A 113057-nucleotide genomic window follows, 5' to 3' on the forward strand; every position below is an offset into this window, starting at 1 on the left:
GACAAAGGTGCAAGGTGCTAACGCTGCGTGAAGCCATCGGCCAAGGTAACTCGACCATTTCATCACGGATCATCAAGGCGAGAGTGGCGACTAAGACGCCTTTACTCGGACTGTGCAGGCGATGGCAGGAAAGTCGAAATCAGCTCCGGAAACATCGTCTTCGGACGATTGGGACGATTGAAGCGGAACTCGAACTTTTTGGCATAGGAGCCGAGGTATCTCGGGCTAACGCTGACGTGCGCTCCGGAGATTGCGCATTTTAGATGCCGCCAGAAGTTGTCGTTGCCATTGACGGTTGCACCATTTGCCAAGACATATTTGTTAATCGAGTGATCAATCTGCTTCTGCCAATAGCCATTCAACGTCGACAAGCCGCCGTAAACAACGTACGAATCAGTGTGGATTTGGCTGTAGGGGCGCACGTTCTTGACGATATGGTGTGGCAATGTGCCGCTTTTACGGCTTGGAACCATTTCGGTGACAACATCGCCGCTCTCATTGAGCATCCCGAAGACGACTGTTCTGCCTTTGCCGCCCATACCGTTGCGGCGATATCCGCCAACCAACGTTTCATCGATCTCAACCGTCTTAAAGGGACCGCCAATGGGCTTGTCGCCGTCAACGTCCGCCATGTACTCGCGGATCAGCTTCGCCATGGGCCAAGCCGTCTTGTAGGTGACGCCTAGCTGACGCCGCTATTCCTCGTTCGATACGTCGTGGCGCAACGTGGTGAACAGTTGGATGGCATAAAACCAAAGCTGTAACCGTGTGCGCGTCTTTGCAAACGGGGTGCTCACGGTTGGGTGCGATGGTGGCCGCACCGCTGACCACGAATAAGCGCGCTCTGCCTTGATGCGAAGCCCCTTAGACGCGCGCTCACACTTGGCACTCGAAGCCTTCGCCAAAGCGAACATCAATGAGGTCCTGGAGACAAGTCTCGTCGTCAGGAAACTGGCGGAAGAATTGGGCGGTAGTGAGGGGTTTTGTTGTAGTGCCCATTATACAGCCACAAACCGTTTCGTATGGTAAGGGGATACACCCAATTGGGGGCTGTTCGTGGCTTATTCGTTCATTATTCCGCAGATTCTGGTCGCGTAAACGTCTGTTTTCTGCGATTTTCGGCACTAGGCGTTGTCTTCCGAAGGTAGAGGTCACAGGTGTGAATCCTGTCGGTTGCGCCAGCTTTTCTGTACTTTTCGGCGGCCTCCTTCACCCGCGCGCCGTGCGAGCTTGCCCGTTCGTGGTGCCGGCTCTATCCGGGAGGGATGGGAGCGGAGGTCAAGAAGGCGCGGCGGGTCACCTCGATCGATGTCGCCGAGGCTGCTGGCGTGAGCCAGTCGACCGTCAGCCGTGCGCTGTCCGGATGCGACAGCATTACGGAAGCGACGCGCAGCCGCGTGATAGAGGCCGCGCGCAAGCTCCAGTACCGCGTCAACGAACATGCAGCGCGCCTGCGCCGGGGCAGCACGGGCACGCTGGCCGTAATCGTGATCGGCCGGGCGGGCGCTGCGCCGGGCGCGATCAATCCCTTCCATTACAAACTGCTGGGCGCGGTCTGCGCAGAAGCTTCGGCACGCGGGCTCGATGCGCTCGTCTCGTTCCAGTGCGACCCCGCGCAGTTCTACCACGACTATATCGAGAGCGGGCAGGCCGACGGCATCATCCTGATCGGGACGACGGTGAACACGCCTGCCTGGGATTTCCATGCCCCGCTGCTGGAACGGGCAAACGTGTCGAGCTGGGCTTCGCCGTTCGACAAGGAAGTGGAAATCCGGTCCGACAATGCAAGCGCTGCCCGCATCGCGGTGGAGCGGCTGGCACGCGCGGGGCACCGTGCCGTAACCTTCGTCGGCCAGCCGACGGGCGACCAGCCCCAGTTCGGCGAACGGTATCGCGGCATGGTCGCGGCGGCGGAAGATGCGGGGCTTGCCCATGACTGTATCGTGCCGCCCAGCAATGCCACGCGGGCCGAGGAAGGGCGCGCCGCGATCCAGGCCATGATGGCCTCCGGCAAGCCGATGGATGCCCTGTTCTTCGCCTGCGATGCGCAGGCGCTGGGCGGTCTCGGCGCGCTGGCAGAGGCCGGGTGCGACGTGCCCGGCGCTGTCGGCGTCATCGGTTTCGACGGAGTGGAGGGCGGGGCGCACAGCAACCCGCCGCTCACCACGATAGAACCGGATTTCGCGCAGGCCGCCCGCCTGCTGGTCGAACGCAGCCTGTCCGGCGAGGAGCCTGAAGAGGGCGAGGGCGGGACGGCCCGCGCACCGGTCCGCCTGGTGGAACGGGCCAGTGTTTCGAGCTGAGGGGCGCGGGTTTTCGCCGCCTGCCCGTGCCTAGCTGACCTGTCTTTCCTGCCCTTCCCAATAGGGCGCGCGCAGTTCCCGGCGCAGGATCTTGCCCGACGGATTGCGCGGCAGGGCCTCGATGAAATCGACCGATTTGGGGCATTTGAAGCCCGCGATGCGCTCTTTGGCGTAGGCAATCACGCCGTCCTGCTCGAGCGAGCATCCCGGTTTTGCGACCACCACGGCCTTCACAGCCTCGCCCCATTTTTCGTCCGGCACGCCGATCACGGCGACATCGGCGATATCGTCATGCCCGTAGAGCGCGCTTTCGACCTCGGCCGGATAGACGTTCTCCCCGCCGGTGATGATCATGTCCTTGATCCGGTCCTGGATGAAGAGATAGCCTTCCTCGTCCAGTATGCCGGCATCGCCCGTCAGCAGCCATCCGTCCTCGGTCAGCGTCTTCGCGGTCTCTTCCGGCCGGTTCCAGTATTCGATCATGACGCAGTCGCTGCGGATTGCGACCTCGCCGATTTCGCCGGCGGGCAGGCGCCTACGGTCTTCGTCGAAAATGGCGATTTCGACGCCCGGCAGCGGCTTGCCTGCGCTGCGCATCTTGTCTTCGCGCCCCGGCCGGTGGTCTTCCGGGGCCAGGCTGACGACCGTCCCCCAGGTTTCGGTCATGCCGTAGAGCTGGGCGAATTCGCAGCCCAGCCGATCGACCCCTTCCTTCAGCAGGTCGAGCGGGATGGGGGACGCGCCGTATGTCAGCCCCTTCACGCTGGAGAAGTCGGCATTTTCCGCATCGGGATGGGCCAGCATGATCCGCAGTGCCGCCGGGACCAGGAATATCCATTTCACCTTGTGCCTGCGAATATCGGCGATGGTCAGCGCCGGGTCGAATTCGGCATGCAGGATCAGCTCTGTCCCCGCCTGCGCGGCGTTCATTGCCGATCCCAGCCCGGCGATATGGCCATAGGGCATGGCGAGGATCATCGTGTCGCCGGGTTCCGCGCAGTACCAGTAGATACCTTCGCGCTGCAGCACGGGCCTGAGATTGGTGCCGTTCCAGTGGCTGAGGACGACGCCCTTGGGCCGCCCCGTCGTGCCCGAAGTGTAGAGCTGCACCACCGGATCGTCGCGGGTGACCTCTGCCGTGACGGGGGCATCGGACTGGCTGTCCCGCCACTGCGCGAATTCCTCGCCCATCGCGATCTTGCGGCCCGCGAAGGACACGCCGGAAAATTCGTCTTCCACGAACAGGACGGGGGCGGTGCTGTCTTCCAGGATCCAGGCGACCTCTGCCGGGGCGAGGCGCCAGATGACCGGCACGATGACGAAACCGCCCCGGGCCGCCCCCAGAGTCAGTTCCACCGCCTGGTCCGAATTCTTGCCCAGATACGCGACCCGGTCGCCCTTCCGCAGGCCCAGCGCGGCAAGGCCGTTCGCGATCTGCGTCGCCCGCCGGTCATACTCGGCGAAGGTGGTCACCCGCTCGCCGAACCGCAGGGCCGGGGCATCGGGCTGCGCCTGCGCGTGATGGGCCAGTGCGTCTCCGAACGTGTCGTGGTTGATTGCCTCGGTCATCGGTCTCTCTCCAGCGGTCCGGTGCGAATCGCCCGGATCTCGTCTTGCGTACGAGAGTGTCTGCCTTCGCCGCCTGCGTAAAGCGTTGCTGCAAATCGACGTCCAAGGGCTGCCAGCGGACGGTCATCGGTGACATCGGCCATGCAAAGGCTGGCATGGACGCGCCGAATGCGCTTATGCGGGCAGCAACCATGGCCGACCCAGCGCGACCCGATACGAACAAGAGGCTCAGTGCAGAGCCCGGACTGCCCGTGACCGGCGTGCTGTATAATCCGCGCAGCCACCGCAATCGCGGGAACGAGCCGCGCGAACTCGATTACCCGGTCATCCGTGTGGAGCAGCCGCAGCGCCGCCGCGATCTGAAGGCTGCGATGCAGCGCTTCGTCGACAGCGGGGTGGAACTGCTGGTCATCAATGGCGGCGACGGGACGGTGCGCGACGCGCTGACCGGCGGAAACATGGTGTTCGGCGACGACTGGCCCGCCCTTGCCGTCCTTCCCCGGGGCAAGACCAATGCGCTGACCATCGATCTCGACATGCCGCGCAGCTGGTCGCTGGAAGAAGCGATCCTGGCCCACCGCGACGGGCGCAAGCTGAAACGCCGGCCCCTGGTGCTGGAGCCGATGGGCGAGACGGACGATCCGCTTGTTCGCCTCGGCTTCATTCTCGGCGCAGGCGCATTCGTCGCGGCGATCGACAGCGGGCAGGGCGCACACCGGCTGGGCGCATTCGAAGGGCTGGCCGTGGGCGCGACTGCGACCTGGGGTTTTCTTCAGATGCTGTTCGGGTCGGACCGCAATCCGTGGAAACGGGGCGCGCCGATGGATGTGAAGCTGGGGCCGGACCTCGAACCGCTGCCGCACAGCCGCCATGGCGAGCCATCGCGCCGCAGCGCGCTTTTCGCCTCTACCCTGCAGCGTTTCCCCGCCGGGCTGGACCCGTTCAGCGAACTGCCCGGCCCGATCCGCGTCTTCGCCGTCGACCGGTTCCTGCGCCGCTTCGCATTCCAGCTGCCCCCGATCCTGAAGGGCTGGCGGCCGGACTGGATGGCGGAAGCGGGGCTGCACCGGGCCAGCACCGACCGCATCGACCTCGACCTTGGCGACGGCTTCATCCTTGACGGGGAGCGTTTCGATCCCGGGCGCTATTGCGTGACCCCGGGTCCGGAACTGACCTTCGTGGTTCCGTGACGGCTGCCGGGCGATGACGGGCAGCCTTAAAGAACGCGTCGCCGGGGCAGTGGCGCGGGATGTCCGGCCCGAAGTGGCGGCGTTCGCAAAGGCCCTGGCGCAGGAGACGGGCGCGGTCGCCGCGCTGTTCTACGGCTCCAACCTCAGGACGGAATCGCTCGACGGGGTGCTCGATTTCTACCTGCTTCACGAAGGGCCCCAGCGCGAACGCATCTGGCCGCGCGTCAGCTATCACGAACGCCCCGCGGGCGAGGAAATGCTGCGCGCCAAGGCGGCGACGATGAGCATGGGGCAATTCGCGAAGGCTGCCCGCGGGGACAGCCGCGACACCACCATATGGGCGCGCTTCGTCCAGCCCAGCGCGCTGGTCTGGGCCCGCGACGACGCCGCGCGCGACGCGGTGCTCCTGGCGCTGGCCGATGCCGCCCGCACTGCGGCGCGGCTGGCGGCGGCGCTGGGGCCGCGCAGCGGACAGGCCGCCGATTTCTGGCGCGCGCTGTTCAAGGCGACCTATACGGCGGAATTCCGGGTCGAGAAAGCGGGGCGGGAGGATTCCATCCTCTCGGTTAACGCAGCCCATTTCGACGGCCTGCTGCCGGCGGCATGGATTGCGGACGGCCTCGCCTTCGAGCAGGTCGGCGGCACGCTCGCCCCTCGGTTCGCGGCGGGCGAGCGCCAGCGTATCCTGCGCTCGTGGGCAAAGCGGCAACGGCTCGGCAAGGCGCTCAACATCGTCCGGCTCGGGAAAGCGACGACGACCTTCGAAGGGGCCGCGAAATACGGTGCATGGAAGGTCGAGCGGCACACCGGCGTGGCGCTGGAAGTGACGCCCTTTGCCGAAAAACACCCGCTACTGGCCGCGCCCGGCGCGCTCATCCGCGTGCTGCGGGCAAAGCGCGCCGCCAATCGCGACCTTTGAAGTCCGGGTGTGCGTTCGGATGACCGTCAGAAATACCGCATCTGGATAGTGATGCTCTCGACCCCGTTACCGACATCGAACCGGGTCTTCTTATAGCTCGGCTTGCCGAGGTTGAAGATATTGATCGACGGGTTGTTCGACATCGCACCGCCGTCGGCGCGGATATCGGTCTTGCCGTTGCCGTTGACGTCGTGGCGCACGGCAACCCCGTAGGTGCCGGCCGAGGGCACGGGCATGCAGAAGGTCATCGTGCCGGCTTTCGCAGGCGCTTCCATCCGGTAGATCCAGCGGCCCGATTCCAGCCAGTCGGCTTCCGTCCCGCGATAGGATTGCACCCGCACGCGGCCCGACGAAGACTTGATCCCCTGCACCGTCACCCGCACGGCAGGACCGGCGCCGGCGGCGCACTTGCCCATGTCGTTTGAGATTTTCTGCCGGTACTGTGCCGAAGCCGGCGCGGAGATGCCGCCTGCGACGAGGCCGACGCCCATCACGGCGGCAAGCGCGTATTTCGAAGCTGTCTTCATAAAATCAGTTCCCTTTCGGGCGCCTTTTTCAAGCAGGCCTGCCCGTATCCTTGCGCTGCTATTTAGCCGGTTGGCTGTGAATTCAGCGTGAATTGGCGCGATCCGTGCGCCTTTTGCGGTGTATCGATGTGGATAAGGAAAGACGCGTCGTTGATGCATGATTCGCGCCTCAGCTAGGAGTACCCATCGCAGCAGAGCCCGAACATACCATGCCGCCAAAACAGCCGCTGATTTCCCCTAGCATCCTGTCCGCCGATTTCGCGCGCCTGGGCGAAGAAGTGCGCGCCGTCGACGAGGCGGGTGCGGACTGGATCCATGTCGACGTGATGGACGGACATTACGTCCCGAACATCACGATCGGCCCGATGGTGGTGAAGGCCCTTCGCCCGCATTCGAAGAAGGTGTTCGACGTCCACCTGATGATCTCGCCGGTCGATCCCTACCTGCAGGAATTCGCCGATGCGGGCGCGGACATCATCACCGTCCATCCCGAGGCGGGGGCCCATGTCCACCGCACCGTGCAGGCGATCAAGGGCATGGGCAAGAAGGCGGGCGTGTCCCTCAATCCTGGCACGCCGGTGGAGGTGCTGGACAATCTGATGGACATGATCGACCTCGTCCTGGTGATGAGCGTCAATCCCGGCTTCGGCGGGCAGAGCTTCATCGACAGCCAGCTGGCAAAGATTTCCGCCATCCGGGAAAAGATCGATGCCAGCGGCCGCGACATCCACCTGGAAGTGGATGGCGGGGTCAATCCCGAAACCGCGAGGCAATGCGTCGCGGCGGGGGCCGATGTCCTCGTTGCGGGTTCCGCCACGTTCAAGGGCGGGCCCGATTGCTACGCGGCCAATATCGCCGCGCTGAAAGGCGAGGGCTGATGACCGACCGGCTGGACTCCCTGCATGCGGGTGAGGCCCGCGCGGAGACGGACTTGAACGCCGAAAACGGTGCGGTCGAAACCGGGGCGTCCGAAGCCGGGGCAGACAGCCAGCTGGCCATCCCGCTGAGCGGCGGTTCGGCCAGATCGGGCGACCGCACGGACGATCTCGTGGTCGATGCACAGGGGTCCACGGTCGAGCGGGAAGTGAATGCCCGCATCCTCGAGCCTTCGCGCGCCCTGGTGCCGAGCGATCTTGCCGCGCCAACGCTGGGGGCGGCCGACCGCTTCCTGCGCTTCGCCTATCGCATGGGCATTCCGGGCCATACGCTGACGTCCCCGCTCAAACGCCCGGCGCGTCCGCGCGTCGCGGCGATCGTCGACGGCCCCCTGAGCGGCGACCGGGCCAGCGGCGTTGCCCTGCGGGCGGGCCATTTCCTCGTGCACGGCGTCAAGGCGCCGATCGCGCAGATGGACTTTGCCTCGTCCTCCGTCCGGCTGACGCCGCCGTTCCAGCGTGTCGTCCACGGCTTTGCATGGATGCGCGACCTTGCCGGCGCCTGTCCGCGGCAGCAGGCAGCCCCGGTCGCCTCGCGCATCACCGCACGCTGGCTCGATGCCAATCCGCGCCCCGGCAAGGGCGCGGCCTGGGATGTCGAGCAGGTCGGCAATCGCCTGCTGGCATGGCTCGTCCATGCCCCGCTGGTCCTCGACGACGTCAAGCTGCGCGACCGTCTGCTGGATTCGATGGCCGAAACCGCGCGCTGGCTCGATCGCAATGTCGGCAAGGCGCAGGACGGCATCGGCCTTATCACCGGCTGGACCGCCATCGTCGCTGCAGGGCTGCTGCTGTCCGATGGCCGCGCCCGTCGCCTGTTCGGCGAAGCGGGTCTGGCCCGGGCGCTGGGCGACTGCATTGCAGAGGATGGCGGCGTCCTGTCCCGCAGCCCGCTGGCGCAGATGGATGCTCTGGCCCTGCTGGTGGAGCTGACCGCCTGTTACGAGGCGACGGACCGCGACCCGCCCGAAGCCATCGCGACGATGATGGAACTGCTCGTCCCGCCGCTTCTGGGCCTGCTCCACGGCGAAGCGGGTCTGGGCAACTGGCAGGGATCGGGCGCCACCCCGACGGAGAAAGTCGCGGCGCTGGTGCGCGCCAGCGGCGTGCGGACCCGCCCGCTGAAGGACGTGCGCCAGTGGGGATACCAGCGCGCGACCGGTGCGAAGACGGTGCTGCAATTCGATGCCGCGCCTCCGCCTCTGCCGCGTCATGCCCGCACGGGCTGCGCCAGCACGCTCGCTTTCGAGATGTCGGACAATGGCCAGCGCCTGATCGTCAATTGCGGCGGCGCTGCGCTGGCCGGCGGTATGGTCCCGCACCGGATCGAACAGGGCCTGCGCGCCACCGCCGCGCATTCGACGCTGGTGCTGGACGACGTCAATTCGACGGCTGTGCATATAAAGGGGCAGCTGGGTAGCGGCGTGAACGAGGTCGAGGTCGACCGGCGGCAGCTGAAGACCAACCAGGGCGCAGCCACCCGTATCGAGGCCACGCATGACGGCTATGCCGCGCGTTACGGATTGCACCACCGCCGCATCCTCGTCCTGCGGGACGATGGCAGCGAGCTGCGCGGGGAAGACGTGCTGGTTCCGGTGGGCAAGAAGGGCAAGCGCGGCAAGATCGGCTTCGCCATTCGGTTCCATATCGGCCAGGGCATCGACCTGCGGCTGAGCGACGACCGGCGCGGTGCCAGTCTCGGCCTGCCCGACGGGCGGCTGTGGCAATTTCGCGTGGCAGGCGATGCCGCCGGTGAACTGGGTATCGAGGAAAGCATGTGGGTTGACGGGCAGGGGCGTCCCCAGCCTATCGAGCAGCTGACATTGCAAGGACTGACATCGCGCAGCGGCGGGAGCTTCTCCTGGTTGTTCAAGCGGATGAGCTGACCAAAGACGGGAAAGACGAATACATGGGTGATGTAACGATCCGCCGGGCCCTCCTTTCGGTGTCCGACAAAACCGGTCTTGCCGATCTGGCAGGCAAGCTGGCGAAGGCCGGGGTTGAGCTCATTTCCACCGGCGGGACCGCACGGATGCTGCGCGAGGCCGGGATGGATGTGCGCGACATCTCGGACATCACCGAGTTTCCGGAGATGATGGATGGCCGCGTCAAGACGCTCCATCCAAAAGTGCATGGCGGATTGCTGGCCGTGCGCGACGATGCGGACCACGCCGCCGCGATGGAAACCCACGGAATCGGCGCCATCGACCTCGTGATCGTCAATCTCTATCCCTTCGAAGCCACCGTGGCGAAGGGCGCGGAGCGGGACGAGATCATCGAGAACATCGATATCGGCGGACCCAGCATGGTTCGTTCGGCTGCAAAGAATCACCGCTATGTCACGATCGTGACCGACCCGGCGGATTACGATACGCTCGCCAGCGAACTGGCGGACGGCAATGGCGCGACCTCGCTCGACTTCCGCAAGCGAATGGCGGCCAAGGCCTTTGCCGCCACCGCTGCCTATGATTCCATGATCAGCCAGTGGTTCGCCTTTTCCGACCAGGGCCAAACCTTCCCGTCGATGCTGGCGGTGAATGGCCGCGACCCGGTGGAGCTGCGCTATGGCGAGAACCCGCACCAGAAAGCGGCGCTCTACACCCCGGTCGGCCCACATGCGAAGGGGATCGCGCAGGCCAGCCAGGTGCAGGGCAAGGAGCTGAGCTACAACAATTACAACGACGCCGACGCCGCGCTGGAACTGGTCAGCGAATTTTCCGGTGAAGAGCCTGCGGTCGTCATCGTGAAGCACGCCAATCCGTGCGGCGTCGCGCAGGCCCCGACCCTGCTGGAAGCGTGGGAAGCGGCGCTCGCCTGCGACAGCGTGTCCGCCTTTGGCGGCATCGTGGCGGTCAACCGGCCGCTCGACGGGCCGACCGCGGAAGCCATCTCGAAGATCTTTACCGAAGTCGTCGTCGCCCCATCGGCTGACGATGCCGCGCGGGAAGCCTTTGCGAAGAAGAAGAACCTGCGCCTGCTGCTGACCGGCGATATGCCCGCACCGCGCCGCGGCGGCTTGCTGGTCAAGCCGATTACCGGCGGCCTGCTGGTCCAGACGCGCGACAACGGCGCGATCACGCAGGACGAACTGAAGGTCGTGACCAGGCGCGAACCGACGGCACAGGAACTCAAGGATTGCCTGTTCGCCTGGACCGTAGCGCGGCACGTGAAATCGAACGCCATCGTCTATGCGAAGGACGGGGCGACGGCGGGCATCGGCGCAGGCCAGATGAACCGCCGCGATTCCAGCCGGATCGCCGCGATGAAGGCGGCGGAAGCGGCGGAGAAATACGACTGGCCGGAACCGCGCACCGTGGGCAGCGCTGTGGCGTCCGATGCCTTCTTCCCCTTCGCCGACGGCCTGCTGGCCGCAGCCGAAGCCGGGGCGACCGCCATCATCCAGCCGGGCGGCTCGATCCGCGACGACGAGGTGATTGCCGCCGCCGACGAGCGCGGCCTTGCGATGGTCTTCACCGGGATGCGCCATTTCCGGCACTGATCGGCAGGGATCAGCCGGGCATTCGCTCCAGTTCGATCGGCTGCCATCCCGTCAGGGTTAGCCGGTCGCCGCGGACTTCGTATCCCGTGACCGTGCGAAGGGCACCAAACAGCCGGGCATCGGCCTGCATCAGCGCGTCCTCGCATCGCCTCAGCGTGGTTGGCATCGAATCGAGCACGAGGCTACCGGGCCGGGGCGAGCGATAGGACGAGCCCCCGCTGTTGCAGCCCGTCCCGCCACCGATATAGTCGTGCGAAATCGTGACGCGGGCGTCTCGCGCGCCGTCCCACGCCTCCCCGCCAATCGACAGGACACGCCATTCGCCCTGTAATTCGGGCCGCGGCCCCTGTGGCCGGCCGAGCACGGCGCGGGTCCCGTCGGCAGAGGTCAGCACCAGCGAACCGTCCTCTTCCAGCGACCATCCGCTTGCCCGGTCGATGAATTCTGCCAGCAGCCTTTCCAGCGAGGCGGCCTGTGGACCGGAGCACTTGCCGATGATGACCGCCTCCCTCCGCGACGTTCTGAGATCGCCGCCGGGCGTTGCCTCGTAGAAGGCCGGATGTCCGCCCCCGCAGCCCGCCTCGTGGCTGAAGAAGGTTTCGCTCTGGAAATTGACGATGCCCTGATTGCCCGAAAACGGGGTATTGCCCACACTGCGTACTGCCCACTGCCCCTCGATAGCTGCGAAGGCCGATCCCGGACCCGTCACCGTTTCTTCGCTCGCAACGGCGGGAATGTCCGCGTTTTCTCCGGAGGGAGCGGGCGCCGGCCGGTCGGAACCGGGTTCGGCAGTACAAGCGGCCAGCAGGAGGGCAGAGACCGACGCTGCGATCAACCGGCTGCTACCTGTAATTTTCGGCAGGGTGAAAATCATGCGCAGCGCGCTCCCGATATGGCGGGCGGATGTTTGCGCGCCCGTGCCTGAACGGCGCGCAACCGGGCGGTTCAGCGGCTTGTAAACGGTCATGGTGTAACCACATGTCTGAAAACATCGAAAGCACCCCCATGTTCAAGTTCAAACGCGACCTTTACGCCAGTTTCGGCATCGGATTCCTCATCGGCCTCGGCATTGTCGGCGCGGCCTTCGCGCCGGGCGACCTGTCTGCCATTCCGCAGGCCGTTGCAGCGACGGTCGGCTGACGGTTCCTCGCCCGTGAAACGAACTCTCCTCCCCCTTCTGGCCGCAGCAGGTCTGGTCATGTCCGGTTGCCAGGGACCGGCCCTGGCGGCGGAAAACCACCTGAAGGCACCCGCGGCGGACCGCGCGGCGAAGGAAGCGCCCGGCCTGAAGACCGCGGTTTTCGCCGGTGGCTGCTTCTGGGGCGTGGAGGCCGTGTTCAGCCATGTCAAAGGCGTGACCAGCGCGGTATCGGGCTATCACGGCGGCACGAAACGCTCGGCCAGCTACAAGCTCGTCTCCAGCGGGATTACCGACCACGTTGAGGCGGTGAAGGTTACCTATGACCCCAGCGTGGTGCGCTACGACGAATTGCTGCGCATCTTCTTCTCGGTCGTGGCCGATCCGACGCTGAAGGACCGGCAGGGCCCGGACCGCGGGCCGCATTACAATGCCGAGATCGTTCCGCTGAGCAGCGAGCAGCGCACGGTCGCGCTGACCTATCTTTCGCAGATCAAGCGATCGGGGAAATGGTCCAGGCCCATCGTCACCCCGATCCGGCCTGCAAAAACCTTCTACCCGGCGGAAACCTATCATCAGGACTTCGCCGCGAAAAATCCGAACCACGGATACATCTTGCGCTGGGACAAGCCGAAGGTCCGCGCGCTGGCGCAGTTCTTCCCCGAACATTACCGCGCCAGCTTCCGCCGCAATTGACCCTGCCCCCCTTCCGGCGCGTTCGGCAGGCGGGTCTGGCGAAGCGGCTTTGCCGTCGCTACATTGCCGGACATGAGTGAAACACACGCACCGGGCCACCGCGAACTGGCGGGCGAAGCCTTGTCGGATGCGGCGAAGGCGTCGCTCGAATCGAGCGGCGAGCGCTGGACCGGCATGCGCGCCGAAGTGTTCGAGGAACTGGCCAGCCACGACCGGCCCGTTTCCGCCTACGACATCGCCGACAACCTCTCGCGCAAGCGGGGAAGCCGCGTCGCGCCCAACAGCGTTTACCGCATCCTCGACATCTTCGTGAACGGCAACCTCGCCAACCGGATCGAGAGCGCGAATGCCTTCCTCGTCAATACGCATCCCGGTTGCCGCCACGACTGCGTGTTCCTGATCTGCGACGATTGCGGCACGGCCAGCCATTTCGACAATGACGAATTGACCGGTGCGCTGCGCCGGGCCGGGCAGGCCAAGGGGTTCTCCGATGTCCGCCCGGTGGTCGAACTGCGCGGCCTGTGCAGCGACTGCGCCTGAAGCCCTGATCTGCATACGGGGGCGAGGGTTGCTCTCGTTCATCGACAGGTCCCATTTCCGCGTGTAAGCGATTGGGCCATGACGACCCGCCCCGATACGCCGCTGCTCGACACCGTCGACACGCCCGAAGACCTTCGCAAGCTGAAGCCGGAACAGCTTCGGCAATTGTCCGATGAATTGCGGGCCGAGATGATCGATGCCGTCGGCAGCACCGGCGGCCATCTGGGCAGCGGGCTGGGCGTGGTGGAGCTGACCACGGCGATCCATTATGTTTTCAACACGCCCGACGACAAGCTGATCTTCGATGTCGGCCATCAGGCCTATCCGCACAAGATCCTGACCGGGCGGCGCGACCGCATCCGCACCCTGCGGCAGGGCGGCGGACTTTCCGGCTTCACCAAGCGGAGCGAGAGCGAATACGATCCCTTCGGCGCGGCGCATTCCAGCACATCGATTTCCGCCGGGCTCGGCTTTGCCGTGGCGAACAAGCTGAACGGCGCGCCGGGCAAGGCGATCGCGGTGATCGGCGACGGCGCGATGAGCGCCGGGATGGCCTACGAAGCGATGAACAATGCCGAACAGGCGGGCAATCGCTTGGTCGTGATCCTGAACGACAATGACATGAGCATCGCGCCGCCGGTGGGCGGCCTGTCGGCCTATCTCGCGCGAATGGTATCCTCCAGCGAGTATCTCGGCCTGCGCAGCCTCGCCTCGCGCATCACGCGCAAGCTGTCGCGCCGGGTGCACAAGGCGGTCGACAAGGCGGAGGAATACGCTCGCGGCATGGTCACCGGCGGCACCATGTTCGAGGAACTGGGCTTTTACTATGTCGGCCCGATCGACGGGCACAATCTCGATCACCTCGTGCCCGTGCTGGAAAATGTGCGCGACAGCGAACAGGGCCCGGTCCTGATCCATGTCGTAACGACCAAGGGCAAGGGCTACCAGCCCGCCGAAGACAGCGCCGACAAGTATCACGGCGTGCCGAAATTCGACGTCGTCACCGGCGAGAAGGCGAAGTCCAAGGCCGGGCCGCCCGCCTACCAGAACGTGTTCGGCGAAACGCTGGCGAAGCTGGCCGAAACGGACAGCCGCATCTGCGCCATCACCGCCGCCATGCCGAGCGGTACAGGCGTCGACAAGTTCGCCAAGGCGCATCCCGATCGCAGTTTCGATGTGGGCATCGCCGAACAGCACGGCGTGACTTTCGCCGCGGGGCTGGCGGCACAGGGCATGCGCCCGTTCGCCGCGATCTACTCGACCTTCCTGCAGCGCGCCTACGACCAGGTGGTGCATGACGTGGCGATCCAGAACCTGCCCGTGCGCTTCGCCATCGACCGCGCCGGGCTGGTGGGGGCCGACGGCGCGACCCATGCGGGCAGCTTCGACATTACCTATCTGGCGACCCTGCCGAATTTCGTGGTCATGGCCGCCGCGGACGAGGCGGAACTGGTCCACATGACCTATACCTCCGCCGAATATGACGACGGGCCCATCGCCTTCCGCTATCCGCGCGGCAATGGGGTGGGCGTGGACCTGCCCGAAACGCCGCAGAAGCTGGAAATCGGCAAGGGCCGCGTAGTGCGCGAAGGGACCAAGGTCGCCCTGCTGTCGCTCGGCACGCGACTGGCAGAGGCGGAAAAGGCGGCCGACCAGCTCGAGGCCAAGGGCCTGAGCACGACCGTGGCCGACATGCGCTTCGCCAAACCGCTCGATACGGCATTGATCGAGCGTCTGATGAAGAGCCACGAAGTGGTCGTGACGATCGAGGAAGGCGCCATCGGCGGCCTCGGCGCGCACGTACTGACCCATGCCTCTGACGAGGGCCTGACCGATGCGGGGCTGAAAGTGCGCACGCTGCGCCTGCCCGACATGTTCATCGACCACGACGACCCGGTAAAGCAGTATGACGAGGCCGGCCTCAACGCGCCCCACATCGTCGACACAGTGCTGAAGGCGCTGCGGCATAATTCGGCAGGTGTCGAAGAGGCGCGGGCCTGATTCCGGATCGGACTGAGGCATGGTGAACATCAGGAGAGCCCTTGCCTGGACCGTCGCCACTGGCGGGGCGCTTTGTCTGGCCTTTGGTGGAGCGCAGGCCCAGCATCCCTTGGTGAAGCAGCGTTTGCAGGCTTGGGACAACGCTGCGCCTACCCCATCGGCGGCGGAGATCGAGCCTGTGGTTCGGCAACTTCTGGAGGAACTTTATCCCCTGTCCCCAGCCTGTGCCGATGGGGAAATTGTCATTGAAAACGTGAGACCGGCGACGGCGGACCGATTCATTTTCCGCTCTGTCGCTATGCGGCAACTTAAAAACGGGTGGTTCGTGGAAACACGCTTGCCATCATGCGATTCCGAGCCTGTTCGTTTTCAGATCATGCAGACGGGCGATGGCAGCATGCGCGCTATCCGGGTAAATCGGGGTAATTCGATTGCGTGGGATTCCCTCTTCGTCGACACCCTCCCCCTGGCGAAGCTTGCAGCCATATCCGCTTTGAAGCGCATGGGCGTGGATTGTTCCGAAGATACGCAATTCACTCTTGGTGCGACACGCGTTGAGGCGCGAGGCGAAGATCTAGCCGAAGACAGCTTTGGAATACGCTATTCGGGAAGCTGGGCGGAAGTCTGGCCCCTGGTCGGCTGCGATCACCGCGTTGACATCCTGATCGAATTCACTGCCGACGGCGACGGCGGCGCCTACACGAATATTCCTGGCGATAGGGTGGCGGTCGCGGTCCGTTAATGGTTCTGGCTGGGCCTGGATCGCGCCCTACGTCAGCCATCGCCAGAGACCCGCCGCCATCCCTCCCGTCGGGATATGGGCGTAGGTGAGCGCCAGCCATAGCAGCGCGCCGCCGATCCACGGGACCGCCCCGATAGCGCCGACATGCGACAGGCGGGGCATGTAGGTGGTCTGTGCTTCCCAGTGCTCCCACGCCTCGCCCATTTGTCCGCGCTTCTTCCCGTCCTGCAGCTTCGCTCCGACCAGCGCGAGGAACAGCATCGCGCCCATGGTAATCAGCGTGCGCGGTGTGGGGGCCGCGATCAGGTGAGCGAGCGCGATCAACGCGAAGCCCCACATCATAGGGTGGCGTGTAACGCGCAGCGCGCCCTGCGGTGTGCCTTTTGCCTGCTTCGCTGCCATCGGCGTCGGCAAGGCCGGGTTCGGCCGGACGATCGAGCCGGTGAACAGGACCGACCCGGCAAGGCTCAACACGCTGGCGACAATCCAGACGCCGTCACCGAAACCGCCCCACAAGGGCGCGCCGCCGCCAACTGCGACGAAGGCGAAATAGATCCATGCCAGCGTCGCCGCGGCGACGAGGTTGTAGACCATCTGGAAGCCACCGGCGCCCAGCGCGCGAACCAGCGGCGCGCGCAAGGGGTGCGACAGTGCGAAATGGGTGCCGACAAAAGCGGTGTTGGCGGCGGCCAGCGAGAGGAGCGCCGGGTCCACCTGGCCCTTACTCCTGACCCTCGATGCCCAGCAGCTGGACCTTGAACAGCAAGGTCGCGCCGCCCGGGATCGGCCCCTTGCCCACCGGTCCGTAGGCCAGCGTGGCGGGGGCGGCGAGTTCGATCGTATCGCCCACGCCCATTTGCGGAATTGCCATCTGCCAGGCCGGGATCAGGCGGCCGAGCGGGAAGGTCGCAGGTTCGCCCCGATCGAACGAGCTGTCGAAGGTTTCCCCGTGGATGAAGGTCCCGGCATAATGCACGGTCACGGTGTCGGAGACGGAGGGCTTCGCGCCCGTGCCGTCCCCTTCGACCCTGCGCCACAGCAATCCGCCGTCGAGCGCACGCCAGTCGCCCGAGGCGGCCCGTTCGGCCAGGGCAAGCTGTTGCGCGCTGTGCCAGGCCATGTCCATCTGCGGACGCTCGGGCTCCTGCGCGAAAGTCACCGCGCCTACGGCAAGCGCCGCAGCACCAAGGGCATAGAATGTCGACTTCATCGCCGGTTCCTTCGTCGTCTTACCAGTCATAGGCCTTGGGCAGGTCGCTTTCGTCAAGGTCGCGGTAGCGTTCGCGAAGGCGTGACTGGTGGTTGGCAAGGGGCTGTTCCACCCCGTCGATGAACACGCGCTGCGGAGACGAGCCGACTTCCAGCGGATCGCCATCCCACATTACCACGTCGCCGGCTGCCCCCGGTGCGAGGACGCCGTAACGCCCGCCGAAGCCGGAGATTTCGGCCGGGATCGACGTGATGGATGCCAGCGCCTCCCCCCAGGTCAGGCCGGTGGCGCCCGGCACACGCGACAGGGCCACCAGGTTGCCCGCGAATTGCGGGGCGGTGCGCGGACCCGTGATGCCGCCCGACAGGCCGCCGATGGCGACCTTCACCCCGGCATCCACCATCCGTCCGATATTGCTCTGCGTAGCGGCCAGCTGCTCGAAACTGGCGGGCAGGTTGTCGAGCGGGTCGGCCACGACCGGAATGCCCGATGCCGCGATTTCGCGTGCGACCATCCAGCCCTCGCTCGCGCCGACCAGTACGAGGTCGAGCGCGGGAAATTCGTCGGTCAGGGCGATAGCCCGGCGGATGTCCGACGCGCGTTCGACCACGACGTAGAGCGGCTGTTCCCCGCGCACCACGGGCACGAGGGCGGCGGCATCGAAACGGGTAAGCAAGGTATCGTCGCCGCGCTGGGTCCGGTTGTCGACCAGCCTGGGATCGAGCGGGATGTCGTCGCCGGAAGATTGCTCTGCCGGGCGCGAAGGACTGCCCGGGATGCGGGCATCGGTGCCGTATTGCCGCGCCTCGCGCAGGGCGTTGCGGAGCAGGGCGTGCGAACCGGTGCGGCTGCCACCGCCCAGCCGGGCGCCGTATTCGCCCAGCGCCACGATCTGGAAGGCCCGCGCGCGGCGGAGCATGTCCGGATCCGCGCCGAGGTCGACGACCGCGCCCTGTCCGCCGAAGATGGAGGAAGAGGGGCGCGGCGAAACGCTGGCCCGGGTCACGCCGCCTGCGCGGCTGACTGCCACGTGCTGCGATGCCGGGTTGAGCGCGGTGGCCACGTCCAGCGCGGCGGAGAAGGGCGAATTGCTCGCCGCGATGTCGTTGCTCTCGCTGACGCCGTCGACGTCGTAGAGCCCGAGATCGGTCAGCGGTACGAAGAAGCCGGGCGTTATCCAGCTTCCCGTCCCGTCTACCGCCTGCATGCCCGCGGGCACTGCCGCGCCAGCACCGGCGGCGACGACGCGGCCTGCGCGAACGACGACCGTGGCGTTTTCCATCGGCTCGCTGCCGTCGCCGGTCGCGACAGTGGCATTGGTGATGGCGAAATCCTGCGCTGCGAGCGGCCCTGTAAGGGCGGCGGACACGGCGAGCGCGGCGGCGGTTTTCAGGAGGCGCTTCATTTCACATCTCCTTCGCCCGGCTGGCCGAGTTCGAAATCGCTCACCGGTTTGCGCTTGGGATCGGCGGCATCGTACATCAACGCGCCATCGACCCAGACCTTGTCCGGGCGGGAGTAGACGCTCAGCGGATCGCCGTTCCACAGCACGACGTCGGCCATCTTGCCTGTTTCCAGGCTGCCGGTCATGCCGTCGATGCCCATCGCCTTCGCCGCGTTCAGCGTGATCCAGGAAATGACCTCGGCATCGGGAATGGCGATACCCATGCGCGCACCGGCGGCCTGCGCCTTCGCTGCTTCCTGATTGAGGCGCTGGATGCCGTTTTCGTCGTCGGAATGGATGACGACGCAGGCGCCTGCGTTCTGCAGCAGCGCGCCGTTTTCGGGAATGCCGTCATAGCTTTCCATCTTGAAGCCGTACCAGTCGGCCCAGATGGCGGAGCATACCTCGTTCTCGCGCAGGAGGTCGCCGATCTTGTAGGCCTCCACCGCGTGGTGGAAGGCGGAGACGCGGTATCCCATCTCCTTCGCCATATCCATGACGATGGCCATTTCGTCGGCGCGGTAGCAATGGTTGTGAACCAGGATGTCGCCGTCCAGCACGCCGGCCAGCGTCTCGTTTTCCAGATTGCGTTTCTTGCGGTCGCCATCGGCCCATTCCTTGGCATCGAGCCAGGTCTGGCGGGCGACGGCGATATTGCCCATGCGGGTGGAAGGCTTGCGCCCGCGATTGCCGTAGACCCGCTTCGGATTCTCGCCGCAGGCCATTTTCATGCCGTAAGGCGCGCCGGGGAATTTCATGCCCTGCACCGTGCGGCTGTAGACGTTTTTCAGCGTGACGGAGCGGCCGCCGATCAGGTTCGCGCTGCCGGGCAGGATCTGCAGCGAGGTAATCCCGCCATTGGCCAGCGCGCGGGAGAAACCCGGGTCCTGTGGCCAGACGGAATGTTCGGCCCAGACGTCGGGGGTGGTCGGGTTGGTCGCCTCGTTCCCGTCGCTATGCGCATCGACGCTGGGTGTTGGATAGTCGCCGAGATGGGAATGGATGTCGATGATGCCCGGCGTCACGTATTTTCCGGTGCCGTCGACTACGGTGTAGCCTTCGGTCGAGAGCTCTTGCGCCACGGCCACGACCTTGCCGTCGCGGAACAGCACCACGCCGCCTTCGATCACCCCGCCTGCGCCGTCATAGACGGTCGCACCCACCAGCGCGGTGGGCGTGCCGGGATAGGGCTCGTAGGTCGAGGGGAAGGGGTTCTCAGCCGCCGGGTTCGCCGTACCCGTGCTGGCCGTGTCCGATCCCCCTGCCGTCGACGCGCAGGCGGAGAGTGCCAACGCACTCCCCAGTGTCAGAAGTGCATTGGCTCTCATCGTCATTCCCATTTTCGCGCTCAGTTGCCGGGACGGGTGGAGGGGTGGACGCCTGCGCCCATCGGTTCGCCCGGACCCTCTGCCTGGCCTTCCAGATCGTCACCCACATCGTCGTCGGCCAGCGTTTCGAGGTGCATCAGCTTCTTGATCAGCGGGCTCACGACCATCACCGCGACGCCCACGCCGACGGCATACCAGCCGACGGTGGAATAGACGTCCAGCACGACCTGCTTGCCGGCTGCTTCGCCGACGCCTTCACCGCCGGTCGCGGCAGCGATCTGGCCGGCCACGAAGTTGCCGGTGGCCGATGCGAAGAACCACGTGCCCATGATCAGCGACGCGATCTGTGCCGGGGCCAGGCGGTTCATCGCCGACAGGCCCACCGGCGACAGGCACAGCTCGCCGGTCGTGTGCAGCAGGTAGATGAGGAAGATGAAGATCACCGGCGTGGGCACATCCACGCCCACCGACTGCGCGCCCCAGACGAGGACGAGGAAGCCGAGGCCGACCTGGATCACGCCGAGGCCGAACTTCATCGGGGTGGAGGGTTCCAGCCCCTTGCGCCCCAGCACGGTCCACGTGGTCGCGAAGACCGGGGCCAGCAGGATGATGTAGATCGCGTTTATCGACTGGAATGTGGAGGCGGGAACGCCGCCGCGATCGACATGGCGATCGGTGAACAGGTTGAGCGAGGAGCCCGCCTGTTCGAACAGCGCCCAGAAGATGACCGAGACGATGATCAGGAACATCGCGGCCATGATCCGGTCGCGGTCATGGTCGGTCTTGGCGATCATCTGCAGGATCATGATGGTCAGCACGCCGCCGAAGCCGATCGAGGCGGGCCACTGCCATGCCTCGTTGCCGGACGACACGAAGAACATCGACACCACCAGCAGCAGGCTGCTGCCGACATAGGAATAGAACGCCGGCGTCGGCGCGTTGGAATAGCTGCCATAGGGCAGCTGGAAGGTGGCGATGGCCAGCACGTAGCAGACCAGCGCCGCGCCGAAGGTGCCGAGGAACACACCGACCGCGTCCTGGTACTGGATGGCGACCCAGCACAGGGCGACGAAGGCGATGCCGATGGCATAGACCGAGAACTCGCGGCCCTTCGCAAGCGCCTTGGGCGGTTCGCCCCGGCCCAGCAGCAGCGGCTTGCCCCAGATGAACACCACGAGGCCCAGCAGCATGCCGATGCCGGCAAGGCCGAAGCCGTAGGCCCAGCCATAGGTTTCGCCGATGTAGCCGCACAGCAGCGAACCGATGGCCGCGCCGAGGTTAATGCCCATGTAGAAGATGGTGTAGGCCCCGTCGCGGCGCACGTCGGTGCGCGGGTAGAGCTGGCCGACCATCACGGAGATGTTCGCCTTCAGGAAGCCCGAACCCACGATGATGAGCGCCAATGCCAGCCAGAAGACGTAGATGATGGGGTTGTCCGTATTGCCGGCGGCAGGGGCCCCTTCGAACGCCATGAAGAAATGGCCCAGCGTCAGCAGGACGGCCCCGAACAGCACCGCCTTGCGCTGGCCCAGCGCCTTGTCCGCGAGATACCCGCCGACCACCGGCGCGATATACACCAGTGCGGTATAGGCGCCGTAGATGATGCCCGCTTCCCCGTCGGAAAACAGCCAGTGCTTCGTCAGGTAGAAAATCAGCAGCGCCCGCATGCCGTAATAGGAAAAACGCTCCCACATCTCGGCGAAGAACAGGACGAACAGGCCTTTCGGATGGCCCAGGATGGTGCCGGCGGAATCGCCGTGCACTGGCGCTTGAGATGCCATGATGGTGCGGGTCCCTCTCTTATAGATCCCTGTGTGCGCCCGTCCCCATCGGGGCGCAGGTATAAAGCGCTGCACCCTAGCGGCGATTCCGCGATGCTCAAGAAAACATTGCAATTGAAACCGCATTCGACCGCTGCGGCCCAAGGGCGCATGGCGGGGTTTTCCTTGACGTGACACGGTGTATTATGGCAGCGATGCACCTATGAGCACATCGTCCCGGCCCGTCTACCTGAAACTGCGCGACATGATCGCCGCCTCCATCATCGAGGGGCGCTACCGGGAAGGGGAGATGTTGCCCTCCGTCCGCTCCTTCGCGGCGGAGCAGGGGGCGAACCCGCTGACCGTGGCAAAGGCGTACCAGCAGTTCCAGACCGACGGCCTGGTCGCGGTGCAGCGCGGTGTCGGCATGTATGTCGTGCGCGGCGCTGCGGAAAAGCTGAAAGACGCAGAGCGAAAGCGGTTCCTGGCCGAGGAATGGCCGCCTTTCCGCGCGCAGATGGAACGGCTGGGCATCGATCCGGCCGCCTTGCTGGACCTGGACGAAGAAGCGATCGCCTGAACCGGCGGCTTCCGTCCGGGCGGGGATGACCCGCATTCGACATCGACCTGATTCCAAGGCGTTGCGCGCCGGACCGGCTTCTGCCATATATCAAATGATTGGTCGCGCTTTCATCGCTCGCAAGGGCGTATCGGGGGCAGGGGAGATGTGGGGTCTTTCCTGTTCAACCCACGTCCCGAGGTGCTGGAGACAGTCATGATCCGATCCGAGCTTTTGCAGGCACTGGCAAAAGACAACCCCGACCTGCGCGCCGAAGAAGTCGAACAGGTGGTCGACATCTTCTTCGACGAAATTACCGAGCGTCTGGTCGAAGGTGGCCGCGTGGAACTGCGCGGCTTCGGGGCATTCTCCACCCGCGAGCGCGAGGCCCGTGTCGGCCGCAATCCGCGGACCGGGGAATCGGTCGATGTCCCGGCCAAGCGCGTGCCCTATTTCAAGCCGGGCAAGGAAATGCGCGAAGGCCTGAACGAAGGCAATTGAGCACGCGGCAGGCGGGCCGGATGTCGGCTCGGCCTGCTTCCATATTCGCGAGATACGACGCTAGGCCACTTCGCGCGCGTCTGCCGTGCCTTCCTTCCGGACCGGTTCCAGGCCAAGTTCACGCAGCACGCGGTGGATCACGTCGTCGTGCCCGCCTGGCGTATTCGTCGAGAGCGCAACCGCGCCCGTGCCCTCTATCTCTGCATGACGGTCCCGCGTCTCGGTCGCGGCAATGCGCGTAACGCCGGGCAGGCGGTCATCGACCAGCGGCCCGAGTTCGCGCATCGTGTCGGGATCGACTTCCGTGATTACCAGCACCTGCCGCTTCGCCATCGACACCGCATCCCAGCTGCGCGGATCGGCCAGCATGGCGTGATGCACCGGATAGCCGTCGGCCAGCGCCTTCTCGAAGCGTTCCATGTTCCCGTCGATGGCGAGATAGTCCACGTCCTCTTCCGCCAGCCGGTCGGCAATGGTGCGCCCCGTCTCGCCCAGGTTCAGCAGGACCACCGGTGCATCGTCGCCCGCCAGCTTCTGGTCCGGCGGACCCTGCCGCAGCTTGCCCGCCAGTACGCGCCCCGCCTGCGACACCATCGGGGTCAGCGCCAGGCTGATGGCGATGGCGGTGATCAGGACCGCGCTGACCTGCGCGCCCAGAAGGCCCGCCAGGCCCGGCATCGCCAGCAGTAACAGGGCGAACTCGCTTCCCTGTCCCAGCAGGAAAGCAAGCTGGATGGAGCCCGGCACCGACCAGCGATTGGCGAGACCGGCAATGACGTTGAACACGCATTTGGTGACGATCAGTCCCAGTGCCACGCCCATGATCAGCAGCCAGTTGTCCGCCAGCACCTGCGGATCGATGCCGAGGCCGACGGAAATAAAGAAGAACCCCAGGAACAGGCCGCGAAACGCCTCGATTTCGGTCTGCACCAGGATGCGATACCGCGAATCGGCCACGGCCACGCCGCCCAGGAAAGCGCCCAGCGTCAGCGACAGGCCTGCAATGCCTGCCGCCCATCCTGCGGCCAGTGCGATGAACAGCGCCATCGCGGTATAGACTTCCGAACTGCGGACGCGCGCGGCGGTGCGGAACAGGGGCTCCGTCAGGAACCGCGCGAACAGCACGGCGAGGACGAAGGCGGCAATCGCCTTCAGACCGGCAAGGCCAAGGGCCGGGCCCAGCGCCCCGCCCGCGCCCAAGGCGCCCACGGCCACCAGCAGCATGATCGCAGCAATGTCCTGGAATATCAGGATCGACTGGGCAGCGCGGCCGACCGGGCAGTCCTCCTGGTCGCGCTGCCGGACAAGCCCGATGACCACGGCGGTAGAGGATAGGCCAAGGGCGAAGCCGCCGATCACCGCGCCCGCCGTCGGCAGGCCGAGCAGCAGCAGGATCGCGGTATAGCCCCCGCCTGCGACCAGCATCTGCAGAGAACCGAAACCGAAGATGTTCGCCGCTTCCTCGCGGATGCGACTGACCGAGAAATGGAGGCCGAGATTGAACAGGAGGAACATCACGCCGACTTCGGCCAGCGTGGCCACCACCGGGCCTTCGAACCGGTCGGCATAACCGAGCGCGGCCAGTCCGGCACCAAGGACGAGATAGCCGACAATCGGGTTCAGTCGCAGCGCATTCGCGGCAACGGCCGCACCTAATCCCATGCCGAGCAGCGCGATGGCCGGCTCGATCGTCTCGACGATTTCCCCCGCCATCAGTTGATGGCCCCGGGACGATAGGAAGGAAAGCGACAGACAGGCATCGCGCCAAGATAGGCCGCGCGGCGCGCCTGTCTAGCGATGGTGTCTGGCAGGGGCATCCAGCGAAGGCAGGATTGCGGGAGGGGGGCCTTTCGCGCTAACCGGCGGGCCAGCCAGCGCGGCCCATGCCGCGATACCGGGCGGGTGTGGCGGAATGGTAGACGCCGGGGACTTAAAATCCCCTGTCCTTTGGACGTGCGGGTTCGAGTCCCGCCACCCGTACCACCCTCCGCACAAACCCCTATGCCTTCGATAGGCCGCAGGCAGGGCGCACGCCCTTAGGAGTCTGTCCTGCAATGACAGGATCAGGGGATAGTATGCACGCTCTCACCGGGCAGGAGACCGCGCCGGGACCGGTATCGACCGTGGAACAACGCGAAGCGCCGCGGGTGGCGCTGATGCTGCGCAATGCGAAGCTGTCGATCGACGGGAAGGAATTGCTGTGCATCGTGCGCGATGTCAGTGCGACCGGCGTCAGCATCCGCGCCTTCCACGCCATACCGCGCGGGAAAGCGTGTTCGATCGAATTGTGGGAGGGGCAGCGCTTCCCGATCGAGGAGGCTTGGAACACGGGCAGCGAGGCCGGCTATTCCTTCAGCGAGGCGAAGGATCTTGATGCCCTGGTCCATGAACATGGCCCCTTTCCCCGGCGCCCCATCCGCATCGCGCTGGAAATGCCCGGCGTGGTCCTGTGCGGCGATAGCGGGACGCAGGTCACGATCCGCAACATCTCGCAGCAGGGGGCCTGCGTCGAAAGCGACGCGCTATGGTCCTGTTCGCAGCTCGTGCGCTTGCAGGGCAAGGGCCTGCCAGACCCGCTCCACGCCAAGATCCGCTGGCAATCGGAACGGCTGCACGGCCTCGTCTTCGAGTGAACATTTGCGCTGGCCGATTTTGCCCGGCTGGCGGCGCGGTTGCAGAGGATGCCGCTGACCTGACGGCTCTTCCGCGAATGGAATGGCGACCCGATCAGGCGGGAATGAAGTCCATCGCGATACCGTTGATGCAGTGCCTCTTGCCCGTGGGGCGCGGTCCGTCGTTGAAGATATGGCCGAGGTGTCCGCCGCAATCGGCGCAGTGCACTTCGGTGCGGGGATAGCCCAACTTGAAGTCGCGGCTGGTTCCGACCGCGCCGGAATCGATCGGCGCGTAGAAGCTGGGCCAGCCGGTTCCGCTGTCGAACTTCGTCTTCGACGAATAGAGACGGTTGCCGCAGCCCGCGCACACGAAGGTACCGCGCCGGCCCTCCTTGTCGAGCGGGGAGGTATAGGCTCGCTCGGTCCCCTCCTGCCGCAGGACGTAGAATTCCGCCTTGGTCAGTTTCTTGCGCCACTGCGCTTCCGACAGGCTGACGGGAAACGACTTCGCCTCGGCCTTGCTGGACCCACAGGAGGGCAGCACGGCGAGGGAGACCCCCGCCGACATCCATCCCAGAATGGAACGGCGGCTGGCGGGGCGTGATGGCAAGTTATCGGTTTTCATGCGGCTATCCATGGCAGGTCCTGCCTGAATATACGCTTGAAGATGCGGGAAGTTACAGGCGCACGGCCTGCGCCCGCACCGGTCAGAACTCGGAGAGTTCGACCTCCAGCACCCGGAACCCTTCCACGAAATTGGCCCGCACGCGCTCGACATCGCCCGCGACATGGACGCGCATCCGGCGGGCGTGCATCTCTTCCATCAGGATACGCAGCTGCAATTCGGCCAGCCTCGCGCCGACACAGCGGTGGATGCCGTAACCGAAGGCGAGGTGGCGGCGTGCATTCTCGCGGTCCAGCTGCAGCTTTTCCGCATTGTCGCCGAAGACTTCCTCGTCCCGATTGGCCGAATTGTACCACAGGACGACCTTGTCGCCCTTTTTGATCTGGTGGCCGAACAGCTCGGTATCCTCGCTGGCCGTGCGGCGCATGTGCTTCAGCGGCGTCTGGTAGCGGATGCATTCTTGCACCGCATTGGGAATGACGTCCGGGTTCTCCTCGAACAGCTTGCGCTGGTCCGGAAACTTGTCGAGCGCGTGGACAATACCGCTCATCGTATTGCGCGTGGTGTCATTCCCGCCAACGATCAGCAGGACCAGATTACCCATGAATTCCTGCGGGCTCATCTGGTTCATGGCCGGCGAGTGGATCATCATGGAGATGAGGTCGGCACTCGGCTCCTCCTGCGATTTCTTCGCCCAGAGCTGCTGGAAGTAGGTCGCCATCTCTGTCTGGATACTGCGCCGCGTTTCTTCCAGTTCCTGCCCCGCCAGGATCAGTTCGGTATCGCCGGACCAGTCGGACCAGAAGGTCAGCAGGTCGCGGTCTTCCCACGGGAAATCGAACAGGATCGCGAGCATTCCGGTGGTCAGAGGGATGGAGACCTCGTCGACCCAGTTGAAAACCTTGCCGCGGGGCAGCGAATCGAGCGTTTCGCCGGTGCGCTGGCGGATCTCGTCTTCCATCCGCTTCATTTCCTTCGGCGTGAAGGCGGGGGCGACGGTGCGGCGCTGTCCGGTATGCTTGGGCCGGTCCATAGCGATGAACATCGGCAGTTCGAATCGCTCCTGCCCCTCTTCCAACTCGTCGTCGTCGAGCCGGTTCAGGATGGTGATGCCGCCATGTTCCCAGCTGGAGGAGAACAGCTCGGGCAGTGCCTCGACATGCTGGATCGCCTTGTGTCCGACGATGCTCCAATAGGGGCCGAAGGGGCTTTCCTTGATGTAATGCACGGGACCCTCGGCCCGCATCTCCTTGAAAATCGGCTCCCACCGGTTCTCGACATAGATGTCGCTGCGGCTGGTGTCGTATTTTTCCGGGTGGCTGGGTTTCGCCTCGGGATGCTCGTCGAAATGCCGCTTCAGCGCCTCGTGCGCCTTGGGGCTACGGGTCCATTGCGTGCGTTCGGGTGCCGCGGTTGCCATCATCTCTCTCCACTCCGGGCCGCTTGTGCGGCCTCCATGGATTGCATCCTGCGCCTACTGACACGCGAGTCAATAGTGCGTTGCAAAACGCGACTGAAATTGCAGACAGTTCATCACCGCGTGATGACGTTACGGCAAGCGCGGGGAGCGTCAGGAGAGGCGGCGGCGCAGCCAGCCCTTGCTACCGCGCGCGGGGCCGCTCTGCATGACCTTCCGGCGGAACAGGGTCGATCCGGCCCGCACGAAAATGCCGACCCAGACAAGCTGCCAGGCAATGCCCAGCGCGTGCCACCATAGCGTGTCGAACTGCGCCGCGCGCGACAGCATCGCGTAAGGCGAACTGAGCGGGAAGATCAGCGCAATGGTCTCTACCGCCCCGCCGACATCGGACACTGCGAAGCTGGCGATGAAGAAGACCAGCAATTGCAGGATGGTGGCCGGCATGGACAATGTCTGCACGTCGCGCACGGTCGGCGCCATCGCGCCCACTGTCAGGAACACGCTGCCCACCAGCAGGTAGGCGAGGGCGAAATAGACGAGGAACAGCAGGACGAAGGCAGGCCAGCCGATCGCGGGCGAGGATACGAAGGGCATTTCCCCTGCGCCCGCACCTACGAAGACCAGCGCCAGCGCGCCCCACACCGATATCCCGACGAAGCTGACGGCCAGCATGGCAAACAGCTTGCCCAGAAAGACCGCATCCATCGGGATGGAGGCTGCAAGGATCTCGATGATCTTGTTGCCCTTCTCCTCGACCAGGTTGGACAGGACCATCCCGGCGAGCAGCATCGACAGCAGGAACAGCAGCGTGATGCCGGCGGTCGCCGTCGCCTTGTTGCCCCGGCGCTCTGCCGCGACGCTGCTTTCGCGCGGGGCCAGCAGGACTTCGGGAACCGCGCCGTTTGTCGCAGATGCGGACAGGCCGTCCGCGCCGACAGCTTCTGCGGCGAGCAGGGCGACCTCGCCCTTCCAGGCCTCGATATTCGCCTCCGTTCCCGTCAGGCGCGGGCGCGCCAGCGTCCCGGTCAGCACTCCTGCGTAATTGGCGGAACGGTCGGCCAGCAATGCATCCGGTGTGCGCCCGTCCTCGATGGTGGCGACGGGGGGCAGGGAAACGAGCGGGTCGAGCCGCTTGTGAGCGCGGGCAAGGGCCATGCGCTCTACAGGACTGTCCAGCGCCACAGCGAGGCCGGGCGGCGTCACGCTTTCGGCAGCGCGCGACCCTAGTGCGCCTGCCGCCATGCTGATGCCGACGAAGAAAAGCGGACCGATGAGGAAGAAGACGAAGGCCTTGCTCAGCAGGATGGCAAGGAAATCGCGCCGTGCCACGACGAAGGCGGCCTGCCACAGCGACAGGCGTCTGGCGGTTGCAGGTGTGGCTCCTTGCTGCGTCATGATACGGCTCCTGCCGATTTATCCTCGGCAGTATCGGCTTCCATCGCGCGTGCCGCTGCCTCGCCCGCGATTTCGACGAAGGCATCGTGCAGTCCTGCGCGTTCTATGCTGAGCGAAAGAATGCCCGCCTCGCCTTCGATCAGGGCGCGCAGCAAGGTTTCGACCCCGGTTTCGGGGAGGGGGAAATACCAGAAATGGCTGTTTTCGCCGGTCGTCCCATGCTTGTGCTCGTGCCGCGCATCCATTGGCAGGGCTTGCCGCCACGCCCCGTCGCCGGCGCGCGTTTCCAGTTTCACCTGTGCCGGGATCCGGTCGCGCGCCTCGTCGACACTGCCGGCATAGGGCACCTGTCCGCCCGCGATGATGGCAACGCCTTCGCACAGGCGCTCCGCATGGTGGATGACATGGGTGGAGAAAATGACCGTCACGCCGTCATCGGCCAGGGCGCGGATCATGCGCTCCAGCTTGCCCTGGTTGATCGCGTCGAGCCCGGAAAACGGTTCGTCCAGCACGACGAGGCGCGGGCGGTGGACCAGCGTGCCGAGAAGCTGGACGGTCTGCGCCATCCCCTTGGACAGCTGGCGGATCTGCTTGTCCACCGCATGGCCGAGGCTGTGCGCTTCCATCAGTTCGCGCCCCCTCCGGCGGCCCTCCGCCTGCGGAACGCCGCGCAGCGCGCCCATGAAGGCGATCGCGTCCACCGTCTTCATCGACGGATACAGCCCGCGCTCTTCGGGCAGATAGCCGATCATGCGCCCGATATCGTGCGGGCGTTCATGGCCGAAGATACGGCGCACGCCCTCGTCGGGGTCGATAATGCCCAGCAGCATGCGCAGCGTGGTCGTCTTGCCCGCGCCATTGGGGCCGAGAATGCCGTAGATCGCGCCTTCCGGAACAGCGATATCGACTCCGTTGACGGCCGCCACGCCGTCGAAGCGTTTTACCAGTCCCCTTGCCTCGATGGCGAGGGGGCCTGCGACGGGACCGGTTACCACGGATTGATCCGTGACAGGGTCATTGCTCCGGGAAGGGGCTTGGCTTAGCGCTGCATCCATGAGCGTGCGAGTACCCCCAAGGCGTGAACGGGAACAACCCCGCCTATGGTAAAGGGTGCGTTTACCCATGAGAGCCTGCAGGATCTGCGGACCGCGCTGGAGCGAAAGGCGCGCGAACTAGGCTTCGTCGCTGTCGGCTTTACCAGCGCGGCGGATGATCCGGTGCGGGCGCGGCGGCTGCACGACTGGATCGAGGCGGGCCATCACGGCGACATGGGCTGGATGGAAGACCGCGCCGATGTCCGTCAAGGTCCGCAATCGCTATGGCCGGAGGCGCAGAGTGTTATCGCGCTGGGCATGGCCTACACGCCGGGCCACGACCCGATGGCGCTGGAGGACGCGCCCGATCACGCGCGCATTTCGGTCTATGCGCAGGGCCGCGATTATCACGATACGGTGAAGAAGGCGCTGAAGGCTCTGGCTCGGTGGCTGGTCGAACAGGCGCCGGCAAGCGAGCTGAAGGTCTTCGTGGACACGGCGCCGGTGATGGAGAAACCGCTGGGCGAGGCGGCGGGGATCGGCTGGCAGGGGAAGCATACCAATCTCGTCAGCCGCGAGCATGGCAGCTGGCTGTTCCTCGGCGCCATCTATTCGACCCTGCCCTTCGCCCCGAACGCGGCGCATGACGACCGCTGCGGGTCGTGCAATGCCTGCCAGGTCGCCTGCCCCACCGATGCCTTTCCGAAAGCTTACAGGCTCGATGCGCGGCGGTGTATTTCCTATCTCACGATCGAGCATGCAGGACCGATCCCGCACGAATTCCGCGAGGCGATCGGCAACCGCATATATGGCTGCGACGATTGCCTAGCAGTATGCCCGTGGAACAAGTTCGCCGATGCCGCTGCGCGCCACGCCGCCTTTCTGCCACGCGGGGAACTGGTCGCGCCGCGGCTCGCGGACCTGCTGCAACTGGACGATGCGGGGTTTCGGCAGCTTTTCAGCGGTTCGCCGATCAAGCGGATCGGGCGCAGCCGCTTCGTGCGAAATTGCCTGATCGCGGCGGGAAACAGCGGCGATGCGGGCCTGCGCGAACAGGTCGGCGCATTGACCGGCGACGACGATCCGGTCGTGGCGGAAGCGGCGCGCTGGGCGCTGGACCGCCTCTGACCGCGCGCGTCAGAGCAGGTCTTTCAGCGGACGCTCGATATCGGCGAGATCGTCCGCGCTCGCTTCCAGCCGCGCCTCGACCAGCTTGCGCCCCTGCGCGTAATCCTTCGTCCGGTTCACGCAATCGAGCGCGATGACCCGCCCTTCGCGCAAGTAAACCACGCTGAAGCTGGCCTCAGCCGGATCGCCGCGTATGACGCAGGCATCGTAATCGATCGACAGACCCACCGTCTGCAGGCGCAGGTCATACTGGTTCGACCAGAACCACGGCACGGCATGATAGGGCCTCGGATCGCCGCAGATCGTGGCTGCGGCGACATTGGCCATGTCGTTCGCGTTCTGGACCGATTCCAGCCGGATGACCGCCCCTGCGGCGAAATCGTTGGCATGGGCCGCGCAGTCGCCGATGGCGAAGATATCGTCGAGGCTGGTGCGGCAGAACTCGTCCACATCGATCCCGTTGGAGCCGGCGGCACCGGCAGCGATCAGCGGACCGATGGAGGGCACGATGCCCACACCGAAAACGACGAGATCGGCCGCGATTTCCTCGCCCCCCGGCAGGCGGACGGCATGGGCCCGCTCCCCTTCGCCCAGAATGCTTTCAAGCTGCGTATCGAGCCGCAGGTCGACACCGCGGGCCCGGTGCTGCGCGGCGTAGAAATCCGACAGTTCGGGCCCCGCGACCCGGGCCAGCACCCGGTCCTGCGCTTCCAGCACGGTCACATCCAGACAGCGCTGCCGCATGACGGCCGCCGCTTCCAGGCCGATATAGCCCGCCCCGACGATGACGGCGCGTTTCGCCCCGGCATCGATATCGGCGCGCAGCCGGTCGGTGTCGGCGCGGTTCCTGATCGTGTGCACATTGCGATAATCCGCACCGGAGCAGGACAGCCGCCGCGCATTGCCCCCGGCAGCCCAGATCAGCTGTCCGTAGCCTATGGAACGGTCTTCACCGCATTCGATGGTCTTGGCCGCCGGGTCGATCGCGGTGACGCCCAGGCCGGTGAGCAGGTCGATCTGCTTGTCGGCCCAGAATTTTTCCGGCCGCAGCAGCAGCTTCTCGAACGGCTTGTCCCCGGCGAGGTAATCCTTCGACAGGGGCGGGCGTTCATACGGAGGCTCCCGGTCCCGGGTGACGATGGCGATGCTGCCTTCGAAACCCTTCTGCCGCAGGGCGATGGCAGCCTGCGCGCCGCCATGCCCCGAACCCACGATGATGACTTCTGCCCGTTCCATGGCAGGGGGAATGTCGCCCATGGCCGCGCCCGTCAAGCTATCAGCGGGCCAGCAGGTTGCGCGCCTGGCTGGCAATCTGCGCCAGCATGGCGGGAGCGACCGGCGTATGTGCCTGCGCGCGGCCGATCATGCTGCCGAACTGGCGGATGGCGGCGGCGTTGTCCTCTGCCCAGTCGGCGACGGCGCCGGCGGGATCGTTCTTCGCCCCCTTGCGCCGCGACAGCCGCTTCAGGAAATCGAAGCGCATCTGCTGGAAGTCCCGGGCAAGGCCGGAGACGAGCAGGCGTTCCCACACGTCCGACGGATTCATGAGCGCGGCCACGCCCTGCGCCCAGTCGAGACCGAGACGGGCGCCCAGATCGGTGAAGGCAGAGGTCAGCGCGCGCGGATCGATGGCAAGGTCTTCCGACAGCTTGGCTAGGCCGATGGCGCCGTCGAGGTCGAACAGGTGGGCGGCGGCATGGGCCGACACCTCAGGCGCACCGGCCTGCGCGAATTCGGCCCGCATCCGGGCGGAACGCTGGCGGTTTTCCGCGCCCAGCAGGTTGGCGGTCGCGCGGGTAAGTTCCGCGACCTCGTCCTGCAGAGTGTCGATGATCGCGGACGGGCTGCGCGTGCCGGGGCAGGCGCGCAGCAGGTCGGCCATGTGGATGCGCATGGCGGTGGCGACCCGGTCGAACAGCTGGAGCCGGATGGATTCGGGCATGTCGCCCGTGTCCAGCGCATCCCAGATCTCGTCCATGCCCAACAGCCGCTCCACCGCGACGAAGGCGATGGCCACTTCGGCGAGCCCCACGCCTTCTTCCTCCGCCAGTTCGAAGGGGTGGATGATGCCCATGCGGTTGACGATGCGGTTGGCAAGGCCGGTGGCCGCGATTTCGCGCCGCAGGCGGTGATCCTCGATCTGGGCGGAGAACTTGCGCCGCATCGCTTCCGGGAAATAGTCCAGCAACGGTTTTTCCATTGCGGGATCGTCGGGCAGGCCGCTTTCCTCGATGGCATCCTGCAGCACCAGTTTCGTGCTCGACAGCAGGACGGCCAGTTCCGGGCGGGTAAGGCCTGCGCCGTCGCCCGAACGGCGAACGAGGCTCTCCGTATCGGCCAGCCCTTCCGTCTGGCGGTCGAGCGCGCCGCGTTCCTCCAGCGTTTCCATCAGGCGGACCAGCGAACCGGTGGATTCGGCCCCGCCATGCGAGGCGATCGATAGGGCGAGCGCCTGGAGCCTGTTATCCTCCAGCACGATATCCGCGACATCGTCGGTCATGGATTCCAGGAGCTCGATGCGCCGCTTCTCGGACAGCTTGCCCGAACGCCGGGCCGCTTCCAGCGCGATCTTGATGTTCACCTCGTTGTCGGAGCAATCGACGCCGGCCGAATTGTCGATGAAGTCGGTATTGATCCGGCCCCCGGCACCGCCTGCGCCTTCAAGCGCGAATTCGATGCGTCCGGCCTGGGTGATGCCCAGATTGGCCCCTTCGCCGATGACGCGGGCACGCACATCCTCGCCATTGACGCGCAAGGCATCGTTGGCGGGATCGCCGACCTGGATGTTGTTCTCGCCCGATCCCTTCACATAGGTCCCGATACCGCCGAACCACAGCAGGTCGGCCGGCGCTTTGAGAATGGCCGAAATCAGGGCCTCGGGCTCCATCTCGCCCGCTTCGACGCCCAGCGCCCGGCGCGCGGCCGCGGACAGCTTGATCGTCTTGGCCGTGCGCGGATAGACGCCGCCGCCCTTGGAAATCAGGTCGCGGTCGTAATCGTCCCAGCTGGACCGTGGCAGGTCGAACAACCGCTTGCGTTCTTTCCAGCTTTTCGCCGCATCGGGTTCGGGATCGATGAAGATGTGCCGGTGGTCGAAAGCGGCGATCAGGCGGATGGATTTCGACAGCAGCATCCCGTTGCCGAAGACATCGCCCGACATGTCGCCGCAGCCCACCACGCTGACCGGGTCGGACTGCACGTCCACGCCCATTTCGCGGAAATGGCGCTGGACCGAAACCCATGCGCCGCGCGCGGTGATGCCCATCGCCTTGTGATCGTATCCGTTGGAGCCGCCGCTGGCGAAGGCATCGCCCAGCCAGAAGCCGCGTTCGATGGCGATCGCATTGGCGACGTCGGAGAACCGCGCCGTGCCCTTGTCGGCGGCAACCACGAAATAGGGGTCCGCCCCGTCGCGGATATGCACGCCCTCTGGATGCACGACCTTGTCGCCTTCCAGATTGTCGGTGATCGACAGCAGCGTGCGGATGAACACCTCGTAGCTTGCCTGCCCTTCTGCGGCCCAGCCTTCGCGGTCGGTTGCGGGATCGGGCAGTTGCTTGGGATAGAACCCGCCTTTCGCGCCGCTGGGCACGATGACCGCGTTCTTGACCCGCTGCGCCTTCATCAGGCCCAGGATCTCGGTCCGGAAATCGTCGCGCCGGTCGGACCAGCGCAGGCCGCCGCGGGCGACCGGTCCGGCCCGCAGGTGGATGCCTTCGACCCGGCGGGAATAGACGAAGATCTCCCGCCAGGGCAGCGGCAGGGGCAGGCCGGGGACCTTGGCCGAATCCATCTTGAAGGCCAGCGCCTCGGTATCGGGGGCGAAGGCATTGGTCCGCAGCATGGCCTCGATCACGCCGTGATAGAGCCGCAGCAGGCGGTCGTCATTGATTGCCGCAACCCTGGCGAGGCCGGACTTGATGGCGCTGCGTGCCTCCTTGATCGCCTTGTCGCGGTCGCCTTCGAAAGCGGGATCGTGCTTCGCCCGGAACAGCGCGATCAGCGCGGCCGTGACCTGCGGGGCGCGGGCCAGCGCATCGACCACGGTGTAGATGGTGAAGCCCATCCCGGTCTGCCGCAAATAGCGGTAGATCGCGCGCAGCCATTCGGCTTCCTGGGCGTCCATCCCGGCACCGACGACCAGCCGGTTGAAGGCGTCGTCCTCGCCCACATCGTTGAGCACGGCGGCAATCGCGCTCTCGATGGTGGCGGCGCGGTCCAGCACCGACCGGCTTTCGATCCCGGGCAGGGTTTCGAGCAGGAAGTCGTGCACCGTGCCGAGGTCGCCATTGTCGACCGGATTAGGGATTTCCTCCAGCACGCGAAAACCGAAATTCTCCAGCTCCGGCACGGCATCGGACAGCGGCAGGCTGCCGTGATGCTGGTAAACCTTCAGCCGCATCCGGTCCTGGGGGTCGCCGTCGAGGTGATAGAGCCGGGCGCTGCGCTGGGGGCCGCCTGCATCCTCTTCCTCGTGCGTGCCCAGCTGGCGCAGATTGTCGATGTCGAGCGCCGCTTCGCGCGCGCCATAGCGGGCGCGGTAGGACGCGGAGAAACCGCTGCCGTAACGCATGGCCAGTGCCGCCGCGCGCTGCGGGGAGACAATGTCGGCCAGTTCCGTCTCGACCGCCTCGCCCCAGCCGCGCAGCATGGATTGCAGGCGTTCCTCGACCGCGGTCTCGTCGACCTGTCGGCGCTGCTGGCGGTTGTCGAGCACGAAGCGGAGCATGGCCAGCGTGCCGCCCTCGATCTCCAGGCTCCAGTCGAGCAGCCTTGCGCCGGTCATTTCCTCCAGCATCCCGGTGATCTGGTGGCGCACGGCGGTGGACATGGAATCGCGGGGCAGCCAGGCGAAGGCAAACACGTGGCGGGCCAGCGGCGCCTCGACCAGCGCGATCTTGGCCCGCGGGCGGTCGACCAGGCTGATCATGGTGGTGGTGATCCGGCGCAAATCCTCCGCCTCGAACCCGACCAGCAGATCGTGGGGCAGGCGGGTCAGCGCATGGACCAGCGCCTTGCCCGCGTGGCCGAGGGGATCGAAGCCCAGCGTGTCCATCAGCTCGGCAAGCTGCGAGCGCAGGCGGGGCACGGCGGCAGGCGGCGCGGCCAGCGCGGCGCTGGTCCATACGCCGGCATGGATCGACAGGGCCTCGACCTTGCCGCTCGCATCACGGCGGGGGACGATGAACAGGTCGAGCGGGATGCGGCGATGGACGTTCGAGACCCGGTTGGCCTTGATGACCAGGGGTTCGCGCGCGTCATCGCCCTGCCGGTCGAACCAGTCGAAGGCGCGTTCGTAGGATTCTTCTGCCAGAATCTGCTTCGCACTGCGGCGGCAAATGCCCAGCAGGTCCGAATGGCTGCCATCGCGGTGGCGCGTGACATGGCCGAGCTGGGTCAGCATCCCGTCGTTCAGCCATTGCAGCAGGGCAGCGCCTTCCTCGTCGCTCGCCCGTTCGGCAATCGCGGCGGCGTCGGCCGCCATTTCTTCCTGCAGGCGCGGCCAGTCGCGAACCGATGCGCGCACATCGCCCAGCGTGGTCAGCAACGCTTCCTCGATCTCGCGGCGCTTCTTCGCATCGACCCGGTCGGTCTCGAGATAAATCATCGATTCGCGGCAGGCATCGCCGGGTTTCGCCGGCAGGGCGGTCATGCACCCTTCGCTATCTCGTTCGACCGCGATGACCGGGTGGATCAGGTGGTCGATAACCAGCCCGTGCGCGGCGAGGGTCGCCGCCACCGAATCGACGAGAAAGGGCATGTCGGCATTGACGATCGCGATCCGCAGGAAGCGCCGGTCGCCCGTTTCCGAAACCAGGGACAGGCCGGTCTCGCCCGCTTTCCGCAGCGATGCGGCGTCGAACAGGAAGCGCGCGGCGGCCTGCAATTCGGCCCCGGTAAACGGTGTATCGCTGGGAAGGAGGGAGGCCTTGAGCCGCTTGGCAAGCTCCTTCTGCAAGGCGGCTGCCTGTTTGGAAGGTGCGGATTTTTCTGCGTTGTTCTTGGACCCCATGGGGTGGCCTGCTCCCTTGCGCGGGTCCCGGTGCGGTCCCGACGCATGGCCGGATAGAATGTTGCGTGAAGGGCGGCAAGTTTTGCGAAACGTAGCGGAAGGTGCCGCGCTTTCAGTCGCCGCCTGCGGACGATGAAATGAAGTTTTCGAGCACTGCGCGCCCGCAAACCGGCGCTGCTTTCTACAACAGGATCAGTGGCTGCGTATCTGGTTGTCCCTGCGCTTCCCTCGGCGGATCACCGGCGGGCACGGCGCGGGGACACGCTGCCACCGGTCCCCAGTGCCGGGCGGCCCGGATGCACCCCCCCCGGGGTCGCACAGGCTAGCACCTGCCGGCACGCGCCGGGGCTCGCCCGGTCTAGCCGATCGCTTCGGCGGTCAGGCGGACCGAGCGGGCCCTGGCCTCGGGATCGAAGGTCGCGCCCGACGCGACGATTTCGTCAGCGCCGGTGCGCTGCACGAAAGCGGCGATGGCGGAGGCGACCTGCGACGGGGTGCCGATGGCGGATGCCTGGTCGAGATGGGCCAGCATTGCCTTTGCGGGCGCGGGCAGCGTGTCGCGGTATCCCTCGACCGGCGGTTGCAGCTTGCCCGGATTGCCGGTTCTGAGGTTGACGAAGGCCTGTGCCTGGCTGGTCGCGATCAGGTGCGCCTCTGCCTCGTCTTCGGCACAGAAGATCGTCATCGCGGCCATGACATGGGGCTCGGGGCACTGCGCACTCGGCTGGAAATCGCGGCGATAGAGCTCCAGCGCGGCGTCCAGATGGTCGGGCGCGAAATGGCTGGCAAAGGCATAGGGAAGGCCCAGCCGCGCGGCGAGCTGCGCGCCGAACAGGCTGGACCCCAGCATCCATATCTCGACATCGGCGCCGTAACCCGGCGTAGCCTTGACCGGCATTTCCGGCTCGCCCGTGAACAGGGCACGCAGTTCCGCCACGTCCTGCGGGAAATATTCCGACGCGGCACGCAAATCCTTGCGCAGCGCGCGCTGCAATTCGGGTCCGGCGCCGGGCGCGCGGCCCAGGCCGAGATCGATCCGTCCGGGGAACAGCGCATCGAGCGTTCCGAACTGCTCGGCAATCTGGAACGGGGTATGGTTGGGCAGCATGATGCCGCCCGACCCGATGCGGATGGCGTTCGTCGCATTGCCGATATGCGCCAGCACGACGGACGTCGCGCCGCCTGCAATGCCGGGCATGGCGTGATGTTCCGCCACCCAGAACCGGTGGCAGCCTGCCTCTTCTGCCGCGCGGGCGAGATCGGTCGTCGCCTGCATCGCTTCTGCCGGGCCCTGCCCTTCGCGGACGGGAACGAGATCGAGAACGGAAAGTCTGGTCATGCGGCATCCTCCACGATGGCGATAAGGCGGGCGATGTCTTCCTCGCGGCTGAGCCTGTGGTCGCCGCCCTTGACCAGCGTCACCACAACGTCCCGGCTTTCGAGCGCATCTGCAAGACGCAGGCTTGTCTCCCACGGGACATCGGCATCGGCCTGCCCGTGCAGCAGGCGCACGGGGCAGGTGACGGGGATGGGCGATCCCAGCAGGAGGTTGTCCTGCCCGTCCGCGAAGAAGCCGGGGTGCATCGGCGTGGGTTCCGGGCCGTAAGGGTTGGGATCGAAGACGGTCTCGCCGCGGCCGAGGGTTTCCTTGTCTTCCCCGCTGCGGTCCCAGTCGGTGAAATCGGGCGCAGATGCGATGCCGACCAGCCCTGCCAGTCGCTGTCCCAGCGCCATACCGACCATCAGCATCAACCAGCCGCCCATCGACGACCCCACCACCAGGACCGGGCCTGCAACATGGGCGTCGATCAGCGCGAGCACCTCGTCCCGCCAGCGGCCGAGCGTGCCGTCTGCGAAGTCGCCGCTGCTCTGGCCGCATCCGGAATAGTCCATCAGCAGGCAGCCGCGTCCAGTGCCGGCGCAGTGATCGAAAAGCGCAGTCGCCTTGCCGCCGGCCATGTCCGACATGTAGCCGGGGAGGAAGACCAGCGTCGGGCGCGCATTGTCCGGGGATGGCTCCGCCAGGCGAAAGGCGATGCGGCGTCCATCGGGCAGGTCGTGATATCTAATGTCGGTCATGGCGGATGCCATGTCGGGGCGACCGGCATGCTTCGCAAGGCCAGCGGCGGCGGCTGCGTCAGAAGAACTCGAATTCCTCCACGTCCTCGTCCTGGTCGCACATGGTCTTGAGCGCGGCGAATTCTGCCTGCGTCAGCACCGGGCGATACTCCGCATCCTCGCGGGCACTGTCGCGATATGCTTTCGCCCGCTCGCCGGGGGCGGGGTGGCTGGCGATCCAGCCGATCAGGCCCGGCTCGTCATTGTCGCCAGCATCGCCGGTCGTATCCCCGTCGCGGTCTTCTTCGTCGCCGCCACCGCCCAGCCGTTCGAAGAAGGCAGCCGCACCGAGCGGCGAGATGTTGCTCTGCGCCATGCGGGCACGGGCATACTCGTCCGCTTCCCGTTCCGCCTCGCGCGAATAGCCGAGGCTGGCGACCCCGAAGGCCGTATTGCCGACCCCGGAATTGGAGCCCGCCAGCAGGATCGACAGGCCGAACTGTCGCAGGATGGAGGTCATGACGTGCCGTTCGCGGACATGGCCGACCTCGTGTCCCAGCACGCCAGCCAGCTCTTCCGGCGTTTCGGCCTGCTGGACCAGCCCGTCGAACAGCAGCACCTGCCCGCCGGGCAGCGCGACTGCATTGACCATGCCCATGTTCGCGATGCCTGCCCGCACCTTCTCGGTTTCGGGATCGACCGCGTCCAGCAGCTTTGCCAGTGCGGCATCGCCTTCCGGCGTGTGGCAGATCTTGCCCCCCAGATCGCCCACCATCGCGTTGCCGATCTGCCGTTCCCAGGCGGGCGGGACCATCGGGCCCAGCCATTCGGGCGCGGTCATGAACAGGGCGACGCAGCCCGCGCTGGCCGCGGCAAAGGCGAGCGCCGCCTTGCCCAGCCCGATCCGGTCGATCCACCGGCCATAGCGCGTCGGCGCGGGCAGGGCGGATGCGAGGGCCGGGGGCAGGTCGCGGGGAAGGCGCAGCCGGAAATCGGGCACACTTTCGCGCCTGTAGACGGTTTCCGCCTGCAGGCTCTCGCCATAGACCAGGTCGCCTGGGGGAACGGTTTCGGAATTGCCGGCCCGGTCCCGCAGGACCAGCGATCCTGTCTCGTCCAGCCACGCCGTACCGTCCCTTCGCACGGCGGACAGACCGTCATACCAGCTTGCCGAGACCGCCTGTCCCTCCACCGCTTAGATGGCCCCTACGTCGAAGGCGTCGAGCAGGCCCTCGCCGTGGCCTGCCGTCGCGGTCTGCGACTGGGTCAGTTCGTCCAGCAGGATTTCGCCGCGTGCATCCATGTGCACGATGAAGAATTTCCAGTGCCGATAGGACAGGAAGATATACCCCACGCCCAGCGTCAGGGCGACCAGCGCCACGTCGCCCAGGATCAGCTTGAACCAGTCCATGGTGGACGCATTGAATTCGAACTGCACATCACCCCAGCGCGTGGCGCCTACGGCCTCGCGGTAGAACGCGGCATAGAACGCCACCGCGATGAGCCCCAGCGCCAGGTATATGCCGAGAATACCGACGAATATCGCGATTATGAAACCGGGCGCCAGTTCGGGACTGTCGAACGCCTCGCTTCCCATGCCCATGAAGGCGGCGGCCATCGCTCCGCCCGCAATGATGAAGACGAACGGCATGAGGTAGAACAGCAGGAACCGCTTGAAGACCGGCACCGGGTCCGCATTGGCCTCGAAACCGTAGGGTCCGAAGCTCATCTTGCTCCAGCGCTCGTTCCACAGGCTGGTCATCGACCAGGGGATCAGCAGGCCGAGCGGAAGATAGCCGAAAATCGTCTTCCACATATAGGACAGGCCGAACCGGAAGCCGCGATCGTCGCTGCCGCCGCGAATGCCCCGCCAGCGGGTGCGCGAAAGCCGGTATCGCAGCGCCCGGAACCGGGCGACCCCGGCGAGATAGAAAAATACCACGAAAGAGACGAGGGTGATGAGGGAGCCGAGCTGTTCCTGCCCGCGCAGGACCATCGCCTGTGCCAGCTGCGACAGCAGGAAGAACGGCGCGACCAACAGGACCAGGACCAGCAGGAAACCGATGAACAGTTCCAGCCCCGTGCCGTTCCATTCCAGCGTCTCGTCGACGAACCGGCTGCGCGACCAGAGATATTGCCGCTCGCGCGTGGTCGCCCAGAAACGGTAGATGCCCAGCGTGACGATCGTCAGCAACAGGTTGGTGAAGGCGATCGGGGCGAATTCCTGCCACGTTCCCTCGAACCGGAACGCGCTGGTGTCACCGCTCGCCGTGGGCGGCGCGCCCATGCCCGGCGACCCCGCGCCGCTGTGGTCTGTCATGAAAGTAATTGCCCCCGATTTATCCCGTTCCGGTCCCTTGGTGCAGCGACCGGGCGGGCTGCGTCAAGCGGGGGCGCGTTATTCGCCGGGCTCGAAGATCTCCTCGATCGCCAGCTCGAAAACGCCTGCAATGGTGAAGGCAAGGGGCAGCGAGGGGTCGTAGCGCCCCGTTTCGATGGCATTGACGCTCTGCCGGCTGACACCCAGCCGGTTGGCCAGTTCCTGCTGGCTCCAGCTGCGTTCGGCCCGCAGCACCTTCAGTCTGTTTTTCACCAGAGATTACCCCAGTCGCCCACGGTCACCCGGTTGAAAACGGCCCCGAGCCCCAGCCCCGCGAACCAGAAGAACGCCGCGCCGAAGCCGCCATTGCCAGCCGGCACCAGGTCGAAATTCTGCAGCCACTGCCAGATCGTGACGATGGTCAGGCAAAATCCCGTCGCAAACAGGCACTGGCGCACGAACAGCACCCGTATGTATTCGTCGGTCTCCTCCACCAGCAGGCGCATTACGGCCCAGAACACGCCGATGATGGGAAGCGCCGGAGCAATGGCGAGGGCAAAGGCGAGGAGGCCTTCGGGCTGGACCGCGTTGAACGTCGTCTTCGCGCCGAACAGCACCGCGAGGTACAACGTCATGAGCACGGCGAGGCGGCGAACATAGCGTTTCGTCGCGGGGCTGGAGCAATCGGCCATGGTTCAGCAGCGTCCCTTGGCGAACGGCAGGTTGCATTGTTTGCGTGCCGACAGGGAAACGGCAATGGCGGGCAGGGTCAGCATCAGCCAGGTGCCCGTGTCGGCATCGACCCCGCCCTGACGTATTCCGAGCGCGACGAGGATCATTACAAAGGCGCAGGCGATGGAGGTGAGATATCCGTTCATGGTCAAGTTCCCTTTCAACTATGGAAAGGGTATTTGACATCGGCTCGACCGGTTGTCAACCACCCTTTCCATAATGTAGCGAAGCCTTGCCATTGCGCGGGTCATATCGCAGTCATGCAATGCGCGCATAAAGGGCGCGAAGGAGAGACCGCCATGGTGCCCAGCGAACCCCCGTCACGCCCGTCCCTGCCGTCCGCATCCGGCCTCGATCGCCGGTCCCTGCTGAAAGGCGGCGCGGTGGGCGGTATCCTGTCGGCGGGGTTGCCGTCCGCGCCTTCGCTGGCCGCACAATCGGCGCGCGGTTTCACCCACGGCGTCGCAAGCGGGGAGCCGGGGCCCGACCGCGTGCTGCTGTGGACGCGCTATGTCGCGGCGCAGGACACGGCGCTGGCGGTCGAGGTCAGCAGGACGCTGGATTTCTTCTCGCATACCAGGGGCGATACCGCGACCGCGCGGCCCGAAAACGATTTCTGCGCGAAGGTCGTGATCGACGGGCTGGAGCCGGATACGTGGTATTACTACCGCTTCGTGGCGCCGGACGGCACCGTCAGCGAAAAAGGCCGCACGCGCACGCTGCCCGCCGGCCCGACGGCCCGCTTCCGCATGGCGGTGTTCTCGTGCTCCAATATCGGTTTCGGCTGGTTCAACGCCTATGCCCATGCGGCAGAGGCGAACGATTTCGACCTGCTGGTCCATACGGGCGACTATTTCTACGAATACGAAGCCGGGCGTTACCCCGACGATCCGATGACCCGGCGGCGGTTCGCGCCCGTGGGCGAAACCGTCGCGCTGGCCGATTACCGCCTGCGCCACGCCAGTTACCGCGCCGATCCCGACCTTCGCCGGATGACGCAGCTTTATCCGATGATCATGGGCTGGGACGATCACGAGAGCGCAAACGACAGCTACGCCGACGGGGCGGAGAACCACCAGCCGGACACAGAGGGCGACTGGGCGGTTCGCAAGGCCGCTGCGATGCGCGCCTACCGCGAATGGCTGCCCGTGTCGGACAATCCCTATGAAGCCTACGAGGTCGGCGACCTTGCCACTCTGTTCCGGCTGGAAACCCGGCTGACGGCCCGGTCGCGGCCGCCTTCCCTGCGCGAGATCATGGCTGGCGGGACTTCGCCCGACGACATGGTGGCGCGCCTGTCGGCGTTCCGCGACGGCGCCTACCGCGATCCCGCCCGCACGATGCTGGGCACGGGGCAGGAGGAATGGCTGGCAAGCGGCCTCGCGCGGTCGGCGCGATCGGGCAAGACGTGGCAGGTGCTGGCCCAGCAGGTCGTCATGGGTAGCCTGTCGACGCCGCCGGCACTCGCGGGCGGTGTCACGGAAGACATGCCCGACTTCATTCGCCAGCGCGTGATGGCAGCGGCACTGGCCAGCCGGGCGGGCCTGCCGATGAACATGGATGCGTGGGACGGTTATCCGGCGGCGCGCGAACGGCTGCTGGCATCGGCGCTGGAGGCGGGCGCCAACCTGCTGGTCCTGGCAGGCGACAGCCACAATGCCTGGGCCTTCGAGCTGGATCATGGCGGAGAGCGTGCAGGCGTGGAATTCGCCGGCCAGTCCGTCACTTCGCCCGGCTTCGAAGGGTATCTGGCAAATGTCCCGCCGCAGGTGCTGGAAGGCGCGGTGACGGCGCATAACGCGCAGCTGAAATGGGCCGACACTTCGCAGCGCGGCTACATGGCGATCGAACTGACGCCGCAGCGCGCCGTGGCGGAATACCGGTTCCTCGGCAGCATAGCGCAGAAATCGACGGCGCTGGCGGCGACGAAACGCCTCCAGACCCGTCCCGGCGAACACCTGCTGGAGGACGCTTGACCGAAACGCCGCCGCCGCGCGTCACGCTGGTCCTGCCCGTCCGGAACGGAGAGCGTTATTTGCAAGAGGCGCTGGATTCGATCCTCGGCCAGACGTTCCCCGATTTCGAGCTGGTCTGCATCGATGACGCATCGAGCGATGCCACCGCCTCGCTGCTGGCGCAGGCCGCTGCTTGCGATGCCCGCATCCGGATACTCACGAACGGGGCGAAGCGCGGCCTTCCTGCCAGCCTTAATCGCGGTTTCGCCGATGCTCGCGGCGCGCTCCACGGATGGGCCAGTCACGACAATCGCCTGCATCCCGCAATGATCGAGACGCTCGTCCGGGCACTCGGCGACAATCCGGGCTGTTCCGTCGCTTATGCCGCCTACCGCGAGATCGACGCGGACGGCGTTGTCACCGGCCATCACGCGGCGCGCCCGCCCGGCGTTCTCATGCAGGCGAATATCGTTGGCCCCGCATTCCTGGCACGGGCCGGGGTATGGCAGGCGCTGGGCGGGTATGACGAGGCGCTGGAGGGGGTCGAGGACTACGATTTCTGGCTCCGCGCCCGGCACCGTTTCCGCTTCTGCCCGGTCCGGGAAAGCCTGCTGGATTATCGCCTGCACCCCGGCAGCATGACTGCGCGCCATTCGACGGCCATCGCAGCAGCGCATGACCGCCTGCTGGAACGGGAAATCCCGAAGGAGCCGGACCGGCGAAGGCGCGCAATGGCCTGGCTCGCGCTGATGGAATTGCGGCAAGACCCGGCGCGCCTGCGCTACGCGGCGCGCGCGGTGACCGCGCATCCTGGTGCAGCGTTGTCCAGGTCCCGGGCCATCGTGCGCTGGATGCGGGCCGCCCTTGCAGCAAGGAGCGGACGGGCTTATTGAACGGGCATGGCCAATCGCTTGACCACATCGACTACCGCGACCCCGGCATTCCGGGGTCTGTTCGAGGTGTGGGCGCGCTCGTACTGAGCAGATTACCCGCGCCCGGTTTCGGGCGATGCGGCGTTTTCCCGAAATCGTAGAAATTGCACGCCACGCTTTATGGCCGCGCGGGTCTCTGGCATGGGCGCGGCAAATGACGGACGGAACACGATGACACAGCTTTTGAAAATCAGCCTGCCCGACGGTTCGGTGCGCGAGATGGAGCCGGGCAGCACGCCCGCCGACGTTGCTGCGGCAATCGGACCGGGCCTGGCCAAGGCTGCCCTTGCCGCCCGGGTCGATGGCGAGATCCGCGATCTCAACCGGGCCTTCGACGGCGATGCAGAGCTGGCGCTTATCACCGCGAAGGACGAGGAAGAGGCGCTGGAACTGGCCCGGCACGACTTCGCGCACGTCCTGGCGGAGGCCGTCCAGTCGCTGTTCCCCGGCACGCAGATCACCTTCGGTCCCGCGACGGATGACGGGTTCTATTACGACGTGAAGGCGCCGGACACGCGCGATCCGTTCAGCATGGACGACCTGCCCGCGATCGAGGAGGAAATGCGCCGCATCATCAAGGCGGACAAGCCGCTGATCCGCGAGGTGTGGTCCCGCCAGCGGCTGATCGACAAGTGGGAAGCGGAAGGCGAAACCTTCAAGGCGGAATGGGCAAAGGAACTGTCCGAGGACGAGGAATTGACCGTCTATCATTCCGGCCCCGCCGACAGCGATGACACCTGGCTGGACATGTGTCGCGGCCCGCATTTGCCCAGCACGGGCAGGCTCGATCCGCAGGCGTTCAAGCTGATGCGGGTTGCAGGCGCATACTGGCGCGGCGACCAGAACAATGCGCAGCTGACGCGCATCTACGGCACGGGCTGGCTGAACAAGAAGCAGCTGAACGCCCATCTCACGCGGCTGGAGGAAGCCGCCAAGCGGGACCACCGCAAGCTGGGCCGCGAAATGGATCTCTTCCACCTGCAGGAAGAGGCCCACGGCAGCGTGTTCTGGCACCCCAAGGGCTATCGCATCTGGCGCGAGCTGGAAGCGTATATGCGCCGCAAGATGGACGCCGCCGATTACCGCGAGATCAAGACGCCGCAGCTGATGGATGTGCGCCAGTGGGAGCAATCCGGCCACTGGGGCAAATATGCCGAGAACATGTTCGCCGTCCCCGACATCGTGCCGGAAGTGGACGGCTTGGGCGACGACAATGGCGGGGAAGGCGCCTCGCCGAAAGTGGCCGAGGATGCCGACTGGATGGCGATCAAGCCGATGAACTGTCCGGCCCACGTGCTGGTGTTCAAGCAGGGCATCACGTCCTACCGCGACCTGCCGATCCGGCTGGGCGAGATGGGCTGCTGCCACCGCAACGAACCGCATGGCGCGCTTCACGGCCTGATGCGTGTGCGCCAGTTCACCCAGGACGACGCGCATATTTTCTGCACGGAAGACCAGGTGGTGGAGGAGGTGCGCAAGTTCTGCGCGCTGGCCGACAGCGTCTATCGCGATTTCGGCTTCAGCTATCACGTGAAGCTGGCCCTGCGCCCGGAAAAGCGCTTCGGCAGCGAAGCCGACTGGGACAAGGCGGAGCAAGAACTGCGCGACGCCGTGGCCGAAGCGAGCATGGACAATGACGAATACGGCTGGGAAGAATTGCCGGGCGAAGGCGCGTTCTATGCGCCCAAGCTGGAATGGCACCTGACCGATGCGATCGGCCGCACGTGGCAGGTCGGCACGATCCAAGGCGACCGCGTCCTGCCCGACCGCCTTGATGCGACCTATATCGGCGAAGACGGCGAGAAACACCGCCCGGTCATGCTGCACCGCGCGATCTTCGGCAGCTACGAACGCTTCATCGGCATCCTGATAGAACATTTCGCCGGCCGCCTGCCATCATGGCTGGCCCCCGTGCAGAGCGTGGTGGCGACGATCACCTCCGACGCCGACGGCTATGCGGCCGAGGTGGCGGAGAAGCTCAAAGCTGCGGGCATCCGGGTCGAGAGCGACATCCGCAACGAGAAGATCAACTACAAGGTCCGCGAACACAGCCTCGCCAAGGTTCCGCACCTGCTGGTAGTCGGCAAGCGCGAGGCGGAGGAAGGCACCGTCGCCATCCGCACGCTGGGCGAAAAGGAACAGCGTGTGATGAGCCTGGACGACGCCATTGCCATGCTTAAAGACGCCGCGACCCCGCCGGACCTCAGGGCAACTGGGCGCGACTAGGGCGCGGGACAGGTGGAACTCTTGGCAGGCTATACCGCGGTGCAGGTCGCCGCAGCCCTGGCGACGGCGTTCGTCGCCGCATTCGTGCGCGGACTGGCGGGCTTCGGCCTCGCCATCCTCCTGGTGCCGGTGCTGGCGCTGGCCTTGACGCCGGTCGAGGCGGTGCTGGCGACAAATTTCGTCGCCCTGTTTATCGGCCTGTCAGAAATCCGGAAAATCCTGCGCGATGCGGAAAAAAGCGCGCTGGTCATCGGCGGCATCGTGGTGCTGACAACTGCGCCGGGGCTGGTCCTGCTGGCCGCGACGCCACCCGATCTCGCTCGTTTCCTGATCGCGCTGGTGGCCCTCTCGGCCTTCTTCGCCATCCTGCTGCCGACCCGCGCGGCCGACGTGCCCGGCCCGCTGGCGACAGGCGCGGTCGGCGTGACGAGCGGGCTGCTGACCGGTTTCGCCGGGATGCCGGGGCCGCCCGTCGTGCCTTATTACGTGGGGCGGCACATTCCGCGCCATATAGCCAAGGCATCCATGCTGCTGATCTTCACCATCGCCGCACTCGCCGGGCTGGGCGCGGGTCTTGCCATCGGTGTGCTGCAATGGCGGCTGGCGATCCTGGCGCTGCTGCTGTTCCCTGCGGTCCTGGTCGGCAACTGGCTGGGCGCAAAGGCGTTCGGCAAGGTCAGCGACCCGGTATGGCGCAGCTTCGTCGCGTTCGCCCTGTTCGCCGCCGCTGCTGCGGCCCTGGTCAAGCTGTTGGGCTAGGCAGGCAGACTGCGCTGCCGACAGGACCTCAGATGGTGCCTGCCAGGATCAGCGCACAGGCACAGCCATAGACGATGGCCATGCGCGCTGCTTCGTGCAAAGCGGGCGCGACGGGCCGTGCCTTCAGGATGAGTGCCTTTGCCATGGCGGTGATTGTGGTCGCCGGAAGCTAACAGGTCCTTAATCAACCCCCGCGGACAGGGTCGGCATCTGCTGGCTGGCGCAATGGAAACCGCCGCCGCCTGCCAGGACAGCGTCGGCGGGCAGGCCGATCGTCCGGCGGTCCGGGAAAAGCGCCGCGATGGCCGCAACCCCGTCTTCGTCATGTGCCGAGCCGAATGTCGGAACCACGACCAGATGCGTGGTTATCGCGAAATTGGCGTAGCTTGCCGGCTCGATCCGTCCGTCGCGCTCGATCCTGCCGGGCGAGGGAATGCGAACGAGGTCCAGTCCTGCCGCCTCGAGCCGGGCGGCGGCATCGTCGTAGATGGCTGAATTGGGATCGCCGGGTCCGGTCGCTTGCGGCAAAACGACGCGGCCCGTACCGACGAAACGCGCAAGATTGTCGACATGGCCGTCCGTGTGGTCGTTCACCAGCCCGTCGCCCAGCCACACCACGCGGCCGAAACCGAGATCGCGGGCGAGCCTTGTCTCGATGTCGCTGCGCGACAGGTCCGGATTGCGATTGGGATGGAGCAGGCATTGTTCGGTCGTGAGCACCGTGCCCGATCCGTCCGTGTCGATGGCGCCCCCTTCCAAGACCCAGTCGCCCGTCACCACCGGCAATCCGGCATCGCGGGCGAGCCGCGCTCCGATCGTCTGGTCGCCCGCCATCAGGTATTTCCCGCCCCACCCGTTGAAGCGGCAGCGCAGGGCAGAACCGTCGGCGCGGACGAGCGGGCCGGTATCGCGCAGCCAGATGTCGCCATAGGCGCGGCTTTCCAGCACGACCTTGTCCGATACCAATGCGCGGGCCCGTTGCCGGTTGGCGTCGTCCCGGACCAGCAGGCGAACCTCCTGCCCGCTATCCGCGACGGCGTTGGCGAAGGCGGCAATCTGCTCCTGAGCGCGCGGCAGGATGCCGGGCCATTCCTCACCGTCGTGGGGAAAGCCGATCCACAGCCAGTCCTGCGGCGCCCATTCGGGCGGCATGGTCACGGCACGTCCTGCCGACATGCTCCGCCTTCCCCCGTCGCCGGTCAGCAGCCAGTCTCGCTCCGCTCGCAATCGGCGTCGCGGGTGGCGCGGAATTCGTCGCCATCGTTCCAGTTCGGCCAACTGGTGCTCATGCCCATCATCCGGCCGAGGCGGTAGAACAGGTTCAGATCGCCCATCACGCCGGACCAGTCCCAGTCCTCGTTGAACTCGTCCTTCGGCCCGTGATAGCGGTTCTCGGTATAGTCCTTCGCCACGGCAGCGCCCGCCTCGCGTCCGCCTTCCACGAGGTCTTCCCCGCCATCGATATAGAGCATCGGTACCCCGCGCTTGGCGAAGGCAAAGTGGTCGGACCGGTAGTAATAGCCGGCTTCCGGCTTGGGGTTGGGGGTGGCGACACGGCCATCGGCCTCGAGCGCCGCTTCGAGGAAGGCGTCGAGCTGCGACTTGCCCGGGCCGACCACGGTCACATCCTTCGCCGGGCCAGCAACCTGGAATGCGTCCATGTTGATCCCGCCGACCGTCTGGGCGAGCGGGAAGACCGGGTTAGCCGCGTAATAGTCCGCGCCCAGCAGCCCCTGTTCCTCTGCCGTCACGGCCAGGAAGACAAGGCTGCGTGCTGTCGCGCCCGCTTTCGCCTGTGCCTCCGCCAGGGCGACGAGCGCCGCGGTGCCGGTCGCATTGTCGACCGCGCCGTTGCAGATGTCGTCGCCATCGGGTGCAGGCGTGCAGCGGCCCAGGTGATCCCAGTGCGCGGTGTGGATCACGTATTCATCCGGCCGCTCCGTGCCCGGCAGGATGCCGATCACGTTCTGCGAGGAATAGGTGCGGATGTCGTTGCGAAACGAGGTCGAGACCGACAGGCCGAGCGGCACAGGCGTGAAGTCCGGCTTCTTCGCCGCTTCCACCAGCGCATCGAAGTCCTGTCCGGCAGCCTCGACAATGCGGCGGGCGACATCCTTCTGCACCCAGCCGTTCATGTCGGTCATCTGCGGCGCGTTCGGTCCACGCTGGGCATAGGCCTGCGGGCCGGACCAGCTGCTTTCGACGACATTCCAGCCATAGGAAGCAGGCTCCGTATCGTGCACGATCAGGGCGGCGGCAGCACCCTTGCGGCCGGCTTCCTCGTATTTGTAGGTCCAGCGCCCGTAATAGGTCATCGCCTTGCCGCCGAACGTGCCTTCCAGGCTGTCGCTGCTGAAATCGGGGTCGTTGACGAGGATAAGGGCGGTCTTGCCCGTCATGTCGACGCCCTCGTAATCGTTCCAGTCGCGCTCCGCCGCATCGATGCCGTAGCCAACGAAGACGATCTCGCTGTCTTCCAGGTTCGTTTCGACGTTTTCCTTGTAGGACACGCCGACCCAGTCGGTGGAAAATTGCAGCGTCATGTCGCTCGCCGCATCGCCGTCGGGATCGGTGATGGTGAGGGGGGCGAAGTCCTTGCCGGTGATCTCGACCAGCGGGACGTCCTGCACCCATTCGCCGTTATTGCCCGGCTCAAGGCCGGCTTTCCGGAATTCCTCGATCAGCAGGGCGACCGTTTTCTCGCCCCCGGGCGTGCCCGGCATCCGGCCTTCGAATTCGTCGGACGATAGCTCGCGCGTGACGTTGACCATCGTTTCCTGCGAGATATCGCCATCGGCAATTTCCGGGATGTCGAGCGCATCGCTGACCGTCGACATGTCGTCCGGCAACTGGTCGCAGCCTGCAAGGGCAAAGGCCGCAGCGGCGGCAAGGCAAAGGCGTTTCATATCAGGGTATCCCGTCTCTCGAAGGCGTTCCAATGCCGCCGCTTTTCGCAAAGGCAATCCCTTTGGGCAAGCGTTCCGGCACATCGCGCCATTGCAAGGCGCGCGGTGCGAAGGCAGGGCAGGTCCATGGCCGACTGGGATGCAGCACTGGACCGGGCGCGGGCCCACGCCCCCTTCCTCGCGCGCGCGCTCGACAGACGGCCGGATCTTGCCGAGATGCTGGCCGCTGGCGAAGGCACTGGCGCGCTGGCCCGGGCAAGGCAAAGCGGGGAAGGGCAGGAGACAGGCGTTGCCCTGCGCCGCGAAAGGCTGGGCCTGGCGCTGGTGCTGGCCATCGGGGACCTTGCCGGGGCTTTCGACCTCGAAACCGTGACAGGCGAACTGTCCGCCTTTGCCGACGACGCCTTGTCGCGCGCAATCGTTGCGGCGATCAAGCGCCGGGTGGACGATGCGGAGGATCCGGGCAGGGCAGGCTTTTATGCGCTGGCGCTGGGCAAGCACGGCGCGCGCGAGCTGAACTACAGCTCCGACATCGACCCGATCCTGCTTTACCGCCCCGAAACCCTTCCCCGCCGCCGCCGCGAAGAGCCGGGGGAAGCGGCGCAGCGTTATGCGCGCGAGATCGTGCAATTGCTGTCGGCCAATACGGCTGAGGGATACGTGTTTCGCGTCGATTTGCGCCTGAGGCCCGCATCCGAGGTCAGCCCGCTCGCCATTCCGGAAAATGCCGCGCTGACCCATTACGAAAGCAGCGCCCTTCCGTGGGAGAGGGCCGCCTTCCTGCGCGCACGTGCAGCATCGGGCGACATTGCGGCGGGCGAGGCGTTCCTGGCCGCGATCGACCCCTTCATCTGGCGTCGGAGCCTCGATTTCGGTGCCATCGCAGAGATCGGCGCGCTCACCCGCCGCATCCGGGCCAAGCATGACGGCCCGCGCGAACCTGGGCCGGGCTACAATTTGAAGCAGGGCCGCGGCGGCATCCGGGAAATCGAGTTCTTTGTCCAGACGCACCAGCTGATCCATGGGGGGCGCAGGCCGGCCTTGCGCGTACGCGGATTGTTCGACGCGCTGGATGCGCTGGTGGCGGAGGAGCTCGTTCCGGCAGACGACGCGCATGCGCTTGCAGAGGCCTATCGCAGGCTTCGCACGGTGGAGCATCGCCTGCAAATGGTCGAGGACCGCCAGACCCACTCCCTGCCGCACGGAGAGGCGCTGGCAGGCATTGCGAAGCTCGACGGGCTGGATGGCGCGGATGCGCTGGTTGCGGACCTGACAGCCCATACCGCGCGGGTCGGCGCCCTGTTCGACACGCTACTCGACCGGGTCGGGGGCGGCGCGGCCGACGCCCCGCCGCCCGGCGCAAGAGACGCCGTCCGGCAGGTCGACACGCTGGAGCCTGCAGAGCGGAAACGCATGGAGGACCGGGTCGAGGGCTGGCTCGACGGGCGGTACCGCACCTTGCGCAGCAGTGCTGCGGAAAAGGCATTCCGGTCCCTGTTGCCGTCCTTCCTCGAAGCCATTGCCGCGACGCCCGAACCGGACGAGGCCCTGCTGCGGTGGGAGAAACTGCTCGCCACCCTGCCCAGCGCCATCAACCTGTTCCGCCTGCTGGAGGCGCGGCCCGGCCTGCTGGAACAGATGCTGCGCATCCTGTCGCTGGCCCCGCCCCTGGCGGACCGGCTGGCGCGCTCTTCCTCCCTGCTCGATGCGCTGATCGATCGCACCGCGTTCGACCTACCGGGCGATGCCGCGTCGGTGGAAGCGGCCATGACGCCGCCTGCCGGGACCGATTACGAGCGGGCGCTGGACAGGCTGCAGACCGTCACGTCCGAACAGCGTTTTGCCATGGGCGTCCAGCTGATCGAGTCCGCACATGATCCGCTGGAAATCGCTGCCGGCCTGTCCCGCGTGGCCGAAGCTGCCGTGCGCCGCGCGGTTGCGATGGCGAGCGAGGAATTCGCTATTCGCCACGGGCGCATTCCTGACAGTGAACTGGTAGTGCTGGGCCTTGGCCGGCTGGGTGGCTGCGCGCTGACCCATGCCTCTGACCTCGACCTTGTGTTCCTGTTCACCGGTGATTTCCAGGTCGAAAGCGACGGCGAAAAGCCGCTGGGCGCGACGCTCTATTACAACCGGCTGGCCCAGAGGGTCGCCGCCGCGCTCGGCGTGCCCACGGCAACCGGCGCTCTTTACGAGGTGGACACACGGCTGAGGCCACAGGGCGTGCAGGGGCCGCTCGCCGTCAGCCTCGACAGCTTCTCCCGCTACCAGCAGAAAGACGCGTGGACGTGGGAACACATGGCCCTGACCCGGGCGCGGGTCGTTGCCGGGTCGCCCGCCGCACGCGAGGCCGTGGAAGCGGAACTGGCCGCTGCGCTCACCATGCCGCGCGATCCCGGCGAATTGCGCGATGCCGTGCTGAAGATGCGGGCGGACATGGCTGCGGCCAAGCCTGCGCGCGGTCCTCTCGATGCGAAGCTGCTGCGCGGGGGGCTGGTCGACCTCGAATTCCTGATCCACCACCAGCAATTGCGCCACGGTGCCGGTCTTTCGCCGCAATTATGGACGGCGATCAGGGAATTGACGCAGGCGGGCCTGCTGCCCGACGGCCTGATGGAGGCGCACGATATTCTTGGCCGGGCCATCGTCGCCATGCGGCTGCTCGCGCCCGATGCAGCCATGCCCGACGATGCGCGGGCCGAGGCGCTGGCCGGCGCATGCAATGCCGCCAGCCCATCGGACCTCTTGCAATCGCTGGACCGGGCACGCCATTGCGTCGCCGAGGGCTGGTCCCGATTCCTCGGCACGACACTGGAGATAGACTGATGGCAGACGCTGGCGACAAGATTCCCGACATCGCGATGGAAACGCCGGAGGGCGGCACCATCCGCCCTTCGCAATATGAAGGGGAGAAGCTGGTCCTGTTCTTCTATCCGCGCGACAACACGCCGGGATGCACGACCGAGGCAAAGGATTTTTCCGCCCTGAAGGACGAATTCCTGAAAGCGGGCACGGCGTTGCTGGGGGTGAGCAAGGATTCGGCCAAGAAACACCAGAATTTCATCGCCAAGCACGATCTGACGGTGAACCTTGCCACGGACGCTGAGGAAGACGGCCTTTCCGATGCGCTGGGCATCTGGTGCGAGAAGAAGATGTACGGGAAAACCTTCATGGGCATGGTGCGCACCACCGTGCTGGTCGACCGCGACGGGACGATCGCGAAGATCTGGCCCAAGGTGAAGGTGAAGGACCACGCATCCGAAGTGCTGGCCGCCGCGCAGGCGCTCTGAGCCCGCGAACTGGCACGCCCCAGCCGATGACCACGATCGCAGCCGCCATCCGTGCCGCCCTGCTGACGGCGGACCCGCGTGCGAAGTGCTTTGCCACCCGCGATCTCGTGCGGCGCTGGCGGCGCGGCGCGCTCGAATGGCGTTTCGACGTTGCCATGCCCGACAGGCCCGCCTGGCCGGCGGATCTCGATTTTCGTGCGCCCTCGCAGATGCCCCGGCGCGGAAAGGGCGGTGGCAAGGCGCGGCTCGCCCTGTGGCACGCGCTTGCCCATATCGAATTCGTCGCCATCGACCTCGCGCTCGATATCGTCGGGCGGTTCGGGGAAGAGGCCGGCCGCGAGTTTGCCGACGATTTTCTTAGCGTCGCGGCGGACGAGGCGATGCATTTCGCGCTGCTGCAGAGAAAGCTGCGGTCGCTCGGTTCGTGTTACGGCGCGCTGCCGGTGCATGACGGGCTGTGGCAGGCGGCGCAGGACACGGCGCACGATGTGGAAGCGCGGCTCGCCGTGGTGCCTATGGTGCTGGAGGCGCGGGGCCTCGACGTGACGCCTGCCACGCTGGAACGCGTTCGCGCGCAGGGCGACGACAACGGTGCGCGCATCCTGTCGCGCATTCTTGACGACGAAATCGCCCATGTCGGATTCGGGACGAAGCATTTCGCCCGGCAGGCCGAAAGCCGCGGAATTGCGCCGAATCTTTTGTGGCAGGAATTGGTAAGGGTAAACTTCGCGGGCCGGATTCAGGCACCGTTCAACGACTCGGCGCGTCTCGCAGCCGGTCTGTCGCGGGACTTCTATGCCGCTATTGCGTCGTAAATCTTTCCCGACATAACTCATAATCAACAAGCGCCGGGAAGGTTCCCGGGGCAGGATCGGGGGCCCGATAAGACGGCGAAGAACGCTGCGGGGGCTGGAAAATGGACGGGTCGTTTTATGATGGATCGCAAGATCGTTTCTAAAGTTTTTGCCGTGTGCGGGGCTCTGGGTCTCGGCATTTCCGCACCGGCGATGGCGAATTCTTCCAGCGCCGCTGCTGTCGAAATCGACGAAGCCGCGGACGTTGTCGCCTCCCCCCTGGGGCAGGGCGACCAGCAATTCGCCAACCTTTTCGCGCAGTGGAAATCCCGCGATGCGGGTTCGCCGACGGCTCCGCCTCCGGTCGTTTCCGTTTCGGTTCCCTCGCGCATGCCGCTCGACAATTCGCGGCTGACCAGCAGCTACGGAATGCGCACCCACCCCGTCGTGGGTGGGCGCCGGAAGCATAACGGCATTGACCTTGCCGCGCCGACCGGCACGCCGGTCTACGCCACGGCAGACGGCCTGGTGGAACGCGCCAACTGGTTCTCCAGCTATGGCAAGTTCATCAAGATCGACCATGGCGGCTCGATGGAAACGCGCTTTGCCCACCTGTCGGGCATCGAAGTCTCCGCTGGCGAGCGTGTGACGAAGGGCCAGCTGATCGGCTATGTCGGTTCGACCGGCCGCTCCACCGGCCCGCACCTGCATTACGAAGTGCGGATCGATGGCAAGGCCGTGAACCCCATGCCCTACATGGTGGAAAGCGAAGCACAGCAGGCTTTCGCTCTCGCAACCGGCAAGGGCGGCCAGGGCGGCCAATAACTCGCGGCCAACGCCTGCGCTCGGCGCAGGTTCGACCGCCTTTCGGGCCTGAATTTCTGCCTCGGGCAGGATAGCAGCATCACCAATTACAGTTCCGCTGGAAGCGGATGAGGGTACCTGCCACCAGGAAACCCTTGAATGGGCGGCGAACGGGCCATGTGCCGGTTCGTCGCCTTTTTTGATGCTGGTCATTGTACGACACCCTTCTGCCGAGCCGCCGCCCGCGTTTTCTCTTGCCCGATATGGGTTGCCAATTAGAACTGGTTGGCAGGAGAGAGAACATGCACCCGATAACACATGCGCAGGCACGCCCAGACCACCCCGCCATCATCATGGGGGGCAGCGGTGAGACCGTCACCTATGGAGAGATGGACGCCGCCGCGAACCGCTTCGCCCATCTGCTCAGGAGCCGGGGGCTGGAGGCCGGTCACAGCTTCGCGCTCCTGATGGAAAACAATGCGCTGTTCCTGCAACTGGTCTGGGGATCGCAGCGCGCGGGCACCATGACGGTGCCGATTTCCACGCGGCTCGCCGCGCCAGAGATTTCGTACATCATGCAGGATGCGGGCGCGAAGCTGCTGCTGACGACCCCCGCCTTCGCCGACCGCCTGCCCGCCATCCGCGAGGCCTGTCCCGATTGCGAGGTGCTGGTGCTGGGCAGCGGGGACGCAGAGGACCTGCAGGACGCATTGGCGCAGCAGCCCGCCACGCCGATAGACGATCAGTCGGCAGGCGTTGTCATGCTGTACAGTTCGGGCACGACCGGCAGGCCCAAGGGCATCATGCCCGCGCCGCCGGACGATCCGGACGTGCAGGCGGTCAACCCGCTGGTCGGCCTCGCCGTCATGGGCGTGGGCATGCCGGCCGACGGCAGCATGGTCTATCTGAGCCCCGCGCCGCTCTATCACGCAGCGCCGATGGGCTGGTGCACCACGGTCCACCGCCTTGGCGGGACCATCGTGATCATGGAGAAGTTCGATCCCGAAAACGCGCTGGCGCTGATCGAGAAATTCAAGGTCACGGACAGCCAGTGGGTGCCAACGCATTTCGTGCGCTTCCTTCGCCTGGAGGAAAGCGTCCGGCAGAAATACGACCTGTCTTCGCACCAGCGCGCCATCCATGCCGCAGCCCCGGTCCCGGTCCCGATCAAGCAGGCGATGATCGACTGGTGGGGTCCTATCCTGGTCGAATATTACGCCGGGTCCGAAGGCATCGGCATGACGCTGGTGAAGAGCGAGGACTGGCTGCAGAACCCTGGCACGGTGGGTCGCGCTCTCCACGGCATATTGCATGTCTGCGGTCCCGATGGGGAGGAGTTGCCACCCGGCCAGGACGGCGTCCTCTATTTCGAGAACGACAAGATCCCGACCTATCACAACGACGCGGAAAAGACCGCCGAGGCGATGCATCCGAAGGGCTGGATGACGCTGGGCGATATCGGTCATGTGAACGAGGAGGGCTGGCTGTTCCTGACCGACCGCAAAAGCCACATGATCATATCCGGCGGGGTCAACATCTACCCGCAGGAGATCGAGAACCTCTTGATAGCGCATGACAGTGTGATGGATGCCGGCGTCATCGGTGCCCCGTGCGACGATATGGGCGAAAAGGTGGTCGCCGTGGTCCAGCCGGTCGATCCCGGCTGCGACAAGGGCGCGCTGGAGGCGGAATTGCGGGCCTATCTCGCGCCGCAGATCGCCCGGATCAAGATGCCGAAAATCTTCGAGTTCCGCCCCGACCTTCCGCGCGAAGCCAATGGCAAGCTCTACAAGCGGGAACTGCGCGAAGACTACGCAAACACTCGTTAAGCCCCTTACCTTTACTTGTCGTTTTGCATAGGAGTGCCGCTTGGTCGTATGATTTGCCAGAGGCGACGAACGGGCCGCAATGGCTCGCCTCGGGTGAATTGCCAAAACCGCAGGGGGCGGTTGAAGGGGAAGGGGCTATGACGTTACTGGAACCGCACAACATGCCCTTCGCCGCGGCATTGGTGCTGATGCTGATTCTCGGCATAGTGCAGGTGGTCGGGCTCGCCGATATGTTCGGCGGCGACGCGGACTTCGATCCCGGCGGCGACATCGACGGGGATGCGGCCATATCGCCGGGCCTTGTCGACGGGCTGTTCAGCCTGATCGGGATGAATCGGTTGCCCCTCACCATCTGGTTTGCCTTGTTCTTGATTTTGTTTGCAGGCGTTGGAGTGAGCCTTCAGCTGTTGTCGGAAAACCTGACGGGCAGCCCCCTAAACCGTTGGCTTGCGGCCCTTATTGCCATGGGCGGGACCTTGCCCGCGACCGGCGTCCTGTCCCGGCCGCTCGGCGCGATCCTGCCGCAGGACGAGACAAGCGCAGTCAGCACGGCAAGTCTTGTCGGGCGGCGCGCGCAGATCACCGACGGTACCGCGCGAAGCGGCTTTCCCGCACGCGCAAAAGTTCGTGACATTCACGGACAGGCGCATTTCGTGATGGTCGAACCGCATGAACAGGGCAGCGAATTTCGCTCCGGCGATCACATCCTGCTTGTTCGCCGCGACGGCAATACTTTCTACGCGACTGCGCTGGCAGACCGCCGTCTTTCGCCGGTCAATTGAGGTTTGAAGGGGGAATAATGAACAGTCTCATCGAAATGGCGATACCCGTTGGCGCGGTCGTATTGTTTGTCATCATCGTGCTGGTTGCGCTTACGCGGCTCTATCGCCGTGCTTCGAAAGAGATTGCCTTCGTGCGAACCGGTGTCGGCGGGGAGAAGGTCGTCATGAACGGCGGCGCGCTGGTGCTGCCGGTCTTTCACGAAACCATGCCGGTGAACATGAACACGCTGGTGCTGAGCGTTGTGCGGCGTGACGGGGAAGCGCTGATCACGCTCGACCGACTGCGGATCGACGTGAAGGCCGAATTCTACGTCCGCGTCAAACCCGATGGCGAAGCAATCGCGATGGCCGCGCAGACGCTTGGCCAGCGGACCATGCAACCCGAAATGCTCAAGGATCTGGTCGAAGGCAAATTCGTCGACGCGCTCCGCAGCGTGGCGGCCGGCATGACGATGAACGAATTGCACGAACAGCGCGCCGATTTCGTGCAAAAGGTACAGCAGGTTTCGTCGAACGATCTGTCGATGAACGGTCTCGAACTCGAATCGGTCTCCTTGACCGGGCTCGACCAGACCAGCATCGAACATTTCAACGCGAACAACGCCTTCGATGCCGAAGGCCTTACAAAGCTGACCGAGCAGATCGAAGCGCGCAAGAAACTGCGTAACGATATCGAGCAGGATACGCGCGTCCAGATGGAAACCAAGAACCTGGAAGCTGCGGAGCGAACCTTCCAGATCAACCGCGACACCGAATATGCGCGGCTGGAGCAGGAGCGCGAGGTCGAGGTGCGGCGAGCTGCACAGAGCTCCGAAATCGCGCGCGAACAGGCCGAACGGACCCGAGAAGCCGACGCCGCCCGGATCGAGGCGAAGAAGAAAGTCGACGCGCAGCAGATCGAAGCCGACCGCCTGGTCGAGGAAGCGCGGATCGACCAGCAGCGCGCTCTCGAAATCGCGCGCCAGGAACAGCAGATCGCGGTGCAGAACAAATCGCGTGAGGAAAGTCAGGCCAAGGCCGATGCGGACGAGGCTCGCGCGAAGGCCGTCGCTGCCGAAGAACAGGTCGCGACCAGCCGTGAAACCGAAGTGGCCGAACGTATGAAGCGTATCGAACTGATCGAAGCGTCGAAGCAGGCCGAACGTGAAGCCATCGGTGTGAAAGTCGAGGCGGAAGCAGAAAAGGAAGCCGCTTCGAACCGTGCAGAAGCGCAGCGCCGCGAAGCAGAAGGCGAGGCGGAAGCCGAGAAGCTCCGGGCGGAGGCGGCACGCGTCCGCTTCGAGGTCGAAGCTGCGGGTCAGCGCGCGATCAACGAGGCAGCGAACATCCTGTCGATGGACCAGATCTCGCTGCAGACCAAGCTGGCCCTCCTCAAGGTGCTGCCGGAAGTCATTCGCGAAAGCGCCAAGCCGATGGAAGCCATCGATTCGATCAAGATCGTGCAGGTCGACGGACTTACGAATGGTGGCGGCAAGCCCGGCGGGACCGGCACGGCCATGAACGGCAACGGCAGTGGCAATCTTGCGACCGATGCCGTGAGCGCGGCGCTGGCGTACCGGGCGCAGGCGCCGGTGCTGGACGGGCTGATGAAGGAACTCGGGCTCGACGGCTCCAGCCTTAACGGGCTGGTCCGCGATGCGGCGAAGGACGGTGGCACCGATGCAGTTATGGAAGCTCTGGACGACTTGTCGGACCGGGCGTCCGAAGCAGCAGAGCAGCTTGCTGACGAAGGCAAGTCGGTGGCGAAACAATCCAGCGGTTCGGTCGGCAGCGCCGGGTCAAAGCCGGTTCGATCCGAAAAAGGCCCCAAGGGCGGGAAAAACCCCGTCGAATAGCCCTGCCAGGCTTCGATCCCGCTACCAGAAAAGTCGCGAGATCGGGCGTCAGCCCAGCAGGCGCTCCATGACCGCGCGCACGTCGGACCCCATGTCCTCGCGCTCGAGGGCGAGGGCGAGGGTCGCTTCGACGAAGCCGGTCTTGCTGCCGCAATCGAAGCGGCGCCCTTCGAAGGTGACGGCGTGGAACGGCTGGTCGCCAATCATCTTCGCCATCGCGTCGGTCAGCTGGATTTCGCCGCCAGCGCCTTTCTCCTGGTCTTCCAGCACGCGCATGACCTCCGGCTGCAGGATGTAGCGGCCCGAGATGATCTTGTTCGACGGCGCATCGGCCACGGCGGGTTTCTCGACCAGCCCCTTCACCTGTGTCAGCGATCCGTCCACGGCGCCGGGATCGATCACGCCGTAGCTGGAAACCTCGTTCTCTGGCACTTCCAGCACGCTGATCAAATTGCCGCCCGTGCGGTCATAGGCCTCGACCATCTGTTTCATGCAGCCGGTGCTGCCCTTGTGCGCGACCATCAGCTCGTCCGGCAGGAAGATGGCGAAGGGTTCGTCGCCCACGATGGCGCGCGCGCACCAGATCGCATGGCCGAGGCCCATCGGCACCTGCTGGCGCACGGTGATGATGTCGCCCGGGACGAAACGGCTGGATTCCAGGACGCCGAGATCCTTGCCCCGCTCGCCCATCGTGTCTTCCAGTTCGTAGGCGACATCGAAATGCTCGACGATTGCGGTCTTGCCGCGCCCGGTCACGAAGATCATCTGCTCGATCCCGGCCTCGCGCGCCTCGTCCACCGCATACTGGATCAGCGGACGGTCGACGATGGGCAGCATTTCCTTCGGGATCGCCTTGGTCGCTGGCAGGAACCTCGTGCCCAGCCCCGCCACGGGGAAGACGGCTTTCTTGACGGGTTTGTGCGTGGTTTTGTCCTGGGTCATGGTCTTTTGCTAGGCTGCGCGGGTCCGGAACGCAATTGCGGCGCTGTCATTGCGATTGTGTGACGAGGGTGCGCGGTTCCGCGATTTGCGCGGCGCACGAAACGGGCTAGGGGCTGTTGCATGGACAAACTGATTATTCGCGGGGGCAATCGCCTCTCGGGCAAGATTCCCATTTCCGGCGCAAAGAATGCGGCGCTGACGCTGATACCCTGCGCCCTGCTGACGGAAGAGCCGCTGACGCTGCGCAACCTGCCGCGGCTGGCGGATATCGACGGGTTCCAGCACCTGATGACGCAGTTCGGCATCGCGACCGGCATCAGGGGCAAGCGTCCCGAGGATTTCGGGCGCGTCGTCACGTTCGAGGCGAACCACATCACCAGCACGGTCGCGCCCTACGACCTCGTCAGGAAAATGCGCGCATCGATCCTGGTGCTCGGCCCGATGCTGGCCCGCATGGGCGAGGCGAAGGTATCGCTGCCCGGCGGCTGCGCGATCGGTAATCGCCCGATCGACCTCCACCTGAAGGCCCTGGAAGCGATCGGCGGCGAGATCGAGCTGGCGCAAGGGTATGTGAAGGCGACCGCTCCCGATGGCGGGCTGCCGGGCGGGGAGTTCGATTTCCCCGTCGTGTCCGTTGGCGCGACGGAGAACGCCGTCATGGCCGCAGTGCTGGCAAACGGCACCAGCCGTTTCTTCAACGCAGCGCGCGAGCCGGAGATCGTCGACCTGTGCAACCTGCTGGTCGCGATGGGTGCCGAGATCGAGGGCATCGGCACGTCGGACCTGACCATTCACGGTGTAAGGAAACTGAACGGTGCCACCTACAAGGTGATGCCGGACCGGATCGAGGCGGGCTCCTATGCCTGCGCTGCGGCGATTACCGGCGGCGAGGTCTTCCTGGACGGCGCCGATGCCAGGGACATGCAGTCGACCAATCACGCGCTGCGCAATATCGGCGTGGAGGTGACGGAGGAAAAGAACGGCATCCGCATCGCGGCGAACGGACCGCTGAAGGCGACGAACCTTTCCACCGCGCCGTTCCCGGGCCTTGCCACCGACATGCAGGCGCAGCTGATGAGCCTGCTCTGCAAGGCGGAAGGCACCAGCGTGCTGAAGGAAACGATTTTCGAGAACCGCTACATGCACGTGCCCGAACTGGCCCGCATGGGCGCGGATATAGAGACCGAAGGGCGCACGGCCATCGTGAAGGGCCCGGTAGGCCTGACCGGCGCAGAGGTCATGGCGACCGATCTTCGTGCCTCGATGAGCCTGATCATTGCCGCCCTGGCCGCCGAGGGGGAAACGCAGGTCCGGCGCATCTACCATCTCGACCGCGGCTACGAGCGGTTGGAAGAGAAGCTGCAGCTGGTCGGCGCGGATATTGAGCGGGTGGACGACTGACGCGCGTCTTTTTTGCGGACCCTTCCCGCCTCTTGTCCGTTGGAAAGCCATAGACAATCACGGCGCACAGGAGATGCACTATGGCACTGCTCAGAACCGCTATTCTCGGAGCGCTCGGCTATCTGGGATACAAGGCTATGACCGACAAGAGTGACAAGAACGGCAAGAAAAACACCGAGTTCGACGAAAACGGCGTCGCTTTCGCCGACGGCCAGCCAGAAGGTCAGCACCGCGATGCCGGCCCCGGCGCGATGGGCGACAAGCCGAAGAAGAAATGGACCAAGACGGACGAGGAACTGGACGAGACGTTCCCGGCCAGCGATCCGCCCGCCAACTACTGAGCTACGCGGGCCGCGCCCCGAGTTGAATTAGCGAAACCGGTCACGGCCGGCCCGCGAGGTCGGCCGTGACCCACAGGCGGATGGCCCCGGCAAGACCGGTCGGCGCCTCCGCTTCAAGACGCTCCGCATCGATGCGCGCTATCAACGCGTTGAGCGGGACGCCCTGCCGCTGCGCTGCTGCGCGAACGAGATCCCAGAACAGCGGTTCCAAGCTGACCGAAGTCTTGTGCCCGGCGATCTCGACCGAACGTTTCACAGGCGGATGATAGGGCGCAGCCATGCGGGTACCCTAGGGCCGCTACACCCAATCGCACCACGTAATTTTTGGGCTGGGCGGCTTTGCTCAATCTTGATACGCCTGCAAATGCATGGCGACACAACCCGATCTCGACAGCCTGACCAGCAAGGAGAAGGAAACGCTGCGGCTTATCCTTCGCGGCCACGACGCCAAGTCGATGGCGCGCGAACTCGGCCTGTCGGTCCATACCATCAACGATCGCCTGCGCTGCGCGCGGCGCAAGCTGGAAGTAACAAGCAGCCGGGAGGCGGCAAGGCTGCTGGGCGAACATGAGCGGGCAGCCCCCGAAAACTTTGCAGACAAGGATTTGGGGGGTGTGCCGGATGAGGCTGAGTCGCAGACTGCGAAACCATCGAACGCCGGTCATTCCGACCAGCGCATGCCCCGGGTGCCATTGATCCGGGCAGCAGGAGCCTTCGTCATGATTACTCTCGCCATCGCCATCGCCCTCGCTACCGCCGGGTCATTCGCCGATGAACCCGCTTCCGAAGAAATTATGTCGTCCCAGGCGGGCGAGACAGACGCGGTGCTCGAAACAGCCGCTCGTGACTGGCTTGAACTGGTGGATGCGTCGGACTGGCAGGCAAGCTATGACGCTGCAGGTCAGGCGTTCCAGGAACCCAACACCGTCGCGACATGGCGGGATGCTTCCGAAATGGCGCGTATTCCGCTCGGAGACGTTGCGGCACGGAAGCTTGCCGGCGTCCAGTTCCTGAACGCACCGCCGGGCGGGTACCAAGTGGTCCGCTTCCGCACCGATTTCGCCAACCGCAACGGGGTTACGGAGCACGTCACGCTGGAGAAGGAAGGGGACGTGTGGAAAGTGGTGGGCTACTTCCTCACCTGACGCTTTCTCTACCACGAATTGCACGGCCTGCTGCGATGCCGTATGCATGCGGCAGGCCGACCGGTTCAATACATGTGCTGTCCGCCATTGATGCTCATGGTCGATCCGGTGACGAAACCGGCGTCCTCGCTGCACAGGAAGCTGACGCCGCGGGCGATTTCCTCCGCCTGGCCGAGGCGGCCCACCGGTATCTTGGCGACGATCTTTTCCAGCACGTTCTCGGGCACGGCGGCGACCATGTCGGTGTCGATGTAGCCGGGCGCGATCGCGTTCACCGTCACGTTGAACCGCGCACCTTCCTGCGCCAGCGCCTTGGTAAAGCCGTGAATGCCCGATTTGGCTGCGGCGTAATTGACCTGTCCGTACTGGCCGGCCTGCCCGTTGATCGATCCGATGTTGACGATCCGGCCCCAGCCGCGCTCCTTCATGCCGGGGAAGCACGCTTTCGCCATGTTGAAACAGCCGCCGAGATTGATCCGCATGACGTCGTCCCAGTCGTCATAGCTCATGCGCATCAGCGTGCCGTCGCGTGTAATGCCGGCATTGTTGACCACGATGTCGACCGGGCCGACTTCATCGGCCACCCGTTCGCAGCCTGCCTGTGCGGCATGATGATCGCCGACATCCCATTTGTAGGCTGCGATCCCGGTTTCGTCGGTGAAGGCCCGGGCGGCTTCGTTATTGCCACCGTAATTGGCGACCACGGTGAACCCGTCGTCGCGCAGGCTCTCGCAGATAGCGCGTCCGATGCCCCGCGTGCCGCCGGTGACGATTGCAACTTTTCCCATACAGATATCCCTCGCCGCTCTTGCTTCGGTCTCTCCCACGCTTGACGTAACGTCAGGCGAGGTTCGCGGCAAAGAAAATCCCACGGGGGGCGGGATCGTTCATACGTATTTTGAAGGAGATGGGGGAGCCCATGCGCCGCCACGGCTCGGCCTGTCAGAACCGGAGCTGCGTTCCGACATAGACCGACTGGTCGTCTTCCAGCCCGTCGGTCAGCGGGGCGAGGCGATCGCGTTCCTGCGACAGGCGGACGCCGGCCGTCAGGTCGAGATTGCGCGATACGCGGAAGCTGCCGCCCAGTTCGACGGATTGTTCGCCCTGCGATTCAAGCGTGCGCGGGGCGCGGCCCACGGGCTGGTCCTTGTCCAGCGAGAGGCGCGGCTGGAACCGGCTCGGCCTGTCGGCTGCGCTGCCTTCTTTCGGCTTGAACTCGGCGAGGTCGGGCATTTCGACACGGGCCACGCCGGGCGAAAGCTTCGTCGCAGGCTTGGCGAAGCTCTGATAGCCGCGCGAAATGCCAAGGTCGAAACGCGACGGTGCAATGTCCTGGACCGTGCGGCGGCCCGGCTGGGCCTGCGCCGACGCGACGGCGGAGCGAACCGAGATGGCGCGCGCTTCGCTCTCGTCTACACGGACGGCGACGGTGATCGTGCGATCTTCGGCCTGGACCCGGCCCGCCGGCGTGAACCGGATGGCCTTTCGCGCGGCGGCGTAGCGGTTTGCCACCCGCTCTGCGAGGACGGGATCGACGCTTGCCGGGGTGAAGGGCAGCGCAGGTTCCACGCGTTCGGCAGGTGTCAGGTCGACCGTCGCCAGCGCGAGGCCGGCCGTCGGGACCGCTACGATGGCAGCACCGACGGCAAGCGGAGCGATGCCCCGCTGGATTGCCTGCCGAAATGCACTGCGCATCATGATCCTCTGATCCCCTGTCGCCGGTGGAACCGGACGAAATCTTGTGTTTCTTCGGACTTGCCGGGCACTTGGCCGACTCGCCGCTGACAAGAAAACTACGGTGCGACTCCTATGAATGCCAGTTTTTCCACAAGCTGAACGAAACTTGGGCGCGAAGTGTGACACCAAGCCCACAGCACGCAGGCCTGTGCGAGCAATCATCGTGCCGCGTCCATTCAGTTGCCGTAAACGCGGCAGGCACAGGATGGGTTCCTCTTGCACTGCTGTCGCATCCCGCGCGCGGCGCGGCCCTCCTCCGCAAGGCCGGGGCGACGGGCTTGCCGCGAGGGATGGCAAAACTGTAGGGCAGGGCTATAGGACACCTAATCGATGATTCACCGACAAGACCGGGACACCATATCCGCCATGACGATTGCCAACCTTACCGCAAAGACGGGCGCTGCGCGCGCACTCAAGGCCGCTGTGATCGGCGCCTCGCTGGCGGGTCTCGCAGCGTGTGCCGGCGGTAACGACCGTCCCGAGGCGGACCTCGCCGCAGCGCAGATCAGCACGATCGGTGTCAATTCCTATCTCTGGCGCGCCAGCCTCGAGACCGTGAGCTTCGCGCCGCTGCTGCAGGCCGACAGCGCGGGCGGGGTCATCGTGACCGACTGGTACACCAATCCCAGCAATGCGGGCGAGCGGGTGAAGCTGACGGTTTCCATCCTCGACCAGGACCTGCGGGCCGACGCCCTGCGGGTCGCCGCCAGCCGGCAGGTCGCCCAGGCCGGGACTTGGGTCGATGCGCCCGTCCAGGCCGCCACCGTGCAGAAGCTGGAAGACATCATCCTGACCAAGGCCCGCGAACTGCGCCGCCAGGCCGTCGGCTGACCCTTCGCTGCACGCGCACCCCGCTGCCCCGACACACGAACGCCCCTACCGGAGCAAATCCATGACCGACGCCGCTCCTTCCCGCTTCGATCCGGGACAGGCAGACGCACGCTGGCAAGCCGCCTGGGACGAGGCGCGCATTTTCGAAGCCGATTCCGCCAGCGACAAGCCCAAGAGCTTCGTGCTGGAGATGTTTCCCTATCCCAGCGGGCGCATCCATATCGGCCATGTCCGCAACTATACGATGGGCGACGTGCTGGCCCGCTACAAGCGGATGACCGGGCACGAGGTCCTGCACCCGATGGGATGGGACGCCTTCGGGATGCCGGCGGAAAATGCTGCCATGGAAAAGGGCGTGCATCCCGGTGGCTGGACGCGCGACAACATCGCCAACATGCGCGCCCAGCTGAAACGGCTGGGATTCGCGCTGGACTGGAGCCGCGAACTCGCCACGTGCGAGCCTGAGTATTACGGCCACGAGCAGGCGCTTTTCATCGACCTGTATGAAGCGGGCCTGGTCTATCGCAAGCAGGCGACGGTCAACTGGGACCCGGTCGACCAGACAGTGCTGGCCAACGAACAGGTGATCGACGGCAAGGGCTGGCGTTCGGGCGCGGAGGTCGAGAAGCGCAAGCTCGACCAGTGGTTCCTCAAGATCACCGACTTCGCCGACGAGCTGCTCGACGGGCTGGATGGCCTGGAAAACTGGCCCGACAAGGTCCGGCTGATGCAGGAAAACTGGATCGGCAAAAGCCAAGGCCTGCAATTCGCCTTCGACTTGTCGAACGGCGAGAAATGCGAGGTCTATTCGACGCGGCCCGACACGATTTTCGGGGCCAGCTTCGTGGCTGTCGCCCCCGACCATCCCATCGCGCAGGCCGCGGCCGCGACAAACAAAGATGCGGCCGACTTCATCGCGCTGTGCAAGCGCGGCGGGACCACGGCTGCCGACCTGGAAACGGCCGAGAAGCTGGGTTTCGACACCGGAATCACGGCGAAGCATCCCTTCACCGGCAAGCCGCTGCCTGTCTTCATCGCCAATTTCGTGCTGATGGAATACGGCACTGGGGCCGTCATGGGCGTGCCGGGCCATGACCAGCGCGATATCGAGTTCGCGCGCAAATACGACCTGCCGGTCATCCGCGTCGTCGCCTCCGACCCGTCGCAGGCCGATGCGCCGATGGGCGACGAGGCAGAGGCCGGCGACGGGGTGATCGTCAATTCCGACTTCCTCGACGGTATGGACGTGGAGACTGCGAAGGCGGACGTCATTGCCCGCGCGCGAGACGCCGGCTGGGGCGAAGGCAAGACCGTCTGGCGCCTGCGCGACTGGGGCGTATCGCGCCAGCGGTACTGGGGCACCCCAATCCCCTTCGTCCACTGCGACACGTGCGGCGTCGTGCCGGTGGCGAAGGAAAGCCTGCCGGTCGAACTGCCTGAAGACGTGGATTTCGAGACGCCCGGCAACCCGCTGGTCCGCCATCCCACCTGGAAGCAGACGACTTGCCCCAAATGCGGCGGCGCGGCGGAGCGGGAGACCGATACGCTCGACACGTTCGTCGATTCCAGCTGGTATTTCCTGCGTTTCGCCAGCCAGCCCGACGACAAGCCGTTCGACCGCGAGGAGGCTGCGAAATGGCTTCCGGTGGAGCAATATATCGGCGGGATCGAACATGCGATCCTCCACCTGCTCTACGCCCGATTCTGGACCCGCGCGCTGGCCCATATCGGGCTGATCGACTTCCGGGAGCCTTTCTCCAGCCTGTTCACGCAAGGCATGGTCACGCACGAGACGTACCAGCTGGGCGATGGCAGCTACCTGTCGCCGGACGAGGTCCGCAAGGATGGCAGCGACTGGATCCGCGTGGAAGACGGCGCGCCCGTGACCGCGGGCCGCGTCATCAAGATGTCCAAGTCGAAGAAGAACGTCATCGACCCGGACACGATCGTCGCCCGCTATGGCGCGGATTCGGTGCGCTGGTTCATGCTGAGCGACAGTCCGCCCGAACGCGACCTGCCGTGGTCGGAAAGCGGGATCGAGGGCTGCTGGCGCTTCGTCCAGCGCGCATGGCGGCTGTTCGGCCAGTACGACGCCGACGCCACCGGCAATGACAAGGCGCTGGGGCGCAAGATGCACCAGGCCGTGGCCGCAGTGGCCGAAGATATCGAGGCGCTGTCCTTCAACAAGGCGGTTGCCCGTATCTACGAACTGGCGAGCGCCATCGAGAAAGCCGATGCCAGCGCCACGCGCAGCGAGGCGATCCGCGCCCTGTTGCTGCTGACCGCGCCGATGATGCCGCATCTGGCCGAAGAAGGCTGGACGGTGATCGGCGGCGAGGGGCTTGCTTCCGAGGCTGCATGGCCCGAGGTCGACGAAGCCATGCTGGTCGAGGACGAGGTCACCATCGCCGTCCAGCACAAGGGCAAGCTGCGCGACACGCTGACCGTTGCCAAGGGCCTGCCGAAGGACGAGATGGAGGCGCTCGCGCTGGCGTCCGAGAACGTGCAGCGTTCGATCGACGGGGCCGAGATCCGAAAGGTCATTGTCGTTCCCGACCGGCTGGTGAATATCGTCACCTGATGCGTAGCGCCCCGCTCCTTTCCGCCCTCGTCGCACTCTCCATGCTGCCCGCGTGCAGCCTGCAACCGCTTTACGCAGGCGGACCGCAGGGTGCGGCCGGACAAGTCCTCGGCAGTGTCGACGTCGCACCGATCCCGGGCCGCGCCGGGTGGCTGGTGGCGAACGAACTGCGCGATCGCCTGTCCGCGGGCGAAGCCGGGACCGGCGTGGCGCGCTACCGGCTCGACGTCCGGCTGGATGACGAACTGGAAGGCTTCGGCCTGCTGGGCGACGATACGATCGGGCGCGAGAGGCGCACCCTTCGCGCGCGCTACCAGCTCGTGGATACGGCGACCGATACCATCGTGCTGGACGCGACGGCCGGGTCCGATGTCGGCATCGACGTGGTGTCGAGCGAATATGCCGTCATCGCCGCCGAACAGACCGCGCTCGAGCGGCTGGCGGGGGAAGTGGCCGACCGCGTCGTGACCCGCCTGGCCCTGATGGGCCGCGCTGCCGGGGAGGCGGGCGGCGAATGAGGCCGGCATGACCAGGGCCCGGCCATGAAGGTCAACCAGTCGGCCTTTCCCGGCAAGGCCCGCAGCGCCGCTGCGCAGTGCCGGACCTTCTTCTTCTGCGGACCGGACGAGGCGGGTTCCAGCGCGGCGGCGGCACAGATCCATTCCCTGCTCCCCGATCCCGGCGAGCGGATCGAACTGGCCGGTGCCGACATCAAGCGCGACCCGGTCCTGCTGTCGGACGAGGCGCGCTCCAGTTCGCTGTTCGGCGACAGCCGCCACATCTATGTCCGCGCCACGGGCGAGGAAGCGCACGATGCGCTGAAAATCCACCTGGAGGGCGAAGGCGACGCCTGCCCGGTGCTGATCGTCGCGACATCCGCGACCGACAAGTCGCGCACGGCAAAGCTGCTCGCCAACCGCGACGATGCGCTGGTCGCGATGTTCTATCCGCCCGACCTTCGCTCCATGACCGGGACCGTGCGCGATCTGGCCGACCGGGCCGGGCTGCGGCTGGAAGGCGACATGGCCGAACGCATCGCCCGTGCCTCGGGCCTCGATCAGCGGCTTGCCGCGGCAGAGATCGAGAAACTGTCCGTCTATCTCGACAGCGCGCAGGACCGGCCTGCCGCCGTGACCCGCGATGTATGGGACGAAATCGGCGCGAAGACGGAAGAGGACGGGTTCATGCCGATCGTCAACGTCGCGCTATCGGGCCGCCCCGGGGCGCTGCCGGCTGAAATCGCCCGGATGGAAGCGACCGGAACCAACCCCGTCACCGTTCTTCTCGCGATAGAGCGGCGCGTCGCGCAACTTTCGCAGCTTGCGGCGCGGCTGGGGCGCAACAACGACGTGTCGGGCTTCGTCGCGGCGGAGAAGCAGGCGCGGCGCATCTTCTTCAAGGAAGCGCGGGACATAGAAGAGCAGCTGACGACCTGGCGGGGAGCCAATCTCGACCGGCTCGTCGCGCGCCTGACTGCCCTTCACCGCAAAATGCTTTCCAATAGTCAGCAGGCGGGAACACTGCTACGCCACGAATTGACGCATATCGCGCGCGTAGGGGCGCGTGGTCGGGGCAGGTCGTAATCCAACTGCCGCATCGGGAGCAGACCGGCGGTTTTCGAATGATGAAATGCAGGCAGTCCGGCGAAAAGCCAGTGGCGGGACAGTATCCCGGCAGTCCGGATCCGGATAGATCGCGCGTGCCGGTCCGGCCGCTAGCAGACGATCCCGAGAAGCGGCGTCTGCGCGCATATCTCGCCTTCATACTGCTCGACGTCGCTATCCTGATCGCGGCTTTCGCCGTTTCCAGTGTCGTGACGAAGGGGCGATTTGCTGCCCCGGCGGCCATGATGCAGGGGGAACTGACCTTGCCCCTATTCCTGACAGTCGCGCTCTACAATCGGGTTTATTCGATGCGGGCGATGGAGGAATGGCTTTATGCAGCCTCGCGTGCGCTTGCTTCGCTGGCGATCGCGGCGGCTCTTCTGCTGTTCATGAGCCTCTACACGAACGTGATCGGCTTCACGCAACGCGATTTCATAGCGGTCATCGTGGTGGCCGCGTGTTTGTTCGGTATCTCGCGGTTCGTCGTCGTGGGCATCTGGAAGCCCTGGGGAACCTCAATCACGAATGTTCTCGCAATCCATGACGGCGGGCCGGAAATGCCGCTGAGGAAGGCGATCCATATCGATGCCAGAGAATGGGGTATCGGCGCGGACCCCGCCGATCCGCGCGCATTGAACCGGCTCGGCCTCGCGATAGCGAACATGGACCGCGTGCTGGTGAGTTGCCCTATAGAACGGCGCAGCGCCTGGACGTCGGCGTTGCGGTCTGCCGGAATAAACGGCCACATCGTTACCGAACGGTTGAACGAGCTTCGCCCCCTGCGCCTTGCGAACGACGAAGGTATCCTGTCATTGATGGTGTCTGCCGGTCCGCTGGGGCTACGCGACCGCATTCTGAAACGGGGGTTCGATATTGCGCTGTCCGTTCTGATGGCGCTCGCCCTGTTTCCGCTGCTCGTGATGACCGCGCTGGCGATCAAGCTGGAGGATGGCGGTCCCGTTTTCTTCTTCCAGCGCAGGCTGGGCAAGGGCAATCGCTTCTTCGACATGTGGAAGTTCCGTTCCATGAAAGTGGCGAAGCTGGACGCCGACGGGGTCCGCTCCACCTCCAGGGAGGACGACCGCGTGACCCGTGTCGGCCGGTTCATCCGCAGCACGAGCATCGACGAGCTGCCGCAGATCTTCAACGTCCTGAGGGGCGAGATGTCGATCGTCGGGCCAAGACCTCACGCGCTGGGATCGCAGGCGGGAAGCAAGCTGTTCTGGGAAGTGAACCCGGACTACTGGCGGCGCCATTCCCTGAAACCCGGCCTGACCGGGCTTGCGCAGGTTCGCGGATTCCGTGGCGCGACGGAGCAGGAGCGCGACCTGCAGGACCGGCTGCAGGCGGATCTCGAATATATCAGCAAGTGGAGCCTGCTGACCGATATCGGCATCGTGCTGGCAACAGCGAGAGTGCTGGTCCACCAGAAGGCGTTCTGAGACGGCGGGGAACCCCGGCAGCCGGGGCGTCATTGTATTTTCATGCAAATGATGTGATATGTCCGGCATGGCAAAGCGCGAGGCAGCAATGACGACCAACCGCAAAGCGATCGGCGCTGCGTGCTGCATCGCGCTCGCATCAGCATCCACGCCTGCAATGGCCGAAACGCGCGCCGGCGCATTCCTGCCGCTCCTGCAGAAATCGGCTGTTGCGCGATGCGCCGCATCGCGCGCCGCTGCGGAGGTCGCAGTGCAGGGCGTGCCGACGCAGGGTTGTATCTTCCCGCTCAAGGGACCGCCGCCGCCTGCCGCGCAGCCCGTACCACCTGCCCCGCCGGCAACACCGCCCGCGCCGCCGGTCACGCCTGCCGCTGCAGGGGGCGGGGCCGGATGGCTGGCCCCCGTTCTTGGCGGTCTTGCCGCCCTCGTCGGCGCGTTCGCCCTGTTCGGCGGCAGCGACGATAATGGCGACGTGCCCGGCATCAGCCCGGGCTGACCCAAGCGCCAGCCGGCAGCGGACAGGTTTCGATGACCGGCGAGGGCACTTCCATTCGATCCGGAGCCGCTGGCGCTCTCCAGCAATGGGCGCTGGCAGCTTTTGTCGTTCTTGCGCTTCTTCTCGGCGGGGGCGGAAGCCCTTCGCCCGTTTCCGAACTGGCGCTGCAACTGGGCGCCGCCTGCATTCTGGCCGCGGCATTCGCGGCGGGCGCGTTCCGTTACCGGTCGGCGGGCAGCGCGGTGTGGATACTGGCAGCCATCGCCGCCGCCTTGCCCCTCGCACATCTTGTGCCCCTGCCACCTGCGCTCTGGCAGAGCTTGCCGGGGAGGGGGCCCATCGCGGAGAACCTCGCCCTTGTCGGGGGCGGCGAAGACTGGCGCGCTTTCTCGATCGTTCCGGCAAAGACGCTGGCGAGCCTGCTGGCGATCATCGCCCCGGTGGGCCTCATGCTTGTTGCGGCCCTGTCGCCGGAGACGGCCATCCGCCGCGCACTGTGGGCCATTGTCGCCATGGCCCTGCTGTCAGCCGTGGTCGGGGGCCTTCAGGTCGCGAGCGATGGGCAGTCCGGGTATCTCTATACAGAGAGCCATCGCGGCTGGGTCACGGGGTTCTTCGCCAACCGCAACGCCGCGGCGGACCTCTTCCTGATCGCGCTCGCGATTCTGGTAGTTCTGGGAAACGAAGCGTTCCGCAGACCGCGTTCTGGCAGCGGAGCGATGCAAAGCCGGGCGGCCATGATGTTCCCGGCGGGCTTGCTGCTGCTGGCGGCGCTCCTGATGACCGGCTCGCGCACGGGTATCGTCCTTCTGGCAGGCGGACTTCTCGTCGTGGTGGCACTATTCCTCACGCGGGCTGGGGGTGCGGCCCGGACGCGCCTCGTGACAGGTGGCTTCCTTGCAATCGCCGTTGTCGGCATTGCGGTCGCCGGGTGGATGCAAGGGGGGCTGCGCACCGTCGCAATGCGCTTCTCGGCATCGGACGACCTGCGGGCGCAGATCTGGCCCGATGCGCTGCATGCAGCAGGGCAGTTCTGGCCGGCGGGTTCGGGTGTCGGCGCCTTCCGCGAGGCCTTCGGCCCGTCGCAAAGCCTGGAGACGGTGGGCGTCGCCGCCGTGAACCGGGCGCATACCGATTACCTCGAACTGGCCATCGAAGGCGGCGCTGCGGGCCTCGTCCTGCTGCTGCTCGCCGCTGTCGTGCTGGCGCGGGCAGGGTGGAGGCGATGGCACGCAGGTGGCGGCTCGCGCGCAGCGATCCTGTGTGCCGCGGCGATCATCGCGGTTCCGGCGCTTCATTCGCTGGTCGATTACCCGCTTCGCACCATGGCGCTGGCATCGGTTTTTGCGCTCGGAGCCGGAATACTGGCGAAACCGTCCAATCCCGCCTTGAACCCGGCGCTCTTTCGTTCACAATCGGGTGCGACATGAAACGCATTTTCCATCACCCCGGCAAGGCTGCGCCTGCGGTAATTTCTGCGGCCTTGCTTGCAGGATGCCAGTCCGGGATCGAACCGGTCGTCCCCGCCGGGACCGACGCCTATGCCACCATTGCGGTCGATCCGGCCGAAACGGAAATGGCAGCCGCGCGCTACGGGCTGCGCGGGGGCGACGTCGTCAGCGTCGCGGTGTTCCAGGAACCGGAATTGTCGCGCGACGGCATCGCGCTGGATGCAGCGGGCAACATCAACCTCCCCCTGCTCGGGGAAATCCGTGCCGGTGGCCTGACGACGGGCGAACTGGCCCGCCTGATCGAGCGATCCTACGCCGCGCAATATCTGCGCGATCCGCGCGTCGCCGTCTATCTCGACGAAAGCGTGCGCGACATGGTCAGCGTGGAAGGCGAGGTCGAACTGCCCGGTATGTACGAATACCGCGACGGCCTGACCCTGCTGTCCTCCCTCGCGCTTGCCCGCAGCCCGACCGAAGTCGCGCGGCTGGACCAGGTGGTGATCTTCCGCGACGTCGGTGGCGAACGCATGGGCGGCGTCTTCGACGTGGAGGCCATACGCGAAGGGCGGATGCCCGATCCGGCCATGCGTCCCGGCGACGTCGTGGTCGTCGGCTATTCCGCAGTACAGGGCCGATACCGCGACTTCCTGCGGGCGGCCCCGATCCTCGGCATCTTCACAAGGTTCTAGGCGCAATGGCGAAGACAGCGAACCCGGCGGCCAATTCCAGCCTGTCCTCGCCGTTCGGCGATACCTCGGTGGGCCGCCTGTTCCGGCAGAGCGTCGTCGCGGTCCGGCGCAATCTCTGGCTGGCGCTGGGGCTGGTGGTCCTGGGCCTGGTCCTCGCACTGGTGGCGACATTGCTCCAGACCCCGCGTTACACCGCGGCAACCTCGCTGGAGATCGACGAGCGCGCGCAGGCCGTCCTTGGCGAGGGGCTGGACACGCAGCCTGTCGACGACAATCCGTGGGATACCGACCGCTTCCTCAATACCCAGCTCGATGTCCTGCGCAGCCGCGCGCTGGCGCAGGACGTGGCGACCTCGCTCGAATTGCTTGAGGACGATGCGTTCCTTGCCGCGATGGATGCCGCGCCGCCCGCAGGCACGCTTGCCGAAGATGCGCGCGGCGAAGCGGTGGTCGACCTGCTGCGCGACAATCTCGACGTCGTGCCGCCGGAAAACAGCCGCGTGGTCCGAATTGCCTTCACCAGCCCGGATGCGGCGCTGTCGGCCCGTATCGCCAATGCCTTTGCCGCCGCCTATATCCGGGGCAGCCTGCAGGGCCGGTTCGAAAGTTCGTCCTATGCGCGGGAATTCGTGTCGGGCCAGCTGGACGAGGCGCGCGAGCGGCTCGAGGCGTCGGAGCGGGAACTCAATGCCTTTGCCCGTTCCGCCGGCCTGATTCGCGCACGCGGCAATGGCGAACAGGACGGGAGCAGCGCGGGCACCAGCATCACCGCGTCCAGCCTGATCCAGGTGAACGAAGCCGCCAATGCCGCCCGGGCAGAGAGGATCGCGGCGGAGGGACGCTGGAATGCCGAACGCGCAACGCCGCTCCTGTCATCGCAGCGCGTGCTGGCGAACAGCACCGTGCAATCGCTGATGACGCAGAAGGCGCAGCTCGAAACAGAACTGCAGGCCGCACGTCAGCGCTATCTCGACGGCCATCCCACGGTCGAGCGGCTGCAGAGCGAACTCGCCATCACCGAACGCCAACTGGGCAGCGCGGCCAGCAATGTCCGCAATTCCGTGCGCGCGGAATTCGTCGCCGCGCGGCAGGCGGAGCAGGCACTGGCGGGACAGGTCGGCGAATTGCGGGGGCAGACGCTGGCGGAACAGGATCGCTCGGTGCGCTACAATACACTGGCGCGCGAGGCCGATACCAATCGCCAGATCTATGACGAGCTGCTGCAACGCTATAGCGAACTCAACGCCTCGGCTGGGCTTTCCGCCAGCAATGTGACGGTCATCGACGAGGCCGACCCGCCGCGCCGCCCATCCTCGCCCAACATGCTGGTCAACCTGCTGGTCGGCCTGATCGCGGGGTTGGTGGCCGCCGCGTTGGCCGTCTTCCTGCGCGACCAGATGGACGATGCGATCCGCGTCCCCGAGGATGTGGAGGGCAAGCTGGGCCTTCCGCTGCTGGGCGTCGTTCCCAAGGCGCAGGGCGGCAATCCCGAAAGCGAGCTGGCCGATCCGCATTCCGCGGTGGCAGAGGCCTACATGGCGCTGCGCGGGTCGATGCTCTACGCAACGCCCGCGGGACTGCCGGACGCGTTCTCCGTCACCAGTGCCGAGGAAACCGAGGGCAAGACGACAACGTCCCTTGCGCTGGCAGAAGGCCTGGCGCGCATGGGCAAACGCACGGTGCTCGTCGATGCCGACCTGCGGCGCCCCTCCGTCCATCGGCGGCTGGGCATTGCCAATGGCAGCGGGACATCGGATTACCTGACGAGCGAGCGCGCGGCGGCGGATTTCCTTCAGGCCGGACCGGTCGAGGGGCTTTCCATCGTAACGGCGGGGCCGACCCCCGCGAGCGCGGCGGACCTGCTGTCCACCCAGCGCCTGCGGGACATGATCGCCGAACTGAAAGCGACGCACGACGTGGTGGTGCTGGATACACCGCCGGTGCTGGGACTGGCCGATGCCCCCGCCGTGGTCGCGCAGACGGGCGCCGTCCTGTTCGTGGTCGAGGCCGGACGGGTGCGGAGCGGCCAGCTGAAATCGGCGCTGCGCCGCCTGCGCTTCGTGCATCCGGCGATCCTGGGCGCGGTCATGACGAAATTCGACCCGAACCTCGCCGGGAACCGCTATTCCGCCTATTACGGGCGCGATTACTACCGGTACGAAAGCGCCGCCGAAGGGGCAGCCTGACCCATGGCCCGAACGCGCCGAACCGGCCGCGTTCTCGCAGCCTTTCTAGCGCTTGCAGGTTTTGTCACGCTTTCGGTCGGCAGTGCGGCAGACAGGCTGTCGGGCGGCAACCGGGCAGCATCTGCGCTCGTGCCGGGATTTCTGGCCTCCGCCAGTCTTCGCGAAAAGGCGGGCGCGGCGCTGGAACGCGGCGACCTGGACAGTGCGAGCATGCTGTCGGCAGCAGCGCTGCGAGCCGCGCCGGCCGATCCCGCCGCCCTGTCGCTCGTGGCTTCCACCGCCTTGGCAAAGGGGGAGGGCGACCGCGCCTTCAGGGCCTTTTCCTCCGGTGCCGCAATGGGGTGGAGCGACCCCGTGACGCAGGCCTACTGGTTCGAACAATCCGCTGCGCAAGGGGAAGCATCCCGCGCTGCGCTCCATCTCGATGCGCTGCTGCGCCTCCTCCCGGCAGAGCGGTCCGTCCAGCTCGGCATCGACCGCGTGCTGGCCATGCCCGGCGGCGATGCGGCCCTGCTGGAGCGTCTGCAGGAACGCCCGCGCTGGCGCAGTGCCGTGCTCGGCGGATTGGAGGGCATCGGGGCGGGCGCCCTGCAGAACCGCGCCGCGCTGGTGACGCAGGCGGTCTCGGCAGGCGCGATCCGGTGCGAGGAAGCGGCAGGTTTCGGGGCGGCGGTGGCAGCGGCCGGCCTGTCCTTCCCGGCCTGCCCGCCAACGCCATAACGCCTGCGTCAAGGCTCCGACGTAATTTCTAGCTCCACCTCGACATCGGCGCTCGCCGCCTGGTCCAGATTGGCGCGCATCTGCGTCGCCGAGATATGGAGCGAGCCATAGGGTACGCCGCCACCGGAAGTCCTTCCCAGCGGTTGCGCACGGACCTTCAGCCCCCTGTTCGGCAGGCCATGCGGGACGAGGGGGCCCGACAGCGACCCGGCGGGGACGGTGGTGGTGGCCGTGACACGCGTCGGCATTCCGGGATTGTCGTCCGACACGTTTATCCGGGCGGCGTTGTTGCGAAACGCGAAGGGCGCATCGCCATGCGGGACGGCGGCCTCCATCCGGTTGCCCGAGACCTGCACCGAATAGCTTTGCGCCCCGGTCGTCGCATAGGCAGCGACGAGCGGACCGGCGCGCCCGGGATTGGTGTTGGTGAGCACATTGCCGTTGATCCGGTTCTGGCCCCTCATCGTATTCATCGCGATGACCGGTTTGTTGAAGGCGTCGGAGGCGAGATCGCAATTCTCGATCGTGACCGGGCCGCAGCGATTGAGAAGGCCGTCATCGTCGTTGCCCGTGCCGGAGAATGACAGGACCGAGCGGCCATTCGATCCGTCCTCGCTCGCCGTGGCCACGCACAGGTTCCGCAAGGTGAGGCGTTCGCTCGCCGTGAAGGACATTTCGCTTCGCAGGACGGGCAGGCCCGGCGGATCGCCTGCCGCGCGAACCAGCCGCAAGCCGTCGATGACACACTGGCTGTTGGCGTTATGCGCCATGCTGCGACCGGAGAACGAGATCGCCGGAATATCGACCGGGGCGGTGGCGGCACGGATTGCGGCATCGCGGACGACCAGCCGGTCGCAGCCGGCATTTTCGAGCTGGGGTCCGGCATTGCCGTCGAAATAGGGTGCATCCAGCGTCACGTGGTCGCCCTTGCCGGAAAAGCTCAGCCCCATGCCGACCGCCGGGCTGTGACGCCCGGCGCCGATCACGCGCGGGCGGACGAAATGGATGCCCGAATATCGGCAAACACCGTCATTCGCGTGGTTCTGCAGCTCGAAATTCATCCGGCCCGCACCGATGAATTCGCAGTCGATGAAATAGATCGCCTGCACCCCGCCCGCCATGTTGTCGGTCACCAGTTTCAGGGCGTTGGCGAAGGCATCGGGCCGCGTGGTGAACCGGCACCTGTTGAAGACAATCCGCTCCAGGTCGTTCGCAGCGCCGGAGCCGAAACCGCCGTGAAACGTCATGTCGGCGAAATAGAGGTCGCGGCAACTGCCCCCGAATTCGAACGCCCGCCCACCCGCCGGATTGACGTTGGCGATGGCGGTCCGGTCCATGCCGCGGCCGATCATGCCGCCGCCGCTGCCCGACCAGGAGAAGGGATCGCCGGGCGCATCGTGACCCACGGCGTAGGTCCGGTTGCCGAGGCGCACGATGCCTTCACCCATGGCCGCGACCGCGTCCGCGAAGGCTGCCAGCGGGGCGCCATCGGTGTGCGAGCCGTCGCCCAGCGCACCGAAATCCTCCGGGGTCAGGCCCATCGACGCCAGCCGGTCCGCGACCGGACGCAGGATCGATTGCGCGGCATCCGCCGTGTAGCCCACCTGCGCGGCTCCGTCCGGCCCGTTCAGGGTGTCGGACGCAGCGATGGCGCGTGCGGCAATCGCGCGGGCTACGAAGTCGGGCGCGCTCACTGCGACACCCGGTAGCTGCAGGTGCCGCTCGCGATCGAGATGTCGAGCCAGAAGGTCGCGCCCGCCTCGCTTTCCGACCAGACCTGCTCCGAACCATTGGCGGTGAACACGCCCCAGTCGAGACCGGCGACGCGCAAATCGTGCAGGGTAACGCCGTCATCGGTGGAGCGCTGGAGCCGCGCCTCACCCGACCAGTCGCCGTCCAGGGTGACGACGACTGGTGCCTGTCCGTCCGGCCTGAAAGGTCCGGCGAGCAGCGAGGCGATGGCCTCTCCTTCGACCGAGGCCGCATTGCTGACAGGGGCGGCGATACCGACCGGCAGGGGGCTGGAGCGGCTGACTTGCGAAAGGTCGCCCGCCGGACCGGCGAACCCCACCGCGAAAGCGGGGGCAAAACCGGCGGGGGTTGAAATCTGGGGTGCGGACATGGGTGCTCTCCGAATCAGGGAGCAATCCAGCTACGCATGGGTGGTGCTGTAGGAAAGCTATTTGTGCCATATAGGTTGGTTGCAGAACTGGAGGCGCAGCGAAAAAAGGAGCGCGTCGCCTTGCCGAAGGGTTGAGCCTGTGCGGCGGTGCTGCGATGGTTGGCCGCTCCCGCAGGAAAGGCGATCAACCCGGCAATGTCCGCGGCGAAACCATTTTCAGGCGACCTGTTCGCCACGGCACTCGTCACCGGCTCCCGGATGGGTGGTGCCGCGCTTTCCTTTGCGCTTGCGACACTGCTGTCCGCGATGCTGGGCGCAGGCGATGCCGGCATATTCTACGCCTCGCTCAGCTGGGGGACGGCGCTTGCAATCATCGCCTTGTGGGGGGCGCCGCAGCTTGTCCTGCATGAAGTGCCGCCCCTGCTTGGCGCGCGGAACGGCTTGCCGGTCGGCCACGTGCTCCTACGCCTGCTGATCGGCAATATCCGCACCTTTGCCGTCCTCGCGCTGGTACTCGCCCTGTTTGCCTCCATATTCTCCAGCGCTGCGCTGAGATCCACGCTCGCACTCGACATTCGCTTCGCGCTGGCGACGGGCCTTCTGCTGATCGTGCTGCGCAGCGCGAGCGAGGGCGCAAAGGCTCTCGGCTATCCGCTGGCGGCGACATTGGTCGAATTCGTGCTTGTTCCAGGACTGGCGCTGGCAGCGCTGACGATCCTCGGCTGGGCGGCCGAGGCGCGTTTTCCCGGAATTGCGACCATCTACACAGGCGCTATGCTACTGGCAGCTTGTGCCGGCTCCGCATACCTGTTGAAGCGCTTGAGACCGCATGATCGCGGCGTCGCCGCAGGACCGCTACCGCAGCAATGGTCGGCCCGGCGGCGGACCTTCGCGCAGATCGAGATCGGCCAATTCCTGAGCTCTGTCGGTGCGATCGCCTTCGTGCCCCTCGTCCTCGGCAATGCGGATGTCGGCGTGCTGAACCTCGTCCTGCGGATCGCGGCTCTGGTCTCGATCGTCACTGCAGCCCTTCCGTCCGTCTACCTGCCTCGCCTTGCCCGGGCACAGGCCGGGGGTGACATCGCAAAGTTCTCGCGAACGCTAGCCAGCCTGCGCATGGTGATGGGCCTTTCGGGGATCGCCGCCTTCCTTGCGATTGTCCTCGCCGGGCCGTTTATCCTGCGCTTCGCCGGGCCGGAGTTCCTGGCAGGCGCGCCGGCGCTGCCATGGGCTGCGGCCGGATTCTGCGCCGCGCTGGCGCTGGGCCCTGCGGGGATGCAATTGACGCTGCTGGGGCGGGAGCGGGCCCTTCGCAATATCGTCCTGCCCATCGGGGTCGCCGGAATAGGGGCAACGCTGCTGGCAGGCTGGCTGGGCGGTCCGGTCGCGACGGCCGCCATGCCCGGCGCGGCTGCCCTGGCGGCGAAGATCGTCCAGCTTGTCGTTCTGCGGCAGGCGCACTCCGGGCAGGGGGAGCGGTTTCCGTGACAGACGCCGCGCTTCCGACCTTCTCGATCCTGATCGCGACCTACAACGCCGCCGATACGCTGGCCGCGTGCCTCGCAAGCATCGCGGCGCAGGACATGGAGGGCTGGGAAATCCTGGTCGCGGACGGCGCATCGCAGGACGGGACGGGGCGCATCCTTGCAGAGTTTGCGGGCCAGATTGCCTATAGCGTATCGCGCCGGGACGAGGGGCCTTACGACGCCTGGAACAGCTTGCTCCCCCATGCGCGCGGGCGGTGGATCATGTTCTTGGGCGCAGACGACCGGCTCGCCTCGATCGATACGCTGTCCGCGCTTGCCCGCCATTGCGAGACCCTGCCGCAGCGCACGCCGGACCTGTCCTATGTCTTCGGCATGACCGAATTCGTGGCGGGGTGCGAGGTTATCGAGCGGTTCGGCCAGAATTCCCTGCCGGGCGACAGGCAGGACCCGGCGGCCGATTTCGCTCTGTCGCATACCGGCCTGCTGCATCACCGCGACCTGTTCGACCGCTTTGGCCCGTTCTCGGTCCGCTACGCGATAGCGGGCGATGCGCATTTCATGCTTCGCAGCCTGCGCGACCCGGAAACCCGGTTCTATCATGCACCGGTGACGGTCGCGCGCATGGCGGCAGGCGGGTTGTCGAGCGGCGTTCGCTCCCGCGTGACCTGCTACCGCGAGGTCGAGGCAGCGCGGCGCGAGCTGGCAATAGAACCTGCACGCCCGCCGTGGCTGCGATCCCTGCAACGCCGTTCCGCATGGGCCGAGCGCATCCATGCCCTGTTGGGAGAGCGCGCCCTGCTGTTCGTCGCCAATGCCTATCGCCGGATGACCGGACGGCCTGCGCGGCGGCATTACCGATGAGCGCGCTTCCCCCCATCCTGATCCTGCACAATCGCTACCAGCTTACAGGCGGCGAGGAGAACGTGGTCGCGGCAGAACGCGACCTGCTGGCCGGGGCCGGGCACGCGGCAACCCTGCGCGAATGGAGCAATGACGCGATAACCGGATTGCCCGCGCAATGGCGCGCGTTCCGGCAGGTGACAAGCAATCCCGATGCTGTGCGCTGGCTGGACACAGTGCTGGACGAGACAGGGGCAGGCCTGCTGCACGTCCACAATTTCTTCCCGCGCCTGTCCCCCGCCATTCATCTCGCCGCGACTGCACGCGGGGTGGCGGTGGTCCAGACGCTGCACAATTACCGCCTGTCCTGTGCCGCGGCGACCTTCATGCGAGAAGGCGCCGTGTGCGAGAAATGCCTGCATTCCGGTTCTCATTGGGGCGTCATCCATCGCTGCTATCGCGGCTCCGTCGCCGGTTCGATCGCCAGCACGCGGATGCAGCAGGCAACCATCGGATCGCCGCAATGGCTGGGCAGCGTGGACCGCTTCATTACCCTGTCGAGCTTCGCGAAGGACAAGCTGGTCCAGGCCGGCCTGCCCCCGGAAAAAACGGCAGTGAAGGGCAATTTCCTTGCCGCTCCCGAGGCTTCTCGTGCAGGGGCCGGCCCCCGAACCGGCGTGCTTTATGTCGGTAGGCTGTCGGCGGAGAAGGGCGTGCGGCAGCTCGTCGATGCATGGCGCGGGGTTCCGGACCTGCGGCTCACGCTGGTCGGGGACGGTCCACTGCGCCGGGATCTGGAAGAGCGCGCGCCCGCCAACGTCTTCTTCGCCGGTCACACCGATGCGGCGGGCGTGGCGCGGTACATGGCCGGGGCGAAGCTGCTCGTCATGCCCTCGCTGTGGTATGAAGGGTTTCCCCTCACGATCGTGGAGGCTTTCGCTCGCGGCCTGCCGGTCATCGCCAGCGACATCGGGAGCCTTGGGGAGATCGGCGAAGGGGGCCGCACTGCGCGCCTCGTACCGCCCGGTGACGGGCCTGCCCTCGTCGCTGCCGTGCGCGAGCTGGAGCAGGACGAAGCGGCGCTGGGGCAGCTCGCCGAAAATGCCCGCGCCGCCTTCGAGAAGAAGCATTCCGCTTCGGCCAATCTTGTGCAGCTGGAGCAAATCTACGAGGACGCCCTCATGGCAAGGAGCACTGCAACCGGCGGCCGCGGCGAGAGGAGTTCACCATGAGCATGGCGAACGCCAGGGCCTACGGCCTGTCCGGCGATGATATGCTCGCGCCTGCGCCGGTGGAGCAGGCCGATGCCGGGTCGCTGATTCTGGCCGTTTTCATCCTCGTCTATGCCTGCCTGTCGCCCTGGCTGCGCGATCTGGGACCGGCCGGTATCGTGCCGCCTGCCGCTGCGACGGCCGCGCTCGCGCTGATTTATGCGCGGCGATACTTTCAGGCGAGCCTGCTGGTCCTGGCGGGCCTGGGCACGGTGCTGATGGCCTTGTCATGGGCGGGGATGATGCATAGCGGCCTGACCTTGCTGTTCGAGCGGGACGCAATTGCCCAGCAGGGTTTCTACACGGTGTTCCTGTTCCTGCTGGTTCCGGCCTGCGCGCATATCTGGTCGCAGATCGCGCGCGGTGCCCCGGGATGGCGCGGGCTGGAGACGATCGTCCTGCTTCTTGCCGTGGCCAGCATGCTGTCGCTGGTGCTGTTCGACATGCGGATCACAGACGGGGCCGGATACGGAATCTCGCAATTGATCAATCCGGACGCGATCGCGGCCATCATCCTGGTTCGCCGATTTGTGCTGGACGAGGACCGTTCGTGGCCGGTCCGGTTCGTCATCGCGGTCCTGCTGGCCGCGACTGCCAATTCCATGCAGTCGGTGCTGGCGCTGGCGGTGCTGATCCCGCTGCTGGTCCTGCCGCAATTCGCGAAGGGCATTGCGGCATTCGTGGTCTTCGGCCTGTTCGTTGTCGCGATCGGGGCCCAGCCCTTTGTGCGCGATATCTGGTGGTGGGACTACAATACCGGCGTCCGCCTGCTGTTCTGGCAGGACGCGTGGGACCGCCTGATCGCGAGCGGAGGCGCAGGCGTCGGGTTCGGGACCGAGACCATCCGCCCTGTCTATCATGTGGGGATCGAGGAACACGTCGTATCGGGGTTGGAGCGGACCGGATATATCCACGTGGCGGCGCACAATGCCTATGTCGACGCGTTCTACAGGATGGGTGTGGCGGGCGGCCTGCTGGTGCTCGGCTACATCATGGTTCTGAGCCTGAAGATTATCGGTCCCGCGCGCGAAGCCAGCGCCTTCGATTGCTGGATGGTCTGCGTGCTGGCCATATCGATGATGGTGAACGTAGCCCTCGCCAGCGTCGGTTTCGTCTTCGGTACCGGACTGATGCTGGGCTGGCTGGTCTACCGACTGGCGCAGGAAGACGAACTGGACCCGGATGGCTGAAACCGGAGAAATTCGTATCCGGACATGACGGGTTAAGTAGATTCCTGTAAGACAAAACCTCATGTATAGGCTGAATGCCGTGACGTCGGGCGAGGTCGGCAACTTGCCGCCGACGACATGGGTCAGGGTCCGTCAACCTCGGCAAGTGCTTCCGGTATCGGTTCGGGGGCAGGTGAAAAGGTGCGAATACTAGAGTTCAATCTGTTCCACGACGAACACGATGCCCTTGCTATCAAGCAGGGCGAGGCGGCGCGTTGGATCGACGAACTCCATGTGTGCGAGGCGACCCACAGTTTTCGTGGCCGCGTGAAACCTGCATCGACCCTTTCGTCAGGCACTTTCCTCAAACCTCACCTGTTCGACGGGGCAAGGTTCCACCCGGAACATGCCTGGGGCTTCAGCCGCCACGCGCCCTTCTTTCGCCGCCGCGACATGGCCCGCAAGAACGAGACCATGCAGCGCAATTTCGTGCATGAGCTTCTCGATCCGCAAGACGACGATATCGTCATCCTTGCCGATATCGACGAGATCATCGATTCCCGTCACGCTGATGAAATCGTCGATGCAGCACGGCGGCACGGGATCGTCTCGATCAGGCTGCGGCACACGTTCTTCTACCTCAACCTGCTATCGACCCTGTTTCACGAGGCATGGCCCGGCTCGCCGCCCGATTACGCCTACCGCGTCTTCATCATGACCGGCGCCCGGTTCAAGACAATGCGCCGCACCTCGGACCGGCTCCGCCGGCTGGGCGAATGGAACCGGCTGGCGGACGAGATTCCTCTGCTGGATGGCTATCGCGGTTATCACCATTCCTGGCTTGGCGATGCGCAGGCGGCCCGGGCGAAGCTGGCATCCTATGCCCACCGGACCGAGGAACACGACCCGGCCCTGGTCGATCCGGCAACGGGAGAGATCACGCTGGACCGGCTGGCGCAGGCCATCGGCGAGGGGCGCTCTCTCTTCCCCGGCGACATCTTGGAACGGCGCCCTCTGGACGCAATCGATGCGCTGCCCTTCGTCGCGGAAAATCGCGAGCGGTTCGGCCATCTTGTGCTGGAGGCGGCGTGATCATGCTCGACTATCTCGCCCAGCTTGCGCGCCACGGACGGATCGATCCGCTGGAATATTACGTGAGCGATGCCCACCGTGCGGTCTATGTCGAGAATGCGAAGGTCGCCTGCACTGCGATCAAGGCCGCACTCTATCCCGATAGTTTCGAGCAGGCCGGGGGGCAGGAAATCTTTCACGAGCGGCTGCGGGCAAAGGCGATGCACGGCCTGCCGGATCATGCGCAGGGCTATCTCGTCTTCACCTTCGTGCGGCACCCGCTGGACCGGTTGCAAAGCTGCTACCGCGACAAGGTGGCCGGCAGCGCCGCGGCCGGGGGCCGGTCGATCCTGCACCGGCGCTTTCATCGCGGCATTTTCGCGGCATGGGGCGGGGTCGACATCCGCCGGGGCGACCTGCCATTCGAACGTTTTGCCGAGGCCGTCTGCCGCATACCGGACCGGATTTCCGACCGCCATTTCGCCAGCCAGGCGCGCTTGGTGCGCGCGGTGGAGGCTGCACCACACCATTTCATCGGACGTATGGAATGCCTCGACCGGGACTGGGCGACGATACGCGAGAAAACGGGGCTACCGGTCCTCACCCATGCAAACCGTTCCGGCCATCGCGGCGAGGGGACGACGACGGATCCTGCCACTCTTCAGCGGGTGACGCGCCGCTATGCCGCGGATTTCCGGGCCCTGGGGTATCAGGCATGACCGACCCCGCCCACGGCTTCGACTCCTACGACGTGCTCGGCGTGCCGGTTACCGTCACGACGCCGACCCTTACCGCAGAGGCGATAGAGCGCTGGTCGCATGACGAGATTGGCCGCTTCGTCTGCCTGCGGGACGTGGCCAGCCTGATGGCGATCCGCGACGATCCGGACATCGCGCCCCTGCACCGCGATGCCAGCGTTGTGACGCCCGACGGAAGGCCCCTTGCCGAACTGGGCAAGCGGCGGGGCCTGCCCGTGGAGCAGACATCAGGCTACGACCTGTTCGAAGCGGTCTGCGCGCGCTCGCCCCGGAGCGGGTTGAAGCATTACGTCTATGGCGGCGAAGAGGGCGTTGCGCAGGATCTCGCGCAGGTCATGCGCACGCGCTATCCCGGCATCAGCATCGTCGGCGTGGAAACCCCTCCCATGGGCGAGCCCGCCCCGCGCGAGGCAGAGTTCACAAGGCAACGCATCCTGGCATCGGGCGCGGACGTGGTCTGGGTCGGCTTGTCCTCGCCGCGGCAGGATGTGTGGATGTGGCGAAACCATACCGGCCTGCCGCAGACCCTGATCGGCATCGGCGCGGCCTTCGATTTCCACACGGGGCGCAAGCAGCGCGCGCCGCGCATCGTCCGGGTCATGATGCTGGAATGGCTGTATCGCCTGCTTGCAGAGCCGAAGCGCCTGTGGCGGCGGTATCTGGTCATGCTGCCGCGGTTTGTCTGGTTGTCCCTTCTCGACAAGGGGCGTCGCAAGAACCGCGAGCGAAGCGGGGATGCGCCCGCGCAATGACGGCGCACGAAAAATCGCCACTGGTGACCGTGGTGTCGATCTTCCTCGACGAGCGGGAGTTCCTGTCCGAAGCGATCGAAAGCGTCATCGCGCAGGATTTCGAGGACTGGGAGCTCGTCCTCGTCGATGACGGGTCGCGCGACGGCAGCGATGCGATTGCGCAGGCCTTTGCCGCCTCAGACAGCCGCATTCGGTTTATCGCGCATGAGGGCGGCGCAAATCTCGGCATGAGTGCTTCGCGAAACGCAGGCGTGGCTGCCGGTTCGGGCCGCTTCGTGACCTTCATCGACGGGGACGACCGCTGGCCGCCGGACAAGCTTTCCCGCCAGCTCGCCATCATGGACGCAAATCCCGGCATCGGCGCTGCCGTGGGAGCGTTCCGGATCTGGAACAGCTGGCGCGGCGAAGAGGACCGGATCGAATATAGCGGCCAGTCCCGGGACTGCGTCACCCCTGTGCCGGACGCCCTGATGCAGGTCTATCCGTTGGGCCGGGCAGGCGGCGCGCCGGTCGGCGCGATAGTCAGGCGCAGCCTGTTCGAAGACATCGGCGGATTCGAGGAAAGCTTCCCCGGCTTCTACGAGGACCAGGCTTTTTTCCTGAAGGTCTATGCTTATGCGCCCGTCTGGTTCTCCAGCGAAGTCTGGCAGGATTACCGCCAGCATCCCGGCAGTTGCTGTGCCCGGGTAGAAGCGGCAGGCACCTATGGCCGGAAGCGTGCAGCGTTTCTCGACTGGGCCGAGCGCTATGTTCGGTCGCTGGGCCGGGAATGGCAGGGCGAGGCCCTAGCTGCGATCCGCCGCGAGAGACGGCGATTGCGGTTCCGCGAATGGGCCCGGCCGGTCAGGAAAGGACTGGCTGCGATACGCCGCACAGTCACTTTCGGCGGACGAAGGGCCAGTGGCGAAGGATCGTTGCAGCCGTCGGGAAACGGGTCTTGAACCGGAAACGCCAGGGCGTGTCCGAGGAATGCATCATGACCCGTGGCAATGCGACGGTATCGGAAGACGGATCGACCCGCCGATCGGCAAGCGCCCAGCCTGCGGCATAACCGGCGTTGGCGACGGCGCTGATCGCCGCTGTGTCCTTCTCCCCGAACGGATAGGCGAAATGCGAGGGCACGGGCAGGCCATCGCGCGCAAAGTCATCGCGCGGGCCGGCCACTTCCGCTTCCAGTTCGGCGTCCGGCAGGCCCTTCAGGTCCGCATGGCTCCGCGAATGGCTGCCCAGCGTTACGCCGGCATCATGCAGGGCCAATGCTCCATCCCGGTCCATCAGGGCATGTTCGTGTGCGCCTGCGGGCTGGTCCCACAGGTTCGACTGGCCGAGCCTTTGCGAGACCAAGAAGGCGAGGGCCGGAATGCCGTTCGGGACTAGGAACCGCCGGGCGGCATCCGGCAGGTCGGCATAGCCGTCGTCGAAGGTGAGCAGGACGGAGCGACTTGGAACGCGCGCCTCGCCTTTCGCCGCGGCCAGCGCGGTGTCGGCATCGACGAAATGGAACCCGCGCTGCATCAGGGACCGGACATGGGCTGCAAACATCTCCGGCGGAATGGAATAGGGCGCAAGCACCGGATCGTCGCTGTGATCCGCAATCGCGTGATAGCACAGGGCCAGGACTTCGCGGGAACGGGGATATCCGCCTGCTTCGCGCACACCGCGCCACCACAGGACCCGGCGCGCCACATCGAACAGCCGGGCGCTCCTGTTCGTGTCCCTGCTTGCCAGTGCTGCCAGGAAACCGGGCACGATCGGCCAGCGCGCCAAGGGGCGAAGAACCAGCCGGTCCAGCGTCCTGTCCGCTCCAGACCGCTCCAGCAGCATGGCTGCATGGCGGGGATGCTTGCGGGCGAAACGCGTGTCGGCCACCCCCTGCTTGCGCGAACGTGCCAGCATTTCGCCCGCTGGCACAGTGTGGACCTGCCACGCCCGCGCCTGCGGTGCCCGTGCGATGGAGCCTTCGCCCAGTAACCGCACCGCGAGGTCGGTGTCCTCGCGCCCGTATCCGCCCTTGCTTGTATAGGCGGCATCGAACCCGCCGCATCGTTCGAATGCGGCACGGCGAACCGAGAAATGTCCGCCGTAGAGAAGGAAGGGATCGTCTGCCTGCGCTCCCTCGAGCGCATTCAAGGTCCAGTCTTCCACCCCGCTTCCCAGGAAACCGGGCGTCGACGCCTCGTCCAGCCCGATCCATCCGGCGACCGCGACCGTGCTGCCCGAATACGCTTCGGCGTGGCGGTCCAGTATGTCCGGCGCCGCCCGCATGTCGTCGTCGAGGAATAGGAGGATATCGCCCTTCGCCATCGCGGCCCCGGCATTGCGGGCAGCTGCGAGACCGCCATTGGCTTGTTCGGCAATGACGAGCGGGAAGGGCAAGTCCTGCGCCTCCAGAGCTTGCCGCGTACCGTCGGTTGAACCGTCTATGACGACGATCACCTCCCAAGGCGCTGCATACGAGACACCGGTCAGGGCCTCCAGCGCCTGCCGGACGAGATCGCGCCGCTCGTAGGTCGGGATGACGATGGAGAAGCTGGGCGCGCTCACTCGCCCGTTTCCCCCAGCATCCGGAACCAGGCGAGCGTTTCGACCGGACCTTCCTCGACCACCCGGCCCCCGCGTAGCACGATACCGTGGGAACAGGCGGCAAGCGTGCTGCGGCGATGGCTGATGACGATGGCGGTCCGGAAATGCTCGCGCCGTTCGAGCAGGGCGACGATTTCGCTTTCGGAAGGGGCGTCGATGGCGCTCGTCGCCTCGTCCAGCACCAGTATGTCGGGCCGCCTGAGCAATGCGCGGGCAAGGGCGATCCTCTGTCGCTGCCCGCCCGACAGGGCCATCCCGCCCGGGCCGAGCGGCGTGTCGTACCCATCCGGGAGGCTATCGATCATGCCGGCCGCACCCGCTGCGTGCGCGGCACCGCGCACCGCTTCGTTGCTGGCACTGCCGGAACCGAAGGCGATGTTTTCCCGCACGGTTCCCTCGACAAGGGCAATATCCTGCCCCGCATAGGCCATACGCGCGCGCCAGTAATCGGGCGGGATGTCCCGTACGTCCCTGCCGCCTGCCAGCAGTATGCCGCTATCGGGTGTCACCAGCCGGGACAGCAATGTGACCAATGTCGACTTGCCCGATCCGGTCGGCCCGATCAGCGCAGTGATCTCGCCTGCGGGAATGCGGCAGTCGACATCGTGCAGCGCGCCCTCGCGGCCCGGATAGGCATAGGAAACCGACTGGAACGCGATCGTCTGGTCCAGCGCCCCCTCGGCCGCGCCGGTGGATGCGGGCTGGCCCGTTTCCTGGCCCAGCAGCCATTCCACCTCGTCCACGGCGCCGCGCCGGGCGGCGACTTCGATCCGGGCCTGGCTCAGCCGCGACGCATAGGGATAGGTCCGCAGCAGGATCAGCAGGAATGCCGCCATCGTCGCGGCAGGGCGGTCCAGCGCGACACCGGCGAACAGCACGGCCAGGAACAGGACCGCGAGCAGCAGCTCTGCCAGTGGCCCGGTCACCGCCGCCAGGCGGCCCACGGCCAGCACGCTGGCCGCCGTCCTGCCGCTCGCACTCTCGAACCGGGCCTGCTCGGCACGGCTTTCGCCGAACAGACGGATGGTTCGCAGCCCCTCGACGATCCACAGCATCCGCCAGCCCAGCGCCCGGTTCTCGGCTGTCGCCACGGCGCCGAGGGCCTGCTGCCGTTTCTCCACCCTGCCGAGGATGGCCCACAGGCCAAGCGCAAGGATACCGACCAGACCCAGCAATACGGGATCGAGCCACAGCAGGATAAGCCCGAAAATGGCGAGCCCGGCGAGCGCGGGTAGGAGCGAGAGGCCGGCGCGCACGGCTTCTGCCACTTCCCAGCTTTCTGTCGAGAGCGCCTGCAACAGCCGCGCGCGCTCCGTTTCGAGATACCTGTCGTAGTCGAGGGCAAGGATACAGGCTGCCAGCCGGTCGATCAGGCTGCGCGCGATCCCGACATCGATGCGGGCGATCAGCAGGGCATTCGCAGCCTGGAGAACGGTTTTCAGGACCACGGCAAGCAGGATCGCTGCGCCCAGCACGGCGACCGCGGAGGATGTGCCTGCGTCGCCCGGGGAAAGGCCGGTTAGGGCAACGAGCGAACCGAACGGCTCGGGCAGGGTTCTTGCCTCCCCCGGCGCCAGCAAAAGCGCCGCAACGGGTATGATGAGGCCGATGCCCACGCCTTCCAGCAAGCTGACCGCGAGGCCCAGGAGCAGGACCAGGGGCCACGCCCCGGCCCGGGCCCTGATCAGCCTGCCCAGCGCCGTTCGGCCTGTCATGATCGAGAGATTACCGGTCATCGCACGCCTTCATAGGCGCAAGGTCGCCACCATGCGATGTTTACGATAAGAACCACATATCGCGCCGCATTCCGGCAATCTTCCAGGCAGAGCCTTCCCCATGGGGACACACAGCCCGACCAATGATGCCGAGATGACGGTGGCCATCGTCGTTACCGCGTATAATCACGCGCGCTTCCTGTCCGATGCGCTCGGCAGCATTGCCGCGCAGACCCTGCCGCCGGCAGAAGTCGTGGTGATCGACGACGGCTCGAACGATGCGCCCGAAAAGGTGTGCCGCGATTATGAATTCGTCCGGGTGGTCCGGACAGAGAACCGCGGACTGGCGGCTGCGCGCAACCGCGGGCTTGCAGAGATCGAGACCGATGCGGCCGTGTTCCTCGACGCCGACGACATTCTCTATCCCGAAGCCTTGCGCACCGGGCGAGAGGCCTTGCTGGCCAATCCCGGGGCGGCGTTCGTCCACGGCGCGTTCCGTTACCTCGACGCGGAACTCGGCAATCCCAGCGCACCGCGTCTGAGGCGGACAGGCCCCAATGCGCGGGCGATCCTGCTAAGGGAAAATGCCATCCGGATGCACGGCGCGGTCATGTACGACCGGCGGAAACTGGCCGCCGCCGGAGGGTTCGACGAGACCCTGCCGCTGGTCGAGGATTACGATGTCTACCTCCGGCTCGCCGCGCGCCATCCGGTCGCCTCGCATGGCGGGCTGGTCGCAGGATACCGGCGCCATGCAGGTGGGCTCTCCGCAAATGCGCGCGCCATGTTCGACTGGACGCGCAAGGTCCATGCGGCCCACGAGCCGGAGCCGGGGGATGCCGCCCTTCACCGGGCGTGGCGGGATGGGGAACGGCAATGGCTCGCTGCCTTCAGCGAGCTTGCATGGAGCGACCGGCCCGATATTCCTGCGCGTCATGCATGGAGCGACCGGACACGCCTGATGCGCATTGCACCGCGCCTCACCCCGCCCGCGGCGCTGAGGGCGCTGGCGGTCCGCCTGCTGCCGCGGCGCGCGGCCGACTGGCTGCGGCGGATCAACCGGCGGCCCCTCGATCCTCCGGTAGGCACCATCGACATGGGCGATCTTGGCCGGATAGCCCCGGTCAGCGCCGATTTCGGTTTTGCCCGCGGCACCCCGGTGGACAGGCTCTATATCGAACGCTTCCTCGGCGAACACGGGGAAGCGATCGGGGGCCGGGTGCTCGAGATAGGCAGCGATACCTACAGCGCGCGTTTCGGAAGCGGTATCGCGCGGCAGGATACGATCTCCGTCGATCCGGCCGACAACCCGACCATAGCGGGCGACTTGCTGGCGCCCGGCACACTGCCGGCGGCCGCTTTCGATTGCGCCGTGGTCACGCAGACCCTGCACCTGCTCTACGACATGCCGTTGGCGGTGAAGCGGCTGCATGACAGCCTCGTCCCCGGCGGGACCATGCTGGCCACCGTGCCCGGCATCAGTCCGGTCATGCCGGATGCGAGTCACGGCTGGTACTGGTCGCTCACCGGCATGGCGGCGGAGCGATTGTTCAGCGATGTCTTCGGGGAAGGCGCGGTGGAGGTCCAGGTGTTCGGCAACGCCTTTGCCGCGACCTGCTTCCTGCAAGGCATCGCGCAGGAGGATATCGGGGAAGGCTGGCTCGACCCGGTCGATCCCGCCTATCCCGTCATCGTCGCGGTAAAGGCCGTCCGGCACGCCTGAACGGCGAGGACATCAGTCCGGAACGTTGAACGTGCCCGATACGCGGCCATTGCCGCCGGTCGACACCGACGGTTCGCCCGTGACGGGGCTTGAGCCCGAAGCACTGCCATCGACGCTGGAAATGCCGCTTTGCAAGTCGATCGTCAGGCGACCGCCATTGAGCGTGTCTCCGCCGCGGTTCAGGCGGACATTGCCGGCCATCGTGATGATCCGGCGATTGAAATCGTACACCGCGACCTCGCCCGAGGCGCGCTCGTTACCGCGCGTGACCGTCACCCCGCCGGTCGCCGTGATGCGCTGGATGGACAGGCTGCCCGCGTCCGAATAATTCACGACAGTCCGCCCTGCGCGCAGGGTCAGCGCGGCCTGGCTGATGACGACATTCCCGGCCAGGACGACGCGGTTCTGGCGGTCCTGCAGCTCCAGCCGGTCGGCGGCATAGCTGACAGGGGCATTGGAATTGTGGCTGGCGATCGCCTGCGCATTGAGCTGTATCCCCGCGGCGAGCACGAGGGTCGCGGCAAAGCCGAATGCAGCCGAACGGATGGCCGTTCCTGCCAGTTGCTTGCCTTGATGGCTCATTGCATGCTCCTCAGTGCGCCCGGCTCCATGCGCAGGCGCGCATTGCCGGTCAAGGTCACGGTTCTTTCGGGCAGGTCGACGCGCAGGGCATCGGCGGAAAAGGTGCCGGCGGGAATTTCCCCCTCGACCCCTCCGCTGCCGACCAGCTGCCGTTCGCCAAGGTCGATGGATACGCCGCGTGCGGCGAGGCGGTAACCGTCGGCCGCTGCCAGCCGCAGGGTTCCGTTCACGTCCACCAGATCGTCGCGGATCATGTATTCGCCGCCTTCCGCCCGCAGGCTGGCCGGGCCTTCCGGCAGCAGGAGCCGGGCAACCAGCATGTCGAGGCGCAAAATGCCCTCCTCGCTCGATTGCTGGACCGCCTCGTCCGCGGTGAGCGAGAAGGGGCGTCCGCGATTGTCGGAGCCGCGATACATCGCGTTGTCGACCCGCAGCCTTTCGTCGATCACGGCGACCTTGTCCCGGTCCAGCAGGAAGCTGACTTCGCCCCGCGGGGCCAGCGGGATGACGATCATCAACGCGGCCAGGACCCCGACGCCCATGGGCAGGGCCACTGCGAGCAACCGCACAAGCCGGTCATGGAATCCGCCCGGCGCGGCGAATCGTCTTCGCCCGCGCCGCAGCGCCTTGGATTCCTGGCTGTCGATGCGTTCGCTCATGCGGGGGTGCTATCAGCCTTCGTGGCTGAACAGGTCCTTGTTCTCCCAGCCCATCAGGTCCAGCCGGGCGCGGGTGGGCAGGAAATCGAAAGCGGCCTGCGCGATTTCGGTGCGGCCTTCGCGTTCGAGGCGCGTTTCCAGTTCGTCCTTCATCCGGTGAAGGAAACGCACGTCGCTGGCGGCGTAATCGCGCTGCGCATCGTTGATGACCGGGCCGCCCCAGTCGCTCGACTGTTGCTGCTTGGAAATGCTTTCGCCCAGGAGATCCTCGACCAGGTTCTTCAAGCCGTGGCGATCGGTGAAGGTTCGTACCAGCTTGCTCGCGATCTTGGTGCAGAAGACGGGCGAGGCATCGACGCCAAGGTAATGCTCGATCGCCGCCAGGTCGAACCGGGCGAAATGGTACAGCTTCACCCGCGAACGGTCGGCAAGGAGTGCCTTCAGGTTCGGCGCATCGTAGGGACTGCCGGTATTGAAGCGCACGAGATGTTCGTCTGGGCCGCCGTCGCTGATCTGGACGATGCACAGGCGGTCGCGCCGGGTGACGAGACCCATGGTCTCCGTATCGACGGCGAGCGGGGCGTCGCCCTGCAGGACGCCTGCGGGAAGGTCTTCTTCGTGAAAATGTACAGCCATAGACAAGCGCTCCTAGGCCCATCGGGGATTGAGGGAAAGGGTGCATGGCGCGATGCGGGCGAGGGGACTAGCGTGCCGGATGATGACCGAGGCCATACCCGATAGCTGGCGCGCAGCCCTGGCGCCTGCGCTGGCGAGCGACGAGGCACGGCGGCTGGGCGAATGGCTGCGAGCAGAGGAAGCGGCGGGGAAGGCCGTTCATCCCCCGCGCGGCAGCCGCCTGCGCGCCTTGGAACTGACTCCCCTGGAGCAAGTGCGGGCGGTAGTCCTGGGGCAGGACCCCTATCACGGTCCGGGACAGGCCCACGGCCTCGCCTTCAGCGTGCCGGATGGCTTGAAAATGCCGCCGTCGCTGCGCAATATCTACAAGGAATTGCACGAGGATCTGGGGATCGCACCGCCTCCTCACGGCAATCTGGAACCCTGGGCGCGGGAAGGCGTGCTGCTCCTCAATACCAGCCTGACGGTGGAGGAGGCGAAGGCGGGCAGCCATGCGGGGCGCGGCTGGGAAGCCATTACCGATGCCGCGATCACGGCCGTGGCACAGCGCGCGGCGCCGACCGTATTCTTGCTATGGGGCGCGCATGCGCAGAAGAAGCTGCGCGATATCCCGGCCCTGTCCGCCCCGCATCATCTCGTGATCCAGTCCCCGCATCCCAGCCCGCTTTCGGCGCGGCGCGGGTTTTTCGGGTCGCGCCCCTTCAGCCGCACCAACGCGTTTCTTCGTTCTGCCGGGCGTAGACCGGTAGACTGGGATGGGGTGGCAGCAGAGAGGGCCTGACGGGTCACCACCCGGTCGCCGGCCGTTTAATCGACTTTCTTCAACTGCAGCGGCCAGCGCCAACCCTCGATCGTCAGAATGTCGCCGTCGAGCGTGCCTTCGAGGCCGGTAAAGCTGGTGAGGCGCAGGTCATTCGGCTGGAAAGCTATCCGCACCGTATCGCCTTCGCTCCAGCCAAGCCCTGACAGGTTCAACGCGGGCGAAGCCGCATCGTGCATTTCTTCATCGACGAGGAGCGAAACAGGCTCAGGGCATTCCCCGGCCGCAGGGGACCAATGACCCTCCACTGCATTCCGCCGCAACCGGATGCCTTGCCCGCAATCGACAGTGATCGTGGCGTAGCGGAACGATTGCTCGCTTCCTGCCCATACAATCTCGACCATCGCTTCGCTGGTGGAGCGGCCGACCGACAGAACCTCGAACTCCGGACGGACGGGTTCCGGCACCGAACGAAAGACGATCGTGTCTCCCCTCTGCATCCAGGTCCCGCGCGCCGCGAAATCGAGCGCACCGACAGACAGACCCCAGCCGAACGTGCCGTCGTCTTCGATCCGCATTCCCATCGCGGTCTCGAAGGAACTGCCATCGTATCGTCCGGTAAAACCGGTCTCGGGACCATCCGGGTCCGCCTGGCCTCGGTCTTGCGCTAGCTCCTGCGCCCGATTCTGTGGGGGGGCATCGTGCGGGGCGGACACGCAACTTGCCAGCGGAATGACAAGGAGCAGGATACAGGGAATGCGAAGCACGAACGCCGGCATGGGTCAGCGCGGCAGCGACGTTGCACCCATCAATGCCTCGTCCACGGCGCGCGCGGCTTGGCGTCCTTCGCGGATCGCCCATACGACCAGGCTCTGGCCCCGGCGCATGTCGCCGCAGGCGAAAATGCCGGCCTCGCTGGTGGCGTAGTCTTCCGTATTGGCCGCGACATTGCCGCGCTGGTCCAGTTCCACCTCTACCCGGTCGAGAAGGCCGCGTTTCTGCGGTCCCGTGAAACCCATGGCCAGCAGGATGAGATCCGCAGGCAGGGTGAATTCGCTGCCCGGAACTTCCTTGAAGGAGCCGCCTTCCCATTCGATGCGGACGCATTCGAGGCCGGTCACGGTCTCGCCATCGCCGACGACACGCTTGGTCAGGACACCCCAGTCGCGGTTGGCGCCTTCCTCGTGGCTGGACGACGTGCGCATCTTCACCGGCCAGTTCGGCCAGGTCATCGCCTTGTCTTCCTTCTCCGGCGGCTGGGGCATGATTTCCAGCTGGGTGACGCTCTTCGCGCCCTGCCGGTTCGACGTGCCCACGCAGTCGGAGCCTGTATCGCCGCCGCCGATCACGATGACATCTTTGCCCTCTGCCGTCAGCGTTCCGCGCGGGGCGGCGCGCACTTCGTCATCGCCGGCATTGCGCTTGTTCTGCTGGGTCAGGAATTCCATGGCGAGGCGCACCCCGGCCTTCTCCGAGCCCGGTATGTCGAGCGCGCGCGCCTCTTCCGCGCCGCCTGCAAGGACGATCGCGTCGAAATTCTCGCGAAGGGCCTTCAGCGAAACCTCCACGCCGACTTCGGAGCTGGTTTTGAAGACGACGCCTTCGGCTTCCATCTGCACCGCGCGGCGGTTGATCAGATGCTTCTCCATCTTGAAGTCGGGAATGCCATAGCGCAGCAAGCCGCCGATCCGGTCATTCTTCTCGAACACGGTGACGGCATGGCCGGCGCGGGCCAGTTGCTGCGCGCAAGCAAGGCCCGCGGGTCCGGAGCCGACGACGGCCACGGCCTTGCCGGTCTTCTTCTCCGGCACCTGCGGCGTGACCCAGCCTTCTTCCCAGCCGCGATCGATGATGGCGGCTTCGATGCTCTTGATGGTCACCGGCTCGTCGGTGATGTTGAGGGTGCAGGCTGCCTCGCACGGGGCGGGGCAGATGCGGCCCGTGAATTCGGGAAAATTGTTCGTTGAATGGAGGACGGTCAGCGCGTTCTTCCAGTCCGCCTCGTAGACCAGGTGGTTCCAGTCCGGGATGATGTTGTTCACCGGGCAGCCGTTGTGACAATACGGAATGCCGCAATTCATGCACCGCGCGGCCTGCGCCTGCAATTCCTCGTCCGGCGGGGTCTTGATGAATTCCCGGTAATTGCCCAGCCGTTCCTCGGGCGCGATATAATCCCGCTCGCGGCGCTCGATCTCGAGGAAGCCTGTTTCCTTGCCCATGATGTGAGGTCCTTATTCCGCCGCTTCCGAGGCCGCTTCGTTCCGCTCGTTCTCCAGCGTGGTGAGCGCACGGCGATAATCGGTCGGCATGACTTTTACGAATTTCGCGAGGCTGGCATCCCAGTCCTCGAGGATGGCGGCGGCGCGGGCACTGCCGGTGTGAAGCTTGTGCCGTTCGATCAGGATCTTCAGGCGGTCCGCGTCGTGGCGCAGCATGTCGCCCAGCCCGAAATCGTGGACGCTCTGCGGACGCTGACGGGGATAGCCTGCGCCTTCCTCCTCGTTCGCGTCGGCCACGATCCGTTCCAGTTCCACCTGTGCGGGATTCACCAGGTCGGCAAACGTGCCGTCTTCGTCGAAGACATAGGCGATGCCGCCGCTCATCCCGGCTGCGAAATTGCGCCCGGTCTTGCCCAGGACGACGACGGCGCCGCCGGTCATGTATTCGCAGGCATGGTCGCCGGTCCCTTCGACCACCGCGATGGCGCCCGAATTGCGGACCGCGAAACGCTCGCCCGCGACGCCTTCGAAATAGGCCTCGCCAGCTATTGCGCCATACAGGACGGTATTGCCGACGATGATGTTGCTGCCCGGTTCGCGCGGGGCGTCATCCGGTGCGCGCACGATGATGCGGCCGCCCGACAACCCCTTGCCGACATAGTCGTTGGCATCGCCGACGAGGTCCAGAGTCACGCCGTGGGCCAGCCATGCGCCGAAGCTTTGTCCTGCGACCCCGGTGAAGTTCACGCGCACGGTATCGGGACGCAGCCCCTCGTGCCCGTACTTTTCCGCGATCCTGCCCGACAGCATCGCGCCCACAGTGCGGTGGACATTGCGGATTTCGCGGTCGATCTGGACAGCTTCGCTGTTTTCGATGGCAGGCGCGGCGGCAGCGATCAGGTCGTTGTCGAGCGCGGCGGCAAGCCCGTGATCCTGCGTATCGGTGTGGTGAAGCTTGCGGCCTTCCGGCAGGGCGACCTGGTGGAGCAGGCCGCCAAGGTCGACGCCGCGCGCCTTCCAGTGGCGTTCTGCACGGCGCGCATCCAGCCGGTCGACGCGTCCGACCATCTCTTCCACCGTGCGGAAGCCCATGCGTGCCATGATGGCCCGCAATTCCTCCGCGACGTAGAAGAAGTAGTTGATGACGTGTTCCGGCGTGCCGGTGAAGCGGGCCCGCAGCACGGGATCCTGCGTCGCCACGCCGACCGGGCAGGTGTTGAGGTGGCATTTGCGCATCATGATGCAGCCCGCTGCAATCAGCGGCGCGGTCGAGAAACCGAACTCGTCTGCCCCCAGCAGCGCGCCGATGGCAACGTCGCGGCCGGTGCGAAGGCCGCCATCGACCTGCACCGCGATGCGGCTGCGAAGATCGTTCAGCAGCAGCGTCTGCTGGGTTTCGGCGAGGCCGATTTCCCACGGGGACCCGGCATGGGTCAGCGAAGTCAGCGGCGAGGCTCCGGTGCCGCCTTCATAACCCGAGATGGTGACATGGTCGGCGCGCGCCTTCGACACGCCGGCAGCCACGGTGCCGACCCCGACTTCGGAGACGAGCTTGACCGAGATGCGGCTGGTCGGCTGCACGTTCTTCAGGTCGTGGATCAGCTGTGCCAGATCCTCGATCGAATAGATGTCGTGATGCGGCGGCGGGCTGATGAGGCCCACGCCCGGCGTCGAGTGACGCACGGCGCCGATACGCTTGTCGACCTTGTGACCGGGCAGCTGGCCACCCTCGCCGGGCTTCGCGCCCTGTGCCATCTTGATCTGGATGTCGTCCGAATTGACGAGGTATTCGGTCGTCACGCCGAAGCGGCCCGATGCGACCTGCTTGATCCGACTACGCATGGAATCGCCGTTTTCCATCGGCGTGAAGCGGAAGGGCTCCTCGCCCCCTTCGCCGGTGTTGGAGCGGCCGCCCATGCGGTTCATGGCAATCGCCATGGTCGAATGCGCCTCGTGGCTGATGGAGCCCAGGCTCATCGCGCCGGTGCTGAAACGCTTCACAATTTCCGATGCCGGCTCGACCTCGTCCAATGGCAGGGGCGTTTCCGCTTCCTCGAATTCCAGGAGGCCGCGAATGGTCAGCAGGCGTTCCGCCTGGTTGTTGAGCGATTCGGCGAAGGCGGCGTAATTCTCGTACCCCTTCTCGTCCGGCCCGCCGCGCACGGCGTGCTGCAGCTGCGCGACATTGGTCGGGGTCCAGGCGTGATCCTCGCCCCGCAGGCGGTACTGGTAGATGCCGCCGACTTCCAGCATCTCGGTATGCAGCGGATCGTCGCCGAAGGCGAGTTGGTGCCTGCGGATCGATTCCTCGGCCACTTCCTTCAGACCGATACCCTCGATCGTGGTCGCGGTGCCGGTGAAATAGCTGTCGATGAACGCGCTCGACAGGCCGACCGCGTCGAAGATCTGGGCCCCGCAATAGGACTGGTAGGTGCTGATGCCCATCTTGGACATGACCTTGCGGATGCCCTTGCCAACGGCTTTCACGTAATTGCCCTCGACCTGTGCAGGCGTCAGGTCCGGATGACGTTTTTCGCGCAGGTTCTCCAGCGTCTCGAAAGCGAGATAGGGATTGATCGCCTCTGCGCCGTAGCCCGCCAGAACACAGTAATGATGGACCTCGCGCGCCTCGCCCGTCTCGACGACCAGGCCGGTCTGCATGCGCAGGCCCTGCCGCACGAGGTGGTGATGCACGGCGGCGGTCGCGAGGGCGGCGGGCAGGGGCACCCGGCCCTCGCTCATCGCGCGGTCGGACAGGATCAGGATGTTGGCGTCCTGCAGCACGGCTTCGGTCGCCGCCCAGCACATCTCCTTGATCGCCAGTTCGACGCCGGCGCTGCCGTTGGCCGCGTCCCAGGTGGTGTCGACAGTGGCGGTCCGGAACGCGCCGTCCAGCGACGTCTCGACGGAACGGATCTTGGCAAGGTCGGCATTGGTCAGGATCGGCTGGCTGACCTCGAGCCGCTTGTGCGTGCCGGCATCCATGCCCAGCAGGTTCGGGCGCGGCCCGATCATCGACAGCAGGCTCATCACCAGTTCCTCGCGGATCGGGTCGATCGGCGGGTTGGTGACCTGTGCGAAGTTCTGCTTGAAATAATCGTAGAGCAGGCGGCTCTTGTCCGACAGCACGGCGATCGGCGTATCCGTACCCATCGACCCCAGCGGATCGTCGGCATTGACGGCCATCGGTTCGAGGAAGCGGGTGATGTCTTCCTGCGTATATCCGAACGCCTGCTGCGCCTGCAGCAGGGTCGGCGTTTCCATGTTCTCGTCCTGCGGCAGCTGGGCGAATTCGGGATCGACGATGTCGAGGTCTTCCAGCTTGTACTGCGCGGTTTCCAGCCACTCGGCATAGGGCTTGTCGGCCGAGAGCTGGGCCTTGAGCTCGGCATCCTCGATGATCCGGCCTTCCTGCAGGTCGATCAGCAGCATCTTGCCGGGCTGCAGGCGCCATTTGCGCGTGATGTCCGCATCGTCGAACGGCAGCACGCCGCTTTCCGAGGCGAGGCAGATGAGATCGTCCTTCGTCACGCAGAAGCGCGCCGGGCGCAGGCCGTTGCGGTCCAGCGTCGCGCCGATCTGGCGCCCGTCGGTAAAGGCCACGGCGGCAGGGCCGTCCCACGGTTCCATCAGCGCAGCGTGATATTCGTAGAACGCACGGCGCGACGGATCCATCTGCGTGTTCTTGGCCCATGCCTCCGGCATCAGCATCATCATCGCGTGGGCCAGGCTGTACCCGCCGGCCAGCAGCAGCTCCAGCGCGTTGTCGAGGCAGGCGGTATCCGACTGGCCGTGCGGGATCAGCGGCCACATCTTGTCGAGGTCCGGTCCCAGCGCGGCGCTTTCCATCGTGCGGCGGCGCGCGTTCATCCAGTTCACATTGCCGCGAACGGTGTTGATTTCCCCGTTATGCGCCATGAAGCGATAGGGGTGGGCAAGCCGCCAGCTGGGGAAGGTGTTGGTGCTGAAGCGCTGGTGGACGAGACCGAGCGCGGAGACGCAGTTCTCGTCCCGCAGATCGTCGTAGAACGAACCGACCTGGTTCGCCAGCAGCAGGCCCTTGTACACGATGGTTCGCGCATTGAAGCTGGGAATATAGGTCTGGGTAAGGCCCGGCAGGTCGTGCTTTTCCGCCAGCATGGACAGGGGATTGAGCGTCTGCTTACGGATGACGACCAGCTTGCGCTCGAACGCGGCCTCGTCGGCGCAGTTCGCCCCGCGGCCGACGATGCACTGGCGGATGACCGGCATCGAATCGATGACGGCCTTGCCCAGCCCGTCCATCGTCAGGGGCACGTCGCGCCAGCCGATGACGCTCTGCCCTTCCTTCTCGACGAACCGCTCGAGCCGCTCGGTCACGAATTCGCGCGCGGCATCGTCCTGCGGCAAGAAGCACATGGCGACGGCGTATTCCCCGCGTACGGGCAGGTCCTTGCCATGCTTTTCCGCCCATTTGCGGATGAGGGGATCGGGGATCTGCAGCAGGATGCCGGCGCCATCGCCCAGCAGGGGATCGGCCCCCACCGCACCGCGGTGATCGAGATTGGCGAGGATTTCCAGCGCCTGTTTGACGATCCCGTGGCTCCGTTCACCCTTGATATGCGCGATAAAGCCGACACCGCAGGCGTCGTGTTCGTTGCGCGGATCGTAAAGGCCCTGCGAAGCGGGGTTCGTCATAAAAACAGTCCTGTCAGATGCCGCGTTGCCACACCTTTCGGCGTGAACGCGGCAATGAAGCACGCGTTTCGCAGGCTGCGCCTGATACGAAACTGTCGCGAAGCCTTCTTGTGACGACAGGATATGTTTTTTGCAAGTGCGAAGGCGCGAACGAATTCTTGGCCCGCGCAAAGCGGGCGTCCGAAACGCGCCGCAATTACGTATTCATCGGCTATCCGCCCGGTTCGCTGTGGGCGTGCGAACGCCCGCGGGCAATCAGGCGGCGCCACTCATGCGCTGCAATTTCTCCAGCGCTTCGCGCAAGGCACGCTCGGTCTCGCTCGCATCGGCGGGCGACTGACGGGCCGAAGGCACGGGCTGGCTGGAGGGCGGGGCCTGCGGAGCGTCGAAGGGACGTGCTGCATCCTGTCCTGCAGACGGTTGCGCAGCGGGGGAGGGCGGGGTTGTCTGCGCGTCGGCGGAATCTTGCCCGGGGAATGTGACAACCGGCTCCGGTGCATCCCCGAAATCGTCTTCCGTTTCGTCGACGCGGGCGAATTCCTGGCCCGAAAGCCTGCTCTTCATGGAAAGAAGCGAGCTGTATGCGTCGTTGTCTTCCTCTTCCTCGTCCAGCTCCACGCTTTCGGGTGCGGAGAACGGTGAGGGCTGGGCGAAGGGAACGCTGCCGGTATCGTCCCCTGCTGCGGGCGGTGCGAAATCGCGATGGGCTGCAAAGTTGATCGACAGGGGCAGGTCCGCGTCCTCGTCGTCCTCGCTATCGTCATCGAAACCCACAGGCTGCAAAGCACTGGGGACGGCATCCGGCTTGCCGAAGGGTGAGTGCGACGCAGCGTTATCGTCGTCCGCTTCCCCGGCATGAAGGCTGCCCGCCGGGCGGAAGACCATCGGCATGGGCGCTTCGGTCTCCGCCGGTGCGGGCGTATCGAATTCAGCCGTTTCTTGGGCCGGCTCCGTCTCTAATCCGGCCTGCGGCACCGGTGCCTGCGCTTGGGCTACCGGTGGCGCAGCGAAGGGCCGGGCCCCCGCAAAGCCCTGGCCATCGGGATCGAGTTCGGCGGCGCGGTCCGCAAATGGGTTGGCGCCGGTGTCCACCGTCACTGCCGGGTACGACTGCGGCTTCGCCTTTGCCGCGTCCTCGTCCCGGATCGCCTTGGCCTGCAGGGCGCTGGCGAACCGTTCGACCAGTTCGGCCATACCGAGATCGGACAGGGCCCGGTCGCTCGGGGCAACTCCGGAAGAAAAAGCAGCGGCGTTGGCAGGTTCCAGGTCACTGGGCGTCATGGAGTGTTCCTCTTCGCGGGGTGCGAATTCTTCATGTGTCGGCTTGGCCGCCGTTTCGGGGTTCGATGTGAACGCGGCGGGCGCATCGTCATTGCGCAATGCCTCGATGTCCTGGGCGAAATCGTTGCGCGCGGCATCATCCTCGGGGACATCCTCGGTGACATCCTCGGCAATCGGTTCCAGTTCGAGGACATCGAGTTCGAGTGGTCCGTCCGGGTTCTGGCCGGGCAACGGCGCATTCATCAGGAAATCGCTCGGACCCGAATCGTCGGTCACCGACAGGGCACGGCGGCGTCCGGCGACGTGTCCGGCAACCGGCGCGGGATCGGCGGCAGTCTCGGCCGCCACATCCCGGTCTTCGACATGGAAATCGTCATCCGCGTCATCATCGTCGATATTGTCATCTGCATCATCGATGACGACGTCGTAATCGTCGTCGTCGTCCGCCCACTCGTCTTCGAACTTCCACGGATCGGTGACAGGGCCTAGACCCTCGCTGCCCAATTCCTTGCGCGCGGAAATCGGACGCTTGGCCGGGGCGTCGGGATGGCGATCCTCTTCCTTCAGCTTCAAATCGCGCGACCGTTCCTGGCTGTTCGCCTGCGCCGCCACGACCTTGCGTGCGAGGAAGAGACCAAGCGCAAGGCCCAATGCAGCCGCTGCGACGGCAATCGCCGCCCGTGCGGTAAAGCCGAGAGGCGGTGCGGCCGCAGGCAGGACGGCATCGAGCCCTATTGCCACGACCACGGTTTCGAAAAAGCCGGTCGGCAGAACCAGGCTGCCGATCCCGAACAGGGCTGCAAACCACAGGCCGACGATCGCCGGAAAGGCCGGGTGCGAGCTTATCGGAGCCCCGCCCTTTGCGCTTTTCTGCTTTGTGCCTGCCATGTTCAAACCACTTCCCTGTTGCGGTCCGCCGGGCGCGTTCTGCCGGTCAGGCAGCGGCCGGAATGGACCTGTTCAGTGGAGGGGCTAGCAAATGATGGTAAACGCTTTGATAACGATGAATGTTGTCCGCCCAGTCGTGGCGCGTGGCGACATGGGCAAAGCCGCGTTCTCGCATGGCATCCCATTCGCATCGAAGGTCGATCAGGGCTGAAAGCCCGGCGGCGATGCCTGCCGGATCGTCGGCCGGGAACAGCGTGCCGGTCACACCGTCGGTAATGAGTTCGCGGTGCCCGCCGACATCCGATGCCGCCACCAGCCGGCGCTGCGCCATGGCCTCCAGCGGTTTGAGCGGGGTGACCAGATCGGTCAGGCGGCTGGCCTTGCGCGGATAGGCAAGGATGTCGATCAGGGCGTAATAGTTCTCGACCTCTTCATGCGGGACGCGGCCCGTGAAGTGGATATGACCGGCGCAGGGGGACGCCGCCGCCTGCGCGCGAAGGGCATCGTCCATCGGACCTCCGCCGGTCAGCAGCAGCTGCGCGCCCGGATGGCTTTCCCGCGTTGCAGGCAGGGCGGCGATCAGGTCGTCCAGCCCCTCGTAATCGTAGAAACTGCCGATGAAACCGATGACCGGCCCCTCGCCGAGGCCCAGTCTTGCCGCCAGTGAAGGGTCGCGGCCGGCCGGCTGGCCGAACACCGACATGTCGACGCCGTTGGGCGAGATACCGATGCGCCCGCCGTCGAAGCCGCGTGCGATCAGGTCGCCGCGCAGGCCCCCGCAGATGGTGAAGACGGCATCGGCCCGGGCGACGACGCGGTTTTCCAGCGCGCGGGTCATGCGATACTTGATCGAACCTTCCCGGCCCTGGCCGTTGCCGACGGCCGCATCCTCCCAGAAGGCGCGGATTTCGTAGACCACAGGGATCCCGAGCCGCGCGCCCGCCCGCACCGCGGCCAGACCGCAGAGCGCCGGGGAATGGGCATGGAGGATATCCGGCCGCCAGTCCTGCGCCAGCCGGGTTATCGCCTTCGCCAGCCGGTTCACTTCGCGTATTTCCGCAAGCGCCGGGACGGAGCCTGTCTCGCGCGACCCGTCGGGATTTACCGGGGTGCGATGGAAGGTCAGGCCCTCTGCCTGCTCTATCGCGGGGCCTTCTGCCACGTGTCTGAGGCCGGTGATGCCGCGAACGTCCAGTCCGGCGCGTTCCTGCGCCTTCAGGATGGCACGGGTACGGAAGGTGTAGCCGCTGTGGAGCGGCAGCGAATGGTCGAGGACATGCAGCACACGGGTCATGGGAGCGACCTGTGCCAGAGTTTGCTTAACGGCCCGTCAACCGGTCGATGATAGCGCGATGGTAACCAGAAGCGGGTCTGTATCGCATGCAGCCTGCCCCTACGGAGCCGCCCGAAGCGTCATGATCGACTATTTCGCCCTAGCCCTGACCCACGGGCTGATACTGGTTGCGCTGCTGCGCATCCTGGGCCGGGACGAACTCGACCGGGAGGAGGTCCAGACCCTGGCGCAGGCGGATGCTGCGGAAGCGGAGGCCGGGTCGTCGCAGCCGCCAAAACGCGCTGGCCGCACACGGGGTCGCGGATAGCGCCATGCTGGACGCTGCGCTCTTCCTGTTCGTGCTGGTATTCTTCGCGCTGGGCATCAAGCGGCCCTTCGTCTGGGTGCTCGCCTATCTCTACATCGACATCCTTGCCCCGCAGAAGATCGGCTGGGCGCTGACGCAGATTTTCCCGCTGTCGCTAATCGCGTTCTGCGCGGCATTCCTCGGCTGGATCCTGACCGATTCGAAAAAGGACGTGAAGTTCTCCTTCCGGCAGGGCCTGCTGCTCGTCTTCCTGCTGTGGTGTTTCTTCACCCTGCAATTCTCGCCTTTCCCGGTAGAGGCGGCGCTGAAATGGGACTGGGTCTGGAAAGCGATGGTCTTCGCCATCTTCCTGCCCTTTACCATCATGACGCGCCTGCGGCTGGAAGCGGCCCTGCTGGTCATGGTCCTGACCGCTGCCGCCATCATCATTTCCGCCAGCATGAAGACCGCGCTGGGCGGGGGCGGGTACGAAAGCCTCTATTTCTTCGTGAACGACAATAGCGGTCTCTACGAAAGCTCGACCCTGGCGACGATCGCCATCGGCCTGATCCCGCTGATCCTGTGGTTCACGCGGCATGGCACGATCTTCAAGCCGGATTGGCGGGTGAAGATATTCGCCTATTGCCTGATCTTCGCCTGCCTGCTGATCCCGATCGGCACGGAGGCCCGCACCGGTCTCGTCTGCATCGCGGTCATCGCCGTCCTCGCCCTGCGCGATGTCAAACGGCGGGCCATGTTCATCCTTGCAGGCGGCCTGCTGGGCATCATGGCCCTGCCGTTTATTCCGCAAAGCTATTACGAGCGCATGGCCACAATCGGCAGCCATGACGGGGACGAATCCGCATCCACCCGCCTGGCCGTGTGGGAATGGACCATCGAGTATGCTGCCGAGAACCCGAGCGGCGGCGGCTTCGACATATACAGGGCCAACAGCTTCACCTACCGCCTCCCCACCCGCACGGGCGAGGGCAATACCGTGTCGGTCGAGTACGACACGGTCACGGACGAGGCGCGCGCGTTCCATTCCGCCTATTTCGAGGTGCTGGGCGAGCAGGGCTTCTTCGGGCTGGGCATCTGGCTGTGGCTGCAATTGCTGGGCCTGTGGCACATGGAACGTATCCGCCGCCGATGGCGGGGCCGCACGGGCGAGGGGATGCAATGGCAGGCCCCGCTCGCCACGGCGCTGCAATACGCCCATATCATCTATCTGGTCGGCGCGACGTTCCAGGGCATCGCCTACCAGGCCTTCATCATGATGCTGATCGGCCTGCAGATCGCGCTGCACGTCTATTGCAAACGGCTCGATTCGCCCAGAAAACGCGGGATCGGGGCCCGGGTGGAACGGCCTGCCGCGACAGGGGACGGGCCTGACGTAGCGTCGCCGCGCCCCGCATTGCGCTAAGGTGCGGCTTCCTGCATGAGGTGCGGCAATTCAACCCGTACCGTCTTGAAGGAGAGGCACATGACCCCGCAGGAACTGGCAGAAAAGACAGGCGAACAGCTCGGCAGCAGCGAATGGACCGAGATGACGCAGGAAAAGGTGAACATGTTCGCCGATGCAACCGGCGATCACCAGTTCATCCATATCGATGAAGAGAAAGCCAAGATGACGCCGTTCGGCGGAACCATCGTGCATGGCTTCATGACCCTGTCAATGATCCCCTATCTGGGCGCCAACAGCGACATGCCGAAGATCGACGGCGTGAAAATGGGCGTGAACTACGGCGGCAACAAGACCCGCTTCATCAACCCCGTGCGCGTCGGCAAGCGCATTCGCGGCCACTGGAAGCTGCTCGAGATGATCGAGAAGCGCCCCGGCCAGTGGCAGCAGACCGCCGAGATCACGATCGAGATCGAGGGCGAGGACAAGCCCGCGCTGATCTGCGAATGGATCACCCAGTACTTCGTCTGATCCCGCCATACCAATCCCGGCGCCGACGGGCGCCGGTCACGCATTATTCCCTCTAGTCACAGGAGTTCGCCATGCGCGACGCAGTCATCGTTTCCACCGCCCGTACCGGTATGGGCAAGGCCTACAAGGGCGCTTTCAATTCCACCCCGGGCGCCACGCTCGGCTCCTACGCTCTCGCCCCGGCGATCGAGCGTGCGAATATCGAACCGGGTGAAGTCGACGACGTCCTGTGGGGCTCCGCGCTGCAGCAGGGCACGCAGGCCGGCAACCTCGCTCGCCAGGTCGCGCTTCGCGCAGGCTGCCCGATCGGCACCAGCGGCATGACGATCGACCGCCAGTGCTCCAGCGGCCTGATGTCGATCGCCACCGCGTCGAAGCAGGTCACGCTCGACCGCATGGATATCGTCGCGGCCGGCGGCCAGGAATCGATCAGCCTCGTCCAGACACCGGAAATGCGCGTATCCCCGGACAAGTCGCTGATGGCGATGCACAATGCGATCTACATGCCGATGCTGCAGACCGCGCAGACCGTCGCCGATCGCTACGGCATCACCCGCGAAGCGCAGGACGAGTACGCGCTCCAGTCGCAGCAGCGCACCGCTGCCGCCCAGGAAGCCGGCCTGTTCGACGACGAAATCGTCTCCGTCACCACCACCCACATGGTGAAGGACAAGGAAAGCGGCGAGGTTTCCGAACAGGAAGTCACCATCGCGAAGGACGAGGGCAACCGTCCCTCCACCACGCTCGAAGGGCTGGCCAGCCTGCCGCCGGTTCTCGGCCCGGACACGACGATCACGGCAGGCAATGCCAGCCAGCTGTCCGACGGTTCGTCCGCCGTCGTCGTGATGGAAGCCGCGACTGCCGCCAAGAAGGGCCTGACCCCGCTCGGCTGCTATGTCGGCATGGCCGTCGCCGGGACGGAGCCTGACGAAATGGGCATCGGCCCGATCTTCGCCATCCCCAAGCTGCTCGAGCGGTTCGACCTGAAGGTCGACGACATCGACCTGTGGGAACTGAACGAGGCATTCGCCGTGCAGGTCCTCTATTGCCGCGACAAGCTGGGCATCGACAATGACAAGCTCAACGTGAACGGCGGCTCGATCTCCATCGGTCACCCCTACGGCATGACGGGCGCACGTTGCACGGGCCACGCCCTGCTGGAAGGCAAGCGCCGCGGTGCGAAATACGCGGTCGTCACCATGTGCGTCGGCGGCGGCATGGGTGCAGCAGGCCTGTTCGAGGTCTTCTGATCCCACACTGACCGGCCCGGAAACGGGCGCGATGATGCGGCGGCGGACCCTTCGGGGTGCGCCGCCGTTTTCGTATCAGGAGATACAGTCATGACCTGTCGCAGCGCCGCCTTCGTCTTTGCCCTTTGCCCGGCATTCATGCTTGCCGCGTGCGGTGAAGGATCGCAGCCTGCGAACCCCGCCGAGGAAGGGGGACAGGCAACATCGCTGGACGATGGGGCTGAAACCGGCGCGCCCGGCCAGATTGCTTCGCCGCCGGAGCAGGATGCGGCAGGTATTGGCCGGTTCTCGTCGCGCTATACGTCGCTCGACCTCGACGAGTGCGAACTCGTGTCGCAGCAGACCGAGGGAGAAGGCGCGACCTGGCGCTGTGCGGGCCTGGACGGCATGGACCTGATCGTCATGAGCGGTGACGGGCGCATGGATATCGACGCGGGCGCGGACAATGGTGCGTGGGAGTCGATCGGGGCCTTCAATGCGGAGCCCGATACCGTGGAGTGGCGCATGGCGGACAGCGCGCCTGTGGCCATCATCTACCGCCTCAGCGATGTTTCCATGCATTCGGCAGGCCGCAGCGTTCTCATGATCGAGACTACCGGCGCAGAGGGCTGCCTGATCGGGCGGGTTTCTGGCGACACGCCCGGCGCGAATGCCCGCGCCAGGCGAATCGCCGATGACACGGCCGAAGAATTCGCCTGCGGTGAGGACGAACCGCAAAGCGTGGGCGATACCGCCTGAGAGCTTCGCGCCCGCGCGCCGGCGCGGTCAGCCGTGGCGGGCGATGAATTTCTCGACCGTCGGGGCGACTTTTTCGCGCCACTTGCTGCCGTTGAAGATGCCGTAATGCCCGGCACCGGCTGCAAGGTAATAGGCTTTCTTCTGTTCCGGCAGGCCGGTTGCCAGTTTCAGCGCTGCCCTGGTTTGTCCGATACCGGAAATGTCGTCCCGTTCGCCCTCGACGGCCAGAATGGCGGTCTCGTCGATCTTGCCGAGGTCGACCAGCTTGCCGCGATGGGTGAAGGTCCCGTTGGGGATCGAGTGCTCTTGGAACACCTCTTCCACCGTCTGGAGGTAGAATTCCGCCGTCATGTCGCAGACGCTGCGATATTCCTCGTAGAAATCCTTCGACTGCTGCGCGCTGTCGTCGTCGCCCGCTGTCAGGTGCTTGAACATTTCCCAATGGCTCTGGATATGCGCGCCGAGGTTCATCGACATGAAGCTGGCGAGCTGCAGGAAGCCGGGATAGACCCGCCGCCCGGCGCCCTCGTACTGCATCGGCACGGTGGCGATCACATTGCTGCGGAACCAGCTGATCGGCCGTTTCATGGCGAGATCGTTGACCGTGGTCGGGCTCTCGCGGGTATCGATCGGGCCGCCCATCATCGTCAGCGTCGCCGGGGCCGCTTCGTGGTCGTCGGCATTCATGATCGCTGTTGCGGCCAGCGCGGGCACGCTGGGCTGGCACACAGCCATCATGTGCGCGCCGGGACCGATATGGTCCAGGAACTCGATCAGGTAGTCGATATAGTCGTCTAGGTCGAAATGCCCCTCCGACACGGGAACGCGCCGCGCGTCGTGCCAGTCGGTGATGTAGACATCGCAGCTTTCCACCATCCGCTCGACCGTGCCGCGTAGCAGGGTCGCGTAATGGCCGCTCATTGGCGCGACGATCAGCAGGCGGGGCGCATCCTCGGGCAGGTCTTCGCGGCGGAAGCGCTTGAGGTCGCCGAACGCGCGGTGCAGGACCAGCGTCTCGCTGACCGGATGGGATGTGCCGCCGACCTCGACGGTCTCGATATCGAATTCGGGTTTCCCGTATTCCAGCGTGGCGTGGGCAAACACTTCCAGCGCACTCGCGGCCATGGGGCCGAGGCCGTTATAGGCCATGGGATTGGCCGGATTGGTCAGCCATTCGGAACTGATGGACGCAATGGAACTGGCGCTGTTGAGCCAGGCGCGCTGCAATTCATAGGCGTGGTAAAGCACTGAAATTCCCCTTCGACCGCCCGGTAGCGGGCGCCTCGACAGGATGGCAAGGTGGGCCTTCGTGACCGATTGTGCAATGCACAATGCCGAAATTGCACGCGGCCCGTGTGGATTTTGCCCGCCGCGCGGCCTACATGGCAGGCCAATCCGATGAACAATCCAGACCACCCTGCAGATCACGATCCCGCTCCGGCCTCTCGCCGCCTGTTCCGGCGCGGCGGGGCAAGGGACGGGGAGGCGAAGAGCCGCTCGCTCGGCCCGCTGCGCATGGTCTACCGCGAAACGGCGAAATATCCCGACAAGATCGCCTTCGCCATGCTGGCGCTGATCGTCACCGCGGCTGCGACTCTCGCCATACCTGCGGGGTTCAAGCTGATTATCGATCGCGGGTTCGCGGTAGGCGGCGATCCGGCCGATATCGGGCGCTGGTTCCGGTACCTCATCATGATCGTCGGCGTGCTGGCTGTTGGGACGGCGTTCCGCTTCTATTTCGTCAGCTGGATCGGCGAGCGGGTGGTCGCGGACCTGCGCAAGAAGGTGCAGGCGAACCTGCTGCGGCAGGAACCGGGCTTCTACGAAACCAATTCGCCCAAGGAAATTTCCAGCCGCCTGACAAGCGATACGGCCATCATCGAACAGGTGGTCGGCACGACGGTATCGGTCGCCCTTCGCAACCTGCTGATGGCCATCGGCGGGACGGCATACCTGTTCTATCTCGCGCCGCAGCTGACCATCGGGATGGCGCTGGTCATTCCCGCCGTGGTGCTGCCGATCACGATCTTCGGTCGCCGCCTGCGCAATGTCTCGCGCACCAGCCAGGACCGGGTGGCCGATGTCGGCGCCATGATCACCGAGGTGCTGTCCGCGATGAAGGTTGTGCAAGCCTTCGGACAGGAAAAGCGCGAGGCGCAGCGGTTCGGCGATGCGGCGGAGCAGATCTTCACCGTGGCGAAGCGCCGCATCCTGATCCGCGCCGCCATGACATCAATCATCATCCTGCTGATCTTCGGCTCGATCACGCTGCTGATGTGGCGCGGGGCCATCGGTGTCTCGTCGGGCGCGATCTCGGGCGGCACCATAGCGGCCTTCGTGATTACCGGCGGGCTGGTCGCCGGGTCATTCGGATCCCTGACCGAAGTCTATGGCGATCTTCTGCGCGGGGCCGGCGCGGCGAGCCGGCTGAACGAGCTGCTGATGGCGCAGCCGGGTATCGCGCCGCCGGACCGGCCCGAAAAG

The 113057-nt window shown here is 65.7% G+C and carries 96 protein-coding genes, 1 tRNA gene and 1 pseudogene (1 of these 98 running past the window's edge); 56 read left to right on the plus strand and 42 right to left on the minus strand.

The features are described from left to right. Positions 1-101: 101 nt before the first annotated feature. Positions 102-680: pseudogene (locus tag ACGHJ7_RS05520) on the minus strand (IS1595 family transposase); the annotation flags it as partial. Between the two features lie 585 nt (positions 681-1265). Here ACGHJ7_RS05520 and ACGHJ7_RS05525 point away from each other — a divergent pair. Beyond that, complete coding sequence (locus tag ACGHJ7_RS05525) at positions 1266-2303, plus strand: LacI family DNA-binding transcriptional regulator (protein ID WP_390475215.1); 1038 nt, start codon at positions 1266-1268, stop codon at positions 2301-2303. Between the two features lie 30 nt (positions 2304-2333). Here ACGHJ7_RS05525 and ACGHJ7_RS05530 read toward each other — a convergent pair whose 3' ends face one another. Further along, positions 2334-3872 (minus strand): fatty acid--CoA ligase, encoded by a 1539-nt coding sequence (locus ACGHJ7_RS05530; protein ID WP_390475218.1) that lies wholly within the window; start codon positions 3870-3872, stop codon positions 2334-2336. Between the two features lie 191 nt (positions 3873-4063). Here ACGHJ7_RS05530 and ACGHJ7_RS05535 point away from each other — a divergent pair, with 191 nt between their 5' ends. Both ACGHJ7_RS05535 and ACGHJ7_RS05540 read left to right on the plus strand, forming a co-directional pair. After that, entirely contained in the window at positions 4064-5062 is a 999-nt protein-coding gene (locus tag ACGHJ7_RS05535; protein WP_390475220.1) for a diacylglycerol/lipid kinase family protein, read from the plus strand. A 13-nt stretch (positions 5063-5075) separates the two neighbouring features. Continuing rightward, positions 5076-5981 carry a hypothetical protein gene (locus ACGHJ7_RS05540; protein WP_390475223.1) on the plus strand — a complete coding sequence of 302 codons (906 nt, stop codon included), beginning with the start codon at positions 5076-5078 and terminating at the stop codon, positions 5979-5981. Between the two features lie 26 nt (positions 5982-6007). On the opposite strand, the gene ACGHJ7_RS05545 is transcribed toward ACGHJ7_RS05540, so the two are convergent. Continuing rightward, positions 6008-6508: a DUF2141 domain-containing protein gene (locus ACGHJ7_RS05545; protein ID WP_390475226.1), complete on the minus strand. Its 501-nt coding sequence runs from the start codon at positions 6506-6508 to the stop codon at positions 6008-6010. Positions 6509-6717: 209 nt separating this feature from the next. On the opposite strand from ACGHJ7_RS05545, the gene rpe reads away from it, so the two are divergent. From rpe to purH, 3 genes are read left to right on the plus strand one after another with little or no spacing between them, the layout of a single operon-like run. Then, positions 6718-7386: a ribulose-phosphate 3-epimerase gene (gene rpe, locus ACGHJ7_RS05550; protein WP_390475228.1), complete on the plus strand. Its 669-nt coding sequence runs from the start codon at positions 6718-6720 to the stop codon at positions 7384-7386. Next, complete coding sequence (locus ACGHJ7_RS05555; RefSeq protein WP_390475231.1) at positions 7386-9329, plus strand: heparinase II/III family protein; 1944 nt, start codon at positions 7386-7388, stop codon at positions 9327-9329. Before rpe ends, ACGHJ7_RS05555 begins: the two co-directional genes overlap by 1 nt. A gap of 23 nt (positions 9330-9352) precedes the next feature. Beyond that, positions 9353-10942 (plus strand): bifunctional phosphoribosylaminoimidazolecarboxamide formyltransferase/IMP cyclohydrolase, encoded by a 1590-nt coding sequence (purH, locus tag ACGHJ7_RS05560; protein ID WP_390475233.1) that lies wholly within the window; start codon positions 9353-9355, stop codon positions 10940-10942. A 10-nt stretch (positions 10943-10952) separates the two neighbouring features. On the opposite strand, the gene ACGHJ7_RS05565 is transcribed toward purH, so the two are convergent. Then, positions 10953-11909, minus strand: coding sequence for an META domain-containing protein (locus tag ACGHJ7_RS05565; RefSeq protein WP_390475234.1), 957 nt, complete (start codon positions 11907-11909; stop codon positions 10953-10955). 11 nt (positions 11910-11920) lie between these two features. Here ACGHJ7_RS05565 and ACGHJ7_RS05570 point away from each other — a divergent pair, with 11 nt between their 5' ends. The 5 genes from ACGHJ7_RS05570 (at position 11921) to ACGHJ7_RS05590 (ending at position 16059) form a co-directional block, all read left to right on the plus strand. Continuing rightward, complete coding sequence (locus ACGHJ7_RS05570; protein ID WP_390475237.1) at positions 11921-12082, plus strand: hypothetical protein; 162 nt, start codon at positions 11921-11923, stop codon at positions 12080-12082. A gap of 58 nt (positions 12083-12140) precedes the next feature. Beyond that, positions 12141-12776 carry a peptide-methionine (S)-S-oxide reductase MsrA gene (gene msrA, locus ACGHJ7_RS05575; protein WP_390475594.1) on the plus strand — a complete coding sequence of 212 codons (636 nt, stop codon included), beginning with the start codon at positions 12141-12143 and terminating at the stop codon, positions 12774-12776. Between the two features lie 72 nt (positions 12777-12848). After that, complete coding sequence (locus ACGHJ7_RS05580) at positions 12849-13316, plus strand: Fur family transcriptional regulator (RefSeq protein ID WP_390475238.1); 468 nt, start codon at positions 12849-12851, stop codon at positions 13314-13316. A gap of 78 nt (positions 13317-13394) precedes the next feature. Then, a complete protein-coding gene (dxs, locus tag ACGHJ7_RS05585; protein WP_390475240.1) occupies positions 13395-15317 on the plus strand; it encodes a 1-deoxy-D-xylulose-5-phosphate synthase in 1923 nt (640 codons plus the stop codon). A 19-nt stretch (positions 15318-15336) separates the two neighbouring features. After that, complete coding sequence (locus ACGHJ7_RS05590; RefSeq protein WP_390475243.1) at positions 15337-16059, plus strand: hypothetical protein; 723 nt, start codon at positions 15337-15339, stop codon at positions 16057-16059. Positions 16060-16086: 27 nt separating this feature from the next. On the opposite strand, the gene ACGHJ7_RS05595 is transcribed toward ACGHJ7_RS05590, so the two are convergent. From ACGHJ7_RS05595 to ACGHJ7_RS05615, 5 genes are read right to left on the minus strand one after another with little or no spacing between them, the layout of a single operon-like run. Then, positions 16087-16773, minus strand: coding sequence for an NnrU family protein (locus ACGHJ7_RS05595; protein WP_390475245.1), 687 nt, complete (start codon positions 16771-16773; stop codon positions 16087-16089). Positions 16774-16780: 7 nt separating this feature from the next. Further along, positions 16781-17299 (minus strand): FKBP-type peptidyl-prolyl cis-trans isomerase, encoded by a 519-nt coding sequence (locus ACGHJ7_RS05600; RefSeq protein WP_390475248.1) that lies wholly within the window; start codon positions 17297-17299, stop codon positions 16781-16783. Next, positions 17289-18674, minus strand: coding sequence for an amidohydrolase family protein (locus ACGHJ7_RS05605; protein WP_390475251.1), 1386 nt, complete (start codon positions 18672-18674; stop codon positions 17289-17291). Before ACGHJ7_RS05605 ends, ACGHJ7_RS05600 begins: the two co-directional genes overlap by 11 nt. Continuing rightward, entirely contained in the window at positions 18671-20041 is a 1371-nt protein-coding gene (locus ACGHJ7_RS05610) for an amidohydrolase (protein WP_390475253.1), read from the minus strand. The genes ACGHJ7_RS05605 and ACGHJ7_RS05610 overlap by 4 nt, the downstream gene beginning before the upstream one ends. Positions 20042-20061: 20 nt before the next feature. Next, on the minus strand, positions 20062-21822 hold the full coding sequence (locus ACGHJ7_RS05615; RefSeq protein ID WP_390475255.1) for a peptide MFS transporter: 1761 nt from the start codon (positions 21820-21822) through the stop codon (positions 20062-20064). 202 nt (positions 21823-22024) lie between these two features. Between ACGHJ7_RS05615 and ACGHJ7_RS05620 the strand changes: the two genes are divergently transcribed. Beyond that, positions 22025-22381, plus strand: a complete 357-nt coding sequence (locus tag ACGHJ7_RS05620) for a GntR family transcriptional regulator (RefSeq protein WP_390475257.1) — start codon at positions 22025-22027, stop codon at positions 22379-22381. Positions 22382-22576: 195 nt separating this feature from the next. Next, positions 22577-22861, plus strand: a complete 285-nt coding sequence (locus tag ACGHJ7_RS05625; protein WP_390475260.1) for an integration host factor subunit beta — start codon at positions 22577-22579, stop codon at positions 22859-22861. A gap of 60 nt (positions 22862-22921) precedes the next feature. On the opposite strand, the gene ACGHJ7_RS05630 is transcribed toward ACGHJ7_RS05625, so the two are convergent. Then, positions 22922-24574 (minus strand): cation:proton antiporter, encoded by a 1653-nt coding sequence (locus ACGHJ7_RS05630; protein WP_390475262.1) that lies wholly within the window; start codon positions 24572-24574, stop codon positions 22922-22924. A gap of 185 nt (positions 24575-24759) precedes the next feature. On the opposite strand from ACGHJ7_RS05630, the gene ACGHJ7_RS05635 reads away from it, so the two are divergent. Both ACGHJ7_RS05635 and ACGHJ7_RS05640 read left to right on the plus strand, forming a co-directional pair. After that, positions 24760-24844 (plus strand) — tRNA-Leu (locus ACGHJ7_RS05635). A gap of 92 nt (positions 24845-24936) precedes the next feature. Then, positions 24937-25494, plus strand: coding sequence for a PilZ domain-containing protein (locus tag ACGHJ7_RS05640; protein WP_390475264.1), 558 nt, complete (start codon positions 24937-24939; stop codon positions 25492-25494). Positions 25495-25588: 94 nt separating this feature from the next. On the opposite strand, the gene msrB is transcribed toward ACGHJ7_RS05640, so the two are convergent. The 4 genes from msrB to ACGHJ7_RS05660 form a co-directional block, all read right to left on the minus strand. Further along, positions 25589-26101 (minus strand): peptide-methionine (R)-S-oxide reductase MsrB, encoded by a 513-nt coding sequence (gene msrB, locus ACGHJ7_RS05645; RefSeq protein ID WP_390475267.1) that lies wholly within the window; start codon positions 26099-26101, stop codon positions 25589-25591. 82 nt (positions 26102-26183) lie between these two features. Then, positions 26184-27521 (minus strand): cytochrome P450, encoded by a 1338-nt coding sequence (locus ACGHJ7_RS05650; protein ID WP_390475597.1) that lies wholly within the window; start codon positions 27519-27521, stop codon positions 26184-26186. Positions 27522-27671: 150 nt separating this feature from the next. Beyond that, positions 27672-28916, minus strand: coding sequence for an ABC transporter permease (locus ACGHJ7_RS05655; RefSeq protein ID WP_390475270.1), 1245 nt, complete (start codon positions 28914-28916; stop codon positions 27672-27674). After that, a complete protein-coding gene (locus tag ACGHJ7_RS05660; protein WP_390475273.1) occupies positions 28913-29971 on the minus strand; it encodes an ABC transporter ATP-binding protein in 1059 nt (352 codons plus the stop codon). The genes ACGHJ7_RS05655 and ACGHJ7_RS05660 overlap by 4 nt, the downstream gene beginning before the upstream one ends. 45 nt (positions 29972-30016) lie before the next feature. Here ACGHJ7_RS05660 and queG point away from each other — a divergent pair, with 45 nt between their 5' ends. Then, the gene (queG, locus tag ACGHJ7_RS05665) at positions 30017-31078 is read left to right on the plus strand and encodes a tRNA epoxyqueuosine(34) reductase QueG (protein WP_390475276.1); all 1062 of its coding nucleotides are present in this window, start codon (positions 30017-30019) and stop codon (positions 31076-31078) included. 9 nt (positions 31079-31087) lie between these two features. On the opposite strand, the gene ACGHJ7_RS05670 is transcribed toward queG, so the two are convergent. The 9 genes from ACGHJ7_RS05670 to ACGHJ7_RS05710 form a co-directional block, all read right to left on the minus strand. Then, complete coding sequence (locus tag ACGHJ7_RS05670; protein ID WP_390475598.1) at positions 31088-32314, minus strand: NAD(P)/FAD-dependent oxidoreductase; 1227 nt, start codon at positions 32312-32314, stop codon at positions 31088-31090. Positions 32315-32354: 40 nt separating this feature from the next. After that, positions 32355-37091, minus strand: a complete 4737-nt coding sequence (locus ACGHJ7_RS05675) for an NAD-glutamate dehydrogenase (RefSeq protein ID WP_390475278.1) — start codon at positions 37089-37091, stop codon at positions 32355-32357. A 358-nt stretch (positions 37092-37449) separates the two neighbouring features. Further along, positions 37450-38430: an LLM class flavin-dependent oxidoreductase gene (locus ACGHJ7_RS05680; RefSeq protein WP_390475281.1), complete on the minus strand. Its 981-nt coding sequence runs from the start codon at positions 38428-38430 to the stop codon at positions 37450-37452. Beyond that, positions 38427-39170, minus strand: coding sequence for an alpha/beta hydrolase family protein (locus ACGHJ7_RS05685; protein WP_390475284.1), 744 nt, complete (start codon positions 39168-39170; stop codon positions 38427-38429). Before ACGHJ7_RS05685 ends, ACGHJ7_RS05680 begins: the two co-directional genes overlap by 4 nt. 58 nt (positions 39171-39228) lie before the next feature. Beyond that, positions 39229-40341 (minus strand): M48 family metallopeptidase, encoded by a 1113-nt coding sequence (locus tag ACGHJ7_RS05690; RefSeq protein ID WP_390475287.1) that lies wholly within the window; start codon positions 40339-40341, stop codon positions 39229-39231. 3 nt (positions 40342-40344) lie between these two features. Next, positions 40345-41469 carry a YjgN family protein gene (locus ACGHJ7_RS05695; RefSeq protein ID WP_390475290.1) on the minus strand — a complete coding sequence of 375 codons (1125 nt, stop codon included), beginning with the start codon at positions 41467-41469 and terminating at the stop codon, positions 40345-40347. 78 nt (positions 41470-41547) lie between these two features. Further along, positions 41548-41742 (minus strand): helix-turn-helix transcriptional regulator, encoded by a 195-nt coding sequence (locus tag ACGHJ7_RS05700; protein WP_390475293.1) that lies wholly within the window; start codon positions 41740-41742, stop codon positions 41548-41550. Continuing rightward, positions 41739-42161, minus strand: coding sequence for a hypothetical protein (locus tag ACGHJ7_RS05705; RefSeq protein WP_390475296.1), 423 nt, complete (start codon positions 42159-42161; stop codon positions 41739-41741). The genes ACGHJ7_RS05700 and ACGHJ7_RS05705 overlap by 4 nt, the downstream gene beginning before the upstream one ends. Positions 42162-42164: 3 nt before the next feature. After that, positions 42165-42347, minus strand: coding sequence for a hypothetical protein (locus ACGHJ7_RS05710; protein ID WP_390475299.1), 183 nt, complete (start codon positions 42345-42347; stop codon positions 42165-42167). 153 nt (positions 42348-42500) lie between these two features. Here ACGHJ7_RS05710 and ACGHJ7_RS05715 point away from each other — a divergent pair, with 153 nt between their 5' ends. The 4 genes from ACGHJ7_RS05715 (at position 42501) to ACGHJ7_RS05730 (ending at position 48073) form a co-directional block, all read left to right on the plus strand. After that, a complete protein-coding gene (locus tag ACGHJ7_RS05715) occupies positions 42501-44177 on the plus strand; it encodes an alkaline phosphatase D family protein (RefSeq protein WP_390475302.1) in 1677 nt (558 codons plus the stop codon). After that, positions 44174-45049 (plus strand): glycosyltransferase family 2 protein, encoded by an 876-nt coding sequence (locus ACGHJ7_RS05720; RefSeq protein WP_390475305.1) that lies wholly within the window; start codon positions 44174-44176, stop codon positions 45047-45049. Before ACGHJ7_RS05715 ends, ACGHJ7_RS05720 begins: the two co-directional genes overlap by 4 nt. Positions 45050-45259: 210 nt before the next feature. Further along, on the plus strand, positions 45260-47314 hold the full coding sequence (gene thrS / locus ACGHJ7_RS05725) for a threonine--tRNA ligase (protein ID WP_390475306.1): 2055 nt from the start codon (positions 45260-45262) through the stop codon (positions 47312-47314). 12 nt (positions 47315-47326) lie between these two features. Continuing rightward, the gene (locus ACGHJ7_RS05730; RefSeq protein WP_390475309.1) at positions 47327-48073 is read left to right on the plus strand and encodes a TSUP family transporter; all 747 of its coding nucleotides are present in this window, start codon (positions 47327-47329) and stop codon (positions 48071-48073) included. Positions 48074-48253: 180 nt separating this feature from the next. Here ACGHJ7_RS05730 and ACGHJ7_RS05735 read toward each other — a convergent pair whose 3' ends face one another. Both ACGHJ7_RS05735 and ACGHJ7_RS05740 read right to left on the minus strand, forming a co-directional pair. Then, complete coding sequence (locus tag ACGHJ7_RS05735) at positions 48254-49249, minus strand: agmatine deiminase family protein (protein WP_390475311.1); 996 nt, start codon at positions 49247-49249, stop codon at positions 48254-48256. Between the two features lie 23 nt (positions 49250-49272). Then, the gene (locus ACGHJ7_RS05740; RefSeq protein ID WP_390475313.1) at positions 49273-50979 is read right to left on the minus strand and encodes a M28 family metallopeptidase; all 1707 of its coding nucleotides are present in this window, start codon (positions 50977-50979) and stop codon (positions 49273-49275) included. Positions 50980-51105: 126 nt separating this feature from the next. Between ACGHJ7_RS05740 and glnE the strand changes: the two genes are divergently transcribed. The 7 genes from glnE to ACGHJ7_RS05775 all read left to right on the plus strand — a co-directional run bounded on the left by glnE (position 51106) and on the right by ACGHJ7_RS05775 (position 60313). Further along, the gene (glnE, locus tag ACGHJ7_RS05745; protein ID WP_390475316.1) at positions 51106-53805 is read left to right on the plus strand and encodes a bifunctional [glutamate--ammonia ligase]-adenylyl-L-tyrosine phosphorylase/[glutamate--ammonia-ligase] adenylyltransferase; all 2700 of its coding nucleotides are present in this window, start codon (positions 51106-51108) and stop codon (positions 53803-53805) included. Beyond that, positions 53805-54269, plus strand: coding sequence for a peroxiredoxin (locus ACGHJ7_RS05750; protein WP_390475317.1), 465 nt, complete (start codon positions 53805-53807; stop codon positions 54267-54269). The genes glnE and ACGHJ7_RS05750 overlap by 1 nt, the downstream gene beginning before the upstream one ends. 26 nt (positions 54270-54295) lie before the next feature. Continuing rightward, positions 54296-55084 (plus strand): ferritin-like domain-containing protein, encoded by a 789-nt coding sequence (locus ACGHJ7_RS05755; protein ID WP_390475319.1) that lies wholly within the window; start codon positions 54296-54298, stop codon positions 55082-55084. Between the two features lie 117 nt (positions 55085-55201). Beyond that, positions 55202-55888, plus strand: coding sequence for a M23 family metallopeptidase (locus ACGHJ7_RS05760; RefSeq protein ID WP_390475322.1), 687 nt, complete (start codon positions 55202-55204; stop codon positions 55886-55888). A 281-nt stretch (positions 55889-56169) separates the two neighbouring features. Then, positions 56170-57696 carry an acyl-CoA synthetase gene (locus ACGHJ7_RS05765; RefSeq protein WP_390475325.1) on the plus strand — a complete coding sequence of 509 codons (1527 nt, stop codon included), beginning with the start codon at positions 56170-56172 and terminating at the stop codon, positions 57694-57696. Between the two features lie 137 nt (positions 57697-57833). Further along, positions 57834-58478: a YqiJ family protein gene (locus ACGHJ7_RS05770; RefSeq protein WP_390475328.1), complete on the plus strand. Its 645-nt coding sequence runs from the start codon at positions 57834-57836 to the stop codon at positions 58476-58478. 35 nt (positions 58479-58513) lie between these two features. Then, on the plus strand, positions 58514-60313 hold the full coding sequence (locus tag ACGHJ7_RS05775; RefSeq protein WP_390475600.1) for a flotillin family protein: 1800 nt from the start codon (positions 58514-58516) through the stop codon (positions 60311-60313). Between the two features lie 48 nt (positions 60314-60361). Here the strand turns inward: ACGHJ7_RS05775 and galU are convergent, their stop codons facing one another. Next, positions 60362-61255 (minus strand): UTP--glucose-1-phosphate uridylyltransferase GalU, encoded by an 894-nt coding sequence (galU, locus tag ACGHJ7_RS05780; protein ID WP_390475331.1) that lies wholly within the window; start codon positions 61253-61255, stop codon positions 60362-60364. Positions 61256-61375: 120 nt separating this feature from the next. Here galU and murA point away from each other — a divergent pair, with 120 nt between their 5' ends. Together murA and ACGHJ7_RS05790 are read left to right on the plus strand one after the other, a co-directional pair. Next, positions 61376-62656, plus strand: a complete 1281-nt coding sequence (gene murA, locus ACGHJ7_RS05785; protein WP_390475334.1) for a UDP-N-acetylglucosamine 1-carboxyvinyltransferase — start codon at positions 61376-61378, stop codon at positions 62654-62656. An 80-nt stretch (positions 62657-62736) separates the two neighbouring features. Next, complete coding sequence (locus ACGHJ7_RS05790) at positions 62737-62997, plus strand: hypothetical protein (RefSeq protein WP_390475337.1); 261 nt, start codon at positions 62737-62739, stop codon at positions 62995-62997. 40 nt (positions 62998-63037) lie between these two features. On the opposite strand, the gene ACGHJ7_RS05795 is transcribed toward ACGHJ7_RS05790, so the two are convergent. After that, positions 63038-63277, minus strand: coding sequence for a ribbon-helix-helix domain-containing protein (locus tag ACGHJ7_RS05795; RefSeq protein WP_390475340.1), 240 nt, complete (start codon positions 63275-63277; stop codon positions 63038-63040). Positions 63278-63365: 88 nt separating this feature from the next. On the opposite strand from ACGHJ7_RS05795, the gene ACGHJ7_RS05800 reads away from it, so the two are divergent. Beyond that, complete coding sequence (locus ACGHJ7_RS05800) at positions 63366-64142, plus strand: DUF4019 domain-containing protein (protein WP_390475343.1); 777 nt, start codon at positions 63366-63368, stop codon at positions 64140-64142. Between the two features lie 65 nt (positions 64143-64207). Here ACGHJ7_RS05800 and phbB read toward each other — a convergent pair whose 3' ends face one another. Further along, on the minus strand, positions 64208-64930 hold the full coding sequence (gene phbB / locus ACGHJ7_RS05805; protein ID WP_390475345.1) for an acetoacetyl-CoA reductase: 723 nt from the start codon (positions 64928-64930) through the stop codon (positions 64208-64210). A gap of 154 nt (positions 64931-65084) precedes the next feature. Beyond that, positions 65085-65840: a hypothetical protein gene (locus ACGHJ7_RS05810; protein ID WP_390475347.1), complete on the minus strand. Its 756-nt coding sequence runs from the start codon at positions 65838-65840 to the stop codon at positions 65085-65087. A gap of 405 nt (positions 65841-66245) precedes the next feature. Here ACGHJ7_RS05810 and ACGHJ7_RS05815 point away from each other — a divergent pair, with 405 nt between their 5' ends. From ACGHJ7_RS05815 to ACGHJ7_RS05860, 10 genes are all read left to right on the plus strand, one after another. After that, a complete protein-coding gene (locus tag ACGHJ7_RS05815) occupies positions 66246-66710 on the plus strand; it encodes a DUF3576 domain-containing protein (protein WP_390475602.1) in 465 nt (154 codons plus the stop codon). Positions 66711-66771: 61 nt separating this feature from the next. Further along, positions 66772-69291, plus strand: coding sequence for a leucine--tRNA ligase (leuS, locus tag ACGHJ7_RS05820; protein ID WP_390475348.1), 2520 nt, complete (start codon positions 66772-66774; stop codon positions 69289-69291). After that, positions 69288-69809: an LPS assembly lipoprotein LptE gene (lptE, locus tag ACGHJ7_RS05825; protein ID WP_390475604.1), complete on the plus strand. Its 522-nt coding sequence runs from the start codon at positions 69288-69290 to the stop codon at positions 69807-69809. Before leuS ends, lptE begins: the two co-directional genes overlap by 4 nt. A 24-nt stretch (positions 69810-69833) precedes the next feature. Then, a complete protein-coding gene (locus ACGHJ7_RS05830) occupies positions 69834-70874 on the plus strand; it encodes a DNA polymerase III subunit delta (RefSeq protein ID WP_390475351.1) in 1041 nt (346 codons plus the stop codon). Positions 70875-70912: 38 nt separating this feature from the next. Beyond that, positions 70913-72337 (plus strand): exopolysaccharide biosynthesis polyprenyl glycosylphosphotransferase, encoded by a 1425-nt coding sequence (locus ACGHJ7_RS05835; protein ID WP_390475353.1) that lies wholly within the window; start codon positions 70913-70915, stop codon positions 72335-72337. Positions 72338-72404: 67 nt separating this feature from the next. After that, positions 72405-72833 carry a hypothetical protein gene (locus ACGHJ7_RS05840; RefSeq protein ID WP_390475356.1) on the plus strand — a complete coding sequence of 143 codons (429 nt, stop codon included), beginning with the start codon at positions 72405-72407 and terminating at the stop codon, positions 72831-72833. A 32-nt stretch (positions 72834-72865) separates the two neighbouring features. Next, positions 72866-74263, plus strand: a complete 1398-nt coding sequence (locus ACGHJ7_RS05845; RefSeq protein WP_390475359.1) for an O-antigen ligase family protein — start codon at positions 72866-72868, stop codon at positions 74261-74263. Continuing rightward, the gene (locus ACGHJ7_RS05850) at positions 74260-74973 is read left to right on the plus strand and encodes a polysaccharide biosynthesis/export family protein (protein WP_390475361.1); all 714 of its coding nucleotides are present in this window, start codon (positions 74260-74262) and stop codon (positions 74971-74973) included. Before ACGHJ7_RS05845 ends, ACGHJ7_RS05850 begins: the two co-directional genes overlap by 4 nt. Before the next feature lie 5 nt (positions 74974-74978). Further along, positions 74979-77159 carry a GumC family protein gene (locus ACGHJ7_RS05855; protein ID WP_390475362.1) on the plus strand — a complete coding sequence of 727 codons (2181 nt, stop codon included), beginning with the start codon at positions 74979-74981 and terminating at the stop codon, positions 77157-77159. A gap of 3 nt (positions 77160-77162) precedes the next feature. Beyond that, a complete protein-coding gene (locus ACGHJ7_RS05860; protein ID WP_390475364.1) occupies positions 77163-77879 on the plus strand; it encodes a hypothetical protein in 717 nt (238 codons plus the stop codon). 8 nt (positions 77880-77887) lie between these two features. Here the strand turns inward: ACGHJ7_RS05860 and ACGHJ7_RS05865 are convergent, their stop codons facing one another. Both ACGHJ7_RS05865 and ACGHJ7_RS05870 read right to left on the minus strand, forming a co-directional pair. Continuing rightward, on the minus strand, positions 77888-79573 hold the full coding sequence (locus ACGHJ7_RS05865; RefSeq protein WP_390475365.1) for a hypothetical protein: 1686 nt from the start codon (positions 79571-79573) through the stop codon (positions 77888-77890). Further along, complete coding sequence (locus ACGHJ7_RS05870) at positions 79570-80001, minus strand: hypothetical protein (RefSeq protein ID WP_390475367.1); 432 nt, start codon at positions 79999-80001, stop codon at positions 79570-79572. Before ACGHJ7_RS05870 ends, ACGHJ7_RS05865 begins: the two co-directional genes overlap by 4 nt. Positions 80002-80196: 195 nt before the next feature. On the opposite strand from ACGHJ7_RS05870, the gene ACGHJ7_RS05875 reads away from it, so the two are divergent. The 8 genes from ACGHJ7_RS05875 to ACGHJ7_RS05910 all read left to right on the plus strand — a co-directional run bounded on the left by ACGHJ7_RS05875 (position 80197) and on the right by ACGHJ7_RS05910 (position 88290). Further along, entirely contained in the window at positions 80197-81489 is a 1293-nt protein-coding gene (locus ACGHJ7_RS05875) for a lipopolysaccharide biosynthesis protein (RefSeq protein WP_390475369.1), read from the plus strand. After that, on the plus strand, positions 81486-82349 hold the full coding sequence (locus tag ACGHJ7_RS05880; protein ID WP_390475371.1) for a glycosyltransferase: 864 nt from the start codon (positions 81486-81488) through the stop codon (positions 82347-82349). The genes ACGHJ7_RS05875 and ACGHJ7_RS05880 overlap by 4 nt, the downstream gene beginning before the upstream one ends. Next, positions 82346-83560: a glycosyltransferase family 4 protein gene (locus tag ACGHJ7_RS05885; RefSeq protein ID WP_390475373.1), complete on the plus strand. Its 1215-nt coding sequence runs from the start codon at positions 82346-82348 to the stop codon at positions 83558-83560. Before ACGHJ7_RS05880 ends, ACGHJ7_RS05885 begins: the two co-directional genes overlap by 4 nt. Then, on the plus strand, positions 83557-84789 hold the full coding sequence (locus ACGHJ7_RS05890; RefSeq protein WP_390475375.1) for a hypothetical protein: 1233 nt from the start codon (positions 83557-83559) through the stop codon (positions 84787-84789). The genes ACGHJ7_RS05885 and ACGHJ7_RS05890 overlap by 4 nt, the downstream gene beginning before the upstream one ends. 180 nt (positions 84790-84969) lie before the next feature. After that, a complete protein-coding gene (locus ACGHJ7_RS05895) occupies positions 84970-85860 on the plus strand; it encodes a hypothetical protein (RefSeq protein WP_390475377.1) in 891 nt (296 codons plus the stop codon). 2 nt (positions 85861-85862) lie between these two features. Beyond that, positions 85863-86558: a sulfotransferase family 2 domain-containing protein gene (locus tag ACGHJ7_RS05900; RefSeq protein WP_390475379.1), complete on the plus strand. Its 696-nt coding sequence runs from the start codon at positions 85863-85865 to the stop codon at positions 86556-86558. Continuing rightward, positions 86555-87349 carry a WecB/TagA/CpsF family glycosyltransferase gene (locus ACGHJ7_RS05905; RefSeq protein ID WP_390475381.1) on the plus strand — a complete coding sequence of 265 codons (795 nt, stop codon included), beginning with the start codon at positions 86555-86557 and terminating at the stop codon, positions 87347-87349. Before ACGHJ7_RS05900 ends, ACGHJ7_RS05905 begins: the two co-directional genes overlap by 4 nt. Continuing rightward, positions 87346-88290, plus strand: a complete 945-nt coding sequence (locus ACGHJ7_RS05910; RefSeq protein ID WP_390475382.1) for a glycosyltransferase family 2 protein — start codon at positions 87346-87348, stop codon at positions 88288-88290. The genes ACGHJ7_RS05905 and ACGHJ7_RS05910 overlap by 4 nt, the downstream gene beginning before the upstream one ends. On the opposite strand, the gene ACGHJ7_RS05915 is transcribed toward ACGHJ7_RS05910, so the two are convergent. Beyond that, complete coding sequence (locus ACGHJ7_RS05915; RefSeq protein WP_390475384.1) at positions 88226-89893, minus strand: glycosyltransferase; 1668 nt, start codon at positions 89891-89893, stop codon at positions 88226-88228. The two genes, ACGHJ7_RS05910 and ACGHJ7_RS05915, sit on opposite strands and share 65 nt — an antisense overlap. Next, the gene (locus tag ACGHJ7_RS05920) at positions 89890-91668 is read right to left on the minus strand and encodes an ABC transporter ATP-binding protein (protein WP_390475386.1); all 1779 of its coding nucleotides are present in this window, start codon (positions 91666-91668) and stop codon (positions 89890-89892) included. Before ACGHJ7_RS05920 ends, ACGHJ7_RS05915 begins: the two co-directional genes overlap by 4 nt. A 100-nt stretch (positions 91669-91768) precedes the next feature. Between ACGHJ7_RS05920 and ACGHJ7_RS05925 the strand changes: the two genes are divergently transcribed. Next, positions 91769-93370 carry a glycosyltransferase gene (locus tag ACGHJ7_RS05925; protein WP_390475388.1) on the plus strand — a complete coding sequence of 534 codons (1602 nt, stop codon included), beginning with the start codon at positions 91769-91771 and terminating at the stop codon, positions 93368-93370. A gap of 12 nt (positions 93371-93382) precedes the next feature. Here the strand turns inward: ACGHJ7_RS05925 and ACGHJ7_RS05930 are convergent, their stop codons facing one another. From ACGHJ7_RS05930 to ACGHJ7_RS05940, 3 genes are read right to left on the minus strand one after another with little or no spacing between them, the layout of a single operon-like run. Further along, the gene (locus ACGHJ7_RS05930; protein WP_390475390.1) at positions 93383-93952 is read right to left on the minus strand and encodes an LptA/OstA family protein; all 570 of its coding nucleotides are present in this window, start codon (positions 93950-93952) and stop codon (positions 93383-93385) included. After that, a complete protein-coding gene (locus ACGHJ7_RS05935) occupies positions 93949-94611 on the minus strand; it encodes an LPS export ABC transporter periplasmic protein LptC (RefSeq protein WP_390475392.1) in 663 nt (220 codons plus the stop codon). Before ACGHJ7_RS05935 ends, ACGHJ7_RS05930 begins: the two co-directional genes overlap by 4 nt. 12 nt (positions 94612-94623) lie before the next feature. Then, a complete protein-coding gene (locus ACGHJ7_RS05940; RefSeq protein WP_390475393.1) occupies positions 94624-95247 on the minus strand; it encodes a ribonuclease D in 624 nt (207 codons plus the stop codon). A gap of 82 nt (positions 95248-95329) precedes the next feature. Between ACGHJ7_RS05940 and ACGHJ7_RS05945 the strand changes: the two genes are divergently transcribed. Next, positions 95330-96028, plus strand: coding sequence for a uracil-DNA glycosylase (locus tag ACGHJ7_RS05945; RefSeq protein WP_390475606.1), 699 nt, complete (start codon positions 95330-95332; stop codon positions 96026-96028). A 26-nt stretch (positions 96029-96054) separates the two neighbouring features. Here ACGHJ7_RS05945 and ACGHJ7_RS05950 read toward each other — a convergent pair whose 3' ends face one another. The 5 genes from ACGHJ7_RS05950 to ACGHJ7_RS05970 form a co-directional block, all read right to left on the minus strand. Beyond that, positions 96055-96591 (minus strand): hypothetical protein, encoded by a 537-nt coding sequence (locus tag ACGHJ7_RS05950; RefSeq protein ID WP_390475395.1) that lies wholly within the window; start codon positions 96589-96591, stop codon positions 96055-96057. Positions 96592-96789: 198 nt separating this feature from the next. Next, positions 96790-98226 (minus strand): glutamate synthase subunit beta, encoded by a 1437-nt coding sequence (locus ACGHJ7_RS05955; RefSeq protein ID WP_390475397.1) that lies wholly within the window; start codon positions 98224-98226, stop codon positions 96790-96792. A 12-nt stretch (positions 98227-98238) separates the two neighbouring features. After that, positions 98239-102903: a glutamate synthase large subunit gene (gene gltB, locus ACGHJ7_RS05960; protein WP_390475399.1), complete on the minus strand. Its 4665-nt coding sequence runs from the start codon at positions 102901-102903 to the stop codon at positions 98239-98241. A gap of 255 nt (positions 102904-103158) precedes the next feature. Next, positions 103159-105072: a hypothetical protein gene (locus tag ACGHJ7_RS05965; protein WP_390475401.1), complete on the minus strand. Its 1914-nt coding sequence runs from the start codon at positions 105070-105072 to the stop codon at positions 103159-103161. Positions 105073-105118: 46 nt separating this feature from the next. After that, positions 105119-106366 carry a TIGR04063 family PEP-CTERM/XrtA system glycosyltransferase gene (locus ACGHJ7_RS05970; protein WP_390475402.1) on the minus strand — a complete coding sequence of 416 codons (1248 nt, stop codon included), beginning with the start codon at positions 106364-106366 and terminating at the stop codon, positions 105119-105121. A 121-nt stretch (positions 106367-106487) separates the two neighbouring features. Here ACGHJ7_RS05970 and ACGHJ7_RS05975 point away from each other — a divergent pair, with 121 nt between their 5' ends. From ACGHJ7_RS05975 to ACGHJ7_RS05995, 5 genes are all read left to right on the plus strand, one after another. After that, on the plus strand, positions 106488-106673 hold the full coding sequence (locus ACGHJ7_RS05975) for a hypothetical protein (RefSeq protein ID WP_390475404.1): 186 nt from the start codon (positions 106488-106490) through the stop codon (positions 106671-106673). Positions 106674-106677: 4 nt separating this feature from the next. Further along, positions 106678-108075 carry a DUF5935 domain-containing protein gene (locus ACGHJ7_RS05980; RefSeq protein ID WP_390475405.1) on the plus strand — a complete coding sequence of 466 codons (1398 nt, stop codon included), beginning with the start codon at positions 106678-106680 and terminating at the stop codon, positions 108073-108075. A 60-nt stretch (positions 108076-108135) separates the two neighbouring features. Next, a complete protein-coding gene (locus tag ACGHJ7_RS05985) occupies positions 108136-108585 on the plus strand; it encodes a MaoC family dehydratase (RefSeq protein WP_390475407.1) in 450 nt (149 codons plus the stop codon). 71 nt (positions 108586-108656) lie between these two features. Continuing rightward, entirely contained in the window at positions 108657-109835 is a 1179-nt protein-coding gene (locus tag ACGHJ7_RS05990) for an acetyl-CoA C-acyltransferase (RefSeq protein WP_390475410.1), read from the plus strand. A 90-nt stretch (positions 109836-109925) separates the two neighbouring features. Next, positions 109926-110573 carry a hypothetical protein gene (locus tag ACGHJ7_RS05995; RefSeq protein ID WP_390475411.1) on the plus strand — a complete coding sequence of 216 codons (648 nt, stop codon included), beginning with the start codon at positions 109926-109928 and terminating at the stop codon, positions 110571-110573. A gap of 27 nt (positions 110574-110600) precedes the next feature. Here the strand turns inward: ACGHJ7_RS05995 and ACGHJ7_RS06000 are convergent, their stop codons facing one another. Further along, on the minus strand, positions 110601-111821 hold the full coding sequence (locus tag ACGHJ7_RS06000; RefSeq protein WP_390475413.1) for a polyhydroxyalkanoate depolymerase: 1221 nt from the start codon (positions 111819-111821) through the stop codon (positions 110601-110603). A 267-nt stretch (positions 111822-112088) separates the two neighbouring features. Here ACGHJ7_RS06000 and ACGHJ7_RS06005 point away from each other — a divergent pair, with 267 nt between their 5' ends. Further along, on the plus strand, positions 112089-113057 hold the 5' portion of the coding sequence (locus tag ACGHJ7_RS06005; protein WP_390475608.1) for an ABC transporter transmembrane domain-containing protein. The gene runs 768 nt beyond the window's last position; the window shows 969 of its 1737 coding nt (coding positions 1-969); the start codon lies at positions 112089-112091; its stop codon lies beyond the right edge, outside the window.

It is taken from the genome of Altererythrobacter sp. MTPC7, from assembly GCF_042851395.1.
GTDB lineage: Bacteria > Pseudomonadota > Alphaproteobacteria > Sphingomonadales > Sphingomonadaceae > CAJXSN01.

What these genes read in the sequence shown, in the direction of transcription:
- ACGHJ7_RS05770 (WP_390475328.1), top strand. Translation starts at nt 57,834, where the DNA reads ATGACGTTACTGGAACCGCACAACATGCCCTTCGCCGCGGCATTGGTG.
- ACGHJ7_RS05535 (WP_390475220.1), top strand. Translation starts at nt 4,064, where the DNA reads ATGGCCGACCCAGCGCGACCCGATACGAACAAGAGGCTCAGTGCAGAG.
- ACGHJ7_RS05855 (WP_390475362.1), top strand. Translation starts at nt 74,979, where the DNA reads ATGGCGAAGACAGCGAACCCGGCGGCCAATTCCAGCCTGTCCTCGCCG.
- ACGHJ7_RS05740 (WP_390475313.1), bottom strand. Translation starts at nt 50,979, where the DNA reads ATGAAACGCCTTTGCCTTGCCGCCGCTGCGGCCTTTGCCCTTGCAGGC.
- rpe (WP_390475228.1), top strand. Translation starts at nt 6,718, where the DNA reads ATGCCGCCAAAACAGCCGCTGATTTCCCCTAGCATCCTGTCCGCCGAT.
- ACGHJ7_RS05940 (WP_390475393.1), bottom strand. Translation starts at nt 95,247, where the DNA reads ATGGCTGTACATTTTCACGAAGAAGACCTTCCCGCAGGCGTCCTGCAG.
- ACGHJ7_RS05985 (WP_390475407.1), top strand. Translation starts at nt 108,136, where the DNA reads ATGACCCCGCAGGAACTGGCAGAAAAGACAGGCGAACAGCTCGGCAGC.
- ACGHJ7_RS05695 (WP_390475290.1), bottom strand. Translation starts at nt 41,469, where the DNA reads ATGACAGACCACAGCGGCGCGGGGTCGCCGGGCATGGGCGCGCCGCCC.
- ACGHJ7_RS05800 (WP_390475343.1), top strand. Translation starts at nt 63,366, where the DNA reads ATGGCGACACAACCCGATCTCGACAGCCTGACCAGCAAGGAGAAGGAA.
- ACGHJ7_RS05570 (WP_390475237.1), top strand. Translation starts at nt 11,921, where the DNA reads ATGTCTGAAAACATCGAAAGCACCCCCATGTTCAAGTTCAAACGCGAC.
- ACGHJ7_RS05925 (WP_390475388.1), top strand. Translation starts at nt 91,769, where the DNA reads ATGGGGACACACAGCCCGACCAATGATGCCGAGATGACGGTGGCCATC.
- ACGHJ7_RS05545 (WP_390475226.1), bottom strand. Translation starts at nt 6,508, where the DNA reads ATGAAGACAGCTTCGAAATACGCGCTTGCCGCCGTGATGGGCGTCGGC.
- ACGHJ7_RS05955 (WP_390475397.1), bottom strand. Translation starts at nt 98,226, where the DNA reads ATGGGCAAGGAAACAGGCTTCCTCGAGATCGAGCGCCGCGAGCGGGAT.
- ACGHJ7_RS05620 (WP_390475257.1), top strand. Translation starts at nt 22,025, where the DNA reads ATGAGCACATCGTCCCGGCCCGTCTACCTGAAACTGCGCGACATGATC.
- ACGHJ7_RS05810 (WP_390475347.1), bottom strand. Translation starts at nt 65,840, where the DNA reads ATGATGCGCAGTGCATTTCGGCAGGCAATCCAGCGGGGCATCGCTCCG.
- ACGHJ7_RS05885 (WP_390475373.1), top strand. Translation starts at nt 82,346, where the DNA reads ATGAGCGCGCTTCCCCCCATCCTGATCCTGCACAATCGCTACCAGCTT.
- ACGHJ7_RS05890 (WP_390475375.1), top strand. Translation starts at nt 83,557, where the DNA reads ATGAGCATGGCGAACGCCAGGGCCTACGGCCTGTCCGGCGATGATATG.
- ACGHJ7_RS05625 (WP_390475260.1), top strand. Translation starts at nt 22,577, where the DNA reads ATGATCCGATCCGAGCTTTTGCAGGCACTGGCAAAAGACAACCCCGAC.
- dxs (WP_390475240.1), top strand. Translation starts at nt 13,395, where the DNA reads ATGACGACCCGCCCCGATACGCCGCTGCTCGACACCGTCGACACGCCC.
- ACGHJ7_RS05675 (WP_390475278.1), bottom strand. Translation starts at nt 37,091, where the DNA reads ATGGGGTCCAAGAACAACGCAGAAAAATCCGCACCTTCCAAACAGGCA.
- leuS (WP_390475348.1), top strand. Translation starts at nt 66,772, where the DNA reads ATGACCGACGCCGCTCCTTCCCGCTTCGATCCGGGACAGGCAGACGCA.
- galU (WP_390475331.1), bottom strand. Translation starts at nt 61,255, where the DNA reads ATGACCCAGGACAAAACCACGCACAAACCCGTCAAGAAAGCCGTCTTC.
- ACGHJ7_RS05760 (WP_390475322.1), top strand. Translation starts at nt 55,202, where the DNA reads ATGATGGATCGCAAGATCGTTTCTAAAGTTTTTGCCGTGTGCGGGGCT.
- ACGHJ7_RS05615 (WP_390475255.1), bottom strand. Translation starts at nt 21,822, where the DNA reads ATGGCATCTCAAGCGCCAGTGCACGGCGATTCCGCCGGCACCATCCTG.
- ACGHJ7_RS05975 (WP_390475404.1), top strand. Translation starts at nt 106,488, where the DNA reads ATGATCGACTATTTCGCCCTAGCCCTGACCCACGGGCTGATACTGGTT.
- ACGHJ7_RS05990 (WP_390475410.1), top strand. Translation starts at nt 108,657, where the DNA reads ATGCGCGACGCAGTCATCGTTTCCACCGCCCGTACCGGTATGGGCAAG.
- ACGHJ7_RS05715 (WP_390475302.1), top strand. Translation starts at nt 42,501, where the DNA reads ATGGTGCCCAGCGAACCCCCGTCACGCCCGTCCCTGCCGTCCGCATCC.
- ACGHJ7_RS05655 (WP_390475270.1), bottom strand. Translation starts at nt 28,916, where the DNA reads ATGACGCAGCAAGGAGCCACACCTGCAACCGCCAGACGCCTGTCGCTG.
- ACGHJ7_RS05765 (WP_390475325.1), top strand. Translation starts at nt 56,170, where the DNA reads ATGCACCCGATAACACATGCGCAGGCACGCCCAGACCACCCCGCCATC.
- ACGHJ7_RS05875 (WP_390475369.1), top strand. Translation starts at nt 80,197, where the DNA reads ATGTCCGCGGCGAAACCATTTTCAGGCGACCTGTTCGCCACGGCACTC.
- ACGHJ7_RS05935 (WP_390475392.1), bottom strand. Translation starts at nt 94,611, where the DNA reads ATGAGCGAACGCATCGACAGCCAGGAATCCAAGGCGCTGCGGCGCGGG.
- thrS (WP_390475306.1), top strand. Translation starts at nt 45,260, where the DNA reads ATGACACAGCTTTTGAAAATCAGCCTGCCCGACGGTTCGGTGCGCGAG.
- ACGHJ7_RS05525 (WP_390475215.1), top strand. Translation starts at nt 1,266, where the DNA reads ATGGGAGCGGAGGTCAAGAAGGCGCGGCGGGTCACCTCGATCGATGTC.
- ACGHJ7_RS05945 (WP_390475606.1), top strand. Translation starts at nt 95,330, where the DNA reads ATGACCGAGGCCATACCCGATAGCTGGCGCGCAGCCCTGGCGCCTGCG.
- glnE (WP_390475316.1), top strand. Translation starts at nt 51,106, where the DNA reads ATGGCCGACTGGGATGCAGCACTGGACCGGGCGCGGGCCCACGCCCCC.
- ACGHJ7_RS05790 (WP_390475337.1), top strand. Translation starts at nt 62,737, where the DNA reads ATGGCACTGCTCAGAACCGCTATTCTCGGAGCGCTCGGCTATCTGGGA.
- ACGHJ7_RS05630 (WP_390475262.1), bottom strand. Translation starts at nt 24,574, where the DNA reads ATGGCGGGGGAAATCGTCGAGACGATCGAGCCGGCCATCGCGCTGCTC.
- ACGHJ7_RS05685 (WP_390475284.1), bottom strand. Translation starts at nt 39,170, where the DNA reads ATGACCGACATTAGATATCACGACCTGCCCGATGGACGCCGCATCGCC.
- ACGHJ7_RS05735 (WP_390475311.1), bottom strand. Translation starts at nt 49,249, where the DNA reads ATGTCGGCAGGACGTGCCGTGACCATGCCGCCCGAATGGGCGCCGCAG.
- ACGHJ7_RS05870 (WP_390475367.1), bottom strand. Translation starts at nt 80,001, where the DNA reads ATGTCCGCACCCCAGATTTCAACCCCCGCCGGTTTTGCCCCCGCTTTC.
- ACGHJ7_RS05795 (WP_390475340.1), bottom strand. Translation starts at nt 63,277, where the DNA reads ATGGCTGCGCCCTATCATCCGCCTGTGAAACGTTCGGTCGAGATCGCC.
- ACGHJ7_RS05930 (WP_390475390.1), bottom strand. Translation starts at nt 93,952, where the DNA reads ATGAGCCATCAAGGCAAGCAACTGGCAGGAACGGCCATCCGTTCGGCT.
- ACGHJ7_RS05640 (WP_390475264.1), top strand. Translation starts at nt 24,937, where the DNA reads ATGCACGCTCTCACCGGGCAGGAGACCGCGCCGGGACCGGTATCGACC.
- ACGHJ7_RS05950 (WP_390475395.1), bottom strand. Translation starts at nt 96,591, where the DNA reads ATGGGAATGCGGATCGAAGACGACGGCACGTTCGGCTGGGGTCTGTCT.
- ACGHJ7_RS05830 (WP_390475351.1), top strand. Translation starts at nt 69,834, where the DNA reads ATGAAGGTCAACCAGTCGGCCTTTCCCGGCAAGGCCCGCAGCGCCGCT.
- ACGHJ7_RS05530 (WP_390475218.1), bottom strand. Translation starts at nt 3,872, where the DNA reads ATGACCGAGGCAATCAACCACGACACGTTCGGAGACGCACTGGCCCAT.
- ACGHJ7_RS05555 (WP_390475231.1), top strand. Translation starts at nt 7,386, where the DNA reads ATGACCGACCGGCTGGACTCCCTGCATGCGGGTGAGGCCCGCGCGGAG.
- ACGHJ7_RS05835 (WP_390475353.1), top strand. Translation starts at nt 70,913, where the DNA reads ATGATGAAATGCAGGCAGTCCGGCGAAAAGCCAGTGGCGGGACAGTAT.
- ACGHJ7_RS05850 (WP_390475361.1), top strand. Translation starts at nt 74,260, where the DNA reads ATGAAACGCATTTTCCATCACCCCGGCAAGGCTGCGCCTGCGGTAATT.
- ACGHJ7_RS05900 (WP_390475379.1), top strand. Translation starts at nt 85,863, where the DNA reads ATGCTCGACTATCTCGCCCAGCTTGCGCGCCACGGACGGATCGATCCG.
- phbB (WP_390475345.1), bottom strand. Translation starts at nt 64,930, where the DNA reads ATGGGAAAAGTTGCAATCGTCACCGGCGGCACGCGGGGCATCGGACGC.
- ACGHJ7_RS05605 (WP_390475251.1), bottom strand. Translation starts at nt 18,674, where the DNA reads ATGAAGCGCCTCCTGAAAACCGCCGCCGCGCTCGCCGTGTCCGCCGCC.
- ACGHJ7_RS05920 (WP_390475386.1), bottom strand. Translation starts at nt 91,668, where the DNA reads ATGACCGGTAATCTCTCGATCATGACAGGCCGAACGGCGCTGGGCAGG.
- ACGHJ7_RS05565 (WP_390475234.1), bottom strand. Translation starts at nt 11,909, where the DNA reads ATGACCGTTTACAAGCCGCTGAACCGCCCGGTTGCGCGCCGTTCAGGC.
- ACGHJ7_RS05670 (WP_390475598.1), bottom strand. Translation starts at nt 32,314, where the DNA reads ATGGAACGGGCAGAAGTCATCATCGTGGGTTCGGGGCATGGCGGCGCG.
- ACGHJ7_RS05970 (WP_390475402.1), bottom strand. Translation starts at nt 106,366, where the DNA reads ATGACCCGTGTGCTGCATGTCCTCGACCATTCGCTGCCGCTCCACAGC.
- gltB (WP_390475399.1), bottom strand. Translation starts at nt 102,903, where the DNA reads ATGACGAACCCCGCTTCGCAGGGCCTTTACGATCCGCGCAACGAACAC.
- ACGHJ7_RS05610 (WP_390475253.1), bottom strand. Translation starts at nt 20,041, where the DNA reads ATGAGAGCCAATGCACTTCTGACACTGGGGAGTGCGTTGGCACTCTCC.
- ACGHJ7_RS05750 (WP_390475317.1), top strand. Translation starts at nt 53,805, where the DNA reads ATGGCAGACGCTGGCGACAAGATTCCCGACATCGCGATGGAAACGCCG.
- ACGHJ7_RS05905 (WP_390475381.1), top strand. Translation starts at nt 86,555, where the DNA reads ATGACCGACCCCGCCCACGGCTTCGACTCCTACGACGTGCTCGGCGTG.
- ACGHJ7_RS05705 (WP_390475296.1), bottom strand. Translation starts at nt 42,161, where the DNA reads ATGGCCGATTGCTCCAGCCCCGCGACGAAACGCTATGTTCGCCGCCTC.
- msrA (WP_390475594.1), top strand. Translation starts at nt 12,141, where the DNA reads ATGTCCGGTTGCCAGGGACCGGCCCTGGCGGCGGAAAACCACCTGAAG.
- ACGHJ7_RS05650 (WP_390475597.1), bottom strand. Translation starts at nt 27,521, where the DNA reads ATGGCAACCGCGGCACCCGAACGCACGCAATGGACCCGTAGCCCCAAG.
- ACGHJ7_RS05965 (WP_390475401.1), bottom strand. Translation starts at nt 105,072, where the DNA reads ATGGCAGGCACAAAGCAGAAAAGCGCAAAGGGCGGGGCTCCGATAAGC.
- ACGHJ7_RS05775 (WP_390475600.1), top strand. Translation starts at nt 58,514, where the DNA reads ATGGCGATACCCGTTGGCGCGGTCGTATTGTTTGTCATCATCGTGCTG.
- ACGHJ7_RS05660 (WP_390475273.1), bottom strand. Translation starts at nt 29,971, where the DNA reads ATGGATGCAGCGCTAAGCCAAGCCCCTTCCCGGAGCAATGACCCTGTC.
- ACGHJ7_RS05755 (WP_390475319.1), top strand. Translation starts at nt 54,296, where the DNA reads ATGACCACGATCGCAGCCGCCATCCGTGCCGCCCTGCTGACGGCGGAC.
- ACGHJ7_RS05710 (WP_390475299.1), bottom strand. Translation starts at nt 42,347, where the DNA reads ATGAACGGATATCTCACCTCCATCGCCTGCGCCTTTGTAATGATCCTC.
- ACGHJ7_RS05600 (WP_390475248.1), bottom strand. Translation starts at nt 17,299, where the DNA reads ATGACTGGTAAGACGACGAAGGAACCGGCGATGAAGTCGACATTCTAT.
- ACGHJ7_RS05845 (WP_390475359.1), top strand. Translation starts at nt 72,866, where the DNA reads ATGACCGGCGAGGGCACTTCCATTCGATCCGGAGCCGCTGGCGCTCTC.
- purH (WP_390475233.1), top strand. Translation starts at nt 9,353, where the DNA reads ATGGGTGATGTAACGATCCGCCGGGCCCTCCTTTCGGTGTCCGACAAA.
- ACGHJ7_RS05840 (WP_390475356.1), top strand. Translation starts at nt 72,405, where the DNA reads ATGGCAAAGCGCGAGGCAGCAATGACGACCAACCGCAAAGCGATCGGC.
- ACGHJ7_RS05580 (WP_390475238.1), top strand. Translation starts at nt 12,849, where the DNA reads ATGAGTGAAACACACGCACCGGGCCACCGCGAACTGGCGGGCGAAGCC.
- ACGHJ7_RS05995 (WP_390475411.1), top strand. Translation starts at nt 109,926, where the DNA reads ATGACCTGTCGCAGCGCCGCCTTCGTCTTTGCCCTTTGCCCGGCATTC.
- ACGHJ7_RS05980 (WP_390475405.1), top strand. Translation starts at nt 106,678, where the DNA reads ATGCTGGACGCTGCGCTCTTCCTGTTCGTGCTGGTATTCTTCGCGCTG.
- ACGHJ7_RS05540 (WP_390475223.1), top strand. Translation starts at nt 5,076, where the DNA reads ATGACGGGCAGCCTTAAAGAACGCGTCGCCGGGGCAGTGGCGCGGGAT.
- msrB (WP_390475267.1), bottom strand. Translation starts at nt 26,101, where the DNA reads ATGAAAACCGATAACTTGCCATCACGCCCCGCCAGCCGCCGTTCCATT.
- ACGHJ7_RS05590 (WP_390475243.1), top strand. Translation starts at nt 15,337, where the DNA reads ATGGTGAACATCAGGAGAGCCCTTGCCTGGACCGTCGCCACTGGCGGG.
- ACGHJ7_RS05860 (WP_390475364.1), top strand. Translation starts at nt 77,163, where the DNA reads ATGGCCCGAACGCGCCGAACCGGCCGCGTTCTCGCAGCCTTTCTAGCG.
- murA (WP_390475334.1), top strand. Translation starts at nt 61,376, where the DNA reads ATGGACAAACTGATTATTCGCGGGGGCAATCGCCTCTCGGGCAAGATT.
- queG (WP_390475276.1), top strand. Translation starts at nt 30,017, where the DNA reads ATGGTAAAGGGTGCGTTTACCCATGAGAGCCTGCAGGATCTGCGGACC.
- ACGHJ7_RS05910 (WP_390475382.1), top strand. Translation starts at nt 87,346, where the DNA reads ATGACGGCGCACGAAAAATCGCCACTGGTGACCGTGGTGTCGATCTTC.
- ACGHJ7_RS05680 (WP_390475281.1), bottom strand. Translation starts at nt 38,430, where the DNA reads ATGACCAGACTTTCCGTTCTCGATCTCGTTCCCGTCCGCGAAGGGCAG.
- ACGHJ7_RS05815 (WP_390475602.1), top strand. Translation starts at nt 66,246, where the DNA reads ATGACGATTGCCAACCTTACCGCAAAGACGGGCGCTGCGCGCGCACTC.